This window comes from Hydrogenophaga aromaticivorans (assembly GCF_013387465.1).
GTDB classification, from domain to species: domain Bacteria; phylum Pseudomonadota; class Gammaproteobacteria; order Burkholderiales; family Burkholderiaceae_C; genus Hydrogenophaga; species Hydrogenophaga aromaticivorans.
This window is the reverse complement of the sequence record NZ_VYGV01000016.1, coordinates 598117-708827: the sequence shown is the minus strand read 5'-3', so window position 1 is coordinate 708827 and position 110711 is coordinate 598117. Positions and strand designations below refer to the sequence as shown.

The window sequence follows — 110711 nt, the reverse complement described above, 5'->3', positions numbered from 1 at the left end:
GCGCAGGCCGCCGCGCAGGCCCGGCGCGCCGCCGATGTGGTGGGGCGACTGCGCGCAGCGGTGGCGCAGCCCCAACGCCCGGATGCAACGATCACGGACCACGAGGTGGATCTGGCCGATGCACTGCGGCGCGCGCTGCACCTGCTTGAACCCGAATGCCGACGCCGCGGCGTGGTGCCCGAGTTGCAAGCGCCCGACGCGGTTCGCGTGATCGCCGACCCTGTGGCCGTGGACCAGATCGTGCACAACCTGCTGACGAACGCGCTGCAGGCAATGGACGCTGTGGACCCGGCACAACGCACACTACGCCTGACAGTGCAGCGCCTGGATGACGCGGGCGAACTCCGGGTCGCTGACCAAGGAACAGGCATTGCGCCCGAGTTGCTGCCACGCCTGTTCGAACCCTTCTTCTCCACGCGCGAGGGCGGGCTGGGCCTGGGTCTGTCGCTGTGTGAAACGCTGGCTCAGGGCATGGGCGGCACCCTGTCCGCTGCGAACCGGCCCGGCGGCGGAGCGGTCTTCACGCTGCGCTTGCCCTTGCAGGAGCCCACATGAACACGCTCTCGCCGACGGTCCACCTGATCGACGACGACGCGGCCGTGCGCGAGAGCCTGGCGCTGCTGATCGGCACCGTAGGCCTGCGCGTCATCCCCTGGGCCGACCCACAGGCTTTTCTGAGCGCCTTCGACCGCGAGGTGATCGGCGCCATCGTGCTGGATGTGCGCATGCCTGGCATCAGTGGTCTGACGGTGCTCGACACCCTGGTCGCGCAGGGCGTGGACCAGCCGGTGATCATGCTCACCGGCCACGGCACGGTGGACATGTGCCGCCGCGCCTTCAAGGCGGGCGCGGCCGAGTTCCTGGAGAAGCCGGTCAACGACGAGTTGCTGATCGAGGCGCTGCAGAACGCGGTGCGCCAGCATGTTCGTTCGCGCGAGCACCAACTGGCCGACCGCGAAGCGCGCGAACGTTACGCGCAGCTCTCCGAACGCGAACGCGAGGTGCTGGGCCTGATCGTGGCGGGCCTGACCAACAAGGAGATCGGCCGCGCGCTCGATCTCTCGCCTCGCACGGTAGAAACGCACCGCGCCAACCTGTTTGCCAAGCTGCAGGCCGAATCGCTGGCGCAGTTGATCCGCCGCTACACAGCGCTGGTCGACGAACACGACGCATGCTGAGTCGGCCCCACGGTTCCAGCCACTCCGTAGTTCTACGGAGCCCCGCGCGTAGCCCTCCGAATGGTGCGAAATGGCGCAAATTTCTACAGTTCTCCCACGGTTGATTCAACCGCATCACCCCAAGGAGAACCCCATGAAAGCCACCGTTTTTGCATCCACCCTCGCCCTGTCCCTGATCGCCAGCGTCGCCAACGCGCAAGCCGTGCGCACCGAAAAGAACATGTCGCTCGAACTGGCCAGCCAGATCGCCGCCGCCACCGTCGCGTCGTGCAGTGCCAGCGGCTACAACGTGACCGCCGCCGTGGTGGACCGCGCCGGCCACCTGCGCGCCCTGCAGCGGGCCGACAACGCCGGCCCGCACACCTTGGGCGCTGCGCAAGGCAAGGCCTACACATCGGCCTCGGCCCGCAACACCACCGCAGCCATGCTGGAAAACGTGCAGAAGAACCCCGGCGCCGCGACGCTGGTGGACATCCCGGGCTTCCTGGTGCTGGGCGGTGGCGTGCCGGTGAAGGTGGGCAACGAAGTCATCGGTGCGGTCGGCGTAGGCGGTGCACCCGGCGGCCATCTGGACGAGCAATGCGCGAACGCGGGCATCGCCAAAGTGGCCGAGCTGTTGAAATGAAAACGCTGTTACTGGCCCTCTCGCTGGCTTTGGCTGACGAGTCAGTCCAGGCCCAGGTCGCGCCCAGCGCGGTCGAAGCAGCGGCCTACACGGGCCTGCACATGGCTGCGCAGAAAGGGGACGTGGCCAAGATCCAGCGTCTGGTTGCTTCCGGCGCGCCACCGAATGCCACCGACAGCCACGGGCGCACCCCGCTGCACGTGGCCACGTTCGCCCGGCAGCGCGATGCGATCCGGGCGCTGGTGAAGGCCGGTGCCGATCTGAACCAGCTGGAAAACGACCGCTACGACGTCGTGACCATCGCTTCGGTGGCCGACGACGAGGAGACGCTGAAGGTCTTGCTGCAGTTGGGCGCAAGCGCGAAGCAGGTGACCAGCCGCTACGATGGCACGGCCCTGATCGCAGCGGCCCACCTGGGACACGACGGGGTGGTGCGGCAGCTGATCGCGGCCGGCGCGCCACTGGACCATGTGAACAACCTGCACTGGACGGCGGTGATCGAGTCCATCGTGCTGGGCGACGGCGGCGCGCGACACCAGGCGACGCTGAAGGCGCTGATCGATGCCGGGGCCAATCTGCAGCTGGCGGACCGCAGCGGTCAGACGCCTCTTGCGCTGGCCAAGGCTCGCGGTTATCCAGCGATGGTGTCGATGCTGGAAAAGGCCGGGGCTCGGTAAGCCTCTCGCTCTCCAACATTGCCTCAAGGAACGAGCGCCAGCGCTGACCGGCTACGCTCATGTCCCCCGGCTTGGGCTGCGCCCAAGCCTCCTCCTTTACTTCGCTGCGCCGGTCACCACCGTCACTCGTTCCGCCCACACGCAGGCACGCACACCGTCGCACGCCACCATCACTTTGGATCGGGGTGACAGCGCGTTCTGTGCAGTGAGGTCAAGGAGGAGGACCGGTGCAGCCGGTCCGGGGGACACGAACGGAACAGAGCGCGCTGGCGCCCCGATCCCGCGAGGTGCAGGCTTATGAAAGCGTGACGCGAGCAAACTTCCGCTTGCCCACCTGCACCACATACACACCAGCACCCAGTTTCAGACCCTTGTCGCTGACCACAACCGAATCGATGCGCACACCGCCGCCATCGATCAACCGGTTGCCCTCGCCGTTGGACGCTACCAGCCCCGCCGCATTCAGCAGTGCCGCAATGCCCATGGGCGCACCCGACAACGACACCTCGGGAATCTGATCCGGCACACCGCCCTTGCTGCGGTTGATGAAGTCCTGCTCCGCCACATCCGCCGCCGCCGCGCTGTGGAAACGCGCCGTGATCTCCTTGGCCAGCATCACCTTGGCGTCCTTGGGGTTGCGCCCGCCGGCCACTTCCTGCTTCAGCGCCTCGATCTCGGCCAGCGACTTGAACGACAGCAGCGTGTACCAGCGCCACATCAGCGTGTCCGAAATGCTCAACACCTTGGCGAACATGGTGTTGGGCTCTTCGGTGATGCCGATGTAGTTGTTCTTGGACTTCGACATCTTCTCGACGCCGTCCAGGCCTTCGAGCAGTGGCATGGTCAGGATGCACTGCGGCTCCTGGCCGTATTCCTGCTGCAGGTGGCGGCCCATCAGCAGGTTGAACTTCTGGTCCGTGCCGCCCAACTCCAGATCGCTCTTCAACGCCACCGAGTCGTAACCCTGCATCAGCGGGTACAGGAACTCGTGCACGCTGATCGGCGTGCCGGCCTTGAAACGGTCGTGAAAGTCGTTGCGCTCCATCATGCGCGCCACGGTGTACTTGGCGGCCAGCTGGATCATGCCCATCGAACCCAGCGGCAGACTCCACTCGCTGTTGTAGCGGATCTCGGTCTTCGCCGGGTCCAGCACCAGACTGGCCTGCTTGTAGTAGGTCTCGGCGTTGGCCTTGATCTGCTCGGGGGTCAGCGGTGGGCGCGTGTTGTTGCGCCCGGACGGGTCGCCGATCAGGCTGGTGAAGTCGCCGATCAGGAAAATCACCTGGTGCCCCAGGTCCTGCAGCTGGCGCATCTTGTTCAGCACCACGGTGTGGCCGATGTGGATGTCGGGCGCGGTCGGGTCCAGGCCGAGCTTGATGCGCAGCGGCACACCGGTGGCTTCGGACCTCGCCAGTTTCTTCACCCAGTCGTCCTGGGGAATCAGTTCTTCGATGCCCCGCAGGGTCACCGCCAGTGCCTCGCGCACACCGTCTGTCGGCTGGACCGCCTCCGAGGTGGGTTTCTGAACACCTTTTGTTTCGTTAAGGCTGTGATTCATAAGGGTTTTTTCAGATGCAACAGCCCTGGAACTGGCTATACTTTTGGTTTCCGAGCGTGGATTTTAGTGGTCCTGCCCCCGAGCGTCCCGGCGAGACGCAGCCCGCAGCTCCGCGGGAGGGCCCGTGTCCTGCTTCTGGTCCCTTTTTCTTCTTTGATTGCGTGCCGCTCCGGTGGCCCGCCCGCTGGAACCGTACCTTGATTTCAAACCGCCCGGACTCGCTGCCCCAGCTTGCACGCTCTTCCTCCAGCCTCCTGGTCCGTGGCCTGACCCGGTATCCCCGCCGCATCATGCTCGGCGTGGGTGCGGTTTTGCTGGGCACCGGCGTCACCGCGTTTGGCATCGCACCACTGGCCCCCGATGCCGCCAACCTGCCTGTGCGGCAAGTGATCGAGGCACTGGACACGGCCCCCCTGGGTGCCCCGCTGCTCAACGATCTTTCTGTGCCCGCCGCGTCGCTCACGCTGTTCCGCAGCGACCAGGTGCGTCGCGATGACACCGCCCAGAGCCTGTTGCAGCGCCTCGGTGTGGCCGACTCGGCGGCCCTGGCGTTTCTGCGCGACGACGCCACGGCGCGCCAGTTGTTCACTGGCCGCCCCGGCAAGCTGGTCACCGTGGAAACCAACGACCGCCACGAACTGCAGCGCCTGAGCGCACGTTGGCTGCCCGACGACGAGCGCCAGTTCCAGCGCCTGGTGATCACCAGCGGCCCGCAGGGCTACAACGTGCAACTCGAAACCGCCGAACTCACGCCCAGCGTCCGCCTGGCCGGCGGCGTCATCAACAGCTCGCTGTTTGCCGCCACCGACGCCATCGGCCTGCCCGACAGCGTGGCGGTGCAACTGGCCGAGATCTTCGCGTCCGACATCGACTTCCGTCGCAACCTGCGCCAGGGTGATCACTTCAGCGTGGTCTACGAAAGCCTGGAAGCCGACGGCGAAACCATGCGTGCGGGTCGGGTGCTCAGCGCCGAATTCGTCAACGACGGGCAAAAACACGAAGCCATCTGGTTCGAGGAACCCGGTCAGAAGGGGGCCTATTACGGCTTCGATGGCCAAAGTTCGCGCAAATCCTACCTGGGTTCACCGCTGGAGTTTTCCCGCGTCAGCAGCGGCTACGGCATGCGCTTCCACCCCATCTCGGGCAAGCAGAAAGCCCACTTGGGCGTGGACTACGCCGCCCCCACCGGAACGCCCGTGCGCACCATCGGTGACGGCGTGGTCACCTTTGCAGGCTGGCAACGCGGCTACGGCAACGTGATCGAGGTCACCCACCGCGATGCCCAGTCCACCCTCTTTGCCCACCTGAGCCGCATCGATGTCCGCAAGGGGCAGAAAGTGTCGCAGGGCGACCGCCTGGGCGCAGTGGGCTCCACCGGTGCCTCGACCGGCCCGCACCTGCACTTCGAATTCCGCGACCGGGGCGTGCACCGGGACCCGCTGGAAATTGCCCGTCAGAGCGAAAACATTCCGGTGAGCCCGACGTTCCGCGCCCGCTTTGAAGCGGTGGCGCAGTCGCAGCGGCAACACCTCGCCGCAGCGGCCACGGTCCAGCAGGCCAGCGCTGAATAAGCCACCGTCCGGCGATCTTCCCCTCAAACAAAAAAGCCCTGCGAGAAATCGCAGGGCTTTTTTTCTGGCCGGGACGCCACCGATCGAATCGGTGGATCCCGAGCGCACGGATCAGAGTTTCTGCAGCGCGTCGATGCGTTCTTCCATCGGCGGGTGGGTCGAGAACAGCTTGCCCAGGCCACCGGTGATGCCCATGGCCTGCATGGTTTTGGGCAACTCGCCGGGGGTCAGGCCGCCCAGGCGGGCCAGCGCGTTGATCATGGGCTGCTTGCGGCCCATCAGGCTGGCGGCTCCGGCGTCGGCGCGGAACTCGCGCTGGCGGCTGAACCAGGCCACGATGATGGCGGCCAGGAAGCCCAGCACGATGTCCATCACGATGGTGGTCACCATGTAGCCGATGCCCGGGCCGGAGTTGTTGTCGCTGCCGCGGCGCAGGAAGCTGTCCACCGCGTAGCCGATCACACGGCTCAGGAACACCACGAAGGTGTTCATCACGCCCTGGATCAGCGTCATGGTCACCATGTCACCGTTGGCCACGTGGGCCACCTCGTGACCGATCACGGCCTCGACCTCGTCCCGCGTCATGCCCTGCAGCAGGCCGGTGGATACCGCCACCAGGGCCGAGTTCTTGAAGGCACCGGTGGCGAACGCATTGGGCGCGCCGTCGTAGATCGCGACTTCGGGCATGCCGATGCCGGCCTTCTCGGCAAACTTCTGCACCGTCTGCACGATCCAGGCCTCGTCGGCGTTCTGCGGCTGGTTGATGATGCGCGCGCCGGTGCTCATCTTGGCCATCGTCTTGCTCATCAGCAGGGAGATGATGGCGCCCCCAAAACCGATCACGAGCGAGAACCCGGCCAGTGCCGTCATGTCCAGCCCGTTGGCGGTGAGGAAACGGTCCACCCCCAGGATGCGGGTGGTGACCAGCAGCACCGCCATGACGGCGAAGTTGGTCAGGACAAACAACAGGATGCGTTTCATGCAATCTCCAGGGAAGGGAACAACGGGCAAATCATAGTGGGGGCGGCAGACACCGATTTCAAGCTGGGGCCATGTTTGGGCTCAAACCTGCGGCAGCAGGTAACGCCGCTCCCAGGCGCTGATCTCGTTCAGAAAATGGTCGTGCTCCAGCGCCTTCACCGCCAGGTAACCGCGCACGAAGCGCTCGCCCAGCAGGCGCGGCGCGTGCTCGCTGGCTGCCATTTGTTCGTGGGCGGTGTCAAAAGTTCGCGGCAGACCACGCGCCTGGGCATAACCATTGCCCTCCACGGGCGCCGTGGGCTGCACCTTGCCTTCCATGCCGGCCAGCCCGGCGGCCAGCGTGGCGGCCATGGCCAGGTAGGGGTTGGCATCGGCGCCCGCCAGGCGGTTTTCCACCCGGCGTGCCACGGGAGCACTCACGGGCACGCGCAGGCCGGCTGTGCGGTTGTCGTAGCCCCACTGCACATTGGTCGGCGCCTGGCTGCCGGCCACGTAGCGGCGGTAGCTGTTGACGGTGGGCGCGTAGATCAGCATCAGGTCCGGCGTGCAGCTCTGCAGGCCACCGAGGTAGTGGAAGAAGGCCTCGCTGGCCGAGCCGTCGGCGTTGCTGAACACATTGCGCCCCTGCGCGTCCACCACGCTCTGGTGCAGGTGCATGGAGCTGCCGGCCTGGCCCGCAATGGGTTTGGCCATGAAGACGGCGTTGAGACCGTGCTGCAAAGCGATCTCGCGCGCGGCGGTCTTGAACAGGAAGGCCTGGTCGGCCACCGCCACCGGGTCGCCGTGCAGCAGGTTGATCTCGTACTGGTTCTCGCCCACCTCGTGCAGCCAGGTGTCGGCACGGATGCCCAGGCCGTCGATGGCGGCATGAAAGGCATCCCAGAACGGCGCCAGCTCGTTGAGTGCGTTCAGGCTGAAAGCCGACTGACCCACCTCGGGGCGACCGCCCTTGCCGGTGGGTGAGGCCAGCGGCAGGGCTGGGTCGGTCATGGCGGCGGTCAGGTAGAACTCGATCTCGGGCGCGATCACCGGCGTGAGGCCCAACACGGTGTAACGCGCCACCACGTTCTTCAGCACCGAGCGCGGCGCGAATTCGCACAGGCTGCCGTCCATCTCGTAGGCATCGTGCACCGCCAGGTAGCGCGGCGTGCTGGCCCAGGGCGAGCGCTTGAGCGTGGCGAGGTCGGGCATCAGGCGCACGTCCGGGTCGCTGTCCGGGAAGACCGGGTCGTAGCTGTATTCGCCCGTCACGCACTGCATGGGGATGGCCTGGCAGATGCGCAGTTCGCCGCCCGCTGCAAAGCTGGCCGCGGGCATGAGCTTGCCGCGCGGGTAGCCGGTGACGTCGGCAAACAGGCATTCCACGTCGCGCACGCCGCTGGCTTTGAAATGGGCGGCGAGCTGGGCGCGGTCGGCGTTCTGCGACAGCTTGAGGTGAGACCACGAAGGGGAAACGGGCAAGGTCATGGGTTGTCCAGCAAAACAAACGGGAGCGCCGTCGGCGGACGGCGCAGCGCGCCTGGGGCGAAACACGCCGGCGTCGGTGTAATACGCGGGGTCTTCATTGGCGGGCCACCAGCCCGGCACCCCCAGCACGGGCAGGGGCGTGAACGGCTTGGCACCCAGCCCGGCGGCCGTCAAACGACCGGCCAGCCAGGCGTCCCAAGCCGCCAGATCGTCCCCCAGGGCCAGCGGCACCGGCTCGCGATACACATGGCCGGTGATGGACTTGTAGGGGGCCACCAGCTTTTCGGTCAGCGCGTGACCAAACAGTACCAGCCGCGCCTGTGCCCACAGGGGCCGCAGCGCCACGAAGAGGCGGGTCCATTCGCGCGCGATCAGCGCCTCCCAGAGCTCTTCAGGGGCCTGCAACAGCACCGCGTTTTCATCAAACAGGGTGATCGCATCGCGCACCGGCCCACGCACCTGACCGACGCCGGCCTTCGCGATTTCAGTCGCCTGCAGGCGGTTGAGCAGGCGCTTGGTGGCGGGGAAGCGCATCCACACCAGACCGTTGAAAAAATCGTGCAGGCCTTCGCGCGTGGGCACGCTGCCGGTGTCGAAGATGAACCGCTCGTAGGCCACGCCCTCAGGCAGATCGGTCTGCGGCACAAAGCGCGGGCCAGCGGTGCCGATGCGCTGCGTCAGCGCCTGCGGCAGCGGAACACCCTGTTCACAGGCGCCGCGCACCGACGCGCCGTCTTCAGCGAACGGCGCGTTCCAGGGCTGAGACCAGTCGGGCGCCGGCCAGGTCTGCACCGCCTCGGAGAACGCGCACATGGACTCAGGCGATCAATTTCCAGGGCAAGGCTTCACCCGACCGCAGGGGCTTGAGTTCGGCCTCGCCAAACGCAAAGCTCTCCGGCGGCGTCCAGCTTTCGCGCTTCAGGGTGATGGTGCCGGTGTTGCGCGGCAGGCCGTAAAAATCGGCGCCAAAGAAACTGGCAAAACCCTCCAGCTTGTCGAGCGCGCTCGCCGCGTCGAAGGCCTCGGCGTACATCTCGATGGCGGCGTGGGCGGTGTAGCAGCCGGCGCAGCCGGTGGCGTGTTCCTTCAGGTGGGCCGGGTGCGGCGCGCTGTCGGTACCGAGGAAGAACTTGGGGCTGCCACCGGTGGCCGCGGCCACCAGGGCCTGGCGGTGGGTTTCGCGCTTGAGCACCGGCAGGCAATACCAGTGCGGGCGGATGCCACCGGTGAAGATGGCGTTGCGGTTGTAAAGCAGGTGGTGCGCGGTGAGGGTGGCACCCAGGTACTGGTCCGACTCGGCCACGTATTGCGCGGCTTCTTTCGTCGTGATGTGCTCCATCACGATCTTGAGCTCGGGGAAGTCCTTGCGCAACGGCTGCAGTTGCTGCTCGATGAACACGGCCTCGCGGTCGAACAGGTCGATGTCGGGACTGGTCACTTCGCCGTGCACCAGCAGCAGCATGCCGGCCTTCTGCATGGCTTCCAGCGTTTTGTAGGTCTTGCGGATGTCGGTCACGCCGGCGTCGCTGTTGGTGGTGGCGCCGGCCGGGTAGAGCTTGGCGGCGACCACGCCGGCGTCTTTGGCGCGGGCGATCTCGTCGGCCGGCAGGTTGTCGGTCAGGTACAGCGTCATCAGCGGCTCGAAGGCCACGCCCGCGGGCACGGCGGCGCGGATGCGATCGGCGTAGGCCAGGGCCTGGGCCGCGGTGGTCACCGGCGGCTTGAGGTTGGGCATGATGATCGCGCGGCCGAACTGGGCGGCCGTGTGCGGCACCACGGTGTGCAGGGCCTCGCCGTCGCGCACGTGCAGGTGCCAGTCGTCGGGGCGGGTGATGGTGAGGGTTTGAGCTGGGGCGTTCATGAAGGAATTGTCCCACCCCCGCGCCGCCTTCGGCGTCACCCCCTCACGGTGGCGCCGCCAGCGGCCCGGCAAGGCCGGTTCCGCGGCTGCCTTGGCTGGCGCCCTGGCAACGCGAGCAGGATCCTCAGGCCTTGGCCGTAGCGGCCAGGTGTTTTTCCAGATCGTTCCAGAACGCATCCACCGAGCCTTTGGCCTTGCGCGTGCCCGGCCGCTCACGGTAGATGCGGATGTCCAGCGCGGTATCGAGGCCCTGCCCGGCACTCACCAGGCGCTTGCCGCGCAGTTCGCGGCGCACGGCGCTGGCCGGCAGGAAGGCGATGCCATGGCCTTCGAGCGCCATGGCCTTGAGGCCTTCGGCCATGTCGGTTTCGTAGATGCGGTCCAGGTGCACCGGCGCGGTGCTCTGCTTGAGCATCTGCTCCACGGCGCGCCCCATGTAGGCGCCGGGCGCATAGGCCAGGTAGGGCAGCGGATGCGCCACCGTGCCCGGCAGCGTGTACAGCGGTTCACCCTGTTCGTTGGGTTTGACATAGGGCGACAGCGTCTCGCGACCCAGCGGCAGCATCTCGTAGCGCGCGGCGTCCAGCTGGATCGGCTGCGAGGTGTGGTGGTAGGCGATCAGCAGGTCGCAGCTGCCTTCGACCAGACGCATCACGGCGTCGTGCACGTTGAGCGCAATCAGCCGGCTCTTGATCGGACCGCAGCTCTCGCGCAGGCTGGAGAGCCAGGCCGGAAAGAAGGTGAAGGCCAGCGTGTGCGGCACCGCGAACTCGATCACGTCTTGCGCCGCGGCCGTGTGGGCCCTGAGCATGGCGCGCGTGGTCTGCAGCGCCTGCAGGGTTTCCAGCGCCTGCTCGTAGAGCGTCTGACCCGCGGGCGTGAGGCGGGTGGGGTAGGACGACCGGTCCACCAGATCGGTGCCGGCCCAGGCTTCGAGCGACTGGATGCGGCGCGAGAACGCGGGCTGGGTGACGTGGCGCAGCTGCGCCGAACGGCTGAAGCTGCGGGTTTCAGCCAGGCTCACAAAATCTTCCAGCCACTTGGTTTCCATGGCCGCGGATTATGCGCGCGGGTGAATTCCGGTGTTGTTTGACGCTTTGCGGTCTTGGGCATCCGTTACGATAGCAGGTACCTAGGGTTAACCCTTATCTCTGATCCCATGACACAGAACCCGCCCGATATCCGCCCGTCCCGCATCGCCCACGCCGGCCTGCGCCAGAAAATCATGTCGGCCGAGGCCGCCGCCGCCCTCATCGAAAACGGTGACCACGTGGGCATGAGCGGCTTCACCGGCGCCGGCTACCCGAAAGCGATCCCGCTCGCCCTGGCCCGCCACATCCAGGCCCACCACGATGCCGGCAAGGCATTCCGCATCGGCGTCTGGACCGGTGCCTCCACCGCGCCCGAGCTCGACGGCGCACTGGCCAAAGTCGGCGGCATGGACATGCGCCTGCCCTACCAGTCCGACCCGACCTGCCGCGCGCGCATCAACGACGGCGAGATGGCCTACATGGACATCCACCTCTCGCACGTGGCGCAGTACGTGTGGTTCGGCTTTCTGGGCAAGCTCAACGTGGCGGTGATCGAGGTCGCGGGCATCCTGGAAGACGGTCGCCTGATCCCGGCCACCTCGGTGGGCAACAACAAGACCTGGCTGGACCAGGCCGACAAGGTCATCCTGGAGGTCAACCACGGCCACAGCCTGGGCCTGGAAGGCATGCACGACATCTACTACGGCACCGAGCGCCCGCCGCACCGCAAGCCGATCCCCATGACCCACGCGGGTGACCGCATCGGCGAGCCCTACCTGCGTTGCGACCCGGCCAAGGTGATCGCCATCGTCGAGACCCAGCTGCCCGACCGCGACACGCGCTTCTCGGCGCCCGACGAGCCGTCGAAACGCATCGCCGGCCACCTGATGGACTTCCTGCAGGACGAAGTGGCACAAGGCCGCCTGCCGCCCGAGCTGCTGCCGCTGCAGTCGGGCGTGGGCAACATCGCCAACGCCGTGATGGAAAGCCTGAACGAAGGCCCGTTCAACGATCTGCAGGGTTACACCGAGGTGCTGCAGGACGGCATGCTGGCCATGCTCAAGTCCGGCAAGATGGCCATGGCCTCGTCCACCGCACTCTCGTTCTCGGCGCCGGTCATGGAAGAGTTCCTCGCCAACCTCGACTTCTACCGCGAGCGCATCGTGCTGCGGCCGCAGGAGATCAGCAACCACCCCGAGGTGATCCGCCGCTTGGGCATCATTGCCATGAACGGCATGATCGAGGCCGACCTCTACGGCAACGTGAACTCCACCCACGTGATGGGCACGCGCATCATGAACGGCATCGGCGGCTCGGGCGACTTCGCGCGCAACGCCTATCTCTCGGTGTTCATGACGCCGTCCACCGCCAAGGGCGGCAGCATCAGCTGCATCGTGCCCATGGTCAGCCACGTGGACCACACCGAACACGACGTGCAGATCGTCGTCACCGAACAGGGCCTGGCCGACCTGCGCGGCCTGTCACCGCGCCAGCGTTCGCGCCGCATCATCGAACGCTGCGCCCACCCGGATTTCAGGCCCGCGCTGCTCGACTACGTGGAACGCAGCGAGGCCAACGCCCGCGCCGGCCATGGCGGCATGCACACGCCGCACCTGCTGGACGAAGCGCTGTCGTGGCACAACCGGTATGAGCAGACGGGGAAAATGCTGGCGGACTGAGCGAAGCGAGTTCAGCCCGACCCCGCTCGACGCGAGCAGCGCAAGGCACCGCGCAGCGGCCCGGACTTCGGCCCACAAAAGCCACGAGAGAAGAATCAGTCAGTCCGTCCCAGACTGCTGCAAAGCCCACATCCCGGCGTAGACGCCTCCGGCAGACACCAGCTGCGAGTGCGTGCCCCGCTCAACGATCTCCCCATTGACCAACACCAGGATCTCGTGGGCATCCACCACCGTCGACAAGCGGTGCGCAATCACCAGTGAGGTCTTGTTCCGCGCCGCACTTTTCAACTCCGCCTGGATCGCCCGCTCGTTCGCCGAATCCAGCGCCGAGGTCGCCTCGTCAAAGATCACGATCGGCGGGTTCTTCAGCAGCGTGCGCGCAATCGCCACCCGCTGCTTCTCGCCACCCGAGAGCTTCAAGCCGCGCTCGCCCACCGTGGTGGCATAACCCAGCGGCAGCTTCTGGATGAAGCTGTGGATGTGCGCCGCCTGCGCCGCGGCCACCGCGGCCTCGTGACCCGCCTCGGGCCGGCCGTAGAGGATGTTGTATTCGATGGTGTCGTTGAACAGCACCGTGTCCTGCGGCACGATGCCGATGGCCTGGCGCACGCTGGACTGGGTGACTTCGCGGATGTCCTGGCCGTTGATGAGGATGCGCCCGCCGCCATGCGGCCCGCCCGGCTCGTGGTTGCTCACGTCGTAAAAGCGGTAGAGCAAGCGGGCCAGCGTGCTCTTGCCCGAGCCCGAGGGCCCGACCACCGCCACCGTCTTGCCGGCCGGGATGTGAAAGCTGATGCCGTGCAGGATCTCGCGCGCCGGCTCGTAGGAGAAGCGCACGTTCTCGAATTGGACCGAAGGCGGACCGTCGAGCACCAGGTCCTGCGCACCCGGCTGGTCGGCGATTTCGCGTTCCTTCTCCAACAGCACGAACATCTTGTCCAGGTCGGTCAGGCTCTGCTTGATCTCGCGGTAGAGCACGCCCAGGAAACCCAGCGGGATGTAGAGCTGGATCATGAAGGCGTTGACCATCACCAGATCGCCCAGCGTCATGCGGCCCTCGGCCACGCCCTGCGTCGCGCGCCAGAGCATGAGCACCAGCGCGATCGCGATCACGAGTTGCTGCCCGGCGTTCAGCAGCGACAGCGTGGTCTGGCTCTTGATACGCGCGCGGCGCAGCTTCTCCAGCGCTTCGTCGTAGCGGCGCGCCTCGAAAGCCTCGTTGTTGAAGTACTTGACCGTTTCGTAGTTGAGCAGCGAGTCGATGGCGCGCGTCTGGCTGGTGGACTCCAGCTCGTTCATCTCACGCCGGAACTTGGTGCGCCATTCGGTCACCGTCACGGTGAAGGTCACGTAGAGCACCAGCGCCACCAGCGTGATCCACACGTAGCCCATGTCGAACTTGGTGCCCAGCAGCGTGAGCACCATGATCACTTCGATCAGCGTCGGGAAGATGCTGTAGAGCGAATACGAAATCAGCGACTGCACGCCGCGTGTGCCGCGTTCGATGTCGCGCGTCATGCCGCCGGTCTGGCGCTCCAGGTGGAAGCGCAGGCTGAGCGCGTGCAGGTGCCCGAACACCTGCAGCGCAATGCTGCGCGTGGCGCCCTCGGTGGCCTTGGCGAACACCAGTTCGCGCAATTCGGTGAACACGGTCGTGGACAGGCGCAGCAGCCCGTAGGCCACGATCAGGCCCAGCGGCACCACCAGCAGCGCCTCGACGCTGCCGGGTTTGATCGTCATCGCGTCCACCAGCTCCTTGAGCAACAGCGGCACGCCCACGTTGGCCATCTTGGCCCCCACCATGAACGCCAGCGCAAAGCCCACCCGCCACTTGTATTGCCACAGGTAGGGCAACAGGCGCGAGAGCGTGGCCCAGTCGGAGCGGCGCGGGGCCGGCGCAGCCCCGGGGGCGGGCGCCGCCGGCAGTGGCATGGAAACACGGGATGAGTGGGGGCGCATGCGGGACAATCGGGCAATCGTTGATTCAGAGATTGTGCCCATGTCCACCGAAACAAGCCCCCGCCCACAAACCACCCTGCCCCTGGACCGCGAGCTGGTGCTCAAAGTGATCCCCATGCCGGCCGACTGCAACGCCAACGGCGACATCTTTGGCGGCTGGGTCATGGCCCAGGTGGACCTGGCGGGCGCGGTGGTGCCGGCCCGCTATTGCCGGGACCGCATGGTCACCGTGGCGGTGAACCAGTTCATCTTCAAGCAGCCGGTGCGCGTGGGCGACATCCTGAGCTTCTTCGCCCACGTCACACGCATCGGAAACACCTCGATCACCGTGCAGGTCGAGGTGTTCGCCGAGCGCTTTGGCACACAGGGCCAGTACGCGAAGGTCACCGAGGCCAGCCTGACCTACGTCGCCGTCGACCATGAAGGCCGGCCACAGCAGATTCCCCGCGATGGGCTTCAGCAACCCACCTGATCCGATCCGAGCCAGGTCTCGAAAAGGTCAGGCTAAGATTGTCCATGGACAAACGCTTTCCATGGAGCCACGAACCCGATGCCACCTGAACCCAAAGCCGCCAGACAGCCCGCCGCACCGGTGAAAAAGAGCGTGCGCGTGCGCGATGTGCCGGCGGTGACACGGTCCATCGCCATCCTGCGGCTGCTGGGGCGAACCAACCAGGCCATGGGCGTCAAGGCCATCGCCGACGAGCTGGGCCTGGTGCCCAGCACCTGCCTGCACATCCTGCGGGTGCTGGTGAGCGAAGAACTGGTGAAACTGGAACCCGGCACCAAACACTATGCCCTTGGCAGCGGCATGATCAGCCTGGCGCGCAGCGTGCTCAAAGGGGGCAGTTTTGCCCAGCTGGCCCAGCCGGGGCTCGACCGGCTCGCGTCTGCCTACGGTGTGACGGCGATGGGCGTTGAAGTGACGCCCAAGCAGACGGTGGTGGTGCTGGCCCTGTCGAAGTCGGACCAGCCTTTCCGCGTGCACACCGACGTTGGCAGCCAGTTCTCGTCCCTGGTGAGCGCCACCGGGCGCCTGATCGCCGCCTACAGCGGTGAAAACTGGACCCTGCTGCGCAAAAAGTTCGGCGCCATCGAGTGGGACAAAGCCCCGAGCTTTGCCCAGTGGAAAAAGGAGGTCGAAGAAACCCGGGTTCGGGGCTGGAGCGTGGACCGCGACAACTTCATGAGCGGTATCACGGTCGTGGCGGTGCCGATCTTCGAGCCATCGGGCCGGCTCATGCACACGCTGGTGGCTGTCGGCCTGTCCAGCCAGCTGCATGCGACCGCCACGTCGCAACTGGCGGCCGCGATGCAGCGGGAAGCCCGGTCGGTCGCGGACCTGCTGCTCGACCGACACTGACCCCCCGTGGCCAGTTGCGCCCGGGACCGATCTCAATCGAGCCGGATCTCTGCGCGCTTGATCACTGGCTCCCACTTCTTGCGCTCGGCATTCGCGAAGTCGGCCAGTTGCGTGGCCGTCCCGCCCGCGGGGTCGAAGCCCAGATCCAGCAGCCGCTGGCGGGTTTCAGGACGCATCAGCACCTTGTTGATGGCCGCGTTCAAGGTGTTGACGATCGCCGGCGGCGTGCCCTTGGGGGCATAGAGGGCGTTCCAGGCCACCACCTCGAAACCGGTGAACCCCTGCTCCGCCACGGTCTTGGCGCCCGGGACCAGACCGCTGGGCTGGGCAGAAGTCACCCCCAGAGCGCGTACCTTGCCGGATGCCAGGTGGGGCCGCAAGGCCGTCGGGGTATCGATGATCGCCGGGAGTTGCCCGCCCAGCAGGTCGGTCATGGCGTTGCCCGAACCCTTGTATGGAATACCGAAAAGATCCACCGAGGAGCGGTCCTTCAGCAACTCAAGCACCAGCCGCGCTGTGGTGCTGGGCATGGCGATATCGGCGCTGCGCGGCTTGCTTTTCGACAGGCTCACCAGTTCGGCGGCCGAGGTGATCGGCGAAGCGCTGTTCACCGCCATCACCATGGGGAAGGTGCCGACCAGCGCGATCGGCTCGAAGTCCAGCGCCGCATCAAACGGCAGCTTGCTGTACAGGAACTGGTTGAGCACATGGGTGGCGTTGGTGCCCATGGTCAGCGTGTAACCGTCTGGCGCGGCCTGCTTGGCCAGTTCGGTGCCCAGGTTGCCCCCGGCGCCCGCCTTGTTTTCGATCACGATGGGCTGGCCCAGGTCGCTCGACAACTGGGTGGCGAGGTATCGCGTGGCGATGTCCGTGCCCTGCCCCGCGGCGTAGGCAACGATGATCTTGATGGGCCGCGACGGGTAGGTCTGTGCGTGGGCGGCCACGGCGGTCGTCAGCGCACAGGCAGCGGTGATGAGAACTTTGAATATACGCATGGTGCTTGTCTCCTTCTATTGTGATAGCCAAATTGGCCGCTAGCTTCTGGGTCCGGGGGCGGCACCCATTTCTCGTAAACGTTGGCGGTCTTCCTTTGCATAGCCGAGCCCGGCCAGGATGGTTTCGGTGTCTTGGGCAAAGCCGGGGGGGCGCGCGCCCGGAGCGCCCGGGGTCCCGAGCAGCCTCATGGGGGAACGCAGGCCGGTGTAGTTCTCTCGGCGGACGACGATGTCGCGGTGTTCGCAGTGCGCGTGCGCGAGCGCCTGCGGCACCGAATTCACCGCGCCGGCCGGCACCCCCGCCCGCATGAGCGCTTCGCACAAGGGCCCGCACGGCCGGTCTGCGATGGCCGCCTCGATCACCGCTTTCAGCGCGGCGCGGTGGCCCACGCGCAGGCTGTTGGAGGCAAAACGCGCGTCGTCCGGCAGGTCGGGCAACCCCAGGCAGACGCCCAGGCGGCGAAACTGCGCGTCGTTCAGGATGCCGATGAACAGCTCCCCGTCCTGCGCCCTGAACTTGTCGTACGGGGCGATGTTCGGGTGCGCACTGCCCAGCAACCGAGGCGAGTCCTTCGAGGCGAACCAGTTGGACGCGTGCGGCAGCAGCAGGCTGAGGGCCGTGTCGTACAGCGTGGCCTCCACCCGCTGCCCCTGCCCGCTGGCGTGCCGGGCCTGCAGCGCCATGAGGATGCCGGTCAGGGCGACGTAGCCTGTGAGGTGGTCCACGATGGGCATGCCCACCCGCGTCGTGCCGCTGCACTCGTCGCCGTTGATGCTCATCAGACCGCACATCGCCTGCAGCACGGCGTCGTAACCCGGCAGCCCGCCGAGCGGGCCGTCGTTGCCGAAGCCGGTGATGCTGCAGTGGATGAGCCGGGGGTAACGCGCCGACAGCGTCTGCTCATAGCCCAGCCCCCAGCGCTCCAGCGTGCCCGGCAGGAAGTTCTCGACCAGCACGTCTGCGTCGGCCAGCAGGCGGTGGAGCACGTCCTGCGCCTCCGGCTTCGACAGATCGAGGCTGATCGCCTGTTTGCCCCGGTTGAGCGCGAGGAAATACGCCGCATCGCCGTCGCCGTCGAACGGCGGCCCGAGGCCCCGGGTCTCGTCGCCCGAAGGCGGCTCGACCTTGACCACCTGGGCGCCGTGATCCGCCAGCATCTGGGTGCACAGCGGTCCCGCCAGCACCCGGGTGAGGTCAACGACCTTCACTCCTTTCAGTGCGCCACTGGCGGTGGTGGTCATGACGTTCAGCCTTTCGAGGGCAGGATGACGATGCCGCTGCCGACGACAGAGAGTTCGTCGTTCTGGTTGCGGGCTTCCTGCTCGATTTCCACCATGTGCTGGCCGTTCTCGATGAACTTGCGCTTGACCTTGGCCTTGATGAACAGCAGGTCACCCTCGGGGTTGTGGCGGCGGATCTTGCAGCTGGCCTTGTGCAGGAAGCCGGCATCACCGATCCAGTTGGTGAGCTGGTGCGTGAGCCACGAGGTGCGCTCCGGACCGTAGTCGTAGGCACCGGGCGCGCCCACTTCCAGCGCGAAGTCTTCTTCCCAGTGCACACGCTCCGGGCAGTCGGGGATGCCGAAGCGGTTCTTGATACCGACGCCCGGGTGCTGGTCGATGAGCTTCCAGGCCAGCTTGTTGGCACGGATGTAGAGGCCGCCCCAGCCCTGGGCGTAGGCGATGAAGCCGGTAACGGTCATCGGGCCCTTGAACATCACAGGCAGGGCTTCGCCTTCCTTGACGTCTTCCCAGTAGCGGGGCGTGGCACCACGGATTTCTTCGTCGCGGTACAGCTGGTAGGCCTCGCCCAGCTCTTCATCGGTGTAGCGGCGCGGCGCGCTCGACCGGACCTCGGTGTACTTGGTGCCCTGCTCGCGGGCGTGGTCGCGCTCGGTGCGGAAACACCAGCTGTCGGCTTCGGCCACCTTGTCACCGGTCTGGTTGAAGAAGTCCACGTGGTAGGTCTGCTGGACGGCACGACCGGCGAAGCGGGTCTGGTGTTCGACCAGGTCTTTCAGGTGGGCTTCGGTGTGGATCTCGTCGTTGCGGTGCACCGGCTTGTGCCAGGTCCAGTCGGCACCCGACCACATGGCGTGTACGCCCGGCAGGCCGCCGACATAACCGGAGACGATGCGGCTGGTCGAAAACAGGAAGCTGGGCAGCGCCACGATGCCGCCGTAGTGGCTCTTGGCCGCGTAGTCGGGGTCGCACCAGAGCGGGTTGTCGTCGCCGATGCCGTGGGCATAGTGGCGGATGTTGTCGCGTGTGGCCTCGTGGCACCAGGGTTCGACGGTGTGGCCAATCTTGATGCCGATGCGCTCGCGCAACTCGTCGAGGCCGCTTTCGGTGATCTTGGGAAACTGGCGCGATTCGGTACTGGACATGTTTTCTCCTGGGGTGGTTGGGTGAAAGGGTGAATGAATGGGGTGGGAGATCAGTTCGTTGTCGCTACCGCGGCGGCGAGCTCCTGCTCGCGCAGCTTCTTGCGGTGCACTTTTCCGGCGGGGGTCTTGGGCAGCTCGGGCACGACGGCCACGTGGCGCGGGTATTCGTGCTGGCTCAGCTTGTGGCGCACCAGGTCCTGGATCTCTTCGGTGAAGGCCTCGGACTCGGGCCGGGCGCTCACGACAAAAGCCTTGACCACCTGTCCGCGCACGGCGTCGGGCACGCCGATGGCGGCCGCTTCCAGCACGTCGGGATGCATCAGGATCACGTTCTCGATCTCGACCGCGCTCATGGTCCAGCCGGCCGAGATGATCACGTCGTCGGCCCGGCCACCGTGGTGGAAATAGCCCGCACTGTCGATGCGACCCAAGTCCTTGGTGGGGATCCACTGGCCACGACGCTGGACCATCAATTGCCCGGTAGTGCCGACGGGACACAGCTGGCCGTCGACGTCGTGCACCTCCACCCGGGTGCCAGGCACGGGCTTGCCTAGCGAGCCGCGTTTCACCCGGAAATCCGACGCGCCCGGGTAGCTGACCAACACCACACCGATCTCGGTGGTGCCGTACATGCTGCAGACCTCCAGGCCAAAGGTCTGGTGCACGAAGTTCGCGGTCTCGTCGTCGATGGGCTCGCCGGTGAACGACAGCTTCTCGATGGCGTAGGTGTAGCGGTCGGCGACACCGCTGTTCTTCATCATGCGGTAGTGCGTGGCCGCGGCCGACATGTTGGTGAAGCGGTGCTCCGAAAGGGCCTGCAGCAGCCGCTCGGGCTTGAAGCGCCCGCTGTAGGCACCAACCGTCAGGCCGAGGGCCAGCGGTGCCAGCGTGCCGTGCCACAGCCCATGCCCCCAGGCCGGCGACGAGGGGCAGAAGAAGCGGTCACCCGGGCGCAGACCGGTGCCGTACAGCGCCGCCACCATCAGGGTGACCAGGGCGCGGTGCGAGTGCTTGACGGCGTCGGGCAGTTCGCGGGTGGTGCCCGAGGTGTACTGGAAAACAGCCAGATCGTCGGCCCGCGTCTTCACTTCAAAGGTCGAGGGCAGGTGCTGGATGGACGACAGGAAGTCGACGTTGAAGATCAGCACGCCATCGCCAACGATGGACCGCGCCACCGCCTGCTTCTCGTCGTTGGTCACCAGCAGCGCCGGCTGGCAATCGTTGACGCGCAGCCGGATGCCGTCGGGGCCGAACAGCGTGAACAGCGGCACCGCGATCGCGCCGCTCTTGATAACACCGAACATGGCGACATAGAACGCCCGCGAGGGCTCCAGCATGATCGCCACGCGCTGGCCGGGCTGAATGCCCAGCGCCACCAGGTGGTGGGCAAAACGCGAGGAATCCTCGGCCAGTTCTTTGAAGGTGATGACCTCGTCGGCGCCTTCGGCGTTCACCACGATCAGCGCCTCTTTCCCGGAGGTGGCGTAACGGTCCACGCACTCGTGGCCCATGTTCAGGTGTTCGCGGTTGCCATCAAAAAGTTCCCACAACTTGTCGTTGGAGAAGTGCACCTGGGCATCGGCGTAGCTGGTGTAGTCGGTCAGTTTTTTCATGGTGTTCGTCGTTCGTCTGGTGTGGATGAATTCTTGTCGTGTTTTTATTTTTTGTCAAATAGCACATATATTTGTACATAGACAATTATTAAAAAGACAAAAAAATGGCAGAAGTGCCACCATCCATAACAGGCGTCACCAGGGTTGAACAGGCTTCAGCCTGGACAGGAAAATCGCGTCGTAAAGGTTCAAAACTCCCTCATGACTGAGGGGGCATGGGCGTGATGCCCGTGGCATCGGGCGAAGCGTTTCTCAACGCGGCCGAAGGCCACGAAGGCTCACTGGGCGGGTGTGGTCCGCAGCATTTTCATGATGGCTCGGGCCGCCAACACAGGCCGGTCGTCGACCTGCACCGTGCCCTCCATGAAAACCAGGCTGCTGGTGCGGGCCGTGATGCTCGCCCGGGCCAACGCGAACTGTCCCGCGCGCACCTCGGCCAGAAAGTGCGTATCGAGCTGCACAGTCACGCATGGCGTGCGCTCGCAAGCCTCCCAGGCCACCGTGCTCAGCACATGGTCGATCAGGGTGCTCAAGGCACCGCCGTGCACCACACCGGCGGGGTTCAGATGCTGCTCTTCGGCGAGCAGTCCATACACCCAGCCCGACCCCTCGCGACGCGTCCACAAAGGTCCGGCACGCCCCATGAAGCCACCCAGTTGACGGGGCTTCCAGCCTTGCTCCTGCAAGCGATCAACCAGCTCTGAATTCGGCATGAGACCCTCTTTCTGGTGACATGGGACGGGGCGATCCATACCGGAGTCATGGATTCACTGATGCAAATATATTGTATGGAAACAATTTTTCAAGACAACCCAGACGGGTACCAGACCGGCCTCTTGACACCCATCCAACGTTCACCGACTCGACCCAGGACCATGCTGTGGACCGCATGGTCCATGTCGTCGGGAACCATTGGTGGAGTTGCGGCGCAAGGCCGCTCCAGCGTGCGAGTTCAGCGCCAGCGCGAACGCCAGGTCTCGTAGATGCGCCGGGCCAGCCTCTCGCTGCCCGCCTGGTGCCGGGCGGTGGCGGCCTGCATGCCGGCCGGGTCCTGCACGCTGTCCCGGTGCAGCAGCACCTGAACCGGATAGGCCTGGCCCGGGTGCTCCAGCCAGTCGGCGATCTTGGCCGGCGTGATCTCGATGTGGAACTGCATTGCGAGGTGCTGTCGCAGGGCGAAAGCCTGGTGGGCACAGGCGGGTGAACTGGCCAACAGCTCGGCGCCGGGTGGCAGCTCGACAAAGCTGTCGTGGTGCCACTGGTAGACCGTGGCCTCGGTCTGCTCGCCCAGCCAGGCGCGGGCGGCGTCGCTGCTGTTGTGGCGGATCGGCAGCCAGCCGATCTCGGGCTGTGCCAGGGTCTCGACGCGACCACCGAATGCGCGCGCCATGAGCTGGCCGCCCAGGCAATGGCCGATGACAGGGATGCCCAGCGCGTCGGCCTCGCGGATCAGCACTTCAGCCTGCCGCAGCGAGGGGCGATCGTCGTTGGCGCTCCAGGCGCCGCCCAGCACGGCCAGGCCTTGGAGGCCCTGCACCGACCCCGGGTAGGCGTCGCCGGCTTCGGTGCACAGCACCTGCCAGCGCAGACCCTGTTCGCCGAGCCACTGGCCCAGGTAACCCGGGCCGTCTTCGTTCAGGTGCTGCAGCACCAGCACGTCGGCGTTGTGAATCGGAGATGGGTTCATGGCACCCATGATGGGCTGGCGAGAGCCCGCGTGGGGGACCAATCGGGTGGTGATGGCGGGAGCCGCCGAGGCAACCGGACCGTCAGAACCGGCCGTGGCGCCCCTGCCCTTGCGCGAAGCGCGTGGCGCCCTCCAGCGCGTCGGGGATGCGCGCCTTGCCGCGTTGCCATTCCTGCTGCAGGGCTTCGCCCAGCGGCAGATCTCCCTGTGCGTACGCGCTTTCGCGGTCGGCGCGCATCGTGGCCTGCGGGAAGGCGGCGAGCTGTTGTGCGAGTCTGATGGCGGCTTCGCGTGCGGTCCCGGTGGGCACGACGCGGTTCGCCAGGCCCATCTGCAGCGCTTCAGCGGCTTCCACCGGGCGGCCGGTGAGGATCAGGTCCATGGCGTGGCCCATGCCGATCAGGCGCGGCAGGCGCACGGTGCCGCCGTCGATCAGTGGCACGCCGAAGCGCCGGCAATAGACGCCGAAGTAGGCGTCGGCCTCCATCACGCGCAGGTCGCACCAGAGCGCCAGCTCCATGCCGCCGGCCACGGCCGCGCCGCTCACCGCGGCGATCACCGGCTTGGACAGGCGCAGGCGCGATGGGCCCATGGGGCCGAGGGCGCGCGGGTCGTCCGCATCGAAGTCGAGCTGGTCCAGCCCACCGGATTCCCCCGATGCGGCCAGGCGAGCGCCGTACTGCAGGTCCCAGCCGGCGCAGAAGTGGCCGTTGGCGCCATGGAACACCGCCACCTTCGCGGCCGGGTCGTCTTCGAAGGCCAGGAAGGCGGCGTGCAGGGCCTGTGCGGTGGCGCTGTCCACAGCGTTGCGGACCTCGGGGCGGTTCAGGGTGACGATCCAGATGTCGCCCTGTTGTTCGGTGGTGACGGGGGATGGGTTCATTTCATGCCTTCCAGCGGGTTGGCGGGCGGGCCCTCACCCCTGCCCTCTCCCAGGGGGAGAAGGAGGAACATCGCCCCACCAGCCCACGCGCGGCGCCTCCAGCGCCTCGGCCAACTCGGCCTCCGTCACCACGATCTCCAGCCGCAGCAGCGCGCCCGCCATGGCCTTGCCCAGGTTGTCCAGCCGCAGATTGCGCGCGCCGCCACCCTGCAGCGCACCGCGCAACACGAACTTCAGCGCCAGGATGTTGGGCAGCGCCCAGGCGTCCACCTCCCCCGGCAACCAGGGTGCGAAGTGCGCGCGCACGCGCTCGGCCGTGACCTCGCGCTCGATCAGGCGGTAGCCCGCCAGGTTCCAGGCGAAGAGACCGAAGTCCACCCAGTCGGCCTTGTCGCCGCTGCGCGCGTGGGCGATGCGGGCCAGGGGAATACGCAAGGTTTGGCTCATGGGGCACCTCCCAACACGTCGACCTGGATGCTCGGCTCCACCAGCGCCCGCGGAATCAGCGTGGGCCAGATGCCCAGCAGTTCGCTGGTGTTGTGCAGGCCGTTGAAGCCGCAGGTGTAGGCCGGGCCGCTCAGGGCCAGCCAAGGGAACAGGCGACCGAAACCATCGGCGGCGGCCTTCGACGGGGTGCGCAGCACCAGCCGGGTCCAGATTTCGTTCATCGCATTGAGTGCGCCGGCATCGGGCAGCGGTGCCAGTGCACCGTGTGCCGAATTGAGACCCGGGTATTCCACGAACAGCTCGTCGTGCGGGATGCGTCTGTCCTGCAGCAACTGGCGGATGGTGGCGGTGGCGGCCTGCGCCTTGTCCCAGGCGTCGGGCCACGAGAAGCCCCAGGTCACTTCGGCCTTGAAGCCATCGCGGTAACCCGCCACCACCTTGAGCATCGGCCCCGGCGCCTGGCCGCGCGCGCCGGTCAGGCGCACGCGGTCGTGGCCTTCGTCGTGCAGCACGATCTGGCCCATGTCGAGCACCACGTCGGGCGAGTGGTAGGCGTGCGGGTTGTGCACCTCGTAGAGCAGTTGCTGGCGCACGGTGTCGAAGTTGATGCGCCCGCCCGTGCCCGGCGCCTTGGTGATCAGGGCCGTGCCGTCTTCCCAGACCTCGGCGATGGGATATCCGATGTGCGCCAGGTCGGGAATGTCTTTCCAGGCGCCCTGGCTGCCGAAGTTGCCGCCGCTGCCCTGGCCCGAACACTCCAGCAGATGCCCCACGGTGAGGCCTTGGGCCAGGCGGTTCAGGTCTTGCGGCTCGGTGGCGCCGCCGAGCGCCCAGCCCAGGCCGTGCACCAGCGGCCCGAGGAAGAGCGCGGCGTCGGCCACGCGGCCGGTGATCACGATGTCGGCCCCGGCGTCCAGCGCCTGCACGATGGGCGCCGCGCCCAGGTAGGCGTTGCCGAACACCAGCCGTTCGCGCACCTGTGAAACCGGTTCGCCCGTGAACAGGTGGGCCAGTTCATCGGCAGGCGTCGAAGCGTCCTGCAGGCGCGGCAACACGTCGTCCCCCGTCACCACCGCGATGCGCGCGGGCCAGCCCTTGGCCGTGAACGCGGCCAGCACCGCCTGCGCCGCACCCATCGGGTTCAGGCCGCCCGCGTTGCAGACGAAGCGCACGCCGCGCTCGCGCATCAGTGGCCACAGGCGCAGCAGCATGGGCACCACGTCGCGCGCGTAACCCAGCGACGGGTCGCGCTGGCGGTCCTTCTGCAGGATGGCGAGCGTGAGTTCGGCCAGGTGGTCGCTGGCGACGAACTGCACGCCGCCGCGCTCGATGCTCGCGGTCACCGGTTCCCAGTTGTCGCCGTAAAAGCCGAGGCCGGCGCCGATGCGGATGGACTTCATGAAGGTCGGAAAGTGGGTGGGGACCACAGGATACGTCGACCCGATCATTTTGCAAAGCAAACGCTCTGCAAAAATAAAATGCTGCACCGCAAGGCAAGGCGCCTGCGCGACTGTGGATCGGGTCAACCCCTAGCGCCAGTGTCAACCCTGGCAGCTATAAACACCCCACCCCGTCGGGTTGACGCGTCTCACAGCCTGCAGCAGCAGCCGGGAGGACAAGGGCATCCGACTCACAGGAGAACCGCGTGCAACTGCTGCAACTGCTCATCAGCGGTGTGGCCCAGGGCTGTATCTACGGACTCATTGCCCTGGGTTTCGTGCTGATCTACAAGGCCACCGAAACGGTGAGCTTTGCCCAGGGCGACCTCATGATGGTTGGCGCGTTCGGCGGTCTGGCCACCATGACGATGCTCGGCTTCCCGTTCTGGCTGTCGGTGCCCGCCGCCGTTGTCGCCATGGGTTTGTTTGGCGTGGTGCTGGAGCGCCTGGTGATCCGCCCCATCCTGGGCCAGCCGGCGTTCTCCATCGTCATGCTCACCATCGGTGTCGGCTACGTGCTGCGTGGCCTGATCACCATGATCCCCAACATCGGCACCGACACCCACACCCTGCCCGTGCCCTACGCGGGCGAGGTGCTGCGGCTGGGCGCGCTGGTGGTGTCGGCTGAGCAGATCGTGGTGATCGGGGTCACCGGCGTGTTGTGTGCCGGGCTGTTCGCGATGTTCCGCTATTCGAAGCTGGGCGTGGCCATGCAGGCGTCGTCGCAGAACCAGCTCGCGGCCTACTACATGGGCATCCCGGTCAAGCGGCTCAACGGCCTGGTGTGGGGACTGGCCGCGGGCGTGGCGGCCTTTGCCGGCTTGCTGCTGGCACCCATCACCTTCGTGCACGCCAACATGGGTTTCATCGGCCTGAAAGCCTTCCCCGCTGCGGTGGTGGGCGGCTTCGGCAGCCTGCCCGGCGCCATCGTCGGCGGACTGATCATCGGCATCGTGGAAGCGCTCTCGGGCTTCTACCTGCCCGAAGGTTTCAAGGACATCGCGCCCTACATCGTGGTGCTGCTGATGCTGGTGCTGAAACCGAACGGCCTGTTCGGAGAGACGCTCAGGAAAAAGGTCTGAACAGATGCGCTTCATTTTCAAGACCGACTACAACCAGGACATCCAGCTCGCCAAACACGGCGGGCATGTGTTCTGGTACAGCCTGCTGGGCCTGTTCCTGCTGGTGGCGCCCTGGGTGATCGAAGAGTACTGGCTGGCACAACTCACCTTTGTGCTGATCTACGCCGTAGTGGGCCTGGGGCTGATGCTGCTGGCGGGCTTCACCGGCCTGTTCTCGCTCGGCCACGCGGCGTTCCTCGGCGTCGGCGCCTACACCGAGACGGTGATGGTCAACGCCGGTGTGCCCTTTCCGATCGCGATGGCCTGCGCCGGCCTGCTGGCCGCGGCGGTGGGCATGGTCGTGGGCCTGCCGGCGCTGCGCGTCAAGGGCATCTACCTCGGCATGGCCACGCTGGCTTTCGGCTTCATCGTCGAAGAAGCCATGGCGCGCTGGGAAAGCGTGACCGGCGGCAACTCGGGGCTGTCGGTGATGCCGCCGTCGATGTTCGGCTGGGAGCTGGATTCCACCAACGAGTTCTATTTTCTCTGCCTCGTGGTCACGGTGCTCGCCACACTGGCCATCGTCAACCTGATGCGCTCCAGCACCGGCCGCGCCTTCGTCGCCATCCGCGATTCGGAGATTTCTGCGCAGAGCATGGGCATCCACCTGGCGCGCTACAAGACGCTGTCGTTCGCGCTGTCGGCCTCCCTGGCCGGCATCGGCGGCGCGCTCTACGCGCACAAGATCCAGTTCCTCTCACCCGAGCAGTTCAGCATCATCCAGTCGATCGACCTGCTGCTCATGGTGGTGATCGGCGGCCTGGGCTCGATCCACGGCGCCTTCCTCGGCGCGATCTTCCTGATCGTCATGCCGCAGCTCATCGCACTGGGCAAGGACTACCTGCCCGACGCCATCGGCCAGGCCGCGGGCCTGCAGGGCACCGTGTATGGCCTGGTGCTGATCGCCTTCGTGCTGTTCGAACCCATGGGCCTGTACGGCCGCTGGCTCAAGGTGCGCGCCTACATCCAGCTGTTCCCGTTCTACCGGCGCGGCATGTTCAAGCGCCAGAAGACCTTCCAGAAATCCGACAGACTGAAATGACCGACGACATCCTTCTCTCGGCCCAAAACCTCAGCGTGCGCTTCGGCGGCGTGCTGGCGGTGAACAACGTGAGCTTCGATGTGAAGCGCGGCGAGGTGTTCACGCTGATCGGCCCCAACGGCGCGGGCAAGACGACGGTGTTCAACCTGATCAGCCGCATCTACACACCCACCACCGGCACCATCGACTACGCCGGCCCGGACGGCACGCTCAAGCTCACCGAGCAGCCACCGCACCGCATCGCGCGCCTGGGCATCGCGCGCACCTTCCAGAACATCGAACTGTTTGAACACGCGACCGTGTTGCAGAACCTGCTGATCGGCCGCCACACCCACCGCCGCACCGGCCTGTGGAGTGAGCTGCTGTTCACCGGCAAGACGCGCGCCGCCGAGATCGAGGCGCGCGCCAAGGTCGAGCAGGTGATCGATTTCCTGGACCTGCAGCACCACCGCGAATCGCTGGTGGCCGGCCTGCCGTACGGCGTTCGCAAGGTGGTGGAACTGGCCCGCGCGCTGTGCACCGAGCCCAAGCTGCTGCTGCTTGACGAGCCGTCTTCCGGGCTGAACGTGGAGGAGACCGAAGACATGGCGTTCTGGATCGCCGACATCAAGAACGATCTGGGCATCACGGTGCTGATGGTCGAACACGACATGTCGCTGGTGTCCAAAGTGTCCGACCGCGTGCTCGCCATGAGCATGGGCGAAGAACTCGCCACCGGCACACCGGCCGAGGTGCAGAACCACCCGGGCGTGATCGAGGCCTACCTCGGCACGGTGGACGACGTGTCCAGCCTGCGCCGCGAGAACCAGGCGGAGGTGCAAGCATGAGAACCGCCGGGCCGCCCCAAGGTTCTCAAGCCCCCTTGGGGGGCAGCGCAGTACGCGCAGCGACAAGCCCCGGCGCGTGCGCTAGCACGCGACGCAAGGGGGCAACATCACTATGACCGCGCCGATCACCGACAACGCGGTGTTGAAACTGCTCAACGTCGAGAGCGCCTACGGCCCGATCAAGGCGATCCGCGGCGTGAGCCTGCAGGTGCGCCGCAGCGAAATCGCCACCGTGCTGGGCAGCAACGGCGCCGGCAAGACCACCATCCTCAAGACCATCAGCGGCATCATCGATCCGCGCAAGGGCAGCATCGAGTTCAAGGGCGAGAACATCACCGCGCAGGACCCGGCCGACATCGTGCAACTGGGCCTGAGCCATGTGCCCGAGGGGCGCGAGGTGTTCCCCCTGCTCTCGGTGCGCGACAACCTGCTGATGGGCGCCTACACCCGCAAGGACCGCGACGGCGTGGCGCGCGACATGGAGCTGGTGTTTGGCTACTTCCCCATCCTGCGCGAGCGCGCCGCGCAAGACGCCGGCCTGCTCTCGGGCGGCCAGCAGCAGATGCTGGCGATCAGCCGCGCGCTCATGGCCAACCCCGACCTGATCCTGCTCGACGAACCCAGCCTGGGGCTCTCGCCGAAGCTGACGAAAGAGATTTTCGAGATCGTGGTGCGCATCAACCGCGAGCGCGGCACCACCATCCTGCTGGTGGAGCAGAACGCCAACATGGCGCTCAACGCGTCCGATTACGGCTACGTGCTGGAGAACGGCCGCATCGTGATGGAAGACACCTGCGCCCACCTGCGCGAGAAGGACGACATCAAGGAGTTCTACCTCGGCATGAAGGAAGAAGGCGTGCGCGCCGACCGGCGCTGGAAAAAGAAGAAGAACTGGAGATGACTTTGGAACACCCCCGCAGCGCTTCGCGCTACCCCCTCAAGGGGGCAACGCGGTGCGGCCCGGCAAAGCCGGTTCCGCCGCGTTCTGAGTTCGTGCACTTCGCTCCGGAGAAAAGTTGACATGAGCTACCTCTGGGATCTGTCCCACATCCGCCCTCAACCAGAGGTCGTGCTGCCGGGCGACACCATTCCCGCGATGTTCTGGAACGCGGTGCAAAAGCGCGGCCCCACCGTCTGGATGCGGCAAAAGGAGTTCGGCATCTGGCGCAGCTGGACCTGGAACCAGACCGCCGAAGCGGTGCGCGAAATTTCCCACGGCCTGATGGCGCTGGGCTTCGCCGCGCGAGAGACCGCGTCCGTCCTCTCCAACACCACGGTCGAATGGGTGCTGGCCGATCTGGCGGTGCTGAGCGCGGGCGGCGTGTCCAACGGCATCTACCCCACCGACGCGGCCGATCAGGTGCAGTTTCTCTGCGAGGACTCGGGCACCACCGTGCTGTTCGTGGAAGACGACGAACAGCTCGACAAGGTGCTGGAGGTGCGCCAGCACCTGCCGCGGCTGAAGAAGATCGTGGTCTTCGACATGGAGGGCCTGCACGAGCTGAACGATCCGCAGGTCATCAGCCTGAACGCGCTGCGCGAGCTCGGCCGCACCCACGCCAAGACCCACGCGGGCGAAATGGAGACCCGGGTGGCGGCCTGCCGGCCACAAGACCTGGCCATCCTGGTCTACACCTCGGGCACCACCGGCAAACCCAAGGGCGCCATGCACAGCCACCGCGGCCTGGTCTACACCGTGCACGGCTACAACACGCTGATCGCGCGCGACGAACACGACGAGTGCATGTGTTTCCTGCCGCTGTGCCACATCGCCGAGCGCATGGGCGGCGAGTATTTTTCGCTCTACACCGGCGCGAAACTCAACTTCGTGGAGAACCCCGAGACCGTGCCGGAAAACGTGCGCGAGATCGCCCCCACGGTGTTCACCGCGGTGCCGCGCGTGTGGGAGAAGTTCTATTCGGGCGTGATGATCACGCTCAAGGAAGCCAGCCAGCTGCAGCAGGCCGCCTACGCCTGGGCCATCGGGATCGGCCAGCGCGTGGCCGAGCTGGTGATGACGGGGCAGCCGGTGCCCGGCAGCCTGCGCCTGCGGTTCCGGCTGGCGCGCCTGCTGGTGCTGGACAACGTGCGCAAGCTCATCGGCATCCACCGCGCGCGCTTCCTCGTCACCGGCGCCGCGCCCATCTCGCCCGACCTGGTGCGCTGGTACCTGGCGCTGGGTGTGCCGATGCTGGAGGTCTGGGGCATGACCGAGACCTGCGGCGCTTCCACCGGCATCCCGGCCGACCGCATCAAGCCCGGCTCGATCGGGCCGGCAGCCAGCTACAACGAGGTGCGGCTCGACCCGCAGACCAGCGAGATCCTAGTGCGCGGCCCCAACGTGTTCATGGGCTACCTGAACCTGCCCGAGAAGACCGCCGAGACGATCGACGCCGACGGCTGGCTGCACACGGGCGATGTGGGCGTGGCCGACGAGGAAGGGTTTTTCCGCATCACCGACCGCATGAAAGACATCATCATCACCGCAGGGGGCAAGAACATCACGCCCAGCGAGCTGGAGAACGAACTGAAGTTCTCGCCCTACGTGACCGACGCTGTGGTGATCGGCGACAAGCGGGCCTACCTCACCGTGATCATCATGATCGACCAGGAGAACGTGGAGAAATATGCGCAGGACAACGACGTGCCGTTTTCCAACTACGCCAGCCTCACCCGCGCGCCCGAGGTGCAGGCGCTGATCCAGGCCGAAATCGACCGCGTCAACAAGAAGTTTGCCCGCGTCGAACAGATCAAGAAATTCTTCCTGCTCGACACCCAGCTCAGCGCCGAAGACGAAGAACTGACCCCGACCATGAAGCTCAAACGCAAACTGGTGCAGCAGAAATACGCGGGCCAGATCGACGCCATGTACAGCTGACCCCGAGCCACCGACCCTTCACCACAACCACGACCACCCCAAGGAGACAAGCCCCATGAAAACCCGACTTCCCCTGCTCGGCACCGCCCTGGTGCTGGCCTCCAGCGCCGTGTTCGCCCAGTCACAAGGCGTGAGCAAGGACGAGATCGTCATCGGCTCGATCCAGGACCTCTCTGGCCCCATCGCCGGCTTTGGCAAGCAGGTGCGCCTGGGCATGATGCTGCGCGTGGACGAGGCCAACGAACAGGGCGGCGTCAACGGGCGCAAGGTCAAGCTGCTGGTGGAAGACTCGGCCTACGACCCGCGCCGCGCCGTGCTCGCCGCGCAGAAGCTCGTGAACCAGGACAAGATCTTTGCCATGGTCGGCCACATCGGCACCGCGCAGAACATGGCCGCCATGCCGGTGCAGTTCCAGAAGAACGTGATCAACTTCTTCCCGGTCACCGCCGCGCGCGAGATGTACGAGCCCTTCCACAAGCTCAAGTACAGCTTCGCCGCCACCTACTTCGACCAGATGAAGATCGCCGTGCCCAAGCTGGTGAAGGACAAGGGCGCCAAGAAGGTCTGCACCATGTACCAGGACGACGAGTTCGGCCTCGAAGTCAAACGCGGCGCCGAAGAAGGCCTGAAGTCCATCGGCATGACGCTGGCCGCCGAAACCTCGTACAAACGCGGCGCCACCGACTTTGCCTCGCAGATGCAGAAGCTGGCCGCCGAGCAGTGCGACATGGTCGTGCTCGGCACCATCATCCGCGAGACCATTGGCGGCATCGCCACCGCCAAGCGCCTGGGCTTCAACCCCACCTTCATCGGCTCCAGCGCGGCCTACACCGACCTGATCCACAAACTCGGCGGCCCGGCCATGAACGGCCTCTACGCCACCATGACGGTGCAGAACCCCTACACCGACGAGGCCTCGCAGCCGATCCGCTTCTGGGCCAACAAGTACAAGACCAAATTCAACGAAGACCCGACCGTGTTCTCGATCTACGGCTACAACGCGGTGGACACCTTCCTGAAAGCCGCCGGCAAGGCCGGCCCCGGCCTCACCACCGACAGCTTCATCAAGGCCATGGACACCATGAAGGTGCCACCCGACATCTTCGGCGGTGCCGAGCAGACCTTCAGCCCCACCAAACGTCTGGGCAGCAACGCCACGCGCCTGTCGCAGCTGCAGGAAAACCGCTGGAAAGTGGTCTCCGACTACATGCAGATCTCGCAGTAAATCGCTCAACGGATCCCACGCCGCCTGCTTGCCAGGCCATGCGTGACAGCCGCCACGCCCCGTGCGTGAGCGGCTTTTTTTCTGCCACCGAACCAACCCGCCCATGAGCATCAACGCAACCGCCGCCGGCCTGCTGGCCGATGCCCTGCTCACGCTGCACGTGGGCGTGGTGGTGTTCGTGGTCGGTTTGTTGCCGCTGGTGCTCATCGGCGGCGCGCTGGGCTGGCGCTGGGTGCACCACCGGGGCCTGCGTTTCATCCATCTGGGGCTGATCCTGTACATCGCCGCCCAGACCTGGCTTGGCCAGCTCTGCCCGCTGACCGTGTGGGAGCAGGACCTGCGTCGCCTGGCCGGACAAGGCGGCTACCGCGAGGGCTTCATCGAACACTGGCTCTCGCGCCTGCTGTACTGGGAGGCGCCCTGGTGGGTGTTTGAGGCCGCCTACACCTCGTTTGCGGTGCTGATGGCCGTGGCCTGGTGGTGGGTGCGGCCGGAGGTCCGCAAAGCGCATTGATGGACGGGCGGCTGGGAAACCACCCGCCGCCAGGCGCCGTCATTTGCGGCGCGACAGTCTTTGACCGCTCCGGATCGGCATGGGACCCGGCCAACCGCAGCCACAGCCCTAGCTGGACGACGGAGGCGCCAGGAGCACCAGCAAAAATCGCCCCGAAGGCACCTCTCGACCGGCGGAGCACAGGAGTTTCCGAACGACGCCGCCCTGGGGCAACAACTGCAACTCGCGGGTCTCGGGCACAGCGCCACTCCGTGCCAGCGTGAGCATCTTCTGCAGTTGTTCGCTGCTGGGCGCCGAAAGGAAGCTGGAGAGCGGTCGGCCCAGCAGATCATGGCTCGCCGCACCCAGCAGCCGGGCGCCCGCCAGGTTGATTTCGCACAGCACGGAGGCCTCGTCAACGACCAGGAACGCTGCCGGCGCCCGCTCAACGCGGGCCGTCTGGCGGATCAGGTCGCTCTCCAGCTCCACACGGGAACAGCGAAGTTCCTCGTGCTGCATCTCCACTTCGACCTGGTGGACCTGGAGCTCGTGCAGCAGGGCAAGGGCATCACCGGCTGTGGACGGCGAAGACGCGAGCTTGAACAACACCGCCATCGCCTCCGATGTGCTGGCACGCGAGAGATCGCTTCGCATGCCGTTCGTCAGTTTCGTGGTCGCCCGCTCGCGCAAGCTCGACAGATAGGAAGAGGTTTCAACAAGTTGTGACATGAGTACTTCCAGAAGTTGTCGTCTCGACAGGGGGTGACTGCACTCTACTCCTTGCGAAGGCGTGCCTCGAGTTTTTTGGCGGTGGTGATATCGATCAGCGTGATGACCACGCCCTGGATGGTGTCGGCCAGTGTCCGGTAGGGCTTGATTCGCACCAGGAACCAGAGTCCATCGGAGGTCGTGATCTCTTTTTCGGTCAGTGTCAGCGTCTTCAGCGTCTGTCTGGCGTCATCGTTGAGCGTGGGGTAGTTCAGCGTGCTGGCCAGATCGGTCAGCGGCCGGCCGATGTCCCCTTCTCGCAAGTGGATGATGCGTGTGACCTGCTCGGTATAACGGCGCACATTCAAAGCGCTGTCAAGGAACAGCGTGGCAATGTCGGTGCTGTTGAGCAGGTTTTGCATGTCGCTCTGCGCAAGAGCGAGGTCGTCCAGTTTCGTCTGCAGCTCCTGGTTCAGCGTCTGAAGCTCCTCGTTCATCGACTGCGACTCTTCCTTGGAGGTGGTCAGTTCTTCGTTGGCCGACTGCAGTTCCTCGTTGGTTGACTGCAACTCTTCGTTGGCCGCCTGCAGCTCTTCAGCGGAAGCCCCCATTTCCTGGCGCAAGGCGTGGATCTCGTCCTTGCAGCGCTGCAACTCTTCGATCATGTGCGGGTCAGCCACCCCCTCCGGGACCCTGCGCCTGCGCTTGGCCGGGGGTGGCGCAAGCACATCGTGAAAAACGATCATGACCAGGCCCGCCAGGGCATGGGGTTCCTGCATCAGCTTGACGGTCACATCCAGCGAGGATTGCGCCGTTTCATCCCCCAACCGAAGACCACGCACCTCCACACGGCCTTTGTCCTGGATGGCTTGCCGCAGCGCGGCCGCAATCTGCGTCCGGATGGTGGGCCGGGCCATCACATGGATGTTCCAGTTGGCCTTCCCGGATGCGGGCTCCAGGTACTTGCCCACGCGGCCATTGATATAGACGACGTCGCCCTGGTCGTTGACCAGCACGGCGGCGGGGGAGAACTCTTGAAGCAGCGCTTGCTCAGCATGGGTCTGCAGATTGACGGGAAGCACAGTCGAAGGGGACACCTTGAACTCCTGGGAAGGCCGGTTCTTCGCCCGGGGAGGGCTGGTCGGAAAGTACACCGAACCAGCGTTGACAGGACTTTCGCTGCGCCAATAGAGCCGGGACTTCGGGTTGATCGGCGTGAAGAGCGCATGCGAGTTGCCCGTGGTCTCGGAGCCTCCCAGCAACAGCGCGCCGCCCGGCCGCAAGCTGTAGCTGAAGAGTGGCATCAGGCGACTCTGCAGTGCCGCATTGAAATAGATCATCAAGTTTCGGCACGAGAGCAGGTCCAGCTTGGTGAACGGCGGGTCGAGAATCACGTCGTGCTGCGCGAACAGCACCATTTCCCGGATCTCGCTGTTGATCAGAAAACCACTCCCCTGCGCCGTGAAGAACCTGCCCAGCCGGGTTGGTCCCACCTCGCCCGCGATACTCTGCGGATAGTGGCCTTTGCGGGCTGCGTTGATGGCGTCGGCGCTCAGGTCGGTGGCAAAAATCTGCAGCGAATGGCTCTCAGATCCAGAAGATTCTGCAACCGCTTCCTTGAAGATCATGGCCAGGGAGTAAGCCTCTTCGCCCGTGGAGCATCCCACCACCCAGGCCCGAAGGCGGGTTCCCTGCGGGCAGCGCGCCAGCAGGGCAGGCATGACCACGTCCTTGACCTCCTGCCAGACCGAAGGATCGCGGAAGAAACTGGTCACGCCGATGAGCATCTCCTTGAAGAGCAGATCCAGTTCCTGCGGGTTCTCCCTCACGAACTTTTCATACGCGTCATAGGTGGTCAGGCCGTGCACGCCCAGACGTCGCTGGATGCGTCGGCGCAGCGTGCTGGGCTTGTAGTCCGAGAGGTCGTGTTTGCTGCGCTCTTTCAGCAAACGCAGGATCGATCCCAGCGCTTGCGCACCGGCGTCATCGTCGTCCTCGGGCAACGAGGGCGTGCCGTTCTTCTCTTCGATGACGCGAACGATGCGATCGGGCAGTTCGGAAGCCAGGCCGATGATGTCGACGCAGCCCGCGGCGATGGCACTCTGGGGCATGGAGTCGAACTGCGCCGACTCAGGCAACTGCGCCAGCGTCAAACCGCCCTGCGACTTGATAGCCTGCAAACCCAGGGTGCCGTCCGACCCCATACCGGACAGCACCACGCCAATCGACTGTTCTCCCTGGTCGCGCGCGAGCGATGAAAAAAACAGATCGATGGGCAGTCTCATGCCCCGGGGCTGAGCAGGTTCTGCCAGGTGCAACAGCCCCCCCGCCACGGTCAGCTCCTTGTTCGGCGGAATCACGTAGACGACGTCCGGCTCAAGACGCATCGTGTCGGTTGCCTCGAGCACCGGCATGACCGTTGAGCGCTGCAAAAGTTCAACGAGCATCGCCTTCTGCGTGGGATCCAGATGCTGGACAACGACGTAGGCCAGACCACTCAACGGTGGGACATGCGCCAGGAACTGCTCGAGCACGATCAGTCCCCCGGCCGACGCACCCAGACCCACGGCACGCACGGCACTTGAACTGCGTGCGCCGATACCTTGGCTTGGGGTTTGGCTCATGCCCGATTATCGGGGCACCCTCGCAACGGGACAGCTGGCTAGGGCTGGGGTGAACACAAGTCGCCCAATGCTCGGACTCAAGAAGATGGTGGGTAGTATTCACGGGGCCCAAAAAAGAATACAACGCAACATCCGCGCAGTGTCCCGCGACAACAGGCATTCGAGGCAACCCAATTGACCGATCCCGTCGACCCGCGCCAGAACCAGCTGCTGGCTTCGCTGCCGGATGCCGAGTGGCTTCGTTGGCAGCCTCAGCTTGAACTTTGCAAAATGCCGCTGGGCGAGGTGCTCTACGAATCCGGGGCGTCTCTTCATTACGTTTACTTCCCCACCAACGCCATTGTTTCGCTGCTGTATGTGCTGGAGGACGGCTCCTCGGCGGAAATAGCGGTGGTCGGTCAAGAGGGCGTGGTGGGTATCGCCATCTTCATGGGCGGCGGTTCCACACCGAACCAGGCCGTGGTGCAAAGCGCGGGCATGGGTTACCGACTGCACGCTGATGCCATCAAGGCCGAGTTCGAGCGCTCGATCCCGGTGATGCACCTGATGCTGCGCTTCACCCAGGCGCTGATCACCCAAATGAGCCAGACAGCGGTGTGCAACCGCCACCACTCGGTGGACCAGCAGCTCTGCCGCTGGCTGCTGCTCAGCCTGGATCGCCTGTCTGGCGACGAGCTGGTGATGACACACCATCTGATCTCCAACATGCTGGGCGTGCGCCGTGAGGGCGTCACCGAAGCGGCGCGCAAGCTGCAGGAGAGTGGCCTTATCCGCTATGCCCGAGGTCGGATATCGGTGCTGGACCGCCCGGGCCTGGAACGACGTGTGTGCGAGTGCTACAGCGTGGTCAAGAATGAATACGACCGCCTGCTGCCGAGTCGGGTGGCGGTATGAACCGGTTGTTGCTGCCGCCGTTTGTCGCGTTGCGGAACGGTGGTGATCATGTCGAAACGAGGAAGGCGCAGTGACGCCAGGGGTCCCGGGGTCGCACGTCTGTCCCGCTGCAGGAGAACCCAGATGATCAGCAAGAACACGATTTGTCTCTGGTACGACGGCGCCGCGTTGGACGCCGCCAAGTTCTATGCCGAGACCTTTCCGGACGGCGCGGTGGGAGCGGTCCTTCGTGCGCCTGGCGACTATCCCTCGGGCAAGCAGGGCGATGTCCTGACGGTCGGGTTCACGGTGATGGGCATCCCGTGTCTCGGACTGAACGGCGGGCCGGCGTTCAGGCACAGCGAGGCTTTCTCGTTCCAGGTGGCGACCGACGACCAGGCCGAAACGGACCGTCTGTGGAACGCGATTGTCGGCAACGGTGGCCAGGAGAGTGCATGCGGCTGGTGTAAGGACAAGTGGGGACTGTCGTGGCAGATCACGCCACGCGCCCTGACGGCCGCGATCACCGACCCCGATCCGGCGGCGGCCAGGCGCGCGTTCGAGGCCATGATGGAGATGACCAAGATCGACATCGCAGCGGTCGAAGCGGCCCGGCGTGGCTGACGCAGCTGGATGCCGGTCCGTCACCGTCATTGTGACGGGGCGCTGGCTGGCGAAACCAAGCACTCAACATCCGCCAACCCGACGCGCCTCCACCTCGAACGGGTTGTCCCAATAGGCATCCCGCCCCCGCACCCACTGCCAGGCCCCGGCCAACAGGTACGCCGGCAGAAACAGCGGGCCCCAGCGCTCGCACTGCCGCACATGCACCAGCTCGTGCGCACGCAGGCGCTCCAGATCCTGCGCATGGGTGCCCAGGATCACGTGGCCGAAGGTGATGGCGGCGAAGGACCAGCGGTGCCGGGGCAGCCGGCGCAGGGCAGCGATTTCGAGCACGCCGTCCACCCGCCGGAAACGTGCGCCCAGCGGGAGCAGCAGCAACCCGAGCAACAGACCGATGAGGGTGTTGGGCGAGGCCCAGAGCCACAGCGCCCAGCGCGCAAGGCGGCTCCTTTTCATGGCATCACGACACGATGTACGCACCCGAGCCACAGGACAGCAGCTTGCCGTCCGGGCCGAGGAATTCCATGCGCGTACTCGCGACGCGCGAGCCCAGGCGCATGACTTCGGCGCGCAGTTCGAAGAACTCGCCGATGCCGGGGCGCAGGTAGTCGATGCGCAGGTCGATGGTGCCGAGCTTGGCGAAGCGGTGCAGGCGCTGATCGGGCGACTCGTCCATGTGGCGCGCGCCGATGGCGGCCATGCAGGCCAGGCCACCCATGGCGTCGAGTCCGGCGCTGATGACGCCGCCGTGGATGCGGTTGTAGCTGTAGTGGCCCACGAGCTGCGGCTTCATGTCGATGCGCGCGGTCACGCGCTCGGGTAGCAGGCTGGTGATCTTCAGGCCGAGCACCTGGTTGAAGACGATTTTTTCTTCGAAGATGGCTTTGAGGCCGGCGATGAACTCGGGTTCGAATTCGGCGGGGATCGGGGGTGGGGTTCGCATCGGGTCATTGTGGCCGATGTGGCTGGCGGGCACACCCTCCGGGCCGCGTGGCGAGCTGGTCCGGGTGTCGCGCACAGGTCAGCGCGGCGGGGGGCCCATCAAGCAGTCTGGGGCCCCAGAGTGAAGCCGATCTGCGTCACCCGGTCCTGCGAGCGGGCAAAGGTGTCGCCGGCGTGCATGCGGGCGATGGCCGCCACGATGGCCAGGCCCAGACCGTGGTGAATTTCTTCGTTGCAGCAACGCGCTGCGTCGGCCCGGAAGAAGCGGTCGAACAGGTGGGGCAGGTGCTGCGGCTCGATCGCCGGCCCCCGGTTTTCGACCACCACCTGCACACCCCGCCCTTCGGTCCCGGTGTCGGGTTCGATGCGCACCTGCACGGTTGAACCGGGTTCGGCAAAGCGCGAGGCGTTGCCCATCAGGTTGGACATGGCCCGCTTGACCAGGGAGGCGTCGACCGCGACGCGGGCATCGCCCACCACCGACAGGCGCAGCCCCGCTTCGTCCAGCACGCCTTCGTGGAACTCGGCCACCTGGTGCGCGAGCTCGGCCAGGCTCACGGGTTCGCTGCGCCGGGCGACCGCGCCGCGGTCGGCCTGCGAGAGAAACAGCATGTCGTTGACGATGGCCGAGAGGCGCTGCATTTCTTCGAGGTTGGACGCCAGCGTGTCGCGCAGCGAATCGGCGCTGCGCTCGCGCGACAGCGCCACTTCGGTCTGGCCGATCAGGGCCGTCAGGGGCGTGCGCAGTTCGTGCGCCACGTCGGCGTTGAAAGCTTCGAGCTGCTCGTAGGCTCCCTGCAGCCGGTCCATCAGGGCGTTGAACTGCGCCACCCAGGGATCGAGCTCCTTGGACGAACGCTCCACCACCAGGCGCTGGTCGAGCCGCCGCGGCGAGATGGCGTCCATCTGCCGGGCCAGCGAGAGCAGCGGACGCAGCTCGCGGCGCACCAGCCACTGGATCGCGAAACCGGCCGCGGCGGAGCCGAACAGCGTGGTCATGAGCAGGGTGATGATGGCTTCGCGCTGGATGCGGTGGTCGTGTGTGGTGTCCATCTCCAGCAGCACGCGCACCTTGCCGCCGACCATGCGTTCGGCCGGCACCTCGAACGCCAGGCTGCGGCTGTGCGCGAACGGGGCCACGTCGTCGCGGAAGAGTTCGGTGCCGTCGCCGCGCCACAGCTGCATCCGGGTGGAGGAGCGCACGGGGTCGAACAGGGTCATGCGCTGGAGCAGGCCGGCTTCGCCGCTTTCGCAGGCGATGCCGATCGCCTTGGTCAGCGACTGGCCTTTCTCCTGCAGCGATTCGAGCTGGTCCACTTCCATGCGCATGGCGATGGCGGAATATTTGGCGACGCTGAGCACGCCCAGGGCCACAAACATCAGCAGGGCCATGGCGCGCGAGAGGCGGCGCGCGATGGAGGGTCCACACTGCAGCGGCAGGCAGCGATCGGTGGGCGGGACCGGGGGCTCGATGGCGGGCCGGGTGAGCGAGGTGGGGAGGTTCATTCGGCGCGCTCCTCCAGCACATAGCCCATGCCGCGCACGGTGTGCAGCAGGCGGCTCGGGAACGGGTCGTCGAGTTTGGCGCGCAGGCGGCGCACCGCCACCTCCACCACGTTGGTGTCGGAATCGAAGTGCATGTCCCAGACCTGTTCGGCCAGCGTGGTGCGCGACAGGATCTGGCCGCGCCGGCGCATGAGCAGTGCGAGCAGGTTGAACTCCTTGGCGGTCAGGTCCAGCCGTTGTGCGCCCCGCGTGCAGCGGCGTGAGACGAGGTCCACCTCCAGGTCGGCCAGGCGCAACACGGTGGCCGACTGCGTGGTCGCGAAAGCGCCGCGCCGCAGCAGCGCGCCCATGCGCGCGAGCAGTTCGGAGAAAGCGAAGGGCTTGACGAGGTAGTCGTCCGCGCCGCCCTCCAGGCCCTTGACCCGGTCTTCGATCTTGTCGCGCGCCGTCAGCATCAGCACGGGCGTCTTGCTGTCCTGAGCGCGCAGCGCCGACAGCACGCCGTAGCCGTCGACACCGGGCAGCATCACATCGAGCAGCATGAGGTCGTAGCTGCCGCCGGTGGCCAGGCGGCGACCTTCGATGCCGTCGCGCGCGACGTCCACGACGTAGCCGTTTTCACTGAGGCCCTGGTGCAGGTACTGCACGAGTTTGGGTTCGTCTTCGACGACAAGGACACGCATCGCTGGGCTCATGGGGGTGGATCGATCAGGTGGGAATGGTCGCACACACCGGTGATCTGCTGGATGACAACTTTGTAATCTGGCGGTTCGGAAACCGTGAGTTTGGGTGTCAAGAATTCATCTCCAGGGAAGGCACAACGGCTTTCCCGTCGAAGCCAGCCCAACCGGCTTTGACCCACCGTTCCAACGCCCACAAGGAGTTTCACCATGAACCGCAACCACGTATCCGCCATCGCCGCCGCCCTGATCGCTCTGAGCGCCACCCAGGTGTTCGCCGCCGACGGCCCCAAGACCCGCGACCAGGTGCGCGCCGAACTCGCCGAAGCGATCCGCACCGGCAACATGCCCGCCAACGGCGAATCCGGCGTCCTGCTCAACCAGGTGAACCCGGGGCGCTACGCCCCCCAGAACATGGAAGCGGGCAAAACCCGCGCCGAAGTCAAGGCCGAACTGATGGAAGCCCTGCGCACCGGTGACGTGTTGGCCAACAACGAAACGGGCGAGAAGCTGAAAGACCTGTACCCCGGCCTCTACCCCACCAGCCACACCGTCAGCGCACAGGCCGCCAGCCAGCTCAACGCCACGCGCTGATTTTCAAAGGCCGAGCTGGCGCGCGGCCAGTTCTTTCATGATCTCTTCGGCGCCGCCGCCGATCATCATGACCTTGACCTCGCGGTAGACGCGCTCGCTCACGGTGCCGCGCATGAAGCCCATGCCGCCGAGGATCTGCACGGCGGCGTCGGCACAGAACTGCATGGTCTGCGTGGCGTGATTTTTCAGCAGACACACCTGGGCCACCCATTCCGGCCCGGTGTCGCCCGCGTCGGCGCGCGCGCCCATCGCATCCACCCAGGCCTGGGTGGATGCGATGCGCATCTGCATGTCCATGAGCTTGTGCCGGATCACCTGGCGCTCGATCAGCGGCACGCCAAAGGTCTGGCGCTGGCGCGCCCAGGCCAGCGCCTCGTCGTAACAGGCCTCGGCAAAACCGAGCGCCATGGCGGCCAGCGCCAGGCGCTCGCCATTGAAGTTGCCCATGATCATGCGAAAGCCCGCGCCCTCTTCGCCCAGGCGGTAGCGCGCGGGCACGCGCAGACCGTCGAAGCGCAGGTGTGCGGTGTCGGAGCAGAGCCAGCCCATCTTCTGCAGCGGCGTGCGCGAGACGCCTTTCGCGTCGCAAGGCACGGCGATCATGGAAAGGCCGCTGGCGCCTTTGCTCTTCAAGTCGGTTCTGACGGCCAGCGTGATCCAGTCGCAGCGCATGCCCGAGGTGATGAACACCTTTTCACCGTCGATCACGTAGTCGCCGCCGTCGAGCCGCGCGGTGCAACGCAGGCCCGCGACGTCGGAGCCCCCACCGGGTTCGGTGATGCCCAGCGCAGCGATCTGTTCGCCGCGCAGCACGGGCGGAACGATTTCGGTCTGCTGCTCGGCCGTGCCGTGCGCGAGCACCGGGGGCAGGCCGATGTTGTGTGAAAACAGGCTGGCCATCACGCCGCCGCTGCCGCCCCAGCGCGCCAGCGTCTGCGACATGGCGTTGCGCACCGACCAAGGCGCGGGGGTGCCGCCCAGCGCCTCGGGGTAGCCCAGGCCGAGCAGGCCCAGCTCAGCCGCCCGCGTGTAAAGCGCGCGCGGCACCTCGCCCGCTTCGTCCCAGGCGTTCACGTTCGGCGCGATCGCCTGGGTGGCGAAACGCTTCACGGTGTCGAGCAACGCGGAGCGGTCTTCCGCGCTGAAGTCGGGGGTCGGTTGAGGGTTCATCACAGGAAGGTGGCGAGCAGTTGACCGGGAGCCACCTGCTGACCCGGCGCCACGTTCAGGCTTTCGATCACCGTGTCGCGCGGCGCGTGCAGGGTGTGCTCCAGCTTCATGGACTCGATCACCAGCAGCGGCGCGCCGCGCGCCACCGTCTGCCCGGTCTGCACATGCAGGGCGATCAGCTTGCCGTTGAAGGGGGCGCGCAGCTCGCGCGCAGCGCTGGCGCCCCCCGCGGCTTCGCGGGGCGCAAAACCCAGATCGTCGAGCCAGAGTTCGGTGGCGGTGCCACCCGGCAGGTCACCGCCCGCGAGTTGCACATGCCAGCGCGGCACACCGGCGCTGGGGTCGACCGCCACGGCCCGGGCGCTCCAGCCGACCCCGTCGAGCACGATGCGCTGGCCGCTGACCTGTGCCTCGTGCACCCGGTCGCCCTGGATCACGCGCACGCGGCCCTGGCCGGTTTCCTGCACCAGCCACTCTTGCACCTTGCTGCCCAGGCGCAGCCGCAGGTGGCGCGGGTGGGGGCTGGCCAAGGCGACGGCCGGCGGCTGGCCGGCGTACAGCAGGGCCAGCGCGGCCACCCCCTCGGCGCTGGCCGTGGCCTGCAGGCGGGTGCGCAGCGCGTCGCCGTGTTCGACCAGAAAGGGAATGCGCGCACCGCCCTCGGCAAACACCGGGTGCCACAGGCAGGCCGCGAGGAAGGCGCGGTTGGTCGGCAGGCCGAGCACCTGCGTGGCGCCCAGCGCGTGCGCCAGGCGGTGAATGGCCTCGGCGCGCGTGGGCGCGTGGGCGATGAGCTTGCCCAGCAGGGCGTCGTAGTGCGGCGTGACGGTGCTGCCGGTTTCCAGCGCGTGGTCAAAACGCAAGCCAGGCGCCATGAGATCGGGTTCGGCGAAGTGGCGCACGCGACCGGTGTGCGGCGTGTGGTGATCGTCTTCGGCGCACAGGCGCACTTCGATGGCGTGGCCGCTGAAGCGCACCTGTTCCTGCGTCAGCGGCAGCGGCTCGCCGCGCGCGATGCGCAGCTGCCACTCGACAAGGTCGAGGCCGGTGATCATTTCGGTGACCGGGTGTTCGACCTGCAGGCGCGTGTTCATCTCCATCAGATAGAAGTGACCGACTCCCTCTCCCTCTGGGAGAGGGTTGGGGTGAGGGCTTTCCCCGCCCCCATCCTCCAGCAAAAACTCCACGGTCCCCGCCCCCACATACCCCGCCGCCTGCGCCAGCGCCACCGCGCACCGGCCCAGCTCGGCGCGCAGCGCGGGCGACACCGCGGGGCTGGGTGATTCTTCGATGATCTTCTGATGGCGGCGCTGCACCGAGCAGTCGCGTTCGCCGAGGTGGATGCAGTGCCCGTGCGCGTCGGCGAACACCTGCACCTCCACATGGCGCGGCGCGAGCAAGGCGCGCTCGATCAGCAGGTCGCCGTTGCCGAAACCCGAGAGCGCTTCCGAGCGCGCGCTGTGCAGCGCCGGCAACAATTGCGCGGCGTCGTGCACCAGGCGCATACCACGCCCGCCGCCGCCCGCCACGGCCTTGACCATGAGCGGAAAGCCGATGCGCTGCGCCTCGGCAATGAAGGTCTGATCGCGCTGGTCTGCACCGAAGTAACCGGGCAGACAGGGCACGCCCTGCTGACCGGCCAGCGCCTTGGCCGCGGACTTGCTGCCCAGCGCGCGGATGGCAGCCGGCGGTGGTCCGACCCAGGTCAGCCCGGCGTCGATCACGGCCTGGGCGAAGTGTGCGTTTTCACTCAGAAAGCCGTAGCCGGGGTGCACGGCGTCGGCGCCGGTGGCGCGCGCGGCTTCGAGCAGCTTGTCCATGCGCAGGTAGGAGTCGGCCGAAGCCAGGCCGCCGAGCGCGAACGAGGTGCCCGCTTCGCGCACGTGCATCGCGTCGCGGTCGGCGTCGGAATACACGGCCACGGTGGCGATGCCCAAGGCGTGGGCTGTACGGATCACCCGGCGGGATATCTCTCCCCGGTTCGCGATCAGCAGTTTTTTCATGCGGTGCCATCCTTCGATCCGGCGCCGGGCCACCCCAAGCCGGATCCGCCCCCTTGGGGGGCAGCGACCCGCGCAGCGGTGGAGCGTAGGGGTACATCCACCCACGGCGCGGGCTGCTTCTTCGCGAAGGCGGACAGACCGGCTGCGGCTTCTGGCCCACGCAGCGCGGCGGCGAACGCGATGGCGGCTTCGCTGCGCAGGTCGGGCGCCTTGTCGCGCAGGCGGTGCAGGAGCTGTTTGGTGGCGGTGATCGCGCCCGGGGCCGCAGCGCTGAAAGTCCGCACCGCCTCGACCACGGCCGCGTCGAGCGCGCCGTCGGCCACCACGGTGTTCACCAGGCCCGCAGCCTGAGCCTGCGCGGCGCTCCAGCGCGCGCCGCTCAGCAGGCACTGCCGCGCCACCGCGTCGCCCAGCCGCTGCCACACGAAGGGTGCGATCTGCGCCGGCGGCAGGCCGAGCGTGACCTCGGGCGTGGCGAAGACCGAGCGCTCGGTGGCGATCACGAGATCGGCGCAGCACACCAGGCCGAAGCCGCCGCCCATGGCAGGTCCGTCCACTGCGATGACCAGCCATTGGGGCAGCTCGGTGAGCGCGTGCAACACGTCGCCGAAACCGCGGTTCATGGCGATCAGCGGGTCGTCTTCACCGGGCTGCAGCGGTTGGCCGATGGCATTGGCAAAACCGCCCAGGCTGCCGCCGGCGCTGAAGGCGCCGCCCGCGCCGGTGAGCACGATGCCGCGCAGGGTGGTGTCCTGCTTGGCGCGCAGGCAGGCTTCGAACAGTGCCAGCACCAGGGTGTCGGAAAGGGCGTTGCGCGAGGCGGGGTCGTTGAGCGTCCAGTGTTCGACGTCGTGGTGACGGGTGGTCTCGAAGGGGGTGGTCATGATTGGCTGTCCTGTGAGGTGTTGGCGGGGGAGCCCCCACCCCTGCCCTCCCCCAGAGGGGGAGGGAGAAAGACGGAAAGTGCGGCATTGACTCCCTCCCCCTCTGGGGGAGGGTTGGGGTGGGGGCCCGCGAGCAGCAGCTTCACTTCACCGCCCTCTTCGATATCCCCATCGTCTTGGCAAGGATGCCCAGCATCACCTCATCCGCCCCACCACCAATCGACGCCAGCCGCCCGTCGCGGAACATGCGCGAGACCTTGTTTTCCCACGTGTAGCCCATGCCGCCCCAGAACTGCAGGCAGGTGTCGGGCACCAGCCTGTTGAGCCGGCCAGCTTTCAGCTTGGCCATGGTCGCCCACTCGGTCACGTCCTCGCCGGCCACGTAGTGTTCACACGCCTGGTAGGTCAGCGCGCGCAGGCTCTCGACCTCGGTCTTCATCTCGGCCAGCTTGAACTGCACCCACTGCTGGTCGGCCAGCGTGGCGCCGAAGAGCTGGCGCTCCTGCGCGTAGTCCACCGTCCACTGGATGCAGTTGGTGAGGCTCTGCAGGCAGCTCGCCGCCGCCCACAGGCGCTCCTCCTGGAACTGCTGCATCTGGTAAATGAAGCCCGAGCCCTCGGCGCCGATGCGGTAGCGCTGCGGCACACGCACCTCGTCGAAGAACAGCAGGCCGGTGTCGCTGCTGTTCATGCCGATCTTCCTGATCTTCTGGCCGACCTCGAAGCCTTTGACGGTCTTGCCGTTCTCGCGCAGCGGCACCATCACCAGGCTCTTGTTTTTGTGCGCGGGGCCGTCGCTGGTGTTGACCAGCATGCACATCCAGTCGGCCTGCAGGCTGTTGGTGATCCACATCTTCTGACCGCTGATGACGTAGTCGTCGCCGTCCTTGCGCGCCACGGTCTTGATGGCCGAGACATCGCTGCCCGCGCCGGGCTCGCTCACGCCGATGCAGCCCACCATGTCACCCGCGATGGCGGGCGCGAGGAACTGGGCGCGCAACTCGTCGCTGCCGAAGCGCGCCAACGCGGGCGTGGCCATGTCGGTCTGCACGCCGATGGCCATGGGCACGCCACCGCAGTGGATGTGGCCCAGCGTCTCGGCCATGGCCAGGCTGTACGAATAGTCCAGCCCCGCGCCGCCAAAGGCCTCGGGCTTGGTCAGGCCCAGCAAGCCGAGCTGGCCCAGTCCTTTGAAGACCTCGTGCGCCGGGAAGATCTCGGCGGACTCCCATTCGTCCACATGCGGGTTGATGTGCTCGTCGATGTAGCGCTTGAGCGTGGCCTGGATTTCGCGGTGTTCGTGGGTGAACTGCATGGCTGTCTCCTGTTGTGTGGGGTCACATGCGCGCCACGCCGAACTGCATCGGCCTGGGCTGGCGCGCCGCCGCTTCGGCGCAGGTGTCGAGGCAGAAGCTCAGCACGGCGCGCGTGTCGCGCGGGTCGATCACGCCATCGTCAAGCACCAGGCCGCTGGTGTGGAACGCGTCGGCCTGGCTTTCGAACACGTGGACGATCTGGTCAAACTGCGCCTGCATCTGCGCCTTCACTTCGGGCGTATCGGTCGGGAGGCCTTTGCGCGCCATGCCGGCTTCGGCCACGATGCGCATGGTGCGCGCGGCCTGCTCGCCGCCCATCACCGCGGTGCGCGCGTTGGGCCAGCTGAACAGGAAGCGCGGCGCGTAGCCACGGCCGCACATGCCGTAGTTGCCGGCGCCGAACGACGCCCCGCACTGGATGGTGATCTGCGGCACGGTGGCGTTGGTCACAGCCTGGATCATCTTGCTGCCGTGTTTGATCATGCCGGCCTGCTCGCTCTCCTTGCCGACCATATAGCCGGTGGTGTTCTGCAGGTAGACGATGGGGTGGCCGAGCTGGCACATCCACTGGATGAAGTGCGTGGCCTTGTTGGCGCCGGCCACGTCGATGGGGCCGTTGTTGCTGATGAGGCCCACCGCATGGCCGCCGATGCGGGCTTGCACGCAGACGGTGGCGGCGCCGTAGAGCGGTTTGAATTCGAGGATGTCGGAGGCGTCGGTGATGCGCAGCAGGACTTCGCGCATGTCGACGGGTTCGCGGTGGTGCTGGGGCATGAGGGACAGCAGGTCTTCGGCTTCGTGGAGGGGTTGGCGGGGGGAGCCCCCACCCCTGCCCTCCCCCAGAGGGGGAGGGAGTGAAGAGGCGCCCGGGTATTCAGGCTCCCTCCCCCCCTGGGGGTGGGTTGGGGTGGGGGCCCACGCCACCCAACCCAGCTGCCCCACCACCTGCCGAGCAATCCCAAGCGCCTCCCGGTCGTCCTCCGCCAGGTACTCCCCCAACCCCGACACACCGGTGTGCATCTCGGCCCCACCCAGCTCCTCTTCAGTCGCCACCTCGCCGGTCGCAGCCATCAACAGCGGCGGCCCGGCGAGGAACGCCCGCGAGCGCCCGCGCACCATGATCACCACATCGCTCAAACCGGGCATGTAGGCGCCACCCGCCGTGCCCGAGCCGTGCTGCACGGTGATCACCGGCAGACCGGCGGCCGAGAGGCGCGCGAGGTTGCGGAACAGCGCACCGCCGAGCACGAAGCCTTCGACCTGGTATTTGGTGAGGTTGGCGCCCGCGCTTTCCACCAGGTGCACGAAGGGCAGCTTCTGTTCCAGCGCGATCGCCTGCACGCGCAGGATCTTCTCCAGACCGCGCGGCTGGATGGCGCCGGCCTCGATGCCCGAATCGCTCGCCACCACCATGCAGCGCACACCGTTGATGAAACCGATGCCGGCCACGACGCCGCCGCCGGGCACGGACTTGTCCGGGTCTTTGGTGTCCTGCAGGAAACCGGCGAGCGAACACAGCGGCAGGAACGGCGCGCCCGGGTCGAGCAGCAGGCCGATGCGCTCGCGCGGCAGCAACTGGCCACGCTTGTCGAACACCGGCCGGGATTTCGCCGAGGCCTGGGCGGCGCGGTCTTCGAGCGCACGCAGATGGGCGATGCGCGCGAGCATGGCTTCCCGGCGCTGCGCGGCTTGCTCGCTGTGGGGATTGAAGCTGGATTGAAAGCTCATGTCTGAAACACCTTGGGCGTCACATACCGGTGAAACCCTTCAAACGGCTTCACCGCATCTCGCCCCTGCACGTCCACCGGTGCCGCCACCTGGCCCCAGCCCATGCGCACCTGCGGCCGTGCACCGTCCACGCGCAGCACCGTGCCGCTGATGAAACTGGCCGCGGGCGAGAGCAGGAACACGATGGCCGCCGACGTTTCCGCCTCGTTGCCGAAACGCCCGGCCGGCACGGTGGTGCGCATCTCCCGCAGCATCGCCCCGGCTTCGGGCGGGTAATGGTCCATGCCGCTCGAAGCGATGTAGCCCGGCGCGACCGCGTTCACGCGCACGCCGCTCTTGGCCCACTCCAGTGCCGCGGTTTCGGTGAAGCTCACCATGCCCGCGCGCGCCGCGCCACTGTGGCCCATGCCCGGCATCGAGCCCCAGATGTCGGCCACGATGTTGACGATGGCGCCACCCTGCGCCTGCATGCTCTGCAGATAACACTCGCGTGCCACCAAGAAGCCGCCGGTGAGGTTGGTGTCGATCACCGCCTGCCAGCCCTTGGCGCTGATCTGTTCCAGCGGCGTGATGTACTGGCCACCCGCGTTGTTCACCAGGCCATCGATGCGCCCGTGGGCGGTCACGATGGCCGCGACCATGTGGCGCACCGCGTCTTCCTGCCGGATGTCGCAGGCGTGGAAACTCGCGTGTCCGCCATCGGCCACGATCTCGTCCGCCGTGGCCTGCAGCTTGTCGGGTTTGCGCCCCACCAGCACCACATGGGCCCCCAGGCTGGCAAGTTCGTGCGCGGTGCAGCGGCCGATGCCCGATCCGCCACCGGTGACCAGCACCACCTGCCCGGCCAGCAGGTCCGACGCAAACACGGAACGGTAGCCCGTCTTCATGGCAGGTCCTTCAGAAACAGCAACAGCGTGGTCTGCGTTAGGTCGTCCAGCGAAGCCTGGCGGCCCGGATCGAACCACTGCACCGACCAGTTCAAGGCACCAAACAGCATCAGCCGCGCCAGCCCCGGCTCACCCTTCAGCTCGCCACTGGCGTGCAGCGCCTGCAACACCGGCACCCAGGCCGCTTCGTAGTCGGCCTTCAGGCGGTTGACTTCGCTGCGCTGCGCCTCGGACAGCGAACGCCATTCGTACAACATCACCGGGATGAAGTCGCTGTCGGGTCCGAGCAGCACCTCCAGGTGGTTGCGCACCAGCACCCGCAGGCACTCGCGCGCGCTCAGCGTCTGCCCGGCCGCAGCGCCCGCCGCGGCCGCGCTGTCCATGGCTGCCGTCTGTCGCCGCAGCGCGCTCTGCATGCCCTCGTGCATCACGCCGGCGAGCAGGGCTTCCTTGTTTTCAAAATGGTAGAAGGGCGAGCCCGACCGCATGCCGGCGGCGGTGGCGATGTCGCGCGTGCTGGTCGCGGCAAATCCGTACTGGCGAAACAGCTTCGCCGCCGCACGCATCAAGGCCTGGCGGCGGTTGCCGTCGTCGCGTTCGTCTTCGGATTTCCGGGGCCGGCCGCGGGAGCGGCGGGGTTGGTCGGTCTCGGAAGGCTGGGCGTTGTCGGTGTCCATGGGGCGCAACCATATCAGCCCGTCCTATTTTTAACAAGCATATGCTCTGTAAAAATACGGCATCCAGCCACCCTGCCCAACCGCACCCACCCAGCGTCGGCGCCGGAGGGCTGCGGCTGGTGATAATGAAACGCCCGCGGTCCCGACAGCGGGCGCACCCCGAACACCGCGCCAACGCGCCCCGAAACAGACCATGACCGCCTCGGGATCCCTGTCTGCCCTTTCTCCGACGATTCGCGCCATCGCCTGCCTGGCGCTGGCCGGCGGCGTGCACCAGGCCACGCCCGGCCCCGAGGCCTTGCGCGCGGGCCTGGCCCTGTTCGCCCTGATTGGCGGCCTGTGGATGACGCAGGCGCTGCACCTGAGCGTGACCGCGTTGCTGGTGCCGCTGCTGGCGGTGGTCGCAGGACTCATGTCCCTGCGCGAGGCCCTGGCTTCGTTTGCCCACCCGATCATCTTTCTGTTCCTGGGCGGCTTCGCGCTGGCCGCGGCGCTGCAGCAACAAGGTCTGGACCGCGCGCTGGCGCACACCGTGTTGCGCCTGGCCGCCGGGCGCCGGGCACTCGCGGTGGGCCTCCTGTTTGGCCTCACCGCCCTGCTGTCCATGTGGATCAGCAACACCGCCACAGCCGCCATGATGCTGCCGATGGCGCTGGGCCTGCTGCACACACAGGACGGCGCCGACGACGTGGGCCCACGCGAGCGCGCCTTCGTGCTGCTGGGCGTGGCCTACAGCGCCAGCATCGGCGGCATCGGCACCCTGGTGGGCAGCCCGCCCAACGCCATCGCCGCCGCGCAGGCGGGCATCGGCTTCGTCGAGTGGATGCGCTTCGGCGTGCCTCTGGTGCTGCTGTTGCTGCCCCTGATGGCCGGTGTGCTCTTCCTGTTGCTGCGCCCGCGCCTGCGGGGTCGGCTCGCGCTCGACCGCGAAGCTTTTGAATGGACCGCCGGGCGGCGGACCACGCTGCTCATCTTCGCGCTCACCGCGGCGGGCTGGATGGCCGCCGAGCCGCTGGGCCGCGCGCTGGGCATCGCCGCCGACATGGACAGCTGGATCGCCGTGGCCGCCATCGTGGCGCTGGTGGCCACGCGGGTGATGGACTGGGAGACCGTCGAGCGCCAGACGCACTGGGGCGTGCTGCTGCTGTTCGGGGGTGGTCTCGCGCTCAGCCAGGTCATGCAGGCCAGCGGCGCCAGCCGCTTCCTCGCCGATGGGCTGGTGGCCGCCATGCACGGCGCGTCCACGCTGTGGCTGCTGCTCGGGGTGGTGAGCTTCGTGGTCTTCCTCACCGAACTGGTCAGCAACACCGCCAGCGCCGCGCTGATGGTGCCGATCTTCCTGGGTGTGGCGCAGGTGCTCGGCCTGCCCGCGCCGCTGCTCGCGGCCGCCATCGCGGTGTCGGCGTCGTGTGCCTTCATGCTGCCGGTGGCCACACCGCCCAACGCCATCGTCTTTGCTACGGACCAGGTCCCGCAGGCCACGATGATGCGCTGCGGCCTGGTGCTCAACCTGGTCTGCATCGCCGTGATCGTGGTCGTGGCGTCGGCGGTGTTTTCATGAGCACAGCGCCGGGCCGCCCCAAGCCAGCTCGCACCGCAGTGCGCAGCACGGCGGTTTCCCGATGAGCAGCATCTGGCATTCGCTGAGCCTGCTGGCGGGTGGCCTTGGCCTGTTCCTGCTGGGCATGGGCATGATGACCGACGGCCTCAAGCAGGCCGCGGGCCAGGCGCTGCACAACATCCTCGCCAACGCCACCCGCACGCGCTGGCACGCGCTGGGTTCGGGTGCGCTCGTGACGGCGATGGTGCAGTCGTCCAGCGCCGTCACGGTGGCCGCCATCGGCTTCATCAACGCCGGCCTGCTCGGGCTCGCACCGGCGCTGTGGGTGCTGTTCGGCGCCAACATCGGCTCCACCATGACGGGCTGGCTGGTGGCGCTGGTGGGGCTCAAGTTCAAGATCGAAGCGTTTGCGCTGCCGCTGGTGGGGGTGGGCATGCTGATGCGTCTGACCGGCGCCAGCCAACGCCGCGGCGCCATCGGCACCGCCGTGGCCGGCTTTGGCCTGCTGTTCCTCGGCATCGGCCTGCTGCAGGAGTCGTTCAACGGCATCGCGGGGCAGATCACCCTGCCCCAGGGCGACGGCGTGCAGGCCGTGCTGGCGCAAGTGGTGATCGGCCTGCTGATGACGGTGCTGATGCAGTCGTCGGCCGCCTCGATGGCGATTGCCCTGACCGCGGCACAGGGCGGCCTGCTCGATGCCCAGGGGGCCGCGGCCGTGGTGATCGGCGCCAACATCGGCACCACCGTCACCGCGCTGCTGGCCGCCATCGGTGCCACGCCCAACGCGCGCCGCGCCGCCGCCGCACACGTGATCTTCAACGTCGTCACCGCCTGTGTCGCGCTCGCGTTGTTGCCCTGGCTGATCGGCGCGCTGGCCAGCGCCCGTGACGCGCTCGGTCTGTCCGCCGACCCCGCCGCCATGCTGGCGCTGTTCCACACCACCTTCAACGTGCTGGGGGTGGTCCTGATGTGGCCGCTGACCGACGGGCTCACGCGCTGGCTGCTGCAGCGCTTTCGCGCCCGCGAGGAAGACGAAGCCCAGCCGCGTTATCTCGACGACAACGTGCTGGCCGTTCCGGCCCTGGCGCTGGACGCGCTGGAGCGCGAGGTGGCGCGCTTCGGCCAGCTCTGCGTGCGCATCGCGGGCGCGGTGCTCACGGGCGCGGCGCCGGTCGCGCTGGTGGGCGACCGCTCCGCCATGACGCAGCTCGATGCGGCCGTGGAGTCGTTTGCCGAACGCCTGAGCCGCCTGGCGCTCTCCAAGGTGGCCAGCGAGCGCCTGGCCGAGTTGCTGCGCATCCACCGCTACTACAAAACCTGCGCCGACCAGGCACAGACCGCCGCGCCCCTGCAGGCACCCGTCGACCCGGCCCTGGCGACGCACCAGCAGACCTTTGTGGCGGCGCTGCAGCAGCTCTTCACACAGCAGGACACGGAGTCCGTGGCGAACGGTGACGCGCCCGTGGTCGACGTGGTCCCGATGGAGCTGGCCTACCAGAACCTGAAGGCCGCGGTGCTGGTGTCTGCGGCGGCAGGCGCGCTCCCGCTGTCACAGATGGAGACGGCGCTGGGCCAGTACAGCGCGCTGCGCCGCGCGGCCCAGCAGGCGGCCAAGGCGCGTGAACACCTGCACCACCATCACGCGGCCTGACGGCGCCTCCGCCGGGCGCGCCCCGGTGTGTCAGGGCGAGGCGCTGACGCGCCAGACCACGTTGCCCACGTCGTCGGCCACCAGCAACGCGCCCTGCCCGTCCATCGCCACGCCCACCGGTCGCCCCTGGGCTTCGCCGCTGGCGTTCAGGAAGCCGCTCAACACGTCGCGGGCCGGACCCGACGGCTGGCCACCACTGAAAGGCACGAAGACCACCGTGTAGCCGCTGTGCGGGCGCCGGTTCCACGAGCCGTGCTGCCCGATGAACATGCCGTCGGTGAACGGCGCGGGCAGGCGGCTGCCGACGGCGGACGCCAGGCCCAGCGGCGCGACGTGCGCGCCCAGCGCAAAGTCGGGCACGACTGCCTTGGCCACCTGGTCGGGCGCGGGCGGCTTGACGCGGGTGTCCACCCGCTGGCCGTAGTAGCTGTAAGGCCAGCCGTAGAAGGCGCCGTCGCGCACCGAGGTCAGGTAGTCGGGCACCAGGTCGCTGCCAAGTTCGTCGCGCTCGTTGACCACCGCCCACAACGTGCGGCCGCTGGCGTCCCAGGCCAGGCCGACCGGGTTGCGCAGGCCCGAGGCAAAGACGCGGTGCGCGCCGGTGCGCGCATCCACCTCCCAGACCGCGGCCCGGCCTTCTTCGGCCGCCATGCCGTTCTCGCCGATGTTGCTGTTCGACCCAACGCCCACGTACAGGCGCTGGCCGTCCGGGCTGGCGATCAGGCTCTTTGTCCAGTGGTGGTTGATCGGCCCGCCGGGCAGGGCCAGCAGCTGGGCGCCGGCGGCGCTGATGGTGGTGTCACCCCGGCGGTACGGGAACGCCAGCACCGCGTCGGCGTTGGCCACGAACAGGCGTTCGCCCACCAGAGCCATGCCAAACGGCGAGTACAGGCCGTCGAGGAACACGGAGCGCACATCGGCCACGCCGTCGCCATCGGTGTCGCGCAGCAGGGTGATGCGGTTGGCGCTCGGCACGGCCGCGCCCGCGCGTTTCATGGCCTGGCCCTTCACCCAGGCCTTGATGCCCTTGGACGCACCGGGCTTGGGCGGCGCGTTGGTTTCGGCCACCAGCACATCGCCATTGGGCAACACCAGCAGCCAGCGTGGGTGGTCCAGGTCGCGGGCAAAAGCCTGCACCCGCAGGCCCCGGGCCGGGGTCGGCATGGTGTCGGCCGGCCAGCCCCGCGCCGGTGCGATGTTGACCGTGGGGATCAGTGCCCGGCTGGGCGTCGGCAGCGCGGGGTTGTTGCCCGAGCCCTCGGCGACGGTGAAGCGTGCCGGCTCGGCGCAGGCACCCAGCGCGAGCAGCGCGGCGGTGCCTGTCGCTTTCCATACAGCGCGAACGGCGGAAGTGGTGTGGCTCATGGTGTGTCTCCTGTACCTGTGGTCTCAAGCGCCCCAGTGGCGGTGCTGGCCGATGGCGGTGAGCACCGCTGCCAGAAATGCGGCACCCACATCGTCCGAGGCATCCACCAGCACGCCGGGCAACGCCGGGTCCACGCCGGCCGCTGCGATCAGGTTTGCGCTGTTGCCCGACGCGGCCACGGTCTTGCCGTGGCGGCAGGCCTGCTCCACGGCGCGCAGCGCCCGCGCATCGCCGGCCAGCCCCTCGGCACCGGCCACCATGGGCGGCAGGTAGAGCGCGTCGAACAGCACCGAAGGGGCGTTGTCCAGCGTGGCGTCCACGGCCAGGGGCTCGCCATCGGCGCACCGCACGGGGCACAGCGTCGGCCCGACCCGCGTGGACATCGCGCCCGCCGCCGCCAGCGCCTCTTGAACGGCCCGCACCGCAGCGCCGCTCACGCCATCGGCCACCAGGATGGCGACCTTGCGCGTGGCGATGCCGGCGCTTTGTGCAACGACCATGCTGAGCGACGGTGACGGCGCGAGGTCGGCGCTGGCCGGCCCTTCGCGGTAGCCCGGCCAGGCGGTGGCCGCGGCCTTGTCGGGCGGCTGGGTACCCAGCGCGGCGCCGACGCGCTGCGCGAGATCGGCGTCCACATGGGCCAGCGTGTCCACCATGCGCTGGCGGATCGCGGGCGTCTGCAGCTTGGAGAGTTCAAACTGGAACGCGGCCACCAGGTGCGCCTGTTCGGGCGCCGACTGGCTGACCCAGAACAGCCGGGCCTGCGCATAGTGGTCGTCGAACGAGGCGCTGCGCGCGCGTTGCTTGGGCGGCTCCAGCGCCTCGGGGTGGCTGGTGAAGCCCGTCGGGCCCACCGGGTCGAAGCTGCGGCCGTCGACGCGGAACTCCTCGCCATTGGCGAGCGTGTTGGGCTCGTAGGCCACGCGCCCGGTGCCGATGTACTGGCGGTGCATGCCGTCGCGCTGGAAGTTGTGCATCGGGCACACGCCCTTGTTGATCGGCAGCTCGTGGAAGTTGGCGCCGCCCAGGCGCGAGAGCTGGGTGTCGGTGTACGAGAACAGCCGCCCCTGCAGCAGCGGGTCGTTGGAGAAGTCGATGCCCGGCACCAGGTGGCCGGGGTGGAATGCCACCTGCTCGGTCTCGGCAAAGAAGTTGTCGGGGTTGCGGTTCAGCACCAGGCGCCCGATGCGGCGCACCGGCACCAGCTCTTCGGGGATCAGCTTGGTGGGATCGAGCAGGTCGAAGGCGAAGCGGTGTTCGTCGGCCTCGGGCACCACCTGCACGCCCAGCTCCCACTCGGGGAACTGGCCGCTGGCGATGGCTTCCCAGAGGTCGCGGCGGTGGAAATCGGCGTCCTGGCCTGCCAGCGCCTGCGCTTCGTCCCAGGTCAGCGCGTGCACGCCGAGCCTGGGCTTCCAGTGGAACTTGACAAAGCTCGACGCGCCGTGTGCGTTCACAAAGCGGAAGGTGTGCACGCCGAAGCCTTCCATCATGCGCAGGCTGCGCGGGATGCCGCGGTCCGACATCACCCACATCAGCATGTGCGTGGTCTCGGGCATGAGCGTGACGAAGTCCCAGAAGGTGTCGTGCGCGCTGGCCGCCTGAGGCATCTCGCTGTCGGGCTCGGGCTTGACGGCGTGGATCAGGTCGGGGAACTTGATCGCGTCCTGGATGAAGAACACCGGGATGTTGTTGCCCACCAAATCGCAGTTGCCCTCGGGCGTGTAGAACTTCACCGCGAAGCCGCGCGCATCGCGCACCGTGTCGGCCGAGCCGCGCGAGCCTGCCACGGTGGAGAAGCGCACGAACACCGGCGTCTGCACCGTCGGGTCGCACAGGAAACCGGCGCGGGTGATCGCGGCCTCGCTCTGGTAGACCTCGAAGAAGCCGTGGGCGCCCGCGCCGCGCGCGTGCACCGCGCGCTCGGGGATGCGCTCGTGGTCGAAGTGGGTGATCTTCTCGCGCAGGATGAAGTCTTCCAGCAGCGTGGGCCCGCGCGCGCCGGCCTTGAGCGAGTTGTGGTTGTCGCTCAGCAAGAGGCCCTGGTTGGTCGTGAGGCGATCCAGCGGCGGCGTCAGTGCCTGCGCCATCGCCTGCTGCTTCACGCCCTCGCGGGGCACGGGAACGGACGGTTTGGACATGAAAACCCTCGGGTTGGTGGGCAGCGCGGTGGCGCCACCGAGAAAACAATTTCCCACCCGGGATGCCGCACGTCGGTGCGGTACCGAACACGCAACGGCTTGGAATGTTCGTCAGCAGACAGACGCTGACCGCGCGCCTGACAACACTGCGGTTTTTCCACCGTGAAAGGCCATGCCATGAACACCGTCGAAACCACCGACAAAACCCGCCTCTACGTCAAGGACTGGGGCGAGGGACCGCCCGTGATCCTGATCCACGGCTGGCCGCTGTCGTCCGACAGCTGGGACGACCAGGCCATGGCCATCGCCGAGGCGGGCCACCGCGTGATCGCCTACGACCGTCGCGGTTTTGGCCGCTCCACCCAGCCCTGGAGCGGCTACGACTACGACACCCTGGCCGACGATCTGGCCGCCGTGATCCAGCAGAGCGGCGCACAGGACGCGACCCTGGTCGGCTTCTCCATGGGCGGCGGCGAGGTGGCGCGCTACATGGCGCGACACAGCGGCCAATCGGTCGCGAAGTGTGCGCTGCTGTCGTCCATCCTGCCCTTCCGCCTGAAGACCGACGACAACCCCGCCGGCACCGAGCAGGCTGCGTTCGACCAGACGGCCGAAGCCCTGAAGACCGACCGGACGCATTTTTTCACCGGCTTCTTCAAGACCTTCTTCGGCGAAGACTCGGAAGAACGCCCCGTCAGCGCCGAGCTGCTGGAATGGGCGCGCGGCATCGCCCTGCAGGCCAGCCTGAAGGCCACCATCGAATGCATGCGCTCGTTCTCGTCGACCGACTTCCGAGGTGACCTGCACGCCTTCACCGTGCCCACGCTGATCATCCACGGCACCGCCGACAAGACCGTTCCGATCGCCGCCTCCAGCCGGATTGCCGCGCAGGGCATCGCCCAGAGCACCCTGATCGAATACGACAGCGCACCGCACGGCCTGTTCGCCACCGACAAGGAGCGGCTGACCAGCGACCTGCTCGCCTTTCTGGCGCGCAAGGCCTGAAGGGCAACGGGACGGGCCAGGGTTCCGATGAGCCCTTGGCCCGGACGTGCGAAAGGGCTGCAACCTCTCGGCTGCAGCCCTGGTTTCATTCAGCAGATCGCTGTCAGACGCGGCCGTCCGAATACGGCGTCACGCCGTAGTAGTCGTGGATTTCCTTGCTCCAGGTCGCATCGGCCATGTCGGGCCACTGGTCCTTGTCGAATCCGGGTGCACTTTCCAGCCGGTCTTTTTCGACGTCGAGCACAAAGCGCTTGTTGGCGGTGTCCAGCGTCAGCGCGTGCCAGGGCACGGCGAACAGCTTGTCACCCATGCCCATGAAGCCGCCATACGACAGCACGGCGTAGGCCACCCGGCCGGTGCCCATGTCGAGCATGATTTCCTTGATGTCGCCCAGGTCTTCGTCCTGGCGATTGAAGACGTCGTTGCCGTCGAGCGTGTTGGCGCCCATCAGCCCGGGGCCGGGGCCGGGGCCGCCGTCGGTCCGGCTCTTGTACATGCCGTAAGTGTCTTGCTCTTGGTAGTTCATGGGAGTGTCCTTGGTCTCACCAGCAAGGCCATTGGCGGGAGCAGGATGCACCGCCTGTTGCTGGGCATTCAGAATAGGCAGCGGATGGGCCGGGGTCTGTGCACCAGCGCACATGCCGCGGCTCACGACTCCAGCACGCCTTCGACGTACAGCATGCGCACCAGCACCATCGCCACCACCATCAGCGGCGAGGCGAGGATCACGCCCGGCAGGCCAAACAGCAGACCGAAGATGACCGCTGCCGTGATGCCCAGCACCGGCGGCAGCTCCACCGCCCAGCGCTGCACCACCGGCATCAGCAGGTTGCCCTCGATCTGCTGGATCACCACGCACAGGATCGCCACGTACAGCGCCAGTTCCGGCCCCTGCATGAAGGCCAGCAACACCGCCAGCACGCCCGACGCGATCGGGCCGAAAAACGGAATGAAGGCCAGCGCACCGGCCACCAGGCCCAGCGTCAGCGCCAGCGGCAGGCCCAGCAGCGCCAGACCAATCGCCGTGGAGGTGCCGACGAACAGCATCGAGATGCCTTGCCCCAGCAGCCAGCGCGACAGCGCGTGCCCGCTGGCGAGCAGCGCGTCGTCAACCCGGCCGCGGTAGGCCGGCGGCACCAGCCGCACCAGGCCTTCGCGGTACATCAGCGGGTCGCTCGCAAGGTACACCCCGACCACCAGCACCAGGCCGATGCCGCCCACGGCGCTCAGCGCCTGGGTCGCCGCCACGGCCACGCTGGCCCAGGGCACATCGTCCGCGTTCGTGCCGCGCCACACCTTCCACAGCGCCTCGCCGATGGTGCGCTCCCGGGCCCAGCTCACGAGCTTGGCGATCGCCGCCGGCAGCTTGCGGGCCAGGTCATCGAACTGCTCCACCAGACGGTCGCCCACCAGCCAGGAACCGAGCACGATGCCGACCACCGCCAGCGTGACCGCGACACCGACCGCCAGCCGGGGCGGCAGGCGCAGGTAGCGCCCCAGCGGCTGGGCCAGGGCCCGCAAGGCCACCGCCACGATGACGGCCCCGAAGAGCATCAGCAGCAGGTCCGACAGCCGGAACGCCAGCAGCACCAGGGCGCCCAGGAACAGGACCAGGGCCATGGGCCGGATGTAGCCGATGCGGGGCGGTGGGGCGGGCATCAGCGAGGGAGGCGGGAGCTCGTTGCGTGTGTTCATGGCGCGTTTCTGGGTGGGCAAAGCGGGTCTGACCGCAGTCTGCATCATCCACCCGCCGCCGTCTGTCTGACAGCGCACCGAATACGCGCCGCGTCGAAGTCTGCTCAGCCGCGGCTGTAGGCCAGGCCCGAGGCCACACCGCCAAACAGGTCGCCCACCACCAGTTCCACACCCGCGAACTCGGCCTGCAGGGCCTGCTGGAACGGGCGCAGGGCGGACGATCCGCCGGTGAGGTAGATCGCGTCCAGGGCGCCATCGGTCAGCCCCGCGCGCTGCACACACTCGCGCGCGCAGGCCACCGTGCGCGCCAGCAAGACCGCCAGGTGGTCGCGCATGTCGGCCGGTGTGAGTGAAGCGCTCAGACCGGCTTCGACGAAAGACAGCTCAACCGCCGATGCCGCGTCGTCCTGCGAGCAGCGGATCTTGGCCAGCTCCACCTCGTGGGCGATGCGGTGGCCGTCGTGGTGCTTGAGCACCTTCATGAGCCGCTCGTGCAAGCGCGTGTCGGTGTAGTTGACGCGCAGCGACTGCGCCTGGCTCATCGCCCGGGGCAGGTAGAGCCACTGGATCAGGTGCCAGGTGGAGAGGTCAAAAAAGATCCGGCTCGGCACCTCGCGCTGCTGCGGCCCCAGGTGGCGGTGGCCCAGCAGCGGCATCACCCGCTCCAGGCTGAGCTTCTGGTCAAAGTCGGTGCCGCCGATGTGCACGCCGGTCGTGGCCAGCACGTCGCCACTGCGGTCGGCCCGCGCCATGCGGTCCGGCCCCAGCCGCACGACGGTGAAGTCCGAGGTGCCGCCGCCCAGGTCCACCACCAGCACCGTGGCCTCGCGTGTCAGCCGCCGCTCGTAGTCCAGCGCCGCGGCGATCGGTTCCAGCTGGAACGACACCTCGTCAAAGCCGACCGACATCGCCGCCTCCTGCAGCGAGCGCTGCGCCAGCGCATCGCGCTCGGGGTCGTCGTCGACAAAATGCACCGGCCGGCCCATCACCACGCGCGAGGGCGCCTCGCCCAGCGCCCGGTCGGCGCGATCGCGCAACTCGGAGAGGAACGTGGCCACGATGTCCTGGAAGCTGATCTGCTTGTGGTTGACCTCGGTCTTCTCCTGCAGCAGCGGACTGCCCAGCAGGCTCTTGAGCGAACGCATCAGGCGGCCCTCGGTGCCGCTCAGGTACTGCGCCACCGCGTCGCGGCCAAAGTGCGTGAGGTGGTCCTCGGCGTTGAAGAACACGGCGGTGGGCATGGCCAGCGCCTCGCCTTCCAGCGGAATCAGGCGCGCAAGGCCCTGGGGTTCGGCCCAGGACACCGCCGAATTGGAGGTGCCAAAGTCAATGCCGAGGGTGCCGTGGGGCGATGGGGTCATGGGAGAGAATGGGGAAGGCAGATGGCCGGAACGCAAGGCCCGGCAAGGCGGGGCGGGAGAACACCCCGTCCGGAAGACCGGCGATTTTGCCAGCTTGCGGGTGCCCGCGTTTGCACCCGCGACGCTCACACCAGGCGCCAGGCCTGAAACCTCCTGTTTTTACGAAACAAACGTCCACATATTTCTGATTTTTCTTGAAGCAGAACCCGCCTACTCTCTGCCGGTTCAAATCCCTTTCACAGGAGACCCCATGAAAAAGACCCTTTCCCTTCTGGCCATGGTATTTGCCATCGGCCTGTCCTCCGTGGCCATGGACGCCGAAGCCCGGCGCATCGGCAGCGGCAAGTCCTTTGGCATGCAGCGCCAGAGCGCACCGCCCGCCAAGGCCCCCAACGCCACACCGGCCCAGACACCCGCCAACGCCGCAGCACCCGCTGCCGCTGCCGGCGCCCCAGCTGCTGCCGCCGCGTCCACCCGCAGCAAGTGGATGGGCCCGATCGCCGGCCTCGCCGCCGGCCTGGGCCTGGCCGCGCTCGCCTCGCACCTCGGCTTCGGTGAAGGCCTGGCCAACATGCTGATGATCGGTCTGCTGGTGATGGCCGCCATCGCGGTGGTCGGCTTCATCATGCGCAAGCGCGCCGCCGCGGCCCAGGGTGGCTCGGGTGGCATGGCTTACGCGGGTGCCGGTGCCGCCGGTTCGCGTCCGCAGACGCCTTCGGCCTTCAAGACGCCCATGCCAGACGCCAGCAACGGCGCCGGCTACAGCCAGGGTGGCTCCATGATTGGCTCCGCACTCGGCGGCCAGGCACAGACGGCCAGCGTCATCCCGGCCGACTTTGACGTCGCCGCCTTCGTGCGCAACGCCAAGGTCAACTTCATCCGCCTGCAAGCCGCCAACGACGCGGGCAACCTCGACGACATCCGCGCCTTCACCACGCCGGAGATGTTTGCCGAGATCCAGATGGACATCCGCGAGCGCAACGGCGCCACGCAGGAAACCCGCGTGCTCGACCTCGAAGCCAGCGTGCTGGAAGTGGCCGAAGAAGACGCCATCTACGTGGTCAGCACGCACTTCACCGGCCGCGTGCAGGAAGACGGCGCCGAACCCGAAGACATCAACGAAGTCTGGCACCTGACCAAGCCCCGCCAAGGCAGCGGCGGCTGGGTGCTGGCCGGCATTCAACAAAGCGCCTGACCCGCACAAGTTTCCCGAACTCCTCATTGCCCCGGCCCACGCGCCGGGGTTTTTTTTGTCTGATTCAGGCTGCCGCCTTCTCCCCCGGCAGCGCCGCCTTGTAAACCGAATTCTTCGGCGCGGCCATCAGCCGGCGCAGCATGGGTTCGAAGTGGCGCAGCGGCAGCGCGTCCATGGCCGGGTCGAAGGCCGGGTTGTCGTAGCGTTCGACGAATTCGGCCGCGCGGTCGTAGTGGGGGTGGTCCCTGAACATGTCGCGCATGTTGCGGTCCAGGCCGATGTGGTGGAAGAAGTTGTAGCCCTGGAAGATGCCGTGGTTCTGCACCATCCACAGGTTCTCTTCGCTGACGAAGGGTTTGAGGATGGCGGCGGCGATGTCCGGGTGGTTGAAGCTGCCGAGGGTGTCGCCGATGTCGTGCAGCAGCGCGCACACCACGTATTCCTCGTCGCGTCCGTCCTTGAACGCGAGCGTCGCGGTCTGCAGGCTGTGCGTGAGGCGGTCGACGGGGAAACCGCCGTGGTCGCCGTCGAGCAGCTTCAGGTGGGCGAGCACGCGGTCGGGCAGCGATTTCGCCATCGCCATGGCTTCCGGCAGGATGCAGGCCCAGTCCTGCTGGGTGCTTTGTTCCATGCGTTTGAAGGTGGCTCGAGGTGTTTGCATGAGGGGCTCCTGTGGTTGCGGCGGCCATGCTGTCTGAAAGAACGGCGGCCTGCAAGAGGCGGCTGTCACCGCAGCGCCGCCGCTCAATCCATCGGCCAGGGCAGATCGCCTGGCGTGCGGACTCCGTGAGGCTCGGCCTCGGGCACCGGGACGCCCCGCCCCGCGCCCACCGCGCGCCACCAGGGTTGCACCGCGCGCTGCTCGGCGGGCTCGACCGCTTCACCCAGCCGGGGCATGAGCAGCAGTTCGCGCGGTGAGGCGAGCTGGAGCAGGGTTTCGGCGGGCTGGTCCCAGGCGTGCATGGCGAGGCTGAAGGTGCCCCAGTGCACCGGCAGGAAGGCGCCACCGCCGAGCAGCTGGTGGGCCTTGAGCGCGTTCTCGGGGCCGAGGTGGATGTCGCCCCACGCGGGGTGGAAGGCGCCGACTTCGAGCATCACGAGATCAAACGGGCCGAGGCGTTCGCGGATGAGCGCGTATTCGCTGGTGAGGCCGGTGTCGCCGCTGAAGAACACGGCGTGGCGCTCGCTGCGCAGGATCATGGACGACCAGAGCGTGGCGTTGCGGTCTTTGAAGCCGCGCCCTGAAAAGTGCTGCGAGGGCGCGGCGGTGACGCTGAGGCCGGTGCCGGGCACGCGGTGGGTTTCCCACCAGTCGAGCTCGGTGATGCGCTCGGGCGCGATGCCCCAGGCCTGCAGGTGCGCGCCGACGCCGAGCGAGGTGACGAAGGGCACATTGCTGCGGCGGGCCAGGGCGTGGATGGTGGGGTAGTCGAGGTGGTCGTAGTGGTCGTGCGAGATCACGACGACGTCCACCTCGGGCATCTCGCGCAGGCGCAGCGGCACGGGCTGGAAGCGTTTGGGGCCGAGCAGGCGAAAGGGCGAGGCGCGCGTGCCCCAGACCGGGTCGGTGAGCACGCGGTGGCCGTCCATCTCCAGCAGCACGGTGGAGTGGCCGAGCCAGGTGGCGCGCAGGCCGCTGGCGCTGGGGCGGCCCCAGGCCTCGCGCGGGTCCACCGACGGCAGCGGCGCACCGGGCACGCGGCGGTTGCCGTTGGACAGAAACTCGCGCAGCGTGGGCCGGGGTACCGTGAGGTCGCGCAGGCCGGGCGCGACGGGGTGCATGTTGCGAAAGCCAAGGCCCGCCCAGCGTGGCGAGGCCATCATGCGTTCGAGGCGGGCGCCCTGGGCGCGTTTGCCAAAGGAGTTCATGCACGGGCTCGGTGGTGAAGTGGAGCACCATTGTCGGCACCTGCAGGTCTTGCGGCGAGCCGTGGGGCAAAAGCCCTTTGTGGCCGCACCGCGCCCGCGAAAGCAGCGCCAAACAAATGGCCGATCTTGTTTGACGAAACGGCTTCCTCCGGCGGCGTCCGGCGCGTAACCTGATGGCACGCCAACAAGATCTGTGCCCATGAACACCCCGAACGATCCCACCACCGGAGCCCCTGTGCCAGAAAGGCTGCTCGCCGCCGCCAAGATCTGTTTCCTCGCCGACGACTACCACCAGGTGAGCACGCGCCGCATCGCCGAAATGGCGGGGGTCAACGTCTCGATGATCGGCTACTACTTCGGCAACAAGGAGGGGCTGTACGAGGAAATGATCCGCGCCACGCTCAACCCCTTGCTGGAGGTACTGGACAACAACATGCTCGCTTCTCTCGATGGCTTCACCGGCTACCTGCAGCTGTATTACCAGACCATGCTGGCTGCGCCAGAGTTTCCCAAGCTGATCCTCAAGGTGCTGGCACTCAAGCATGGGCCGGGCCGTCGCTTCATCCGCCAGTTGCTGGAGCGCGGACGAACGCAGGGCGCCAGGCGCGTGGTCGACCTTCAGCAAAGCGGCCAGCTCAGCGCAGCGGTGGACCCCGACGTGTTGCGCATGAGTTTCGTGAGTCTGGCGATGACGCCGCTGCTGCTCAAGGAAGTGTTCGAGGAACAGATGGAGCGGCCCATGGATGCGGCGTTTCTGGAGCGACTGGCACTGTTCAACGGACAGTTGATCGCGGGTGGCCTGGCTTCGCTGGTCCCGTCGACACCGGGCACCGAGGGAGACCCCGCATGACGCTGCAACGCCAACGCCTGGCCGCCCGTGTGTTTGACCAGGCCATGCGCTTCTCGGCCTTTCTGCAGGCCTGGCCGCAGCGCCTGACGCCGGCCCCGTTTCGACTGCTGCAGATCGGCTCGGCCTTTTGGCAATCGCGGGCGCTGCACGCGGCGGCCCAGCTCGACCTCGCGACCGTGCTGGGCGACCGGCGCATGGCTGCGGAGGCGCTGGCCGGGGAGGTGGGCGTACAGGCCGACGCGCTGGCGCGGCTGTTGCGCTTTCTCGCCGCGATGGGGGTGTTTGAAGAAGTCGGCCCGGCCACCTACCGCAACAACAAGCTCTCCAGCGCCTTGCGCACCGACCACAGGGACAACGTCCGCGCCATGGTGCTGATGCACAACTCGCCCGAGATGAGCCGGCCCTGGTTCGAGCAGTTGGAGAACGGGCTGCGCAGCGGTTTACCGCCATTCAGGCTGACGCACGGCGCCGACCTTTACGACCACATGGACGCGCACCCGGCTTTTGAAGCGCTGTTTGCCGAGGCGATGGACCGGGTAGAGGCGCTTACTGGCGACAGCTTCGCAACCAGCTTTGACTGGCGCGCCTTCGACCGTGTGATCGACGTGGGCGGCTCCAATGGAAGCAAGTCGATGACCATCCTGAAACACCACCCACACCTGAAAGCGCTGGTGGTGGACCGGGCCGGCACCATCGCGGCGGCACAAACCTTCTGGCGCGCGCAGCCGCACAGCGCCGCACTCACCGAGCGCTTGTCGCGCACAGTATTCGAGGCGGGGGATGTGTTCGGCGCGCTGCCGGTGGCCACTGGAGGGCGCGAGGCTTACCTGATGAGCGCCGTGCTGCATGGTTTTGACGACTCGATGGCCGAGCGAGCGCTGCGCAACGTGGCCGCCGCAGCGCGCCCGGGCGAGGCGTCCATCGTGCTGCTGGAGATGGTGATGCCGGACCACCACGCCGACATCGGCGCGGCGTCTTTCGACATGCAGATGTTCATGGGAACGCCTGGCCGGGAACGCACCCGGGCGGAATGTGACACGCTGTTTGAACGCAGCAGCGTGCGGCTGGTCGAGACGGTGCACCTACCTTCGTTTGGCAAGATGATGGTGCTTCAGCCCTTGCCCGGCTGAGCCGCGTCGGCGCGCGCCCGCATCAGCGCGCTTTCACGCCGATTGGATGTCTGCTCGGCCGCGCGCACGAAGGCGGCGTGCGCTTCCTCCCCGCGCCCGATCTTCTCCAGCAAATCGCCCCGCACCGCGTGCAGCCAAGGGTAACGCTGCAGGGCCTTGTCCTGCAGCAGCGTCTCGACGATGGCGAGGCCGGCGGCCGGGCTTTCGGCCATGCCCACGGCGACCGCGCGGTTGAGTTCGACAACAGGCGAGGGCGCCACCTGCATCAGCTGGGCGTAAAGCGCGGCGATGCGCGGCCAGTCGGTGGCGTCGGCGGTGGGCGAGCGCGCGTGGCAGGCGGCGATCTGGGCCTGCAGGCGGTAGTTGCCCGGCGGCTGGCCCAGCGCTTCGGCGCGCGCCAGCGCGGCCAGGCCGCGGCGCACCAGCAGGCGGTCCCAGCGGGCGCGGTTCTGCTGGTTGAGCAGTACGGGGTCGCCTTGCGCATCGGTGCGCGCAGCAGTGCGCGAGGCCTGGATCTCCATCAGCGCCACGAGGCCGTGCACTTCCGCCTGATCGGGGGCCAGCTCGGCGAGCATGCGGCCCAGACGCAGGGCTTCGTTGCAGAGCTCAGGGCGCATCCAGTCGCTGCCGCTGGTGGCCGTGTAGCCCTCGTTGAACACCAGGTACACCACTTCGAGCACCGAGCCCAGGCGCTCGGCCAGTTGCCCGCCCCGCGGCACTTCAAAAGGCACGCTCGCGTCGGCCAGCGTGCGCTTGGCGCGCACGATGCGCTGCGCGATGGTGGCTTCGGGCACGAGGAAGGCGCGCGCGATCTCGTGCGTGGTGAGGCCGCCGAGCAGCTTGAGCGTGAGTGCCACGCGCGCGTCGGTGGAGAGCACCGGGTGGCAGGCGGTGAAGATGAGGCGCAGCAGGTCGTCGCCGATGTCGTCCTGCCGCGCGGCGTCGAGTGCGTCGACGAAGTCGGGCACGGTGAGCGCACCCAGCGCTTCGAGGTCGCGCGCGATGTCTTCGTGCCGCGCGTCGGCCATCTGGCGGTGCCGCAGCGCGTCGAGCGCGCGGTTTTTCGCGGTGGTCATGAGCCAGGCGCCGGGGTTGTTCGGCACGCCGTCTTTCGGCCAGTGTTCCAGCGCGGCCACCAGCGCGTCCTGCGCCAGTTCTTCGGCCAGGCCGAGATCGCGCACACGCCGCGCCACGGCGGCGACGATGCGGGCGGACTCGATGCGCCAGACGGTGGCGATGGTTTGGTGGACGGCGGAATGCACGGGCAGGAGCTTACTGCGGGGGTCGTGGGAGAACCCTCACCCCGGCCCTCTCCCGCGTTCGGGAGAGGGAGATTCGCACTCACATCTGCTCGGGCGCGGCCGCTTCGTCCATCCAGAACACTTCCCACTGGTGGCCGTCGAGGTCGGCAAAACCGTGCTGGAACATGAAGCCGTGGTCCTGCGGCGGGTTGGGGGTGGTGGCGCCAGCGGCCACGGCCTTGCGCACCACCTCTTCGGCCTCGGCGCGGCTGTCGACCGACAGGGCGATCAGCACCTCGGTGGCCTTGTGCGCATCGCTGACGGGCTTCTTGGTGAAGCCCTGGAAGAAGGGCTCGACCAGCAGCATGGCGTAGAAGTTTTCGCCGATTTCGAGGCAGGCGCCCTGCTCGTTGGTGAAGCGCTGGTTGAACGTGAGGCCCAGGGCCTTGAAGAAGGCCTGCGAACGGGCCATGTCCTTGATGGGCAGGTTGACGAAGATCTGGCGGAACATGGTGGTCTCTCCTGGTGGGTGGGGTGTGGGGTGATCAGGCCTGCTCGGCCAGGGCCTTCAGGTGGGACAACCCCGCCTCGAAGTCCTTGCCAATCATCTGGTCCATGCTGAAGAAGATGCCCATCACCCTGGCGATGAAGGGGCTCGGGCCGTGCATGGCCCAGGTGACGCGGGTCGCACCGCCTTCGGGCACCAGGCTGAACGTGACGACGTTGTGGCCTTCGAAAGGTTCGAACATGTCGAGCTGCATGGTGACCGCCGACGGTTCGGTGGACGTGGTGATACCGATGCGCCCCTTGCCGACTTCCTTGTTGCCCTGGAAATCGAACACCGCGCCGGGGCCCGCGGCCGGGCCGCTGTAGGTGCCCTGCATGGCCGGGTCCTTGCGGTTGTAGGGGTTCCAGGTGTTGAAACGGTGCAGGTCGTTGATGAGCGGAAACAGCTTCGCGGCGGGCGCGGCAACGGTGGTGGAACGCTCGACGCGGAAGCTGTCAGGCCGGGTGGCGGCGTAGGCCAGCAGCAGGCCGATGGCCGCCACGGTGATGAGGGCGAGAGACTTGATCACGGCGGCACCTCCTCAGGCTTTCTGGTTCGCTTCCATCTGCTTGAACTTGTCCAGCGCCTCGCTGGGCGGGAACTCGTCAAGCTCGATGAGCTGGCGCAGCTCGATCACGGCTGGCTTGCCACGACCCGCGGGGTTGGGAAAGCGGCGGCTCCATTCCATGGCCTCTTCGCGCGAGCGCACCTGGATCAGGGTGTAGCCGGCGATCAGTTCCTTGGCCTCGGCGAAGGGGCCGTCGACGACGCGCTGGCCCGAAGCGTCGTAGTGGATGCGCCAGCCGGTGCGGCTGGGGTGCAGGCCGCTGCCGTCGAGCAGCACGCCGGCGCGCGCCAGTTCCTCGTGGTACGCGGCCATCTCGGCCATCAGTTCCTCGGGGGCTTCGGGTGTGACTTCGGCCTCGAACTCGGGGCAGGACTTGACGATGATCATGAATCGCATGGGGTTCTCCTGGAAGGGGTCAGGCCGGGGTTTCACAGACGGTCTTGAGGGACTGCAGCGCCTTCGGCCAGGTCTGCGCCATCCAGTCCTCGTAGGTGCCGAACACGTCGCAATCGACACGCACGCGGGTGCCGCCCGCCTCGTCGCTGAAGGTGTAGTTTTCAAAACACGGATCCCAGGCGCGCACCGCTTCGCTGCTGGCGTCTTCGACACCCTTGTCGATCATGCCCAGGTGCCGGATCGAGACGAACTCGGCCGGCCGGTGCGCCGCGATCTCGGCAACCATGCCCTGTTCACTCGGGCCGAGGAAGCGGATGGTCTGGCCCTGATCCCATGAACCCTTGTAGCGCGAGCCTTCACAGAAGGTGGCGGTCCACTGTTCGTAGGTGGGTGAATGCAGCATGGTGCGCCACACGTGCTCGCGCGGCGCGTTGATCAGGATGTCGAAGTGCAGGGTTTTCATGGCGATCTCCTGTGGGGGTTCACGGTGTGCCGGCGTAGGCGCGTTCGAGCGCGGCGATGTCGAGCTTGCGCATCTGCCTCATGGCGGTGGTCATGCGCTGCCGGGCCGGGCTGGGCGGCTCTTCCATGCGCTCCATGAAGCGCTGCGGCACGATCTGCCAGGAGACGCCCCAGCGGTCCACCAGCCAGCCGCACATCTCGGCCTCGGGCACGGCCGACAGCGCCGACCAGCAGCGGTCCACCTCGGCCTGGTCGGCACAGCTCACGACCAGCGAAGCGGCGGGCGAGAGTGTGAAATGCGGGCCGCCGTTGAGCAGGGACAGCGCATGGCCATCGAGTTCCAGGGTCACCAGCATCGCCGCGCCCTCGGGCATGGGGTCGCCGGTGCCGTAGTGCAGCACGCTGGTGATGCGGGAATTGGGAAACAGCGCGGTGTAGAAGCGGGCGGCTTCTTCGGCCTGTGTGGCAAACCACAGGCAGGTGTGGATGCGGGGCTTCATGCACAAGACTCCTGTTCGTCGACGCGGGCGGCGGCGGATTTGTCGGGCCTCACGCGAAGCCGGTTCAACGGCTTCTGTGGGTACGACGAAACAGGTTGGGCGTTTTCGACGGCGCCCGCCTAGGTAGAAACCCGAGGATCAAACTTTCAGGCCTGGCTCTCGTCGAAACAGGGCGCGAGCGGGCGCACCTCGACCGTGGCCCACTGTGCGGCGGGGCAGCGCTGGGCGATGGCGATGGCTTCTTCGCGGTCCACGTTCTGCAACAGAAAGAAGCCGCCGATCATTTCCTTGGCTTCGGCAAACGGGCCGTCCAGCACCTGCGCATGCCCCCCGGCCTGGCTCACGCGCACCGCGCTCGACAGCCCGGCGAGCGACTCCACCGCCTTGAGCTTGCCGTCGGCCGCAAGCTCCTCGCCGAAGGCCTGCATGGCGGCGTAGGCGGCGCGGCCTTCGGCTTCGGTGCGGGTGGCGCGCTGGCCAACCGGTTCGTGGATCAGGAGCATGTAGGACATGGCGGAGCCTTTCGATGAACGAGAGGGCGATGCTACACAGACGGCCCGGGTGGCGCAGCAGACCTGGCAAGACCCCTCGACGCCTCTCAGGTCAAGGGTTGAGCGCCCCTATCGCCTCATGGCTCAACCCTCGCAGAGTGTTGAGTCTCCTCAAACCTCTGGTCGGCTCAGGTTGAGCTTGGTACCAAGCCACCCATCAAGCGCATCAACGCGTACAAAATCTGCGTGTACGTCGTACGGTGGGTGCTTGAGCCACCAAGAGATATCTCTACAAATGTAGACGTCTTGAAACTCTGCATCTGTCCCGCTCTGGCTGTCAGGCCATTGAAGCAACTCCCTAAGCCGATGAACATTTTTTGTCAAAAAGCAATGGCGGCGTTCAATCTTTGAAAACTGACCATGGTCTTCGCCTCGGCCGAAGACGCGCTCCCTCAAGCGCCGCGCGTCCTTGAGGCAAAACGGGGGTTGGTTGTACTTGCATTCGCCCGCGATCCAGAGGTTCCTCTCTGGCCAGTATGCAAGCACATCGAAGTCCCCGACATCATCAAACCCATCCTTAGGAAACCGACGGCGAAAATCAATTCCGTGCATCACAAACTGGCCATGCCGTCGAAAGATCTCATGCGCTCGCACCTCCAGGAGCTTCTCGATTCCCTCTTTGATGCCGCGAACAACTTTTGCAACCGCCGGCCAGTGGAATTCCGCGGGTAGATACCCGTTGACGATGCTGCCTACCCAAATCGATTGCGCCCGGTCTGCTGTCGCGGCCCCCCAAGCCAGAACATCATGATCAATCTGGATCAGAGGACGGATGAGATAGCGTTGCACACGTTTGGAATGCTCCCAAATTGGTACATCTGGCTCATCCTCCGTCTTTCCGGCGAGGCGGCGAACACCGGCGGGGTCTAGTGTCAGGAACGCGATGACTTTCTCTGAGACACCTTCAGGAAACGACGGTAGACGCTCGCGCACTCGTTCAGCAATCAAGGCTGGCGACGCAGCGTAGCCGAAACGAAGCTCATCGTCGCCGCCGGCCGAGTACCAGTGAGAGAGCACCTGGAGCACTTGGCTCATGTGCGTGAGGGAGAAACCAAGATCTGCACTAAGTGCTTCATCAAGCTGGTCCCAGTCCCTGGCACTGTCCTGATCGGAGTTCACCTCATCGATCTCCGACAACCCGATTCCTAGCCTTGCACTTGCGACGTCTTGAAGATACTGCTGCTCCTTTGAGTCGCGGTCTTCGGCAAAAAAAACCGTGGGTACAAAGGCGGTATCTAGTTCAATTCCACCAACATCGATCCCGTTGTGGAGTGTGTCGCTTGCACCATATAGGACCGATAGCCAGTCAATACGTGCAATCAGTTGAACAACCTCTGGGACAGTCGGTAGCATTTCGCCTTGCATCGAGGAACTGACGCAGCACTCCAGCAAGTAGCGATAGTTCCGAACCATGCCGGTGTACCTGTCATACGCTTCAGCGAGTCGACTGGATCGATCGAAGGAAACCTGATGACTCAGACTCAACTTCAACCTAGCCACCTCAAACTGGTACTTCGTGGTCAACTCGTCGTGCTGAGCGATACAAATCTGTAGCAGCTGCTTTCGATCAAAACGCGAGATCTTTGCATGCAGCTCATTTCGCATCGCGTCCCGCGCGGAGTTCATGATGTGCTTGGCCGGCTCAAGCTCATAGCGTGCTGGAGCGACAACCCCTTGCTGCTTGAAGACAAAGGCTAGCTCTTTGCGGGCGAGCTTGAATTGAGCTGCCTCTGGAAGGTCTGGATTCGCATAGTCGGGCACGTCAAAAGGTCGATCGGTGCTGCGCAGTGTGAATCGGGGTTGTCGTTTTTTGGTCGCGCGTAGCGACTCCAAGACGCTTTCATCACAACTAAAGCCAAGCAGCGATGAAAACCCAGTAGCCAATTCAATTGCACATTCGGCTTCAAATGTCGCGTCTGCGGCGCTATTGAGTCCTGAGCTGAGCCGGGAGAGGTTCACTTTCACCGCAAAGACAAACTTCTCAGACGCACCTGAGACGAGCCTCAAACTTGTGGCCAAAGGTCGCGCCGCCCGTCTCTCAGTCTCTTTCTCGTCATCTCTCACAGGGAGCGTCTGCAGATCCATTTCACAGCGGATCACGACCTGAGATCGATGGAATAGTTCAAGCTTTTCAAGTAGAGAACTACGCTGTGTGCATGAGTCAGCGACACAATGAACAAACAACTCTAGAAGCGGTCCGTTCACGTAGTCGGGGCTTGATCCGACATCCATACAGGCTTGCACCACACACGGGCCAACACCGCCAGACCACGCAAGCGCGAATGGTCCTTTGGTCTTCATAGAGGTGAGACCGTCTTCCTTCTTGTCCACAACCCAGGTCTGCAGATCATCCGGAAATCTATGCGGGGCGGATGCCCAGAAGGCCCTGAGCTCCTTAAAGCGCCAACTGGAATTCCAGTGCGGGTCGATGTGTATCCAGTCGGGCGACTCAGCACCTTCTACCAAGACGCCGTGACTGTCGCGGAAGGCTGCAAGGTGATCAATGAGACCAACCATGCCACCTGCGGTGGACTCGATATCGTCCAGGAAGGAAATGAACGTATCCAGCTCGCCGCAGTTCTTGAGTGAGTCAAAAAGGGACACAAAGTCTGGTAACCCAATGACCCGAGTACGCAGGTCTTCCAACCCAAGGAATGAGGGCTGAGTGCTTACCTGCGCGATGACAGCCATGATTTGGATGCTGCTGGACCTTGGGAAATCTCCTGTGTCATTGCGAAGCTCCAGTATCTGTCTCTGGACAGGAAGCATCAGTGCCCAACGCTCACTGTCGTCTACCAACCGATTGAACCAACGCTCAATCTGCCCCAGCTTCGGTAGATCATCGAAGTTGATTGGCAATATGAAGTAGAGCTTGCCTGCAGACCGAATAACAGCAGCAATTTGTCGATCGAATTGATGTGACGTCCCAATCAAATTGGCGGGGCCGACGACGACATCATGTTCTCGCAGCCTGTGCGACAGAAACTGTCCAAGTCGTCCGGCCAGTTTCCCCAAATCGTCCGTGCTGAGAGCGCTGGCCTGCTCCTGCCAGAGATCGATGACCACGCTGGATACGGCGCGTGGAGCAATTGGAAGGTATGTTTCCCCCACTTGTACCAGGACCATCGGCAAGGCAGTACCCATAATGATCGCATCACTGAAGCTCTCCGAAGAGTCGGGAGCTTTTAGCACTCCAAACTCCAAGCCAAGTGCTCTGCTTGTGCCGTCAACGCGGGGCTGGATGGCAGCGTAGGTGGACAGCAAGGCCTCGCGACATGAGAACCAGAAAACATCTGGTGGGACCTCTAGATGCCCTGGATCAACAAGGTCATCTCGACCTACGATAGAACTGTCGATTGCTTCAAGGATGTGCGCTTGCATGGCAATGGCAAGATTCATGTCGGCCATGGCAACTGGATGCTCCGCTCGCAAGAGCCTGAACGCCTCAATGAAGTCCGGAATCCTCTCGACACTGCCGCCGTAGAAGATGCGCTGAAATCCAGTCGCGCCAGCCACCCGGATATCGCCCCAGTCTGCGTCCGGGACGAAGTCCTCAAGCATGGGGAATCTAGGCAGCAACAGCCTCAGCCCATCGAGGAAATCAACAAGTTCGTTGTACGTCACGATGGGACGAAGAGCCTGATACTCGCGCAGAGGGATGCTCAGAGCAATGAGCATCGCCAAGCTGTGTTTCACTTGACTTGATCGGTTGGGTTGCCAGAGGTCTGACACACCCAAGGCAAGGATGACGTCGTAGGCGCCGAACTGCAAGAGGTAAACCCTCAGCTCCGCCAGTTGTTCACAGAATCGCGTGTCTCTGGAACGTTGTTTGGGTTGCGGAGGCTGGACGCCAACAGCCGAAACGGCTGTTTGTGCTACACGTTTCTCGCGCTTCAAGCGCGATTTCTTCCCCATGATCGGTTCCTCTGCGCGTCAATCGCTGTTAACGCTTTGTGATTGAAGGTGCTAACCCAGCAAAAAAACTGTACCGGGCGGCGTTGCGAGTCTCATTGCCCGCGAGCGTTTGTTCATCGTCCCACAACCTGACCCACGCAATTGCAGTCAGATAGCCAGCCAATGTTCCACATCAAAACTGAGGCCATGCAACAAGTCCACGTCTGACCTTGATCGAATGAAATGATCAGGTGCTACCGACAGTGCGGAAGGCATTGAAGTTTGCACGACATTGAGCAATGCAGTAGCACCTGCCATGGCATATATGTAGCCACAACCATATGTCGGCCATCGTGGGGGTCCGAATGCGCTTGTCGGCAAGAGAAAATGGCACCCTCATTCAACGCGCACCAGAACGCACGCCCCATGCTGACGATCCGCCCAGCCACCCCCGCCGACGATGACAGCCTCTGGCAGATCATGGAGCCGATCATCCGCGCGGGCGAAACCTACGACTTCCCGCGCGACACCCGTCGGGAGGCCGCCCTGGCCGCCTGGCTGGCGCCTGGCTTCCAGTGTTTTGTGGCCGAAGACGGGCAGCGGGTGCTGGGCACGTATGTGCTGCACCCGAACCGCCAGGGCGGCGGGTCGCACGTGGCGAATTGCGGCTACATGACGGCGGCCGATGCCACGGGCCAAGGGGTGGCGCGCGCCATGTGTGCGCACTCGCTGGACACGGCGCGGGCGCAGGGTTTCCGGGCGATGCAGTTCAACTTCGTGATCGCGAGCAACCACCGGGCCGTGAAGCTGTGGACCGGCATGGGGTTCGAGACCGTGGGCCGCCTGCCGGGGGCGTTTCTGCACCCCGTGCACGGCTACACCGACGCGCTGGTGATGTTTCAGCGCCTGTGAAGCCGGGCGCGAACGCGCCGCGCCATCAACGTGACTTTTCGACCGGTGGCGAAGCCGACGGCGAACGGGGCGCGCCCGCTGCGGCAGGCGGGTTGCACGGGTCCTTGGCTTCGCCGCTGCCGGTTTCGAGCAGCGGCAGGATGGCCGCCGCAGGACCGGCCACGGCCCCCAGGGCCAGCGCTCCCAGCACACGCCCGACCAACCCCTTCGGTTCGATGCCCACGGCCGGGTCTGCCAGCGTTCCGGTGATGGTGACGGGCGTTCTCAGGGACAGCAGCGACCAGTCTTTGGGCCGCGTGACCACGTGCAGGTTCAGCGATTCGTCGCGCAGGCTGACCTGGCCGGTGATCCACATCGTGCTGTCCTTGTTGTCCATCACGGCCAGGGTGGGTTTGATGAGGCCGTTGCGCGCCACCAGATCGAACCGCGCGCAGCGCAGGGGCAGCGGGCGGTCGCCGGTGATCACCACCTCCAGGGCCTGCGCGAGGTCGAGGCCCATGGCTTCGGTGATCAGGTGCGACAGGGTGCCTTCGCGCAGCCTGAGGTGCAGCGGGCCGTCGGCCGAGCCCAGGATGGCCGCCGTCGAATTGCCGGCACCCCGCAGGTGCAGGTTGCCGGAGAGCACGCCCGTGAGGTAGGCCTGCACCGACTGCTCTCCGCCCTGACGTGCCTCCTTGCGCTCGCGTTTGAGCGCGGCCGTTGCGGTGGCCGGCGGGGCCTTGCCTTCGGCCGAATCGGGCCGCAGCCCCCTGATCCAGCCGGCCATGTCGATGCCTTCGAACGCGAGGCGGGCTTCCCATTTCGCGGGGTTGGCGTTGCTGTCCAGCGCCGTCATGCCCTGGACCTGTCCGCCCGACACCACGGCCTGCAAGTCCTCCAGCCGCAGCACGCCACCGTCCAGGCGCACGCGGGTTTTCAGCTGGCGCAAGGGCGCCATGGCCTGGGTACCGAAGTCCAGCTCCTGGATGGCCATCTGCACATCGGCGTCCATGGCTTTCAGCGAGGGCAGGTCGAAGCGGCGTTGCGGCAGTGCGTGGCCCGAGGGCGTGTCGGCAGGAGCCGCCGTGCCCGCCTTTCGGTTCCCGCCGATGGCGGGTCCCAGATCGGCCAGCGCGAGTTTGGGGCCGGTGATCGTGCCGGTCAGGCGCGGCGGCTGGGTGCGCTGCTGGTATTGCATATCGCCCTGGAGGCGGCTGCTGCCGATGTGGGCGCGCGTCGTCTTCAGCCGCCAGACGCCGGCGTCCTGCTGCAGTTCGCCGCGCAGATCGAACGCCGGTGTTCGCGGCAGGGTCAGCCCCAGGGGTTTGCCCACGTCCGCCAGCGAGGGGCCGGCCACTTCCACCCTGCCCTGCATGCGCGGCGTGCCCAGCAGCGAAGCGGCCTGGCCGTCGAACAGCACGCGCGTGGACGCGACGGTGCCCTTGATCCTGACCGGCACCCAGGGGGCGTCGGCAGCGATGTCCGGGTCCTGCAGCAAGGGCAAGGTGCTGCCGGCGCGCACCTCCAGCTTGAGCGGCAGGGCGCGGTAGCGCCCGGTGAGCGAGGCCTGGTAGCCCGCGCCAGGGCCGCTCGCGGCGCTGCCTTCGCTGCCCCGCACCTGCACGGCCACGTCCGCATCCTGCATCGCATCGACCCATGCGATCTGTCCCTGGCTCACGGTCAGGTTCCCGAAGCTGGGCAACGCCGCCTCGACCGAAGCGTCGGCTTCTTTCGGGGACGTTTCTCTGGCACCCAGCTGCCAGTTGGCCAGGCCATCGGCGTTGCGCACCAGATGCGCGTCGAGCACGTCGGCACGCAGCGCCTGCAGGTGCAGGGTGTCACCGCGCCGCCAGCGCCACACATCGCCCCAGCGCCAGGCCAGGGTGGCGCGTTGCGCGTCCAGCAGGTGCGGCGCCTTGAAGCGGGGATCGGAGGCGATGCGCAGGTGTTCGACTTCCAGGCGCGGCCGCCAGATGAGATGCAGATTCACCGCGCCCTGCAACTGAACGGCCACGCCAGCACCGCGCGCCAAGGCGCGCTCCAGCGGCTGTCGCAAGAACGGCCAGCCGGCCACTTCGCCCGCAACGACCATGGCCACCAGCAGACCGACCACACCCGCCGATGCCCACACGGCGGGCCGACGGGTCCATGTCAATCGGTCCCGCGCGGGCACGGAAGGAGGCGGCGGAGGGGGAACATGGGGCAATGTATTCACATGGGTTGGAACAGCGCCAGGGGCGCACAGTTCCGGCTTGATCATAGAAGCCGGCGTCTCTTCTTTTCGTTCGCCAACGCACAGACAGCGCCGTCGATAGAATCCGAAACTCCAACGATGAGCAGGTTCTTTCATGCGCCAGGCCCCCAATGGAAATGCCTCGTCGGACACGATGGAGGCGAGTGACGAGACACGGGCCCCTGGTGCACGCTGGCTCTCGAAGGGCGAGGCGTGGGTGCTGGAGCTCAGCGGTGAATGGCGCGGGCACCGCGGCGCCTTGCCCGACCTGCCGGCCCCGGACATCGTGGGCCCGGTGGCGGTGACCGCCTCCGCGCTGCAGTCCTGGGATGCCGTGCTCGCGGGGCGCTTGTGGCAACAGCTGGACCCGCTCATGCGCCGCTCGGTGTCGGTCGATCTGAACGGTTTGCCCCAGGGCCTGCAAGAGGTCCTGGCACTGGCCTTGAATGCGGCGCCACCCGCAACAGAGACCCCCGATCCCCAGCCGCCCGGGCCCGTGACCCGTGTGGGCACTCGCGTCATCGACGCCTGGAACTCGCGCCACGAGAGCCTGACCTTCGTGGGTGAAGTGCTGCTCTCGCTGGGCCGCTGGATGCGCGGGGCCAGCGACATGCGGGCATCGGACCTGATGTGGCAGATCGAACAGACCGGGCCGCGCAGCCTGCCCATCGTGGCCCTGGTGAGTTTTCTCGTGGGCCTGATCGTGGCCTACATGGGCGCCGCACAGCTGCAGCGCTTTGGTGCCCAGACCTACATTGCCGACCTGGTCACCGTGGGTGTGGTGCGCGAGGTGGCGGCCTTGCTGGTGGGCATCGTGCTGGCCGGGCGCGTGGGCGCGGCTTTTGCGGCGCAGATCGGCAGCATGCGCGCCAACGAAGAGATTGATGCCCTCACCACCCTCGGCGTGAACCCGTTCGACTTTCTGGTGCTGCCCCGCGTGCTGGCGCTGCTCATCGTGGGACCCATGCTCACCGCCTTTGGTGCGCTGGTGGGCATGGGGGTGGGCTGGCTGGTGGCCGTGGTCATCTACGGTGTCACGCCGCTCGAATACGTGTACGCCAGCGTGGATTCGCTGACCCTGCCCCACGTGCTGGTGGGTCTGATCAAGGGCACGGTGTACGCCGTGCTGGTGGCCCTGGCCGGCTGCCTGCAGGGCATGTCGGCCGGGCGCAGCGCGCAGGCGGTGGGCGACGCCACCACCGCATCGGTGGTACAAGCGATCGTCTGGATCGTCGTGGCCGCCTCCGTGCTCACCGTGGTGTTCCAGCGCCTGGATTTCTGATGACCGACATTGCCCACCCGCCCCACGTCGAAGAACCGGCCCGCGCCGTCCAGCCCGCCGCGCAGGCCCCATTGGTGCGGGTGCGCGAACTCACCATGGCCTTCGGCGACAACGTGGTTCAGCGCGACCTCACGTTCGATGTGCTGCCCGGCGAGGTGCTGGCCATTGCCGGCGGCAGCGGCTGCGGCAAGAGCACGCTGATGCGCCACCTCATCGGCCTGCAGGTGCCGGCGGCGGGCCAGGTGTTCTACGGCGACCGCGACCTGTACGCCGCGGACGCCGCATCCCGGCGCACGCTGATGCAGGCGTTCGGCGTCACCTTCCAGGCCGGCGCTTTGTGGAGCAGCATGACCGTGGGCGAAAACGTGATGCTGCCGATGCAGGTGTTCACCGACATGAGCGCCGCCGAATGCGAACAGGAGGCCCGTTTCAAACTGGCGCTGGTTGGGCTGGCCGGCAGCTTCGACGTGGAGCCCGCCACGCTCAGCGGCGGCATGAAGAAACGCGCCGCCATTGCGCGGGCGCTGGCCCTGAACCCGCCCTTGCTGTTTCTGGACGAGCCCTCCGCGGGCCTGGACCCACTGACCTCGGCGAACCTGGACGAGCTCATCCAGCACCTGCGCGACGACCTGGGCACCACGGTCGTGATGGTCAGTCACGAGCTGGACAGCATCTTTGCCCTGGCCGATCGCCTGTTGTTCCTCGACGCCCAGACGCGCACCATGACCGCGCTGGGACCGCCGCGCGATCTGCTGCGCGAAGGCCCGGAGGGCGTTCAGCTGTTCCTGCGTCGCGGTGCGGCGCCGGAAGAAAAGGAACACGCATGAAACGCAAGGCCAACGCCACGCTGATCGGGGCCTTCGTGGTGGCCGGCCTGGCCTTGATCGCCACCGCCATCATTGCCCTCGCGGGCAACCGCTTTTTCACCAGCCAGGAGCGCGTCGTCATGCATTTCAGTGGTTCGGTGTATGGCTTGCAGGTGGGAGCGCCCGTTGTGTTCCGCGGCGTGCGGGTCGGCAGTGTCGAATCGATCGAGGTGTTCTACGACCGCGCCAGCGACAGCTTCTCCATTCCCGTGGTCGCCGCGCTCGACAGCAATGCCGTCGGCGGGCTCGACGGCAAGCGCGCCGATGTGGATGTGGGCCTGGCCCTGCCAGCCCTGATCAAGCGGGGACTGAGCGCGCAACTGGCCACGCAGAGTCTGCTCACCGGCCTGATGTATGTGGACCTCGATCTGCGTCCGCAGCGCGAGAGCAGCCTGCGGGGCACCTACCAGGGACTCACCGAAGTCCCCACCACGGCCACCGCCATCCAGAACCTCCGGGAGCAGTTCGAAGGCATGGACTTTCGCGCCATCGCCGACGACCTGTCGGCCATTGCGTCCTCGGCCCGGGCCATCGTGTCGGGCCCGCAGCTCAAGCAGGCCCTGGGCGACCTGGCCGCGATCACCGCGTCGTTCAAGCGCATGTCGTCGCGCCTGGACCAGCGCATGGACCCGCTGGCCAATGAATTGCAGCGCTCGCTGGTCGCCACGCGCGAAGCCATGGACGCCGTGGGAGCGTCCGCGCGGTCGGTGAACCAGAGCGCCGCCGGGGTGGGGCGCACATCGGCTCGCGTGTCCGAGCTGCTGGCGCCCGACGCGCCGCTGGTGACCAATTTGCAACGGGCCGCCGACGAGGTGGGGCGCACCGCGGCAGCGCTGCGCGAAGCCACCGCGGGTGACTCGGCACTCATGGTCGGTGCCGACAAGGCCTTGGAAGATCTGTCCCGCGCCGCCCGCGCGCTGCGCGACCTGGCCGAAACGCTGGAGCAGCAGCCGGACGCGTTGCTGCGCGGCCGGGAGGAGAAGCCATGAAACGCCGACTCGCACTGACGGGACTGGCCGGCCTGGGGGTGACACCCTGGCTGTTGACGGCGTGTGCCCGCCCGCCGGTGGCCACGCACTGGTACGAATTGCGCAGCCCGCCACCGGGTCCGGTGCCCGCCGCGCGTGCAGGCGACGGGGCATTGTGGGAGGTGGCCAGCACGGTGGTGTTGCCGGGTGCCCTGGACCGCGAAACGCTGGTGGTCGCCAGCGGCGCGGCCAGCCTGCAACCGCTGACCGGCCACCGCTGGGTGGAACCGCTGCGCGACGCCATCCCGCGCCTGCTGGTGGCCGATCTGGCGGTATTGCGCGGACCGGGACTGGTCTGGCGAGCCCCCGTGCCGCCCGGGGTGAACCCCGCCCGGCGCTTGCGGGTGGAGATCGTCACGCTGATGGCCGACACCGGGCGCCAGACGCTGCGCCTGCAGGCGCGCTGGTGGCTGACCGACTCCCGCCCGAACGGCGCCGCGCCGGGGCTGGGTCAGGCCGATGTTCACATCCCGCTGGCCGATGCATCGGTCGATGCGCTGGCCGCCGCGCACCGGCTGGCGCTGTGGCAGCTCGCGGTGCGCATCGTCGAATCAGCGCCGGTGTAGAAAACCTCAGACCTTCGAGAAGTCCGGCTTGCGCCGTTCCATGAAAGCGCCGAAGGCCTCTTTGGCGGCCGGCTCGCCGAGCATGCGGCCGAAGCTGACGCCCTCTTCGGCCATCTGCGCCATCACCAGCTGACTCTGGCTTTTTTTCATCAGGCGCTTGGTCTCGATCAGCGAGCTGATCGGCTTGGCCGCAAGCCTGCGGGCCACAGCCTGCGCGTAACCCGCGGCCTCCATGGGCGGCAGCACGCGGTTGACCAGCCCGACTTCGAGCGCGGCCTCGGCCATGAAGGGCTCGCCCAGCAGCAGCGCCTCGGCCGCGCGGTGGTAGCCCAGCATTTGCGGCACCAGCAGGCTCGACGCCGCTTCGGGACACAGGCCGAGGTTGACGAAGGGCATGGAGAAGGCCGCGTTGTCGCCCGCGTAGACCAGATCGCAGTGGAACAGCAGCGTGGTGCCGATGCCCACGGCCGGGCCACACACCACGGCGAGCGCGGGCTTGCTGAACTGCGCGATGCCGCGCAGGAAACGGAACACCGGCGAGTCCTGCGTCGCGGGCGGGTTGTTCAAGAAGTCGCCGATGTCGTTGCCGGCGCTGAAGGTGGTCTCGTTGCCCTGGAACAGCACGCAGCGCACGGCCGGGTCGGCATCGGCGGCTTCCAGCGCGTCGGCCAGCGCCGCGTACATCGCGGCGGTGATGGAGTTTTTCTTGTCGGGGCGGTTGAAGGTCAGCGTGGTGACGCCGGCTTCGGTGTGGACGAGGATGTCGCTCATGGGCTTGTGCTGGGTTGGGTTGCGGCCGTGCGCCGAAAAGGGCGCCAAGTTAACACGATTGCCGCGCGGTGTCTGGAGTGCCATGCCCAGTCGGTGACAGGCGCCTACACTCCGGAGATCAACGAGAAAGCCCGCGCCCCGCCATGTTGTCCACACGCCCGCTCGCTGTCCTGTGTCTGTCGCTGGCCCTGCTGGCCGGGCTCTGGCCGGTGCAGGCCGTTGCGGCCGACACGGGCCCCACCACCGCCCCGCCACGACCCCGCGTGGGCCTGGTGCTTTCGGGCGGCGGCGCGCGCGGGCTGTCGCACGTCGGCGTGCTCAAGGTGCTGGAGGCGGCCCGCGTGCCGGTGGACCTGATCGTCGGCACCTCGATGGGCGCGATCATCGGTGGGCTGTACGCCAGCGGCATGACGGCCGACGAACTGGAGCGCGAGATCCTGGCGCTGGAATGGGGCAGCCTCTTCGACTCGCGCGAGCCGCGCCAGCTGCTGTCGCAGCGGCGCAAGGAAGAAGACCTGGAGCTTTCTCCCGTGTTGCGGCTGGGCTTTCGCGATGGCGAATTCCGCCTGCCCACGGGCGCGGTGTCGACGCGGGCGCTGGAAACCATGCTGCGCCGCTACACCCTGCCCGCGCGACACCGGGCCAGCTTCGACGGCCTGCCGACGCCGTTTCGCGCCGTGGCCACCGACATGGAGACCGGCCAGGCCGTGGTGATGGACCACGGCGACCTCGCCGCGGCCTTGCGCGCGAGCATGTCGGTGCCGGGCGTGTTCTCCCCGCTGGAGCTCGACGGCCGCATCCTGGGCGACGGCGGGCTGGTGAACAACCTGCCGGTGGACGTGGCGCGGCGCATGGGGGCGGACGTGATCATCGCGGTGAGCATCGGCACGCCGCTGGCGGGCCGCGAAACGCTGGGCAGCCTGCTGGGCATCACGACGCAGATGGTCAACATCCTGACCGAGCAGAACGTGCAGTCCAGCATCGCCACCCTGACCACGCAGGACCTGCTGCTGCAGCCACCGCTGGGCACGCTGAATTCGGCCAACTTCAACCGGGCGCCCGAACTCGTGCGGCTCGGCACCGAATACGCCGAGTCGGTGCGCGAAGCGTTGAACCGCTTTGCGGTCAGCCCGGCGCAGTACGCCGACTGGGTCGCGCAGCGCCAGGCCGTGGCCGATACCGGGGTGACCACGGCGGGCAGCGTGGGCGCGCTGCGCTTCGAGGGTGTGGACGCTTCTCGGGCCCAGCGGCTGTCGCAGATGGTGGAGAGCGAACCCGGTCAGCCGATCGATCTGGCGCGCATCGAAGACGACGTGCAGCAGTTGGCGGCCACGGGCGACTACGAGCAGGTGGACTACCGGCTGGAGCGCATCGGCAGCAGCCGCGACGAAGCGCTGGTGGTGCGGCTGCGCGAGAACCGCTGGGGCCCCAACTATTTCCGGCTCGGACTCGACCTGCGCACCGATTTCGATGGCCAGGGCGCGTTCAACCTGCGCCTGAGCCACAACCGGCACTGGGTCAACCGGCGCGGCGCCGAGTGGCGCAACCGCTTCCAGCTGGGCGAGACGCTGGGCGCGTTCACCGAGTTCTACCAGCCGCTGGACCGGCGCGCCAACTGGTTCGTGTCGGCCTGGGCCGACGCCAGCCTGAAGCGCGTGGACGTGTTCGATGCCGAAGGCCAGCAAGTCGCCACCGGCAAGCGCCGCGGGCTGCAGGTGGGTGCCGACATCGGCTGGCCCATCGGCCTGCAGGGCAGCCTGGGCGAACTGCGGCTGGGCCTGGTGGGCAGCGCGCGCCGCGCCGCGCCCGACCTGGTGAGCAGCAGCGTGGCGGACCAGTCGCTGGGCCTGTCCACCCAGCGCTGGCGCGAAACCGGCCTGCACGCCGCGCTGATCTCGGACCAGCTGGACTACGCCAACTTCCCGTCGAGCGGCTACCGCTTCAAGGGCGACGTGGTTTTTGGCCGCTTGCGCAACAGCGGCAACAGCTCCGAATTCGTGCGGCTGGACAGCAGCTTCACGGCGGTGCGCTCGTGGGGCGAGCACACCTTCAACCTGGGCGCCCGGCTGGCCTACGTCAACCAGATTCCACTGGGCGCGCTGGACGAATACTCGCTGGGCGGTTTCCAGAACCTCTCGGGCTACCGCGTGGGCCAGGTGGCGGGCAACCACCTGCTGTTCGGCCGCATCACCTACTACCGGCGCATGCCCTGGAACGTGGGCGTGGCCCGCGCGGTGTTTGCCGGTGGCTCGCTGGAAGCCGGCAACGCCTGGCTGCAACGCAGCGACATCAGCTTCAAGGGGCTGCGCACCGGCTCCAGCCTGTTCATCGGCGCGGACACCGGGGTGGGACCGTTCTACCTGAGCCTGGTGCACGCCGCGCGGGGCTACACGGGGCTGTACCTGCTGCTGGGGCGGCCGTAGGACTCGCTCAGGGGCGGCGCGTAGTGAATCTGGACGGAGCGCAGTGCCCCCCGCAGGGACACCGCGGAACCGGCTTTGCCGGGCCGCTGGTGTCCGCCCCCTTTCAGGGGGTGACGCGCTGCCAGCGCGGCGCGGGGGTGGGTCGTCAGACCCTTTCGAACACTCCCGCGGCGCCCTGCCCCATCCCCACGCACATCGTGACCATGCCGTACTTCTTGTTGTGGCGGCGCAGCGCGTGCACCACGGTCGCGGCGCGGATGGCGCCGGTGGCGCCCAGCGGATGGCCCAGCGCGATGGCGCCACCCATGGGGTTGACCTTGGCCGGGTCCAGGCCGAGCGTGTTCATGACGGCCAGCGACTGCGCGGCAAACGCTTCGTTGAGTTCGAACCAGTCGATGTCGTCCTGCTTCAGGCCCGCGTTCTTCAGTGCGGCCGGAATCGCCTCGACCGGGCCGATGCCCATGAGGTGCGGCGGCACGCCACGCGAGGCGTAGCTCACGAAGCGGGCCAGCGGCGTGAGGTTGTAGCGCTTCAAGGCAGCCTCGCTCACCAGGATCAGCGCACCCGCGCCGTCGCTGGTCTGCGAGCTGTTGCCGGCGGTCACCGAACCCCGAGCGGCGAACACGGTGCGCAGCTTGGCCAGGCCTTCGAGCGAGGTGTCGGGGCGCGCGCCTTCGTCCAGGCTGATGATGCGGCTCGTGGTGCTGACTTCGGCGGTCTCCAGGTCCACGCTGCGGTCGGTCACTTCCACCGGCGTGATCTCGTCGGTGAACTCGCCGTTCTTCATCGCGATCACGGCGCGCTGGTGCGACTGCACGGCGAACGCGTCCTGCGCGTCGCGCGACACCTTCCACTGCTGCGCCACCTTCTCGGCCGTCAGGCCCATGCCGTAGGCGATGCCGTAGCTCTCCACGTCGTCGGTGTTGCGGAAGATGGTGGGCGACAGGCTGGGCGTGTTGCCCATCATGGGCACCATGCTCATGCTCTCGGTGCCGGCGGCGATCATCACGTCGGCCTCGCCCACACGGATGCGGTCGGCCGCCATCTGCACGGCCGACAGGCCGGAGGCGCAGAAGCGGTTGACGGTGATGCCGCCCACCGAGTTGGGCAGGCCGGCCAGGATGGCGCCGATGCGCGCCACGTTCAGGCCTTGTTGCGCCTCGGGAATGGCGCAACCGCAGATCACGTCTTCCACGGCCTTCGGGTCCAGGCCCGGCACCTGGGCCATGGCCGAACGCAAGGCGTGGGCCAGCAGGTCGTCCGGGCGCAGGTGCTTGAACGAACCCTTGTGCGAACGGCCGATGGGGGTGCGGGTGGCGGCGACGATGTAGGCGTCTTGAATTTGTTTGCTCATGTCGTGTCCTTAGTTGCGGACCGGCTTGCCGGTGTTCAGCATGCCGAGGATGCGTTCTTGTGTCTTGGGGTGCACGATCAGCGAGCAGAAGGCCTGGCGCTCCAGCGTCATCAAATATTCCTCGCTGACCAGCGTGCCCGGATAGACGTCACCCCCCGTCACCACGCCCGCGATCAGCGAGGCGATGTGGAAGTCGTGCTGGCTGATGAAGCCGCCGTCGCGCATGTTGACCAGGCTGCCCAGGATGGTGGCCTTGCCGTCGCGCCCGGCCACCGGGAACAGGCGCTTGTGCGGTGCGCGGTAGCCGCCGTTGAACAGGCTCTTCGCTTCGTTGATGGCCACGAACAGCAGCTCGTCCTTGTGCGGCACGATCACGTCGGAGTGCAGCACGTAGCCCAGCTTGCGGGATTCCAGAGCGCTCGTGCCGACCTTGGCCATGGCCGCGGCGGTGAAGCCTTCGGTGAGGAAGGGCAGCAGGTCTTTGCCGGTCGAGGTTTCGGCGTTTTCGGCCGCGCGGCGGGCGATGTAGGTCAGGCCGCCGGCGCCGGGCACCAGGCCCACGCCGACTTCCACCAGACCGATGTAGCTTTCCATGTGCACCACGCGGCGCGCGCTGTACACGGCCAGCTCGCAGCCACCGCCCAGGGCCAGGCCACGCACGGCCGAGACCACCGGCACATTCGCATAGCGCAGGCGCAGCATGGTCTGCTGCATGAAGCCTTCGGCGTCTTCGATGGCGCTCACGCCCACCGCCATGAAGGCGGGCAGCATGGCCTGCAGGTCGGCGCCTGCGCTGAAGGGCTCGTCGCCCGACCAGACCACCAGACCCTGGTATTCCCGCTCGGCCAGGTCCACGGCGCTCATCAGGCCTTCGCAGACCTCGGGGCTGATGGCGTGCATCTTGGTCTTGATGCTGGCGATCAGCACGTCACCGTCGAGCGACCAGATGCGGATGGCGTCGTTCTCTTCGATGGTGGTGCCGGCGGTCTCGAACTTCGGCCCGGCTTCGCCCAGCAGCAGCTCGGGGAAGTGCTGGCGCTGGTACACCGGCAGTTGCAGGCGGCCCTGGAACTCACCTTTGCTGGGGTTCCACGAACCCTGCGCGGTGTGCACGCCGCCGGCCTCGGCCACCGGGCCTTTGAACACCCACTCGGGCAGCGGCGCTTTGGAGAGCGCCTTGCCGGCATCGATGTCTTCCTGGATCATCTTCGCGACTTCGAGCCAGCCGGCTTCTTGCCAGAGTTCGAACGGGCCCTGCTTCATGCCGAAGCCCCAGCGCATGGCCTGATCGACGTCGCGCGCGGTCTCGGCAATGGTGGCCAGGTGCACGGCGGCGTAGTGGAAACTGTTGCGCAGGATCGCCCAGAGGAACTGGCCCTGCGGGCCTTCGGCGTTGCGCAAGAGCCTCAGGCGCTCGGCGGCCGGGCGCTTGAGCATGCGGCCATAGACCTCGTCAGCCTTTTCGCCGGCGGGCACGTACTCACCACTCTCCAGATCGAAGCGCTGGATGTCGCGCCCGACCTTCTTGAAGAACCCGGCCTTGGCCTTCTGGCCCAGGTTCCCCATCTCGATCAGCTTGGCCAGCACCGGCGGTGTGCCGAAGCTGCCGTAGAACGGGTCGGTCTGCTCGTTCAGGTTGTCCTGCAGCGTCTTGACCACGTGGGCCATGGTGTCCAGGCCCACCACGTCGGCGGTGCGGAAGGTGCCGCTGCTGGCACGGCCCAGGCGCTTGCCGGTCAGGTCGTCCACCACGTCGTAGGTGAGGCCGAAGTTCTCCACCTCTTTCATCGTGGCCAGCATGCCGGCGATGCCGATGCGGTTGGCCACAAAGTTGGGCGTGTCCTTGGCGCGCACCACGCCCTTGCCCAGGCCGCTGGTGACAAAGGTTTCCAGGTCGTCGAGGATCTGCGGCTCGGTGGTGGGCGTGGCGATCAGTTCCACCAGCGTCATGTAGCGCGGCGGGTTGAAGAAGTGGATGCCGCAGAAGCGCGGCTTGATCGCTTCGGGCAGCACTTCGCCGAGCTTGGTGATCGACAGGCCCGAGGTGTTGGACGCGACGATGGCGTGCGGCGCGATGAAGGGCGCGATCTTCGTGTACAGGTCGAGCTTCCAGTCCATGCGCTCGGCGATGGCCTCGATGATCAGGTCGCAGTCCTTCAACTGCTCCATGTGCTCTTCGTAGTTGGCCTGGCCGATCAGGTCGGCGTCGGCCGCCACGCCCAGGGGCGAGGGCTTGAGCTTCTTGAGGTTCTCGACCGCGCGGGTGACGATGCCGTTCTTCGCGCCTTCCTTGGCCGGCAGGTCAAACAGCACCACCGGCACCTTGACGTTGACCAGGTGCGCAGCGATCTGCGCGCCCATCACGCCCGCGCCGAGCACGGCGACTTTTTTTACTTGAAATCGGTTCATTGGTTTTCCATGCAGAAAAAGGGGGATGCGGTCATTCCACGCGCTGCCAGATCTGGGTTCGGTAGAACGGGCCGATGTAGCCACGCACCTGCAGCTTCTTGCCGCCTTCGATGGGCGTCATGCGCAGGGTGTAGTTCTTGCCGTTTTCGGGATCGAGGATCTTGCCGTCTTCCCACACCGCATCCGTGGCGGATTTCTTCGCGCCGCGGATGATTTCCATGCCGACCTTGGGCTGGTCCTTGCGGTCGTCGGTGCAGGCGGTGCAGGTGGGCTCGCTGCCCTTGGTGAGCGACTTCTCGATCCGGCCCGTGAGCACACCCGCCGCGCTGGTCACGATGCGGATCTCGGCCTTGGCCTCACCGGTCTTGTCGTCGATGTTGCGCCACAGGCCTTCAGGCGTCATCTGCGCAAAAGCCATCGTCGAGGCCAACGACAGCAGAGCAGGCAGGGTCTTGATCATGAGAGTCTCCTTCGAGCGAAAAGACTGATTCCAGAAACACCGCGGAACCGGCTCCGCCGGGCCGCTGGTGTTGTCCCCCCTTGGGGGGAAGCCGCGAAGCGGCGCAGGGGGGTCATGCCAGCGCTGCGTCGGTGTCCATCAACACCTTCGAACCGGCGCGTGCCGTGCGCATCAGCGTCGCGGTCTCGGGGAACAGCTTGGCGAAGTAGAACCGCGCGGTCTGCAGCTTGGCCACGTAGAACGGGTCGGTGTTGCCAGCGGCGATCTCGCGCAGCGCCACCTGCGCCATGCGGGCCCAGAAGTAGCCGAACACCAGGTGGCCGGCCACGCGCAGGTAGTCCACCGCGGCGGCGCCCACTTCGTCGGCGTTCTGCAAGCCCTTGAAGCCGATCTCGGTGGTGAACTTGGTGATCTGCTCGCCGAGCACAGCCAGCGGGTTGATGAACTCGGCCATCTTCTCGTTGACGCCCTCTTCCATCACCAGCGCACCCACCAGCTTGCCGAACTTCTTGAGCGTGGCGCCGTTGTTGCCCAGCACCTTGCGGCCCAGCAGGTCCAGGCTCTGGATGGTGTTGGTGCCTTCGTAGATCATGTTGATGCGGGCATCGCGCACGAACTGCTCCATGCCCCATTCCTTGATGTAGCCGTGGCCGCCAAACACCTGCTGGCACTGGGTGGCGGCGTTGTAGCCGTTGTCGGTCAGGAAGGCCTTGGTGATGGGCGTGAGCAGCGAGAGCATCTCGTCGCTGTCCTTGCGCACTTTTTCGTCCGGGTGGTTGTGTGCTTTTTCCAGCAGCACCGAGCTGTAGATGGCCAGTGCGCGGCCGCCTTCGGCGTAGGCCTTGGCGGTGAGCAGCATGCGGCGCACGTCGGGGTGCACGATGATCGGATCGGCCGGCTTGTCCTTGGCCTTGGGGCCGGTCAGGCTGCGCATCTGGATGCGGTCCTTGGCGTAGGCCAGGGCGTTCTGGTAAGCCACTTCGGTCAGGCCCAGCGACTGGTTGCCCACGCCCAGGCGCGCGGCGTTCATCATCACGAACATGGCCTGCATGCCCTTGTTGGGCTGGCCCACCAGGGTGCCGATGGCGCCGTCGATCACGATCTGCGCCGTGGCGTTGCCGTGGATACCCATCTTGTGCTCCAGGCCGCCACAGTAGATGCCATTGCGCTCGCCGAGCGAGCCGTCGGCCTTGACGTGGAATTTCGGCACGATGAACAGGCTCACGCCCTTGATGCCGGGAGGCGCGTCGGGCAGGCGGGCCAGCACCAGGTGGATGATGTTGTCGGCCATGTCGTGTTCACCGGCGCTGATGAAGATCTTGTTGCCGGTGATCTTGTAGGTGCCGTCGGCCAGCGGTTCGGCCTTGGTGCGCATCAGGCCCAGGTCGGTGCCACAGTGCGGCTCGGTCAGGCACATGGTGCCGGTCCATTCGCCGCTGGTCATCTTGGGCAGGTAGGTGTCTTTCTGCGCGTCGGTGCCGTAGGTGTGCAGCGCAGCGTAGGCGCCGTGCGTGAGGCCGGGGTACATGGTCCAGGCCTGGTTGGCCGAGTTCATCATTTCATACAGGCACTGGTTGACCACCAGCGGCAGGCCCTGGCCGCCGTAGGCCGGATCACAGCTCAGCGCCGCCCAGCCACCTTCCACGTAGGTCTTGTAGGCTTCCTTGAAGCCGGTCGGGGTCTTGACTTCATGGGTCTCGCGATCGAGCTGGCAACCCTCGGTGTCACCGCTGATGTTCAGCGGAAAGATCACCTGCGAGGCGAACTTGCCGGCTTCTTCGAGCACGGCATTGATGGTCTCGACATCCACCTCGGCGTGTTGCGGCATGGACTGGAACTCGGCGGTCACGTTGAGCACTTCGTGCATCACGAACTGCATGTCGCGCAGGGGCGGGTTGTAGACGGGCATGGGAAAACTCCTGTGTGGGGTTTGTGAAGAAAAGGCGTTGTCTGGGTTCAGCCCTGGGTCGCAACCCGGGTGGTCTTGCGCGATCGGGCTGGCGGGGTTGTTTCCGGAACGGGCGTGGCCGCGGTGCTGAAGCGGCCCACGATGCCGTCAAAGGCCGTCAGCGCGCGCTGCAGCGAATCCGGACTGCCGAGGAACCGCGCCTCGTAGTGCAGCGCGAGGATGAGCGCATGGATTTCAAAGGCCATCTGGGCCGCATCGGTGCCCGGGTGCAGGTGGCCCTCGGCCACGGCCATTTCGATGGCGCGGCGCATGGCCGACAGCCAGGTGTTGACCGAGCCCGCCAGCGCGTCGCGCACCGGGCCGGGCCGGTCTTCGAACTGCACCGCGCCACTGATGTAGATGCAGCCCGAGTCGATCTCGACCGAAGTGCGCTTCATCCAGTTGTCGAACATCGCACGCAACCGGGGCAGGCCGCGGGCAAAGGCCATGGCCGGATAGAACACCTCGTCCTCAAAACGCGCGTGGTACTCGCGCACCACGGAGATCTGCAACTCTTCGCGCGAGCCGAAGTGGGCGAACACGCCCGACTTGCTCATCTGCATGACTTCGGCCAGCGCGCCGATGGACAGGCCTTCCAGGCCGATCTGCGTCGCCAGCCCGAGGGCGGCATCCACGATGGCGGCCTTGGTCTGCTGGCCTTTTTGCAGCGGCCGGGCGGCACTGTCGCTGCGAAGGCGTTTGGCGGGAGGTTGTGAACTCATGCTGCGGGGCCGGGTGATGGCAAAAGGAATGGGCAAAAAAAACAGACCGGCGATAAATCGAACGGTCGTGCTATTTTTACCGCAAAACCCGGCCAATGCACGGTCCTGCAGGACTTTGTGGGGGAATTGTTTAGGTGCCGTTCCCTAAACGACACCGATGCATGCCAGCGGTTCGGGTTAACCCGAACCGCTCGCCGAGCGAGCGGTCACAGACGGCCGTCGGGCAGCAGCAGGCGCAGGCTGTGTTCCAGATTCTCGTTGGGCGAGCGCTTGAATCCGCTGCGGGCAAAGCGCTGCAGTCGGCCCATGCAGAAGGCCGTGACCACCGATGCGTCGGCCTGCGCATCCACGGTGGGTGTGGTCGCTCCGGCCACCACGGCAACCTCGCGCAGGTTCTGGCGCAGGGCCGATTCGATCTTGTCGAAGAACAGGTTCATGCGCTGCTGCAGGCGCTCGTTTTCGTACACCAGCGCGTCGCCCACCATGACGCGCGTCATGCCGGGGTTCTTCTCACCAAACTGCAACAGCAGGGCCACGAGCTTGCGCGAACGCGCCATGGCATCGGGCTCTCGTTCACCCAGCTGGTTGACCAGACCGAACACCGACTGCTCGATGAACTCGATCAGGCCTTCGAACATCTGCGCCTTGCTGGCGAAGTGGCGGTAGAGCGCAGCCTCGCTCACATCCAGTCGTGCCGCCAGCGCGGCCGTGGTGACGCGCTCGGCACCCGGCTGCTCCAGCATGGCGGCCAGCGCGTGCAGGATCTGCACCCGACGCTCGCCCGGCTTGGGGCGCTTGCGACCATTGCCCTCAACGCCTCCAGCAACATCGGTAGAGACATCGGCCGTCAGGTCGGCCATGGGCAATGGAGCGCTGGAAGTCATGGGCGGTCGGTCCGTCGTTTGTCGGCTGGAGGCCGTTGGCGCGGCCCGGTGTTTGTCATCCCTTGTTTCATTTTCTCACAGCCTTCCCGCCGGCCTCCCGGCTGCCCGTCGTGGATTCAGTGGGAGCGGATCATGGTGCCGAACGGCTGGTTGCCCAGCACCTCCAGCAGCAGCGCATGCGGCACGCGGCCATCGATGATGTGCACCGCGTTGACACCGCTCTTGGCCGCGTCCAGCGCACCGGCGATCTTGGGGATCATGCCGCCGCTGATCGTGCCGTCTTCCACCAGTTCGTCGATGCGGCGCGGCGTGAGTTCGGTGAAGAGCTGGCCCTCCTTGTCCAGCACACCGGGGATGTTGGTCAGCATCAGCAGCTTCTCGGCCTGCAGCACGGTGGCGAGCTTGGCGGCGACCACGTCGGCATTGATGTTGTAGCTCTCGTTGTTCTCGCCAAAACCGATCGGGCTGACGACGGGAATGAAGGCGTCGTCCTGCAAGGCCTTCACCACGCTCGGGTCCACGCTCACGATGTCGCCGACCTGGCCCACGTCGTGTTCCACCTTCGGGTCTTTCTGGTCCGACAGGCGCAGCTTCTGCGCGCGGATCATGGCGCCATCGCGCCCGGTCAGACCCACGGCCTTGCCACCGGCCGCGTTGATCAGGCCCACGATGTCCTGCTGCACTTCACCACCGAGCACCCACTCCACCACCTCCATGGTCTCGGCGTCGGTCACGCGCATGCCCTGGATGAACTGCCCCTTCTTGCCCAGGCGCTGCAGCAGCGTCTCGATCTGCGGACCGCCGCCGTGCACGACGACCGGGTTGATGCCCACCAGCTTGAGCAGCACCACGTCCTCGGCAAAGTCCTGCTGCAGAGCCGGGTCGGTCATGGCGTTGCCGCCGTACTTGATGACCATGGTCTTGCCGTGGTACTTGCGGATGTAGGGCAAGGCCTGGGCCAGGATTTCGGCTTTTTCTCTGGGCTGGATGTGGGAGAGGTCGACGGGGGTGTGGGTGGTCATGTTCGGGTTCCCGGTGGGGCTGTTCGGTTGGCAAATTGTAGGCTTCGTGTTCAGCCTTTTTTGCGCCTGTGGCGTGCCGGGTCGCGCCCCGGCGGCGCCTCACTTTCTTTTGCTTCGCCAAAAGAAAGTAAGCAAAGAAAAGGCGAGCCGGATGCGCTGTCCCTCCGCTTCGCTGCGGGCACGGGCGGGATGCGGGCGCGGGAACATGCTCTCCGGCTGCCTTGTTGGTGTTGCCCTCACCCCTGCCCTCTCCCAAAGGGAGAGGGAGAAAGAGGGGGGAGTCCGATCCCGATCCCGACTCCGCTTGTTGCCGTGTGGCCGGGCTGAGCAGCGCAGGGGCGAGCGGATCAGGGCGGGCGTTGTTTGAGCGAAGCGAGTTCAGCCCGACCCCGCTCGACGCGAGCAGCGCAAGGCACCGCGCAGCGGCCCGGACTTCGGCTCGCCTTTTCTTTGCCTTCTTTCTTTTGGCGAAGCAAAAGAAAGAAGGTCGGCCGCCGGGCCGAGACCCGGCCAAACAAAGCCTCAGGAAACCACAAAACCTAGAAGTGAATCCCCCGCATCATCTGCTGCATGGCCACAGCCTCCGGCGACAGCTGCGGCTTCGCCCCCTTCTCGCCCTTGGCAGCCGAAGAATCCGGGAACATGCGGAAGCTGGTGTTCATCACGATCTGCGCCACCCGCGGCACGAACGCGTGAAGCACCTGCCCCGTCACGCCCAGGCGCGTCGCAATGCGCACCGGCTTGAAGATGCAGGCCTGCGCGATCATGTCGGCCGCTTCTTCCGGTGCCAGCGTCGGCACGTTCTTGTAGATCTGCGTCGGCGCGATCATGGGCGTGCGCACCAGCGGCATGTTGATGGTGGTGAAGCTGATGCCCTGGTCGGCGAACTCGCTGGAGGCGCAACGCGTCCACGCATCCAGCGCAGCCTTGCTGGCCACGTAGGCGCTGAAGCGCGGCGCGTTGGTCAGCACGCCGATGGAGCTGATGTTGACCACATGCCCCTTGCGCTTGGCCACCATGCCCGGCAGCAGGCCCATGGTCACGCGCAGGCAGCCGAAGTAGTTGAGCTGCATGGTGCGCTCGAAGTCGTGGAAGCGGTCGTAGCTGCCTTCGATGGCGCGGCGGATCGAACGGCCGGCGTTGTTGATCAGGAAATCGACGCCACCGTGGTTGGCGATCAGCAGCTGCACGAAGCGGTCCGCGTCGGCCATGTCGGCGATGTCGGCCGGGTAGGCGATGAACTGGTAGCCCTTGCCCTTGGCTTCCTTGCAGGCCTCGTCCAGCTTGTCCTGGTCGCGCCCGCAGATGAGGGTGATGGCGCCGGCCTCGGCGAACTTGTGCGCTGCCGCCAGACCAATGCCCGAGCTGCCGCCCGTGACCAGCACCACCTTGCCCGTCACCGTGCCCTTGAGGCTGCGGTCGATGTGCAGGTCGGGGTCGAGGTGGCGTTCCCAGTAGTCCCAGAGCCGCCAGGCGTAGTCCTTGAGGTTGGGGCATTCGATGCCGCTGCCCTTGAGCGCGGCCAGCGTGTCGCGGCAGTCGAAGCGCGTCGGGTAGTTGACGAAGTTCATCATGTCCTCGGGCAATCCGAGGTCCTGCATGATGGCGCGGTAGACGCGGCGCACCGGTGCCAGCGCCATCAGACCCTTCTTCACGCTCTTCGGGATGAAGCCCATCAGCGCAGCGTTGATGAACAGGTTCATCTTGGGCGCGTGGGCCGCTTTGCTCAAGATGTCGAGCACATCGCCCACGCGGTAGCCCATCGGGTCGACCAGGTGGAAGCAGGCGCCGCTGCCGCGCTTCTGGTGGCTGATGTGGTCCAGCGCGTCGACCACGAAGTCCACCGGCACGATGTTGATGCGCCCGCCCTCCAGCCCCACGCTGGGCATCCACGGCGGCAGGATCTGGCGCATGCGCTGGATCAGCTTGAAGAAGTAGTAGGGCCCGTCGATCTTGTCCATCTCGCCGGTGCGACTGTCACCCACCACCAGCGCCGGGCGGTACACGCTCCAGGGCACTTTGCATTCGGTGCGCACGATCTTTTCGCTCTCGTGCTTGGTCATGAAATACGGGTGGTCGATGTTCTCGGCCTCGTCAAACATGTCTTCGCGAAACACGCCTTCGTACAGGCCCGCAGCGGCAATCGACGACACGTGGTGGAAGTGCTTCGCGCCGATGGCCTTGGCCAGTTCCACCGTGTTGCGGGTGCCGTCGATGTTGACGGCGATCTGGCTCTCGGCGTCCGCCTCCAGGTCGTAGACGGCAGCGAGGTGGTAGAAGTGATCGATCTGGCCCTTCAGCGCCTTGATGTCGTCGGAGCTCACGCCGAGCTTCTTCGCCGTCAGGTCACCAAACACCGGCACCACGCGCGCGGCACCCGCACCCCAGAATTCGCGCAGATCCGCCACCTTGGCTTCGCTCGACGGGCGGATCAGGAAATGCACCACCGAGCCCTTGCGCTCCAGCAGTTTCTTGACGAGCCGCTTGCCGATGAAACCGGTGGCGCCGGTGACGAAATAATGCATGGAGTTCTCCTGCCTGGGGTGTTGCACAAGGGATGGAATCAGCCCGCCATTCTTCACCACGCGCTGGCGCCACCGATTCCGCACAAACCCGCGGGACCCGCCCCGGGGTTTAGTTGGCCCCCTCTACACAGCGCCCGTGTGGGCGCCGTACAGTGCTCACACGGTAACCGGCTTGCTTAGCCCGTTGCCCCCTGTCAACCCACACCGGAGTCGCCCCATGGTCAAGAAAATCCAGAAATCCACCACCGCATCCAAAGCCGCTGCAGGCGCCAGTTCACCGCTGTCGGGCGCCATCAAGGACTCTGCCCAGCAGATCTGGCTGGCCGGGCTGGGCGCCTTCTCCAAGGCCCAGGCCGAAGGCGGCAAGGCCTTCGAATCCCTGGTCAAGGAGGGCCTGTCGATCCAGCGCAAGACACAGGCTGTCGCCGAAGAGCGCATCTCCGAAGCCACCAACCGGGTGTCCGGCATGGCCACTGAAATTTCCTCGAAGGCGGCCGGCCAGTGGGACAAGCTGGAAAACATTTTTGAAGACCGCGTGGCCAAGGCGCTGAACAAGCTGGGCGTGCCTTCGGCGCGTGACATCGAAACGCTGATGGAGCGCATCGACGAACTCAACCGCCACGTGCAGCGCCTGAGCACCAAAGCCCCCGCAGCGAAGGCGGCGCGCAAAGCCGCTCCGGTCAAGGCTGCCACGCCCGCACCGCGCAAAACCGCCGCGCGCAAGACCGCCGTCAAGTCCAAAGCCTGATGCAAACGCTGGGGCCATCCAGCCCGGCACAAACGGGGCGCACAGCGCCCCTTTTTTTCGTCTGCGCTTCGTGCTGCAATGCAGCATGAAACGCAGGCTTGGCGCTCTACACTCGAACGCATGACCACCACCCGCAAAGTCCACCGTTCCAGCGCTGCCCGCAAGACCCGACCGCGGTTGGCACTGGCGCTGGCTGGTGGCGGGCCGCTCGGTGCGATCTACGAAATCGGTGCCCTGTGTGCGCTCGACGACAGTCTGCAAGGCATCGATTTCAATGGATGTGACCACTACGTGGGTGTCTCGGCCGGCGGCTTCATCGCAGCGGGCCTGGCCAACGGGCTGACACCCCGCCAGCTCTGCGAGGCGTTCATCGAAGACCGCCCCACGGACGAAAATTTCGACACCGCCTGGCTGATCAAGCCGGCCTGGGCCGAACTCGGCGGCCGCCTCCAGCGCCTGCCGGGTCTGCTGGGCAGCGCCCTCTGGGCCTGGGCCGCGCAGGGCAAGCCCCTGACCCAGGCGCTGGAGCGGCTGGGCGCGGCATTGCCCACCGGCGTGTTTGACAACGAGGACATCCACCGCCAGGTCGAACGCCTGTTCAGCCGCGAAGGCCGCAGCAACGACTTCCGCCAGCTGCGTGCGCGCCTGACGCTGGTCGCCACCGAGCTCGACACCGGCGACGCCGCGCCCTTTGGCCGCCCGGGCTGGGACCACGTGCCGATCTCGCGCGCGATCCAGGCCAGTGCCGCCCTGCCCGGTCTGTTTCCGCCGGTGGTCATCGACGGCAAACACTATGTGGACGGCGCGCTCAAGAAAACGCTGCACGCCACCGTGGCGCTGGACGAGGGCGTGGATCTGCTGATCTGCCTGAACCCGCTGGTGCCATTTCGCGCAGGGCCACACGCCGAACCCACCGCCAGCGGCCAGCAGCGCATTCCTTCGTTGATCGAAGGCGGGCTGCCCACCGTGATGAGCCAGACCTTCCGCTCCATGATCCATTCGCGCCTGGAGCTGGGATTCAAGCAGTACGAACGCAGCTACCCGGACACCGACATCGTGCTGATCGAACCCGACCAGCGCGATGCCGAGCTGTTTTTTGCCAACACCTTCAGCTACCGCCAGCGCCGCGAACTCGCCGAACACGCCTACCAGCAGACGCGACAGATGCTGCGCGACCGCCAGGCCCAGCTGGCGCCCAAGCTGCAGCGCCATGGCATCCGCATCGACCAGGCCGCCCTGGACGACACCGAGCGGCACCTGCTCCGGCCGGTGCCACCCGCTGCCGACCGCCCCACCACCCGCGCCGTGGAACGGCTGCACGCCACGCTCGACCAGCTGCAGCAGCAGCTGTCCCGGCGACCTGCCCGGGCCTGATCCATGGCCATCAAAAAGCCCCCGCGCCGCACCGCCGAACGCATCCTGGAGGTGACGCTGGAGCTGTTCAACCGTTTCGGCGAGCCCAATGTCTCGACCACCCTGATTTCGGCCGAACTCGGCATCAGCCCGGGCAACCTGTACTACCACTACCCCGCCAAAGACGAACTGATCAACTCGCTGTTCGAGCGCTATGAACACGCGCTCAACGAACTGCTGGGCGCGGGCGACGGCGTGCGCAACGTGGAAGACGCCTGGTTCTTCCTGCACTCGCTGTTCGAGATCATCTGGGCCTACCGCTTTCTCTACCGCGACCTCAACGACCTGCTGTCCAAGAACCGCCTGCTGGAGACCCGCTTCCAGGGGGTGCTGAAAAACAAGACGCGCGCCATCCGCGCCCTGCTCTCGGGCATGAGCCGCAGCGGTGCGCTGGACATCGATGCGCGCGAACTCGAACCCACCGCCAACTGCATGGTGGTGGTGCTGACCTACTGGCTGAGCTTCGAGTACGTGCGCGACCCGCGCAACGCGCTGGAACCCGACAACGCGCAACAGGCGCTGTTGCGCGGTGCGCAGCACGTGCTCAACCTGCTCGCGCCCTACCTGGAAGCCGGTCAGCGGCAGCACCTGCTGGAACTCACCGGTGCCTACAACGGCACCACCACCTGAACACACGGCAAGGACAGTCCCCCATGACACCCTGGACCCCTTGCCCCTACGCCGGCATCTACCGACACGACGGCGACAGCCTCGTCCGCCACTGGGCCCGACTGCACGCCGGCGATGCCGAGCCGATGCCGACCGACCCGGCCCTGCTGGACGCCTGGGCGCTGTACCACAACGGTGAATTCGAACGCGCCGTGCACGCCGGTCTGGCCGCGGGTGGCGATGGCCTGGTGCTGGCCAACAAGGCCGCCTGCATCTACGCGAACTACGTCGAACCCGGCGAGCAGACCCGCCTGCAGCTGCTGGTCAGCGCCGCCGAACGGGCCCAGGCGCACCAGGCCAGCGCGCCGCGCAACGCCAACGCCTGGTACTGGCAGGGCTACGCGCTGGGTCGCTACAGCCAGGGTGTCAACGTGGCCAAGGCGCTCGCCAAGGGTCTGGGCGGCAAGGTGCGCCAGGCCCTGCAGACCACGATCGAACTCGCGCCGAACCACGCCGACGCCCACCTCGCGCTGGCCAACTACCACGCCGAAGTGATCGACAAGGTCGGCGAGCTGATCGGCAGCATGACCCATGGCGCGCGCAAGGACACCGGCCTGGCGCTCTACCGCAAAGCCCTGGCGTTGAACCCGGACTCCGCCATCACGCTCCACGAGTACGCCAACGGCCTGCTGATGCTCGAAGGCGCGCGCGCGCTCGAAGAAGCGACCCGCCTGCGCGAACGCGCCGCGGCGTTCGAGCCGCTGGACGCGATGGAGCGCCTGTATGTGGAAGCCAACCGGATGGCCCTCGAAGACTGACCTTCAGGCTGAGGCCAGTCCATCCACCGCCTGAAACAGGGCCTGCCGCCCCTGACCCACGATCTGCGTGCGCCAGGCGTCCGTGTCCACGTAGAACGCGTCTTTCATGCGCTGGTGAATCGCGGCCCGCAGCGCCGCAGGCGCTTCGGGATGTCGGTTCAACCAGTGGTCGCCGCGCAGCGCGTTGATCACTTCCATGATGGGCACGGTGCCGTACTCCAGGGCGATGCCGGTGTATTCGGCCTGTGGACACTCTTCGTACATCGCGCCCCACATCAGGCCGGTGAGCAGCGCCGACGTTGACGACCCGTCGTAGATCGAGGTCACGGGCGTCTCACCGTTGCTGCCCCACCAGGCCCGGGCGCGCTGCAAGGCCGCGGCATCGTCGCGGCAGGCAAAGATGCGCTCACCCACGCCGCATGGCCCGAGGCCGGTGTGCAGGTCGATCCAGGCGATGTGGCGCGCCAGCTGGGCGTGGTTGCGCAAGACCTGGCGCAGGGTCTGGTTGCTCCAGGTGGGCGCGGTGCCGCCAAAAAACAGGCCATCGGCAAATGCATGCTGCCCCTGCGACACCGCGGCCTGGTAAGCCGTCTCGCCGTGAAGGGCGATCCAGCTGTCGATCGCGGCCGCGTTGTCCGGACCCGGCGGCCATTCGGGCGGCAGCAGCAGATCGTGCAGCCCGGCGTAGGCCGTGTTCACCGGCAGCGGCTGGCTGAAATCCTGGAAGTTGCGGTTGAGATCGACGTTTTCGTTCGTCACGCGGCGCAGGTGCGAAAAGCCGTAGGGGTTGAGCGCGTGGATGTAGAGCACCGCGACCCCGGCCTCGCGTGCGTGCTGGCGCCAGGCCTGATCGTGGGTCGCGTAGACCTGCACCCCGGAGCCGCAAAAGCCCTCGGCCCCGTGACAGGCGCTGCTGACGATGAGCAGGCGCTCGGCATCGGGTGAGCCATCGAGCGCCAGGTCCATGGCCAGGGTTTCGCCGTCGCGACCGGGCAAGGGATGGTTGTGGCTGCGGATAGCCATGCCGGCCGCGGCAGCCCCTTCCAGAAACAGCACCCGGGCACGGGCGTACGACGGGGCAAAAGCGGCCTGGATATCGATCATGCGGACACCCCGGTGCGCGGCTGGGCCAGCCACTGTTCGGCCAGCCGGACCCAGTAGGTCGCCCCGAGCGGAATCAGGTCGTCGTTGAAATCGTAGTGCGGGTTGTGCAGCATGCACGGCCCCACATCGTGGCCGCCGCCTTCGTAGCCCGCGCGGTGCTCGCCATCCCCGTTGGCGATGAACACATAACAGCCCGGCCGCGCCTGCAGCATGTAGGCGAAGTCTTCGGCGCCCATGGTCGGCTCCTGGTCGAGCACGCACTCAGCGCCGACGATGTCGGCCATGACGGCGCGGGCAAAGGCCGTTTCGGCCGGGTGGTTGACGGTCGGCGGGTAGTTGCGGTTGAAGCGGAACTCGCAGGTGGCACCAAAGGCCGCGCAGGTGTGTTCGGCGATTTCCCGCATGCGGCGCTCGATCAGGTCGAGCACCTCGAAGGTGAAGGTGCGCACCGTCCCGCGGATCTCGCAGCTGTCGGGCACCACGTTGTTGGCCTCGCCGGTGTGGACCATGGTCACCGAGATCACGCCGGCATCGACCGGCTTCTTGTTGCGCGTGATGATGGTCTGGAAGGCCATCACCATCTGGCAGGCCACCGGCACCGGATCGATGCCGTTGTGCGGCAGCGCCGCGTGTGATCCCTTGCCCCGGATCACGATGCAGAAGTCGTTGCTCGACGCCATGACCGGCCCCGTGCTCGCGGCGAACGTGCCCACGGGAAGACCCGGCCAGTTGTGCATGCCGAACACCGCCTCGACCGGGAATTGTTCGAACAGGCCGTCCTTGATCATTTCGCGCGCACCGCCGCCGCCTTCTTCGGCGGGCTGGAAGATCAGGTAGACCGTGCCATCAAAATCGCGGTGTTGCGCCAGATGCTGCCCGGCGGCGAGCAGCATCGCGGTGTGGCCATCGTGGCCGCAGGCGTGCATCTTGCCGGCGTGCTGGCTCTTGTGCGCAAAGTGGTTGTGCTCCTGCATGGGCAGGGCGTCCATGTCGGCGCGCAGGCCGATGGCCTTGCCACAGGCGCCGCCGTCGCGCCCGTGCACGGTGCCGACCACCCCGGTCGTGCCCATGCCGCGGTGCACCGGGATGCCCCACTCGGTGAGTTTCTGCGCCACCACGTCGGCGGTGCGCACCTCTTCAAAACAGAGTTCCGGGTGGGCGTGGATGTCGCGCCGCAGGCTGGCGATGCTGGCCGCCTGGGTCAGGATGGAGTCGAGGAGTTTCATGCGAACCTCTGTGGCCGCCCGCGGCGGCACTGGAGTCAAAAGCGCATCCTACCCAAGACCCGGCGCCCGGACAGACCCGCAGGTGCCAGTCCCCCTCCCGACAGGGGGCAAGTGGCACCCGCCATGCAGTCAGCGGCGCACGCGCCCGTCTTCGGTCAGCAAGGTCATTTCGACAAACCGCGAGCCGGTGTGCTTTTTCGGCCCGAAGTCCACCGAGAAGCCGCCCAGCTGCAGGTTCTGTATGCCCTGCACTGCGGTGATGAAGCCCTCGCGCGTCAGGTTGCGCCCGGCGCGACGCACCCCCTCGGCAAACACCTTGGCCGCCACGAAGCCTTCCATGCCGGAGTAGTTGGGCGCCACGCCGCGCTTGTCTTTGAGCGCCGCCAGGTATTCCCCCGAGATCGCCTGTGCCGCCGAATACGGAAAGGGCATCACCTGGCTGACCACCACGCCGCGCGCCTCCGACCCCAGCTCGTCCAGCAGCGCCTGGGTGCCCACGAAGGACAGGTTGTAGAAGTTGCCGGTGAACCCCTGGCGGCGCGCCAGACGGATGAAGGTCGCACAGGGTTTGTAGGCGCTGATCTGCACGATGGCCTCGGGCTTGGCCGCGAGGATGTCTTTCAGCGACTGGGCCACATCGGTGCTGCCACGCTCCACGGTGCCCACCGCCACGGGCGCCAAGTCGAGTGCCTTGAGTGCGTTCGTCACGCCTTCCAGGCCGGTCTTGCCGTAGGCATCGTTCTGGTAAAAAACCGCGATCTTCTTGATGCCGACCGACGTGGTCTGGCGCACGATGGCGTCCGTTTCGTCAAAGTACGAGGCCCGCACATGAATGGCGTAGCGGTTGAAGGGTTCGCGCAGGGCCTGGGCACCGGTGAACGGGGCGAAGAACGGGATCTTGGCCTCGGTGGCCAGCGGCAGCGCCACCAGGCTGGTGGGCGTTCCAACGTAACCGAACAGGGCGAACACGCCGTCCTGGATGAACTGCCGGGTGTTGGCCGCGCAGCGTTCGGGGTCGTAGCTGTCGTCCAATCGCGCGATCTCGATGCGCCGCCCGTTGACCCCGCCGCGCGCGTTCAGGGCGTCAAAATGCAGTTGCGCCCCGAGGAAATACTGCAGGCCCAGCTGCACGGCGGCGCCGCTGAACGGCGCCGACTGCCCGAGCACGATGCGGTTGTCGCTGACCCCCGCGCTTTGCGCCTGGGCGGCAACACCCCAGGAAGCCAGGGCCGAAGAACCCACGAGTTTGCACACGGTAGAAAGGGCCTGGCGACGCTGCATGCGGAATCTCCTGATATGCTGATTTGAGGCAGTTTCTGCTCAGCAAAAACCGTGCTCAACGGGACAGCCAGCGTACAACATTTTTTTACATCCATGATCGACACCCCGACCCACGGCGGCGGCGGCCCGACGAACCCGGCGGACACCGTGGTGCGCGGCGCCTGTCCACACGACTGCCCCGACACCTGCGCCCTGCTGACCACGGTCCACAACGGTGTGGCTCTGCGTGTGCAGGGCAACCCGGCGCACCGGCACACCGATGGTGCGCTGTGCACCAAGGTTTCGCGCTACACCGAACGCAGCTACCACCCCGAGCGCATCCTGCAGCCGCTCAAGCGGGTCGGCCCCAAAGGCAGCGGCCAGTTCGCTCCGGTGGGCTGGGACGAGGCGCTGGACGACATCGCGGCACGCCTGAAGGCCATCGCCGCGCGCGACCCGGAGGCCATCCTGCCCTACAGCTACGCCGGCACCATGGGCCAGGTGCAGGGCGAAGGCATGGCCGCGCGCTTCTTCCACCAGCTCGGCGCCTCGCACCTGGAGCGCACCATCTGTGCGGCCGCGGGCGGCGAAGGCCTGGTCACCACCCTGGGCGCCAAGGTCGGCATGAAGGTCGAGTTTTTCGTCGAAGCGAAGCTCATCGTCATCTGGGGCAGCAACTCGATCGCCAGCAACCTGCACTTCTGGCGCCTGGCGCAGCAGGCCAAGCGCGACGGCGCGCGCCTGGTCTGCATCGACCCGCGCCGCAGCGAGACCGCCGACAAGTGCCACGAACACATCGCCCTGCGCCCCGGCACCGACGCCGCGCTGGCGCTGGCGCTGATGCACGAGCTGATCACCCACGACTGGCTGGACCACGACTACATCGCGCAGCACACGCTGGGCTGGGACGCGCTGCGCGAGCGCGCCCTGCAATGGCCGCCCGAGCGCGCTGCCGAGGTCTGCGGCATCCCGGTGCAGCAGATCATCGATCTGGCGCGCGCCTACGGCACCACAAAGCCCGCCGCGATCCGCCTGAACTACGGTATGCAGCGTGTGCGCGGCGGCGGCAACGCGGTGCGGGCCATCGCCTGCCTGCCCGCGCTGGTGGGCGCCTGGCGCCACCGCGCCGGCGGCCTGCTGCTGTCGGCCTCGGGGCATTTCCCCGTCCAGCGCGCCGCACTGCACCGGCCCGACCTCCTGGCCGGCCGCCAGCCGCGCACCATCAACATGATCACCATCGGCGACGATCTGCTGCGCGACAGCTCGCCCGCATTCGGCCCGAAGATCGAAGCGCTGATCGTCTACAACAGCAACCCGGTGGCGGTGGCGCCCGAGTCGGGCCAGGTCGTGAAGGGCTTTGAACGCGAGGACCTGTTCACTGTGGTGCTCGAACACTTCCTGACCGACACCGCCGACCACGCCGACTACATCCTGCCCGCCACCACCCAGCTGGAGCACTGGGACGTCCACGCCAGCTACGGCCACACCGACGTGTTGCTCAACCGCCCGGCGATCGAACCACTGGGCCAGGCGCGCAGCAACACCGACGTCTTCCGCGCACTGGCCGCCCGCCTGGGCTTTGACGATCCCTGTTTCAGCGACAGCGATGAAACCCTGTGCCGCACGGCGTTTGGCGACCAGGTGGATTTCCAGACGCTGCTCGACCAGGGCTTTGCCACCCTGCCCCTGCCCGACGCGCCCTTTGCCCAGGGCGGTTTCCCCACACCCTCGGGCCGCTGCACCTTCTTCAACGCCGGGCTGGCTGCGATGGGGCTGGACGGCCTGCCCGACCACCTGCCCAATTTCGAGACCCCGGGCAGCAGCGAGCGCTACCCCCTGGCCATGATCTCGCCGCCGGCGCGCAACTTCCTCAACTCCACCTTCGTCAACGTCAAAAGCCTGCGCGACATCGAGGGTGAACCGGTGCTGGAACTGCACGCCGCCGACGCGGCGGCCCGTGGCATCCAGAGCGGTCAGGTGGTGCGCGTGTTCAACGACCGTGGTGAATATCTCTGCAAGGCCGAAGTCTCGAAGCGCGCCCGGCCCGGTGTGGTCAACGGCCTGGGCATCTGGTGGCGCAAGCTCGGCCTGGCCGGCACCAACGTCAACCAGCTCACCAGCCAGCACGTGACCGACCTGGGGCGCGGACCGGTGTTCTACGACTGTCTGGTCGAGGTCGAGCCCGCGGCCAGCCCGACCTGAAAGCCCCGGCCATGTTGCGCAACCGCCCACTGACCGCCGCCCTGGCCGCTGCGCTCACCTGGGCGCTGAGCGGTTGCGCCGGCCCGGCCAGCGGCGCGGGCTACTACTGGCAATCGGTTTCCGGACACCTGCGGTTGATGGGCGCTGCCCGTCCCCTGCACGACTGGATCGAAGACGCACAGACCCCCGCAGAGCTGCGCCAGCGCCTGCAACTCGCCCAGCGCATGCGCCGCTTCGCCGTCGACGCGCTGGCCCTGCCCGACAACACCAGCTACCAGCGCTACGCCGACCTGCAGCGCCGCGCCGCGGTCTACAACGTCGTGGCCGCACCCGAGTTGTCGCTCACGCTGAAGCAATGGTGCTTTCCGGTCGCGGGCTGCGTGGGCTACCGGGGCTATTTCAACGAAAGCGATGCGAAGGCCTTTGCGGCCAGCCTGTCCGACGGCCCCATGGATGTGGCGGTGTATCCGGTGCTGGCCTATTCCACGCTGGGCTGGATGAACTGGGCCGGCGGCGACCCTTTGCTCAACACCTTCATCGCCTATCCCGAAGGCGAACTCGCCCGCATCCTGTTTCACGAACTGGCGCACCAGGTGGTCTACGTGGCCGGCGACACCGCGTTCAACGAGTCCTTCGCGACCGCGGTGGAGCGGCTCGGGGGCGCACGCTGGCTGACGCAGGCGGGTGAAAAGGCGCAACGGGAATACGCGGCCTTCGACGCCCGGCGCCAGGCTTTCCGCGCACTCACACGCGACACGCGCGAGCGCCTGCAGGCGATCTTTGAAGACGTGAACACCACCGCCGACCAGAAGCGCCAGCTCAAGGCCGGGGAGATGACGCGGTTCCACACGCGCTACGCCGAGCTTCGGCAACACTGGGCGGGCTACCGGGGCTACGACGCCTGGGTGGCGCGGGCCAACAACGCCAGCTTTGGCGCGCAGGCCGCCTACGACGACCTCGTGCCCGGCTTCGAAGCCCTGTTCGAGCGCGAAGGCCGGGACTTCACCCGGTTTTATGATGCGGTGCGCACACTGGCCAGTCAGACGCCCGAACAACGCCTGGCCGCGTTGACCGACCTGGCGCCCGCCCTGCGGGCCGCAGTGCCCGCGCCAACCACAACCCCTTGAGCAGGAACGTCCATGGCCGACATTCACATCCAACGCAACCACCAACTGGGCCTGAAGGGCGCGCGCAAAGTGGCCTGGAAATGGGCCGAGCAGGCCGAAGCCGAGTTCGACATGAGCTGCACCTACGAAGAAGGTGGCGACTGCGACGAAGTGCAGTTCAGCCGCACCGGCGTCAAAGGCTCGCTCAAGGTGACCGACGACCACTTCGAACTCGATGCCCAGCTGGGTTTCCTGCTCGGCGCGTTCAAGGACCGCATCGAGGGCGAGATCGTGAAGAACCTCGACGAACTGCTGGCCGCCAAAAAAACCGCCAGCAAATCAGCAGCCAAAAAGAAAAAGGCCTGAGCGCGCTGGCGCTCAGGCCTTCTTTTCGGTTGCACTATCTAACGATGGTGGCTTTTCACGCCAAAGATTCGATCAGGTCGATGTACTGCTGCATCGCGTCGTCCGACGACGTGCCCTTGCAGTTGTTCCAGGCGTCCCATTTGGCGCGCCCCACCATGTCACCAAAGCCCGGCTTCTTCTCGGCGTTGTCCCCGGTGGTTGCCTGCTTGTACAGGGCGTAGATCTTGAGCAGGGTGGCGTTGTCGGGCCGCTCGCTCAGGTTCTTGGAGTTGGCCACGGCGGCTTCGAATCGGGTCTTGAGGTCGGACATGCGGAGGCTCCTTCTGGTTTTGAATCGCCCTGAAACCGGCATTGGCCTTAGGGCAGGCCCGGTATCTTACGTTCCGGTCTGCCGTCAGAATAGACGTTTCCACCCATAACAAGCCCCGCCACCGCGCCCCCCGATGAGCGCCCATGGCACGGGATCCGAGGAGATCACATGGTCCAGCGCGTCACACGCAAGGCCGCCCCCACCGTCGCTGCGCCGGACCAACCCCGGGCGAGGCCGGCACCACAGAAGGCCACGCCGACGCTGGCCAGCGCCCTGGGTCTCGAAGGCGAGCGCATGAGCAAGGTCGACACGGCCTGGCTGCGCATGGATTCACCCTCCAACCTGATGATGATCGTGGGCGTGTGGATCCTGCGGCCGGGCATCACCTTGGCCGCACTGAGCGAACGCGTGCGCGATCGCCTGCTGCCCTACAACCGCTTTGTGCAGATCGCCCGCCAGGACGCCGCGGGCGCCCACTGGCTCGACGACCCGGACTTCCAGCTCGAACGCCACGTGCGCACGCACAAACTCCCACTCCGGAAGGGCCTCAGCGAGCAGAGCAACCTGCAGGCGCGCGTGGCCGAACTGGCCATGCAGCCGCTGGACCACGACCACCCGCTGTGGCAGTTCGAGCTGATCGAGTCCTACGAAGGCGGTTCCGCACTGATCGCCCGTATCCACCATTGCATCGCCGACGGCATCGCGCTGATCAGCGTGATGATGAGCCTGGTCGATGGCGGCGGCCTGCCGCCCAGGCGATCCCGCCGCAAGCCCGCTGTGGAGGGCGTGGATGCGGCCGGCGACTGGTTGGCTGAATCCCTGATCCGCCCGCTGGGCGATCTCACGGCGAAGGCGCTGGAGGTGGCGGGAGGCAGCGCCGCCAAGTCGTTTTCGATGCTCGCCTCGCCGCAGCAAAGCCTCAGCGACACTCTGGACCAGGCGGTGGATCTGGCGCGCATGGGTGGCCAGCTCGCCAGCGATCTGGCGGCGCTGGCGCTGATGCCCGACGACTCGCCCACCCGGCTCAAGGGTCAACCAGGCCACGCCAAGCGGGTGGCCTGGTGCCAGCCGATCCCGCTGGACGAGGTCAAGGCGATCGGCAAGGCGCTGAACTGCTCGGTCAACGACGTGCTGCTGAGCTGCGTGGCCGGTGCGATCGGCGCGTATCTGCGGGGCCACGGCGACAACACCGCGGGCCAGGAGATCCGGGCCATGGTGCCGATCAACCTGCGCAGCCTCGAAGACGCCTGGAAACTGGGCAACCACTTCGGCCTGGTGCCACTGGTCCTGCCCATCGGGCTGGACAACCCCGTCGAGCGGCTGTTTGCGGTGCGCTCGCGGATGAACGCGCTCAAGGGCAGCCTGCAACCGCTGCTGACGTTTGGCCTGTTGTCGGTGGCGGGCTTGCTGATCAAACCGGCGCAGGACGCGCTGCTCGCGCTGTTCGGCCGCAAGACCACCGCGGTGATGACCAACGTGCCCGGCCCGGCGACCAAGCTGCAACTGTGTGGCGCCACGCTGGAGCAGACCATGTTCTGGGTACCGCAGACGGGCACCGTGGGTCTCGGGGTGTCGATCCTGAGCTACGGCGGTGGCGTGCAGTTCGGCGTGATATCGGACACCACGCTTTGCCCCGACCCGCAGCGCATCATCGACGCCTTCGAACCCGAGTTTGCGAAGCTGCTCGCGCTCACGCTGATGCTCCCATGGGGAGACACTTAACCCCCCCGCGCCGCCTTCGGCGTCACCCCCCCGGAGGGGCGATGCGAGTGGCCCGGCAAAGCCGGTTCCACCGCATCCTGGGCCAGGGCACGCACGCCGGAGGAGCATAGGAACAAGCGAGGGGGAGTTCATCCCAGGGCACCGCGGAACCGGCTTTGCCGGGCCGCCAGTGCCGCCCCCAGGGGGTGACGCCGAAGGCGGCGCGGGGGGAATCGATCCCTGCGGCGCGGGGGGTTACGTTAAACGTCGGTCGGCCACTTCCAGCAAGCCGTCAAAGATCAGGCTGTCGACCAGCTCGAAGGGGATGGACATGCTGGGCGCCATCTTCCAGCCGGCGCCACCGGTCATGTAGGCCACGGGCGGTTCGCCGCAGTGGCGCTGCAGGTTCTCCACCATGCGTTGCACCGCGCCCGCGATGGCAAACGTGCCGCCGCTGGTGAGCGCGTCGCTGGTGTTGGTGGGAAAGTCACGCACTTCGCCGGTGGGCACGTGCAGACCGGCCGTGCCGGACTCCAGCGCGCGCAGCATGATGCCGTGGCCCGGCAGGATGATGCCGCCGAGAAACCGGCCCTCGGTGTCGATGGCCTCCACGGTCACAGCGGTGCCCACCATCACCACCACACACGGCCGAGCAGGTCCTTGCGAGAGCAGGCGCTGGCGCGCGCCGATCATGGCGACCCAGCGGTCGGAGCCGAGCCGCGCAGGGTGGTCGTAGCCATTGACCAGGCCCGCCTCCTCGCTGCTGGAAATCACCCACTGCGGACTCACATCCCACAGTTCCAGCTGTTCCTGCACGCGCTGCTTGACCGCGTCACCGGCCACGATGCAGCCGACCACCCAGCTGGGCGCCGGCAGATCGCTCCAGTCGCCATCGGCCAGTTTTTCAATGTTCTCCAGGAACTGGGCGCCGTGCGCCAGCAAACGGGCACCCACGCGAGGGGCGTCGTACAGCGCCCATTTCAGACGGGTGTTCCCAACATCCAGGGCCAGAAAAGTCATGGGCGCATTATGACCAAGCGCGAACACCGCTCATGCGGCATCGCACCATGGGGCAAAGTCCAGCCACGAAAGACGCTCGGCCGTTCAGATCAGGCCGATCCAGCAGGCCCGCTGCACGGCGGCGAGCTTGTTGTCGGTCTGCAGTTTGGCCATGGCATTGGCCAGGTGGTAATTCACCGTGCGCTCGGAACAGTCCATGCGCAACGCGGTCTCGCGCGCGGTCAGGCCCTCGAAGGCCAGGTTCAGGCTTTCCTGCTCGCGCGGGCTCAGGCAGAGCCGCTGTTCGGCAATGGCACGTCGGAGCATGGGCCAGATGTTGAAGGCCGACCAAGCCAGCTCGGCGGCCTCGGACCGCCCGGCAAAGGCCCGCGGGCTGAACATGAAACATTCGAACGTTCGCCCTGCCGGCAGGCTGAACGCAACGCGCACCAGCGTGCGGTGGCCGTGGGCCAGCCACAGACGGCGCCAGCGGCCGGCCTGCTCGGCGTAAGCCGATTTGGAGATGTCCTGCCAGGCCACCAGGGGTGCATCGCTGTCGCGCCAGCCGGCACCAAAATCGCTGCTCTCCGCCAGTGCCTGTGCAGCCCCCAGCAAGCGGGGCGGATGCACCGCCAGCACCTGGCGGTCTTCCCGTCCGCCCAAGGGATTGGGACCGAGCACCACCACCGCGTCCACACCCTGGTCAGCCAGCGCACAGATCCAGTCCGCGAGGATCGCATCCACACTCACACTGTCAAAGTTGACAGGCAGGGTCATGATTGAAAGCCCTTCCCAGCATGGACAATCGGGCCACACCGCACCTGCCCTCTGCGAGGGAGTGAATGCGGATGCTGCAAGGAGAACATGTTGTCGTTGGATCGTTTGTGGGTTCACAGTGCCAGAGCCCGGCTTTGGCGCTGGCTGTTGGGCGAGTTCGTCCATGCCCCTATCGAGCCTATTTTGCACCCATCGGCCACCCGGCTTCGATGGGCCGGTTTCTCGGTATTTTTTGGCAATCTGATTTTTTACGCGATCTGGACGGTTGTCGTGCGGCAACCCTATGAGAGCCTGTTCCTGAGGATCGTTGCCGCCTGTTCGGGGGCCCTGCTGTTCTTGCCCATCATCTCGCGAGACGCCAGCTCTTACCGGGGCGCCTGGCTGTATTCCGCCGTCTGCTGGCTGGTCATGCCCGTTTTCTTCTTCTGGATGTACTGGATGAATGGCGGCAATGCGGTCTGGCTCGCCAGCATCAGCGCCATGTTCCTCATCTATTACCACA

The 110711-nt window shown here is 66.7% G+C and carries 98 protein-coding genes (1 of these 98 running past the window's edge); 39 read left to right on the top strand and 59 right to left on the bottom strand.

Annotated elements, in window-relative coordinates:
• The 4 genes from F3K02_RS27660 to F3K02_RS20455 all read left to right on the top strand — a co-directional run.
• Nucleotides 1–555: sensor histidine kinase (locus F3K02_RS27660; RefSeq protein WP_246309606.1), on the top strand; the 555-nt coding region annotated here is incomplete at its 5' end.
• On the top strand, nucleotides 552–1178 hold the full coding sequence (locus tag F3K02_RS20465; protein WP_177137451.1) for a response regulator transcription factor: 627 nt from the start codon (nucleotides 552–554) through the stop codon (nucleotides 1176–1178). The genes F3K02_RS27660 and F3K02_RS20465, both read left to right, overlap by 4 nt.
• Nucleotides 1179–1311: 133 nt before the next feature.
• Nucleotides 1312–1803 (top strand): GlcG/HbpS family heme-binding protein, encoded by a 492-nt coding sequence (locus F3K02_RS20460; RefSeq protein ID WP_177137450.1) that lies wholly within the window; start codon nucleotides 1312–1314, stop codon nucleotides 1801–1803.
• A complete protein-coding gene (locus F3K02_RS20455; protein WP_177137449.1) occupies nucleotides 1800–2480 on the top strand; it encodes an ankyrin repeat domain-containing protein in 681 nt (226 codons plus the stop codon). The genes F3K02_RS20460 and F3K02_RS20455 overlap by 4 nt, the downstream gene beginning before the upstream one ends.
• A 295-nt stretch (nucleotides 2481–2775) precedes the next feature.
• On the opposite strand, the gene tyrS is transcribed toward F3K02_RS20455, so the two are convergent.
• Nucleotides 2776–4038, bottom strand: a complete 1263-nt coding sequence (gene tyrS, locus F3K02_RS20450) for a tyrosine--tRNA ligase (protein WP_246309604.1) — start codon at nucleotides 4036–4038, stop codon at nucleotides 2776–2778.
• A 197-nt stretch (nucleotides 4039–4235) separates the two neighbouring features.
• Between tyrS and F3K02_RS20445 the strand changes: the two genes are divergently transcribed.
• Nucleotides 4236–5609, top strand: a complete 1374-nt coding sequence (locus tag F3K02_RS20445; RefSeq protein ID WP_246309603.1) for a M23 family metallopeptidase — start codon at nucleotides 4236–4238, stop codon at nucleotides 5607–5609.
• A 111-nt stretch (nucleotides 5610–5720) separates the two neighbouring features.
• On the opposite strand, the gene htpX is transcribed toward F3K02_RS20445, so the two are convergent.
• The 4 genes from htpX to F3K02_RS20425 all read right to left on the bottom strand — a co-directional run bounded on the left by htpX (nucleotide 5721) and on the right by F3K02_RS20425 (nucleotide 10969).
• A complete protein-coding gene (htpX, locus tag F3K02_RS20440) occupies nucleotides 5721–6590 on the bottom strand; it encodes a protease HtpX (RefSeq protein ID WP_177137448.1) in 870 nt (289 codons plus the stop codon).
• A gap of 81 nt (nucleotides 6591–6671) precedes the next feature.
• The gene (locus F3K02_RS27905; RefSeq protein ID WP_177137447.1) at nucleotides 6672–8870 is read right to left on the bottom strand and encodes a DUF3025 domain-containing protein; all 2199 of its coding nucleotides are present in this window, start codon (nucleotides 8868–8870) and stop codon (nucleotides 6672–6674) included.
• 4 nt (nucleotides 8871–8874) lie between these two features.
• Nucleotides 8875–9918, bottom strand: coding sequence for a dihydroorotase (pyrC, locus tag F3K02_RS20430; protein ID WP_177137446.1), 1044 nt, complete (start codon nucleotides 9916–9918; stop codon nucleotides 8875–8877).
• Nucleotides 9919–10042: 124 nt separating this feature from the next.
• A complete protein-coding gene (locus tag F3K02_RS20425; protein ID WP_177137445.1) occupies nucleotides 10043–10969 on the bottom strand; it encodes a LysR substrate-binding domain-containing protein in 927 nt (308 codons plus the stop codon).
• A 108-nt stretch (nucleotides 10970–11077) separates the two neighbouring features.
• On the opposite strand from F3K02_RS20425, the gene scpC reads away from it, so the two are divergent.
• Complete coding sequence (scpC, locus tag F3K02_RS20420; RefSeq protein WP_177137444.1) at nucleotides 11078–12628, top strand: succinyl-CoA:acetate CoA-transferase ScpC; 1551 nt, start codon at nucleotides 11078–11080, stop codon at nucleotides 12626–12628.
• 99 nt (nucleotides 12629–12727) lie between these two features.
• On the opposite strand, the gene F3K02_RS20415 is transcribed toward scpC, so the two are convergent.
• On the bottom strand, nucleotides 12728–14560 hold the full coding sequence (locus F3K02_RS20415) for an ABCB family ABC transporter ATP-binding protein/permease (protein ID WP_246309602.1): 1833 nt from the start codon (nucleotides 14558–14560) through the stop codon (nucleotides 12728–12730).
• Nucleotides 14561–14627: 67 nt separating this feature from the next.
• On the opposite strand from F3K02_RS20415, the gene F3K02_RS20410 reads away from it, so the two are divergent.
• Complete coding sequence (locus tag F3K02_RS20410) at nucleotides 14628–15059, top strand: acyl-CoA thioesterase (protein WP_177137442.1); 432 nt, start codon at nucleotides 14628–14630, stop codon at nucleotides 15057–15059.
• A 78-nt stretch (nucleotides 15060–15137) separates the two neighbouring features.
• Nucleotides 15138–15950, top strand: coding sequence for an IclR family transcriptional regulator (locus F3K02_RS20405; protein ID WP_177137441.1), 813 nt, complete (start codon nucleotides 15138–15140; stop codon nucleotides 15948–15950).
• Nucleotides 15951–15982: 32 nt separating this feature from the next.
• Here the strand turns inward: F3K02_RS20405 and F3K02_RS20400 are convergent, their stop codons facing one another.
• From F3K02_RS20400 to F3K02_RS20360, 9 genes are all read right to left on the bottom strand, one after another.
• Complete coding sequence (locus F3K02_RS20400) at nucleotides 15983–16945, bottom strand: Bug family tripartite tricarboxylate transporter substrate binding protein (protein ID WP_177137440.1); 963 nt, start codon at nucleotides 16943–16945, stop codon at nucleotides 15983–15985.
• 39 nt (nucleotides 16946–16984) lie between these two features.
• A complete protein-coding gene (locus F3K02_RS20395) occupies nucleotides 16985–18154 on the bottom strand; it encodes a CaiB/BaiF CoA transferase family protein (protein ID WP_343067121.1) in 1170 nt (389 codons plus the stop codon).
• A 38-nt stretch (nucleotides 18155–18192) separates the two neighbouring features.
• Entirely contained in the window at nucleotides 18193–19332 is a 1140-nt protein-coding gene (locus F3K02_RS20390) for an FAS1-like dehydratase domain-containing protein (protein ID WP_177137438.1), read from the bottom strand.
• A gap of 50 nt (nucleotides 19333–19382) precedes the next feature.
• On the bottom strand, nucleotides 19383–20945 hold the full coding sequence (locus F3K02_RS20385) for an acetate--CoA ligase (RefSeq protein ID WP_177137437.1): 1563 nt from the start codon (nucleotides 20943–20945) through the stop codon (nucleotides 19383–19385).
• Between the two features lie 278 nt (nucleotides 20946–21223).
• Nucleotides 21224–21658, bottom strand: coding sequence for a PaaI family thioesterase (locus tag F3K02_RS20380; protein WP_246309600.1), 435 nt, complete (start codon nucleotides 21656–21658; stop codon nucleotides 21224–21226).
• Between the two features lie 239 nt (nucleotides 21659–21897).
• Nucleotides 21898–22632, bottom strand: a complete 735-nt coding sequence (locus F3K02_RS20375; RefSeq protein ID WP_177137436.1) for a type 1 glutamine amidotransferase — start codon at nucleotides 22630–22632, stop codon at nucleotides 21898–21900.
• Between the two features lie 82 nt (nucleotides 22633–22714).
• On the bottom strand, nucleotides 22715–23515 hold the full coding sequence (locus F3K02_RS20370; RefSeq protein ID WP_177137435.1) for a crotonase/enoyl-CoA hydratase family protein: 801 nt from the start codon (nucleotides 23513–23515) through the stop codon (nucleotides 22715–22717).
• A 33-nt stretch (nucleotides 23516–23548) separates the two neighbouring features.
• Nucleotides 23549–23962: an AtuA-related protein gene (locus F3K02_RS20365; RefSeq protein WP_177137434.1), complete on the bottom strand. Its 414-nt coding sequence runs from the start codon at nucleotides 23960–23962 to the stop codon at nucleotides 23549–23551.
• Nucleotides 23959–25362 carry an acyclic terpene utilization AtuA family protein gene (locus tag F3K02_RS20360; RefSeq protein WP_177137433.1) on the bottom strand — a complete coding sequence of 468 codons (1404 nt, stop codon included), beginning with the start codon at nucleotides 25360–25362 and terminating at the stop codon, nucleotides 23959–23961. Before F3K02_RS20360 ends, F3K02_RS20365 begins: the two co-directional genes overlap by 4 nt.
• A 245-nt stretch (nucleotides 25363–25607) precedes the next feature.
• Here F3K02_RS20360 and F3K02_RS20355 point away from each other — a divergent pair, with 245 nt between their 5' ends.
• From F3K02_RS20355 to F3K02_RS20325, 7 genes are all read left to right on the top strand, one after another.
• On the top strand, nucleotides 25608–26483 hold the full coding sequence (locus F3K02_RS20355; protein WP_177137432.1) for a branched-chain amino acid ABC transporter permease: 876 nt from the start codon (nucleotides 25608–25610) through the stop codon (nucleotides 26481–26483).
• Nucleotides 26484–26487: 4 nt separating this feature from the next.
• The gene (locus F3K02_RS20350; protein ID WP_177137431.1) at nucleotides 26488–27564 is read left to right on the top strand and encodes a branched-chain amino acid ABC transporter permease; all 1077 of its coding nucleotides are present in this window, start codon (nucleotides 26488–26490) and stop codon (nucleotides 27562–27564) included.
• Entirely contained in the window at nucleotides 27561–28391 is an 831-nt protein-coding gene (locus tag F3K02_RS20345; RefSeq protein ID WP_177137430.1) for an ABC transporter ATP-binding protein, read from the top strand. The genes F3K02_RS20350 and F3K02_RS20345 overlap by 4 nt, the downstream gene beginning before the upstream one ends.
• A gap of 112 nt (nucleotides 28392–28503) precedes the next feature.
• The gene (locus F3K02_RS20340) at nucleotides 28504–29292 is read left to right on the top strand and encodes an ABC transporter ATP-binding protein (RefSeq protein ID WP_177137429.1); all 789 of its coding nucleotides are present in this window, start codon (nucleotides 28504–28506) and stop codon (nucleotides 29290–29292) included.
• A gap of 120 nt (nucleotides 29293–29412) precedes the next feature.
• The gene (locus F3K02_RS20335) at nucleotides 29413–31269 is read left to right on the top strand and encodes an AMP-dependent synthetase/ligase (RefSeq protein ID WP_177137428.1); all 1857 of its coding nucleotides are present in this window, start codon (nucleotides 29413–29415) and stop codon (nucleotides 31267–31269) included.
• A 55-nt stretch (nucleotides 31270–31324) separates the two neighbouring features.
• Nucleotides 31325–32494, top strand: coding sequence for an ABC transporter substrate-binding protein (locus tag F3K02_RS20330; protein ID WP_177137427.1), 1170 nt, complete (start codon nucleotides 31325–31327; stop codon nucleotides 32492–32494).
• A gap of 103 nt (nucleotides 32495–32597) precedes the next feature.
• Nucleotides 32598–33008 (top strand): DUF2784 domain-containing protein, encoded by a 411-nt coding sequence (locus tag F3K02_RS20325; protein WP_177137426.1) that lies wholly within the window; start codon nucleotides 32598–32600, stop codon nucleotides 33006–33008.
• A gap of 108 nt (nucleotides 33009–33116) precedes the next feature.
• On the opposite strand, the gene F3K02_RS20320 is transcribed toward F3K02_RS20325, so the two are convergent.
• Nucleotides 33117–33716: a PAS domain-containing protein gene (locus F3K02_RS20320; protein ID WP_177137425.1), complete on the bottom strand. Its 600-nt coding sequence runs from the start codon at nucleotides 33714–33716 to the stop codon at nucleotides 33117–33119.
• A gap of 44 nt (nucleotides 33717–33760) precedes the next feature.
• Nucleotides 33761–36319, bottom strand: coding sequence for a chemotaxis protein CheB (locus F3K02_RS20315; protein ID WP_177137424.1), 2559 nt, complete (start codon nucleotides 36317–36319; stop codon nucleotides 33761–33763).
• Between the two features lie 174 nt (nucleotides 36320–36493).
• Between F3K02_RS20315 and F3K02_RS20310 the strand changes: the two genes are divergently transcribed.
• Nucleotides 36494–37213, top strand: coding sequence for a Crp/Fnr family transcriptional regulator (locus tag F3K02_RS20310; protein ID WP_246309598.1), 720 nt, complete (start codon nucleotides 36494–36496; stop codon nucleotides 37211–37213).
• Nucleotides 37214–37336: 123 nt separating this feature from the next.
• Nucleotides 37337–37816: a VOC family protein gene (locus F3K02_RS20305; protein WP_177137423.1), complete on the top strand. Its 480-nt coding sequence runs from the start codon at nucleotides 37337–37339 to the stop codon at nucleotides 37814–37816.
• 63 nt (nucleotides 37817–37879) lie between these two features.
• Here the strand turns inward: F3K02_RS20305 and F3K02_RS20300 are convergent, their stop codons facing one another.
• From F3K02_RS20300 to F3K02_RS20285, 4 genes are all read right to left on the bottom strand, one after another.
• The gene (locus F3K02_RS20300) at nucleotides 37880–38272 is read right to left on the bottom strand and encodes a hypothetical protein (RefSeq protein WP_177137422.1); all 393 of its coding nucleotides are present in this window, start codon (nucleotides 38270–38272) and stop codon (nucleotides 37880–37882) included.
• Nucleotides 38273–38276: 4 nt separating this feature from the next.
• Nucleotides 38277–38759 (bottom strand): thioesterase family protein, encoded by a 483-nt coding sequence (locus tag F3K02_RS20295; protein ID WP_177137421.1) that lies wholly within the window; start codon nucleotides 38757–38759, stop codon nucleotides 38277–38279.
• 98 nt (nucleotides 38760–38857) lie between these two features.
• Nucleotides 38858–40264, bottom strand: a complete 1407-nt coding sequence (locus F3K02_RS20290; protein WP_177137420.1) for a heavy metal sensor histidine kinase — start codon at nucleotides 40262–40264, stop codon at nucleotides 38858–38860.
• Nucleotides 40261–40947 carry a heavy metal response regulator transcription factor gene (locus F3K02_RS20285; protein ID WP_177137419.1) on the bottom strand — a complete coding sequence of 229 codons (687 nt, stop codon included), beginning with the start codon at nucleotides 40945–40947 and terminating at the stop codon, nucleotides 40261–40263. Before F3K02_RS20285 ends, F3K02_RS20290 begins: the two co-directional genes overlap by 4 nt.
• Before the next feature lie 207 nt (nucleotides 40948–41154).
• Here F3K02_RS20285 and F3K02_RS20280 point away from each other — a divergent pair, with 207 nt between their 5' ends.
• Nucleotides 41155–41538 carry a DUF4148 domain-containing protein gene (locus F3K02_RS20280; RefSeq protein WP_177137418.1) on the top strand — a complete coding sequence of 128 codons (384 nt, stop codon included), beginning with the start codon at nucleotides 41155–41157 and terminating at the stop codon, nucleotides 41536–41538.
• A 3-nt stretch (nucleotides 41539–41541) separates the two neighbouring features.
• Here F3K02_RS20280 and F3K02_RS20275 read toward each other — a convergent pair whose 3' ends face one another.
• The 7 genes from F3K02_RS20275 to F3K02_RS20245 all read right to left on the bottom strand — a co-directional run bounded on the left by F3K02_RS20275 (nucleotide 41542) and on the right by F3K02_RS20245 (nucleotide 50203).
• Entirely contained in the window at nucleotides 41542–42708 is a 1167-nt protein-coding gene (locus tag F3K02_RS20275; protein ID WP_177137417.1) for an acyl-CoA dehydrogenase family protein, read from the bottom strand.
• A complete protein-coding gene (locus F3K02_RS20270) occupies nucleotides 42708–44711 on the bottom strand; it encodes an ATP-binding protein (protein WP_177137416.1) in 2004 nt (667 codons plus the stop codon). Before F3K02_RS20270 ends, F3K02_RS20275 begins: the two co-directional genes overlap by 1 nt.
• Nucleotides 44708–45595 (bottom strand): enoyl-CoA hydratase/isomerase family protein, encoded by an 888-nt coding sequence (locus tag F3K02_RS20265; RefSeq protein ID WP_177137415.1) that lies wholly within the window; start codon nucleotides 45593–45595, stop codon nucleotides 44708–44710. The genes F3K02_RS20270 and F3K02_RS20265 overlap by 4 nt, the downstream gene beginning before the upstream one ends.
• Before the next feature lie 142 nt (nucleotides 45596–45737).
• Nucleotides 45738–46910 (bottom strand): acyl-CoA dehydrogenase family protein, encoded by a 1173-nt coding sequence (locus tag F3K02_RS20260; protein ID WP_177137414.1) that lies wholly within the window; start codon nucleotides 46908–46910, stop codon nucleotides 45738–45740.
• A gap of 22 nt (nucleotides 46911–46932) precedes the next feature.
• Nucleotides 46933–48639, bottom strand: coding sequence for an acyl-CoA carboxylase subunit beta (locus F3K02_RS20255; RefSeq protein WP_177137413.1), 1707 nt, complete (start codon nucleotides 48637–48639; stop codon nucleotides 46933–46935).
• Nucleotides 48636–49526 (bottom strand): SDR family oxidoreductase, encoded by an 891-nt coding sequence (locus F3K02_RS20250; RefSeq protein ID WP_177137412.1) that lies wholly within the window; start codon nucleotides 49524–49526, stop codon nucleotides 48636–48638. The genes F3K02_RS20255 and F3K02_RS20250 overlap by 4 nt, the downstream gene beginning before the upstream one ends.
• Nucleotides 49523–50203, bottom strand: a complete 681-nt coding sequence (locus F3K02_RS20245; RefSeq protein WP_177137411.1) for a TetR/AcrR family transcriptional regulator — start codon at nucleotides 50201–50203, stop codon at nucleotides 49523–49525. Before F3K02_RS20245 ends, F3K02_RS20250 begins: the two co-directional genes overlap by 4 nt.
• Before the next feature lie 193 nt (nucleotides 50204–50396).
• Here F3K02_RS20245 and F3K02_RS20240 point away from each other — a divergent pair, with 193 nt between their 5' ends.
• Nucleotides 50397–51764 carry an SLC13 family permease gene (locus F3K02_RS20240; RefSeq protein WP_177137410.1) on the top strand — a complete coding sequence of 456 codons (1368 nt, stop codon included), beginning with the start codon at nucleotides 50397–50399 and terminating at the stop codon, nucleotides 51762–51764.
• Between the two features lie 61 nt (nucleotides 51765–51825).
• Entirely contained in the window at nucleotides 51826–53415 is a 1590-nt protein-coding gene (locus tag F3K02_RS20235) for a Na/Pi cotransporter family protein (protein WP_177137409.1), read from the top strand.
• Between the two features lie 30 nt (nucleotides 53416–53445).
• Here the strand turns inward: F3K02_RS20235 and F3K02_RS20230 are convergent, their stop codons facing one another.
• Together F3K02_RS20230 and F3K02_RS20225 are read right to left on the bottom strand one after the other, a co-directional pair.
• A complete protein-coding gene (locus tag F3K02_RS20230) occupies nucleotides 53446–54780 on the bottom strand; it encodes a PQQ-dependent sugar dehydrogenase (RefSeq protein ID WP_177137408.1) in 1335 nt (444 codons plus the stop codon).
• Between the two features lie 24 nt (nucleotides 54781–54804).
• Nucleotides 54805–56922 (bottom strand): catalase, encoded by a 2118-nt coding sequence (locus tag F3K02_RS20225; RefSeq protein WP_177137407.1) that lies wholly within the window; start codon nucleotides 56920–56922, stop codon nucleotides 54805–54807.
• 177 nt (nucleotides 56923–57099) lie between these two features.
• On the opposite strand from F3K02_RS20225, the gene F3K02_RS20220 reads away from it, so the two are divergent.
• Nucleotides 57100–57927 (top strand): alpha/beta fold hydrolase, encoded by an 828-nt coding sequence (locus F3K02_RS20220; RefSeq protein WP_177137406.1) that lies wholly within the window; start codon nucleotides 57100–57102, stop codon nucleotides 57925–57927.
• A gap of 103 nt (nucleotides 57928–58030) precedes the next feature.
• Here the strand turns inward: F3K02_RS20220 and F3K02_RS20215 are convergent, their stop codons facing one another.
• The 3 genes from F3K02_RS20215 to F3K02_RS20205 form a co-directional block, all read right to left on the bottom strand.
• On the bottom strand, nucleotides 58031–58453 hold the full coding sequence (locus tag F3K02_RS20215) for a PRC-barrel domain-containing protein (protein WP_177137405.1): 423 nt from the start codon (nucleotides 58451–58453) through the stop codon (nucleotides 58031–58033).
• A gap of 122 nt (nucleotides 58454–58575) precedes the next feature.
• Nucleotides 58576–59622, bottom strand: a complete 1047-nt coding sequence (locus F3K02_RS20210) for an AI-2E family transporter (RefSeq protein WP_177137404.1) — start codon at nucleotides 59620–59622, stop codon at nucleotides 58576–58578.
• Between the two features lie 104 nt (nucleotides 59623–59726).
• Nucleotides 59727–60983 (bottom strand): Hsp70 family protein, encoded by a 1257-nt coding sequence (locus F3K02_RS20205; RefSeq protein ID WP_177137403.1) that lies wholly within the window; start codon nucleotides 60981–60983, stop codon nucleotides 59727–59729.
• A gap of 250 nt (nucleotides 60984–61233) precedes the next feature.
• Between F3K02_RS20205 and F3K02_RS20200 the strand changes: the two genes are divergently transcribed.
• Nucleotides 61234–62178 carry a Tim44 domain-containing protein gene (locus tag F3K02_RS20200; protein ID WP_177137402.1) on the top strand — a complete coding sequence of 315 codons (945 nt, stop codon included), beginning with the start codon at nucleotides 61234–61236 and terminating at the stop codon, nucleotides 62176–62178.
• A gap of 64 nt (nucleotides 62179–62242) precedes the next feature.
• Here F3K02_RS20200 and F3K02_RS20195 read toward each other — a convergent pair whose 3' ends face one another.
• On the bottom strand, nucleotides 62243–62839 hold the full coding sequence (locus tag F3K02_RS20195; protein WP_177137401.1) for an HD domain-containing protein: 597 nt from the start codon (nucleotides 62837–62839) through the stop codon (nucleotides 62243–62245).
• A gap of 83 nt (nucleotides 62840–62922) precedes the next feature.
• Nucleotides 62923–64047, bottom strand: a complete 1125-nt coding sequence (locus tag F3K02_RS20190; protein ID WP_177137400.1) for an MBL fold metallo-hydrolase — start codon at nucleotides 64045–64047, stop codon at nucleotides 62923–62925.
• 199 nt (nucleotides 64048–64246) lie between these two features.
• Between F3K02_RS20190 and F3K02_RS20185 the strand changes: the two genes are divergently transcribed.
• Together F3K02_RS20185 and F3K02_RS20180 are read left to right on the top strand one after the other, a co-directional pair.
• Nucleotides 64247–64897 (top strand): TetR/AcrR family transcriptional regulator, encoded by a 651-nt coding sequence (locus F3K02_RS20185; protein WP_177137399.1) that lies wholly within the window; start codon nucleotides 64247–64249, stop codon nucleotides 64895–64897.
• The gene (locus F3K02_RS20180; protein ID WP_177137398.1) at nucleotides 64894–66027 is read left to right on the top strand and encodes a methyltransferase; all 1134 of its coding nucleotides are present in this window, start codon (nucleotides 64894–64896) and stop codon (nucleotides 66025–66027) included. Before F3K02_RS20185 ends, F3K02_RS20180 begins: the two co-directional genes overlap by 4 nt.
• On the opposite strand, the gene F3K02_RS20175 is transcribed toward F3K02_RS20180, so the two are convergent.
• The 8 genes from F3K02_RS20175 to F3K02_RS20140 form a co-directional block, all read right to left on the bottom strand.
• Nucleotides 66009–67289 carry a sigma-70 family RNA polymerase sigma factor gene (locus F3K02_RS20175; protein WP_177137397.1) on the bottom strand — a complete coding sequence of 427 codons (1281 nt, stop codon included), beginning with the start codon at nucleotides 67287–67289 and terminating at the stop codon, nucleotides 66009–66011. The genes F3K02_RS20180 and F3K02_RS20175 overlap by 19 nt on opposite strands.
• Nucleotides 67290–67368: 79 nt before the next feature.
• Nucleotides 67369–67779, bottom strand: a complete 411-nt coding sequence (locus tag F3K02_RS20170) for a VOC family protein (protein WP_177137396.1) — start codon at nucleotides 67777–67779, stop codon at nucleotides 67369–67371.
• 34 nt (nucleotides 67780–67813) lie between these two features.
• On the bottom strand, nucleotides 67814–68344 hold the full coding sequence (locus F3K02_RS20165; protein ID WP_177137395.1) for an SRPBCC family protein: 531 nt from the start codon (nucleotides 68342–68344) through the stop codon (nucleotides 67814–67816).
• Nucleotides 68345–68356: 12 nt separating this feature from the next.
• Nucleotides 68357–68779: a YciI family protein gene (locus tag F3K02_RS20160; protein WP_177137394.1), complete on the bottom strand. Its 423-nt coding sequence runs from the start codon at nucleotides 68777–68779 to the stop codon at nucleotides 68357–68359.
• Between the two features lie 19 nt (nucleotides 68780–68798).
• Nucleotides 68799–69242 (bottom strand): SRPBCC family protein, encoded by a 444-nt coding sequence (locus F3K02_RS20155; RefSeq protein ID WP_177137393.1) that lies wholly within the window; start codon nucleotides 69240–69242, stop codon nucleotides 68799–68801.
• A gap of 19 nt (nucleotides 69243–69261) precedes the next feature.
• Nucleotides 69262–69741, bottom strand: a complete 480-nt coding sequence (locus tag F3K02_RS20150; RefSeq protein ID WP_177137392.1) for a VOC family protein — start codon at nucleotides 69739–69741, stop codon at nucleotides 69262–69264.
• Between the two features lie 146 nt (nucleotides 69742–69887).
• Complete coding sequence (locus F3K02_RS20145; protein WP_177137391.1) at nucleotides 69888–70253, bottom strand: YciI family protein; 366 nt, start codon at nucleotides 70251–70253, stop codon at nucleotides 69888–69890.
• A gap of 150 nt (nucleotides 70254–70403) precedes the next feature.
• The gene (locus tag F3K02_RS20140; RefSeq protein WP_177137390.1) at nucleotides 70404–74207 is read right to left on the bottom strand and encodes a hypothetical protein; all 3804 of its coding nucleotides are present in this window, start codon (nucleotides 74205–74207) and stop codon (nucleotides 70404–70406) included.
• A 366-nt stretch (nucleotides 74208–74573) separates the two neighbouring features.
• Here F3K02_RS20140 and F3K02_RS20135 point away from each other — a divergent pair, with 366 nt between their 5' ends.
• On the top strand, nucleotides 74574–75098 hold the full coding sequence (locus F3K02_RS20135; protein WP_246309597.1) for a GNAT family N-acetyltransferase: 525 nt from the start codon (nucleotides 74574–74576) through the stop codon (nucleotides 75096–75098).
• A gap of 25 nt (nucleotides 75099–75123) precedes the next feature.
• On the opposite strand, the gene F3K02_RS20130 is transcribed toward F3K02_RS20135, so the two are convergent.
• Nucleotides 75124–77232, bottom strand: a complete 2109-nt coding sequence (locus tag F3K02_RS20130) for an AsmA family protein (protein ID WP_177137389.1) — start codon at nucleotides 77230–77232, stop codon at nucleotides 75124–75126.
• 193 nt (nucleotides 77233–77425) lie between these two features.
• Here F3K02_RS20130 and F3K02_RS20125 point away from each other — a divergent pair, with 193 nt between their 5' ends.
• Genes F3K02_RS20125 through F3K02_RS20110 form a run of 4 tightly spaced genes read left to right on the top strand, consistent with a single transcriptional unit; the run spans nucleotide 77426 to nucleotide 81052 of the window.
• Nucleotides 77426–78592, top strand: a complete 1167-nt coding sequence (locus F3K02_RS20125; RefSeq protein ID WP_246309595.1) for an MlaE family ABC transporter permease — start codon at nucleotides 77426–77428, stop codon at nucleotides 78590–78592.
• The gene (locus F3K02_RS20120) at nucleotides 78592–79419 is read left to right on the top strand and encodes an ABC transporter ATP-binding protein (protein ID WP_177137388.1); all 828 of its coding nucleotides are present in this window, start codon (nucleotides 78592–78594) and stop codon (nucleotides 79417–79419) included. The genes F3K02_RS20125 and F3K02_RS20120 overlap by 1 nt, the downstream gene beginning before the upstream one ends.
• Nucleotides 79416–80447, top strand: coding sequence for an MlaD family protein (locus F3K02_RS20115; RefSeq protein ID WP_177137387.1), 1032 nt, complete (start codon nucleotides 79416–79418; stop codon nucleotides 80445–80447). The genes F3K02_RS20120 and F3K02_RS20115 overlap by 4 nt, the downstream gene beginning before the upstream one ends.
• Entirely contained in the window at nucleotides 80444–81052 is a 609-nt protein-coding gene (locus F3K02_RS20110; protein ID WP_177137386.1) for a PqiC family protein, read from the top strand. The genes F3K02_RS20115 and F3K02_RS20110 overlap by 4 nt, the downstream gene beginning before the upstream one ends.
• A gap of 6 nt (nucleotides 81053–81058) precedes the next feature.
• Here F3K02_RS20110 and F3K02_RS20105 read toward each other — a convergent pair whose 3' ends face one another.
• Nucleotides 81059–81823: an enoyl-CoA hydratase gene (locus tag F3K02_RS20105; protein ID WP_177137385.1), complete on the bottom strand. Its 765-nt coding sequence runs from the start codon at nucleotides 81821–81823 to the stop codon at nucleotides 81059–81061.
• 143 nt (nucleotides 81824–81966) lie between these two features.
• Here F3K02_RS20105 and F3K02_RS20100 point away from each other — a divergent pair, with 143 nt between their 5' ends.
• Nucleotides 81967–84246, top strand: a complete 2280-nt coding sequence (locus F3K02_RS20100; protein WP_177137384.1) for a patatin-like phospholipase family protein — start codon at nucleotides 81967–81969, stop codon at nucleotides 84244–84246.
• A gap of 145 nt (nucleotides 84247–84391) precedes the next feature.
• Here the strand turns inward: F3K02_RS20100 and F3K02_RS20095 are convergent, their stop codons facing one another.
• From F3K02_RS20095 to F3K02_RS20060, 8 genes are all read right to left on the bottom strand, one after another.
• Entirely contained in the window at nucleotides 84392–85600 is a 1209-nt protein-coding gene (locus F3K02_RS20095) for an acetyl-CoA C-acyltransferase (RefSeq protein WP_177137383.1), read from the bottom strand.
• 9 nt (nucleotides 85601–85609) lie between these two features.
• Nucleotides 85610–88009, bottom strand: coding sequence for a 3-hydroxyacyl-CoA dehydrogenase/enoyl-CoA hydratase family protein (locus tag F3K02_RS20090; RefSeq protein ID WP_177137382.1), 2400 nt, complete (start codon nucleotides 88007–88009; stop codon nucleotides 85610–85612).
• Between the two features lie 31 nt (nucleotides 88010–88040).
• Entirely contained in the window at nucleotides 88041–88469 is a 429-nt protein-coding gene (locus F3K02_RS20085) for a DUF2147 domain-containing protein (RefSeq protein ID WP_177137381.1), read from the bottom strand.
• A 112-nt stretch (nucleotides 88470–88581) separates the two neighbouring features.
• Nucleotides 88582–90378 (bottom strand): acyl-CoA dehydrogenase C-terminal domain-containing protein, encoded by a 1797-nt coding sequence (locus F3K02_RS20080; protein WP_177137380.1) that lies wholly within the window; start codon nucleotides 90376–90378, stop codon nucleotides 88582–88584.
• A gap of 47 nt (nucleotides 90379–90425) precedes the next feature.
• Nucleotides 90426–91139: a TetR/AcrR family transcriptional regulator gene (locus F3K02_RS20075; protein ID WP_177137379.1), complete on the bottom strand. Its 714-nt coding sequence runs from the start codon at nucleotides 91137–91139 to the stop codon at nucleotides 90426–90428.
• Nucleotides 91140–91345: 206 nt separating this feature from the next.
• Nucleotides 91346–91999 (bottom strand): nucleoid occlusion factor SlmA, encoded by a 654-nt coding sequence (gene slmA / locus F3K02_RS20070; RefSeq protein WP_177137560.1) that lies wholly within the window; start codon nucleotides 91997–91999, stop codon nucleotides 91346–91348.
• Between the two features lie 140 nt (nucleotides 92000–92139).
• Nucleotides 92140–93045, bottom strand: coding sequence for an acetylglutamate kinase (gene argB, locus F3K02_RS20065; RefSeq protein WP_177137378.1), 906 nt, complete (start codon nucleotides 93043–93045; stop codon nucleotides 92140–92142).
• A gap of 539 nt (nucleotides 93046–93584) precedes the next feature.
• Nucleotides 93585–95570, bottom strand: coding sequence for an SDR family oxidoreductase (locus F3K02_RS20060; protein ID WP_177137377.1), 1986 nt, complete (start codon nucleotides 95568–95570; stop codon nucleotides 93585–93587).
• A 217-nt stretch (nucleotides 95571–95787) separates the two neighbouring features.
• On the opposite strand from F3K02_RS20060, the gene F3K02_RS20055 reads away from it, so the two are divergent.
• From F3K02_RS20055 to F3K02_RS20040, 4 genes are all read left to right on the top strand, one after another.
• Nucleotides 95788–96318: a phasin family protein gene (locus F3K02_RS20055; RefSeq protein ID WP_177137376.1), complete on the top strand. Its 531-nt coding sequence runs from the start codon at nucleotides 95788–95790 to the stop codon at nucleotides 96316–96318.
• A gap of 120 nt (nucleotides 96319–96438) precedes the next feature.
• Entirely contained in the window at nucleotides 96439–97692 is a 1254-nt protein-coding gene (locus F3K02_RS20050) for a patatin-like phospholipase family protein (protein WP_177137375.1), read from the top strand.
• Between the two features lie 3 nt (nucleotides 97693–97695).
• Complete coding sequence (locus tag F3K02_RS20045; protein ID WP_177137374.1) at nucleotides 97696–98361, top strand: TetR/AcrR family transcriptional regulator; 666 nt, start codon at nucleotides 97696–97698, stop codon at nucleotides 98359–98361.
• A 23-nt stretch (nucleotides 98362–98384) separates the two neighbouring features.
• Nucleotides 98385–99158, top strand: coding sequence for a tetratricopeptide repeat protein (locus tag F3K02_RS20040; RefSeq protein WP_177137373.1), 774 nt, complete (start codon nucleotides 98385–98387; stop codon nucleotides 99156–99158).
• Between the two features lie 3 nt (nucleotides 99159–99161).
• On the opposite strand, the gene F3K02_RS20035 is transcribed toward F3K02_RS20040, so the two are convergent.
• The 3 genes from F3K02_RS20035 to F3K02_RS20025 all read right to left on the bottom strand — a co-directional run bounded on the left by F3K02_RS20035 (nucleotide 99162) and on the right by F3K02_RS20025 (nucleotide 102769).
• Nucleotides 99162–100262, bottom strand: coding sequence for a M14 family metallopeptidase (locus tag F3K02_RS20035; RefSeq protein ID WP_177137372.1), 1101 nt, complete (start codon nucleotides 100260–100262; stop codon nucleotides 99162–99164).
• Nucleotides 100259–101488, bottom strand: coding sequence for a M20 aminoacylase family protein (locus tag F3K02_RS20030; RefSeq protein ID WP_177137371.1), 1230 nt, complete (start codon nucleotides 101486–101488; stop codon nucleotides 100259–100261). The genes F3K02_RS20035 and F3K02_RS20030 overlap by 4 nt, the downstream gene beginning before the upstream one ends.
• Before the next feature lie 129 nt (nucleotides 101489–101617).
• Entirely contained in the window at nucleotides 101618–102769 is a 1152-nt protein-coding gene (locus F3K02_RS20025) for an ABC transporter substrate-binding protein (protein WP_177137370.1), read from the bottom strand.
• A gap of 93 nt (nucleotides 102770–102862) precedes the next feature.
• Between F3K02_RS20025 and F3K02_RS20020 the strand changes: the two genes are divergently transcribed.
• From F3K02_RS20020 to F3K02_RS20010, 3 genes are read left to right on the top strand one after another with little or no spacing between them, the layout of a single operon-like run.
• On the top strand, nucleotides 102863–104950 hold the full coding sequence (locus tag F3K02_RS20020; RefSeq protein WP_177137369.1) for a molybdopterin-containing oxidoreductase family protein: 2088 nt from the start codon (nucleotides 102863–102865) through the stop codon (nucleotides 104948–104950).
• Between the two features lie 11 nt (nucleotides 104951–104961).
• Nucleotides 104962–106077, top strand: coding sequence for an aminopeptidase (locus F3K02_RS20015; protein WP_177137368.1), 1116 nt, complete (start codon nucleotides 104962–104964; stop codon nucleotides 106075–106077).
• Nucleotides 106078–106089: 12 nt separating this feature from the next.
• On the top strand, nucleotides 106090–106422 hold the full coding sequence (locus F3K02_RS20010; RefSeq protein WP_177137367.1) for a polyhydroxyalkanoic acid system family protein: 333 nt from the start codon (nucleotides 106090–106092) through the stop codon (nucleotides 106420–106422).
• Nucleotides 106423–106477: 55 nt separating this feature from the next.
• Here the strand turns inward: F3K02_RS20010 and F3K02_RS20005 are convergent, their stop codons facing one another.
• Nucleotides 106478–106732 carry an acyl-CoA-binding protein gene (locus tag F3K02_RS20005; RefSeq protein WP_177137366.1) on the bottom strand — a complete coding sequence of 85 codons (255 nt, stop codon included), beginning with the start codon at nucleotides 106730–106732 and terminating at the stop codon, nucleotides 106478–106480.
• Between the two features lie 294 nt (nucleotides 106733–107026).
• Between F3K02_RS20005 and F3K02_RS20000 the strand changes: the two genes are divergently transcribed.
• Nucleotides 107027–108454 (top strand): wax ester/triacylglycerol synthase family O-acyltransferase, encoded by a 1428-nt coding sequence (locus tag F3K02_RS20000; protein ID WP_177137559.1) that lies wholly within the window; start codon nucleotides 107027–107029, stop codon nucleotides 108452–108454.
• A 234-nt stretch (nucleotides 108455–108688) separates the two neighbouring features.
• Here the strand turns inward: F3K02_RS20000 and F3K02_RS19995 are convergent, their stop codons facing one another.
• Nucleotides 108689–109453, bottom strand: a complete 765-nt coding sequence (locus F3K02_RS19995; RefSeq protein WP_177137365.1) for a type III pantothenate kinase — start codon at nucleotides 109451–109453, stop codon at nucleotides 108689–108691.
• 84 nt (nucleotides 109454–109537) lie between these two features.
• Complete coding sequence (locus F3K02_RS19990) at nucleotides 109538–110209, bottom strand: helix-turn-helix transcriptional regulator (RefSeq protein WP_177137364.1); 672 nt, start codon at nucleotides 110207–110209, stop codon at nucleotides 109538–109540.
• Between the two features lie 270 nt (nucleotides 110210–110479).
• Here F3K02_RS19990 and F3K02_RS19985 point away from each other — a divergent pair, with 270 nt between their 5' ends.
• Nucleotides 110480–110711 carry the 5' portion of a sensor histidine kinase gene (locus F3K02_RS19985; RefSeq protein WP_343067120.1) on the top strand. It continues 917 nt past the right edge of the window, so 232 of the gene's 1149 nt are visible here — the first part of the coding sequence; it begins with the start codon at nucleotides 110480–110482; its stop codon lies beyond the right edge, outside the window.

Excerpts from the sequence above, each read along its gene's own strand:
- F3K02_RS20465 (WP_177137451.1), top strand. The coding sequence starts at position 552 with ATGAACACGCTCTCGCCGACGGTCCACCTGATCGACGACGACGCGGCC.
- F3K02_RS20460 (WP_177137450.1), top strand. The coding sequence starts at position 1,312 with ATGAAAGCCACCGTTTTTGCATCCACCCTCGCCCTGTCCCTGATCGCC.
- F3K02_RS20455 (WP_177137449.1), top strand. The coding sequence starts at position 1,800 with ATGAAAACGCTGTTACTGGCCCTCTCGCTGGCTTTGGCTGACGAGTCA.
- tyrS (WP_246309604.1), bottom strand. The coding sequence starts at position 4,038 with ATGAATCACAGCCTTAACGAAACAAAAGGTGTTCAGAAACCCACCTCG.
- htpX (WP_177137448.1), bottom strand. The coding sequence starts at position 6,590 with ATGAAACGCATCCTGTTGTTTGTCCTGACCAACTTCGCCGTCATGGCG.
- F3K02_RS27905 (WP_177137447.1), bottom strand. The coding sequence starts at position 8,870 with ATGTGCGCGTTCTCCGAGGCGGTGCAGACCTGGCCGGCGCCCGACTGG.
- pyrC (WP_177137446.1), bottom strand. The coding sequence starts at position 9,918 with ATGAACGCCCCAGCTCAAACCCTCACCATCACCCGCCCCGACGACTGG.
- F3K02_RS20425 (WP_177137445.1), bottom strand. The coding sequence starts at position 10,969 with ATGGAAACCAAGTGGCTGGAAGATTTTGTGAGCCTGGCTGAAACCCGC.
- scpC (WP_177137444.1), top strand. The coding sequence starts at position 11,078 with ATGACACAGAACCCGCCCGATATCCGCCCGTCCCGCATCGCCCACGCC.
- F3K02_RS20415 (WP_246309602.1), bottom strand. The coding sequence starts at position 14,560 with ATGCCACTGCCGGCGGCGCCCGCCCCCGGGGCTGCGCCGGCCCCGCGC.
- F3K02_RS20410 (WP_177137442.1), top strand. The coding sequence starts at position 14,628 with ATGTCCACCGAAACAAGCCCCCGCCCACAAACCACCCTGCCCCTGGAC.
- F3K02_RS20405 (WP_177137441.1), top strand. The coding sequence starts at position 15,138 with ATGCCACCTGAACCCAAAGCCGCCAGACAGCCCGCCGCACCGGTGAAA.
- F3K02_RS20400 (WP_177137440.1), bottom strand. The coding sequence starts at position 16,945 with ATGCGTATATTCAAAGTTCTCATCACCGCTGCCTGTGCGCTGACGACC.
- F3K02_RS20390 (WP_177137438.1), bottom strand. The coding sequence starts at position 19,332 with ATGTCCAGTACCGAATCGCGCCAGTTTCCCAAGATCACCGAAAGCGGC.
- F3K02_RS20385 (WP_177137437.1), bottom strand. The coding sequence starts at position 20,945 with ATGAAAAAACTGACCGACTACACCAGCTACGCCGATGCCCAGGTGCAC.
- F3K02_RS20380 (WP_246309600.1), bottom strand. The coding sequence starts at position 21,658 with ATGCCGAATTCAGAGCTGGTTGATCGCTTGCAGGAGCAAGGCTGGAAG.
- F3K02_RS20375 (WP_177137436.1), bottom strand. The coding sequence starts at position 22,632 with ATGAACCCATCTCCGATTCACAACGCCGACGTGCTGGTGCTGCAGCAC.
- F3K02_RS20370 (WP_177137435.1), bottom strand. The coding sequence starts at position 23,515 with ATGAACCCATCCCCCGTCACCACCGAACAACAGGGCGACATCTGGATC.
- F3K02_RS20365 (WP_177137434.1), bottom strand. The coding sequence starts at position 23,962 with ATGAGCCAAACCTTGCGTATTCCCCTGGCCCGCATCGCCCACGCGCGC.
- F3K02_RS20360 (WP_177137433.1), bottom strand. The coding sequence starts at position 25,362 with ATGAAGTCCATCCGCATCGGCGCCGGCCTCGGCTTTTACGGCGACAAC.
- F3K02_RS20350 (WP_177137431.1), top strand. The coding sequence starts at position 26,488 with ATGCGCTTCATTTTCAAGACCGACTACAACCAGGACATCCAGCTCGCC.
- F3K02_RS20345 (WP_177137430.1), top strand. The coding sequence starts at position 27,561 with ATGACCGACGACATCCTTCTCTCGGCCCAAAACCTCAGCGTGCGCTTC.
- F3K02_RS20340 (WP_177137429.1), top strand. The coding sequence starts at position 28,504 with ATGACCGCGCCGATCACCGACAACGCGGTGTTGAAACTGCTCAACGTC.
- F3K02_RS20335 (WP_177137428.1), top strand. The coding sequence starts at position 29,413 with ATGAGCTACCTCTGGGATCTGTCCCACATCCGCCCTCAACCAGAGGTC.
- F3K02_RS20330 (WP_177137427.1), top strand. The coding sequence starts at position 31,325 with ATGAAAACCCGACTTCCCCTGCTCGGCACCGCCCTGGTGCTGGCCTCC.
- F3K02_RS20325 (WP_177137426.1), top strand. The coding sequence starts at position 32,598 with ATGAGCATCAACGCAACCGCCGCCGGCCTGCTGGCCGATGCCCTGCTC.
- F3K02_RS20320 (WP_177137425.1), bottom strand. The coding sequence starts at position 33,716 with ATGTCACAACTTGTTGAAACCTCTTCCTATCTGTCGAGCTTGCGCGAG.
- F3K02_RS20315 (WP_177137424.1), bottom strand. The coding sequence starts at position 36,319 with ATGAGCCAAACCCCAAGCCAAGGTATCGGCGCACGCAGTTCAAGTGCC.
- F3K02_RS20305 (WP_177137423.1), top strand. The coding sequence starts at position 37,337 with ATGATCAGCAAGAACACGATTTGTCTCTGGTACGACGGCGCCGCGTTG.
- F3K02_RS20300 (WP_177137422.1), bottom strand. The coding sequence starts at position 38,272 with ATGAAAAGGAGCCGCCTTGCGCGCTGGGCGCTGTGGCTCTGGGCCTCG.
- F3K02_RS20295 (WP_177137421.1), bottom strand. The coding sequence starts at position 38,759 with ATGCGAACCCCACCCCCGATCCCCGCCGAATTCGAACCCGAGTTCATC.
- F3K02_RS20290 (WP_177137420.1), bottom strand. The coding sequence starts at position 40,264 with ATGAACCTCCCCACCTCGCTCACCCGGCCCGCCATCGAGCCCCCGGTC.
- F3K02_RS20285 (WP_177137419.1), bottom strand. The coding sequence starts at position 40,947 with ATGCGTGTCCTTGTCGTCGAAGACGAACCCAAACTCGTGCAGTACCTG.
- F3K02_RS20280 (WP_177137418.1), top strand. The coding sequence starts at position 41,155 with ATGAACCGCAACCACGTATCCGCCATCGCCGCCGCCCTGATCGCTCTG.
- F3K02_RS20275 (WP_177137417.1), bottom strand. The coding sequence starts at position 42,708 with ATGAACCCTCAACCGACCCCCGACTTCAGCGCGGAAGACCGCTCCGCG.
- F3K02_RS20270 (WP_177137416.1), bottom strand. The coding sequence starts at position 44,711 with ATGAAAAAACTGCTGATCGCGAACCGGGGAGAGATATCCCGCCGGGTG.
- F3K02_RS20265 (WP_177137415.1), bottom strand. The coding sequence starts at position 45,595 with ATGACCACCCCCTTCGAGACCACCCGTCACCACGACGTCGAACACTGG.
- F3K02_RS20260 (WP_177137414.1), bottom strand. The coding sequence starts at position 46,910 with ATGCAGTTCACCCACGAACACCGCGAAATCCAGGCCACGCTCAAGCGC.
- F3K02_RS20255 (WP_177137413.1), bottom strand. The coding sequence starts at position 48,639 with ATGAGCTTTCAATCCAGCTTCAATCCCCACAGCGAGCAAGCCGCGCAG.
- F3K02_RS20250 (WP_177137412.1), bottom strand. The coding sequence starts at position 49,526 with ATGAAGACGGGCTACCGTTCCGTGTTTGCGTCGGACCTGCTGGCCGGG.
- F3K02_RS20245 (WP_177137411.1), bottom strand. The coding sequence starts at position 50,203 with ATGGACACCGACAACGCCCAGCCTTCCGAGACCGACCAACCCCGCCGC.
- F3K02_RS20240 (WP_177137410.1), top strand. The coding sequence starts at position 50,397 with ATGACCGCCTCGGGATCCCTGTCTGCCCTTTCTCCGACGATTCGCGCC.
- F3K02_RS20235 (WP_177137409.1), top strand. The coding sequence starts at position 51,826 with ATGAGCAGCATCTGGCATTCGCTGAGCCTGCTGGCGGGTGGCCTTGGC.
- F3K02_RS20230 (WP_177137408.1), bottom strand. The coding sequence starts at position 54,780 with ATGAGCCACACCACTTCCGCCGTTCGCGCTGTATGGAAAGCGACAGGC.
- F3K02_RS20225 (WP_177137407.1), bottom strand. The coding sequence starts at position 56,922 with ATGTCCAAACCGTCCGTTCCCGTGCCCCGCGAGGGCGTGAAGCAGCAG.
- F3K02_RS20220 (WP_177137406.1), top strand. The coding sequence starts at position 57,100 with ATGAACACCGTCGAAACCACCGACAAAACCCGCCTCTACGTCAAGGAC.
- F3K02_RS20215 (WP_177137405.1), bottom strand. The coding sequence starts at position 58,453 with ATGAACTACCAAGAGCAAGACACTTACGGCATGTACAAGAGCCGGACC.
- F3K02_RS20210 (WP_177137404.1), bottom strand. The coding sequence starts at position 59,622 with ATGAACACACGCAACGAGCTCCCGCCTCCCTCGCTGATGCCCGCCCCA.
- F3K02_RS20205 (WP_177137403.1), bottom strand. The coding sequence starts at position 60,983 with ATGACCCCATCGCCCCACGGCACCCTCGGCATTGACTTTGGCACCTCC.
- F3K02_RS20200 (WP_177137402.1), top strand. The coding sequence starts at position 61,234 with ATGAAAAAGACCCTTTCCCTTCTGGCCATGGTATTTGCCATCGGCCTG.
- F3K02_RS20195 (WP_177137401.1), bottom strand. The coding sequence starts at position 62,839 with ATGCAAACACCTCGAGCCACCTTCAAACGCATGGAACAAAGCACCCAG.
- F3K02_RS20190 (WP_177137400.1), bottom strand. The coding sequence starts at position 64,047 with ATGAACTCCTTTGGCAAACGCGCCCAGGGCGCCCGCCTCGAACGCATG.
- F3K02_RS20185 (WP_177137399.1), top strand. The coding sequence starts at position 64,247 with ATGAACACCCCGAACGATCCCACCACCGGAGCCCCTGTGCCAGAAAGG.
- F3K02_RS20180 (WP_177137398.1), top strand. The coding sequence starts at position 64,894 with ATGACGCTGCAACGCCAACGCCTGGCCGCCCGTGTGTTTGACCAGGCC.
- F3K02_RS20170 (WP_177137396.1), bottom strand. The coding sequence starts at position 67,779 with ATGTTCCGCCAGATCTTCGTCAACCTGCCCATCAAGGACATGGCCCGT.
- F3K02_RS20160 (WP_177137394.1), bottom strand. The coding sequence starts at position 68,779 with ATGCGATTCATGATCATCGTCAAGTCCTGCCCCGAGTTCGAGGCCGAA.
- F3K02_RS20155 (WP_177137393.1), bottom strand. The coding sequence starts at position 69,242 with ATGAAAACCCTGCACTTCGACATCCTGATCAACGCGCCGCGCGAGCAC.
- F3K02_RS20150 (WP_177137392.1), bottom strand. The coding sequence starts at position 69,741 with ATGAAGCCCCGCATCCACACCTGCCTGTGGTTTGCCACACAGGCCGAA.
- F3K02_RS20145 (WP_177137391.1), bottom strand. The coding sequence starts at position 70,253 with ATGTCCTACATGCTCCTGATCCACGAACCGGTTGGCCAGCGCGCCACC.
- F3K02_RS20140 (WP_177137390.1), bottom strand. The coding sequence starts at position 74,207 with ATGGGGAAGAAATCGCGCTTGAAGCGCGAGAAACGTGTAGCACAAACA.
- F3K02_RS20135 (WP_246309597.1), top strand. The coding sequence starts at position 74,574 with ATGGCACCCTCATTCAACGCGCACCAGAACGCACGCCCCATGCTGACG.
- F3K02_RS20125 (WP_246309595.1), top strand. The coding sequence starts at position 77,426 with ATGCGCCAGGCCCCCAATGGAAATGCCTCGTCGGACACGATGGAGGCG.
- F3K02_RS20120 (WP_177137388.1), top strand. The coding sequence starts at position 78,592 with ATGACCGACATTGCCCACCCGCCCCACGTCGAAGAACCGGCCCGCGCC.
- F3K02_RS20115 (WP_177137387.1), top strand. The coding sequence starts at position 79,416 with ATGAAACGCAAGGCCAACGCCACGCTGATCGGGGCCTTCGTGGTGGCC.
- F3K02_RS20110 (WP_177137386.1), top strand. The coding sequence starts at position 80,444 with ATGAAACGCCGACTCGCACTGACGGGACTGGCCGGCCTGGGGGTGACA.
- F3K02_RS20105 (WP_177137385.1), bottom strand. The coding sequence starts at position 81,823 with ATGAGCGACATCCTCGTCCACACCGAAGCCGGCGTCACCACGCTGACC.
- F3K02_RS20100 (WP_177137384.1), top strand. The coding sequence starts at position 81,967 with ATGTTGTCCACACGCCCGCTCGCTGTCCTGTGTCTGTCGCTGGCCCTG.
- F3K02_RS20095 (WP_177137383.1), bottom strand. The coding sequence starts at position 85,600 with ATGAGCAAACAAATTCAAGACGCCTACATCGTCGCCGCCACCCGCACC.
- F3K02_RS20090 (WP_177137382.1), bottom strand. The coding sequence starts at position 88,009 with ATGAACCGATTTCAAGTAAAAAAAGTCGCCGTGCTCGGCGCGGGCGTG.
- F3K02_RS20085 (WP_177137381.1), bottom strand. The coding sequence starts at position 88,469 with ATGATCAAGACCCTGCCTGCTCTGCTGTCGTTGGCCTCGACGATGGCT.
- F3K02_RS20080 (WP_177137380.1), bottom strand. The coding sequence starts at position 90,378 with ATGCCCGTCTACAACCCGCCCCTGCGCGACATGCAGTTCGTGATGCAC.
- F3K02_RS20075 (WP_177137379.1), bottom strand. The coding sequence starts at position 91,139 with ATGAGTTCACAACCTCCCGCCAAACGCCTTCGCAGCGACAGTGCCGCC.
- slmA (WP_177137560.1), bottom strand. The coding sequence starts at position 91,999 with ATGGCCGACCTGACGGCCGATGTCTCTACCGATGTTGCTGGAGGCGTT.
- argB (WP_177137378.1), bottom strand. The coding sequence starts at position 93,045 with ATGACCACCCACACCCCCGTCGACCTCTCCCACATCCAGCCCAGAGAA.
- F3K02_RS20060 (WP_177137377.1), bottom strand. The coding sequence starts at position 95,570 with ATGCATTATTTCGTCACCGGCGCCACCGGTTTCATCGGCAAGCGGCTC.
- F3K02_RS20055 (WP_177137376.1), top strand. The coding sequence starts at position 95,788 with ATGGTCAAGAAAATCCAGAAATCCACCACCGCATCCAAAGCCGCTGCA.
- F3K02_RS20050 (WP_177137375.1), top strand. The coding sequence starts at position 96,439 with ATGACCACCACCCGCAAAGTCCACCGTTCCAGCGCTGCCCGCAAGACC.
- F3K02_RS20045 (WP_177137374.1), top strand. The coding sequence starts at position 97,696 with ATGGCCATCAAAAAGCCCCCGCGCCGCACCGCCGAACGCATCCTGGAG.
- F3K02_RS20040 (WP_177137373.1), top strand. The coding sequence starts at position 98,385 with ATGACACCCTGGACCCCTTGCCCCTACGCCGGCATCTACCGACACGAC.
- F3K02_RS20035 (WP_177137372.1), bottom strand. The coding sequence starts at position 100,262 with ATGATCGATATCCAGGCCGCTTTTGCCCCGTCGTACGCCCGTGCCCGG.
- F3K02_RS20030 (WP_177137371.1), bottom strand. The coding sequence starts at position 101,488 with ATGAAACTCCTCGACTCCATCCTGACCCAGGCGGCCAGCATCGCCAGC.
- F3K02_RS20025 (WP_177137370.1), bottom strand. The coding sequence starts at position 102,769 with ATGCAGCGTCGCCAGGCCCTTTCTACCGTGTGCAAACTCGTGGGTTCT.
- F3K02_RS20020 (WP_177137369.1), top strand. The coding sequence starts at position 102,863 with ATGATCGACACCCCGACCCACGGCGGCGGCGGCCCGACGAACCCGGCG.
- F3K02_RS20015 (WP_177137368.1), top strand. The coding sequence starts at position 104,962 with ATGTTGCGCAACCGCCCACTGACCGCCGCCCTGGCCGCTGCGCTCACC.
- F3K02_RS20010 (WP_177137367.1), top strand. The coding sequence starts at position 106,090 with ATGGCCGACATTCACATCCAACGCAACCACCAACTGGGCCTGAAGGGC.
- F3K02_RS20005 (WP_177137366.1), bottom strand. The coding sequence starts at position 106,732 with ATGTCCGACCTCAAGACCCGATTCGAAGCCGCCGTGGCCAACTCCAAG.
- F3K02_RS20000 (WP_177137559.1), top strand. The coding sequence starts at position 107,027 with ATGAGCAAGGTCGACACGGCCTGGCTGCGCATGGATTCACCCTCCAAC.
- F3K02_RS19995 (WP_177137365.1), bottom strand. The coding sequence starts at position 109,453 with ATGACTTTTCTGGCCCTGGATGTTGGGAACACCCGTCTGAAATGGGCG.
- F3K02_RS19990 (WP_177137364.1), bottom strand. The coding sequence starts at position 110,209 with ATGACCCTGCCTGTCAACTTTGACAGTGTGAGTGTGGATGCGATCCTC.